Raw genomic sequence first — 113,024 nt, 5'->3', positions numbered from 1 at the left:
TATCGCCGAACCGGAACGGCAGGCGAAGCGTCACATCGCGGGCGTGCAGGGCAATGTCACGGATGTGATAGATGGGCGCGCTCATGCCGCGGCCTCCCATGCGGTGCGCAGCGTCGCTGCGCCGATGGCGGCTGTGACGCTGGCAGAGACGGTTGTGCGAAACGGCTCGACAGCGACCGGTGCGGACCAGCCGGACGCCCGGAGCGCCGCCATGATCGCTGGAAACGGGTCCTGCCCCGTGCCGGGCGCCCCGCGGTTCGTGTCATTGGCTTGAATATGGGCGACCCGCCCGTCCGGCACCCACTGGCGGATCAGATCGGCAACGGGCCAGTCCTCGCCCTGCCCGGCGGCACTCGTGTCGATCATCGTGCGGAAGGCGGGACTGCCGACCGCGTCGACCAGATCCGCGCCTTCTGCGACGGTCGTGATGACGTCCGTCTCCGCAGGCGACAGCGGCTCGATGCAATAGGTCACGCCGTCAGACGCAGCGCGTTCCGCGCGCGGGGCAAAAAATGCCGCCAGCCGGTCGCGGGTCCGCGCCGGATCTTCACCGTCCACCGCACGGCGCTGCGCGGGCGAGCCATGGACAAGCACCGTGCCGCCAAGCCGCGCGCACAGCGTGATGAGCCGGTCGAGCACCGCGCCGGTTTCCGCCTGCCGGTCGGGATCGGTGATCGACAGGTCCGGGTATGGCGCGAGCAGCCAGTGCAAACCCGTCACCTGCAGCCCGTGACCTTCAATCCGGGCGCGCAGCGCATCGGCCTCCGCGTCCGTCATCTCGTGCGGGCGGGGCACCAAAGATCCGAGCGCCAGTTCCAGCCCCATGTAGCCCAGCGCCGCCGCGACCTCGCATTGCGCGTCGACCGACAGGCCCTCATCGGCCAGAAGCTCGTTGCAGAGCGAGACCTGGAGCGCCTCAGCCATTCCCGGCGCCCCCGTCCACCCGCAGGTAGCGGATCAGCATCTCGCCCGCTTCCTGTGCCTTGCGGTCAAGCCATTCGGCGTCGATCTCCACCTTGAAAACGGCGCCGAGCGTGTGCCGGTTGGACACCGGAAAATAGCACAGCGACGCGATCGTGATGTAGAACTCCGCCGGGTCGATATCGTCGCGGAAAATACCCTCCGCCGCGCCGCGCCGCAGGATCTGGCCGAGCTTCGCAATCAGCGGCGACTGGATTTCGGCCACATCCGCAATCTGGGTGATCGTGTCCCCGCCGCGCAGGTTCTCTGTGTTCAGAAGCGCGATGAACCACGGGCGCGACACGAAATGCTGCAAGGTGAACCGCACCAGTTCGCGGATTGCATCCTCGGGCGGCATGTCATCGGTCTGCAATTCCCGTTCGCCCGCACGGATCTGGACATAGCTTTCACGCAAGGCCGCGGCATAGAGCGCGTCCTTGTCACCAAAATAGCTGTAGATCATCGGCTTGGAGACCTCGGCCTTCTCCGCGATCGTGTCGATCCGCGCTCCGGCATGGCCCTGGGCGGAAAACTCCTCCAGCGCGGCATCGAGGATGCGGCGGCGCGAGGCTTCGGCGTCGCGCTTGCGCGGGCGCGGCCGGCGCTTGGGGCTGGATGCGGCAGGGGTCATTTCCTGTCTCCGAGGCTGGGACCGGCCGGTTGCGGCATCAACCGCGCCATTGCGCGACGCAGAGGCGGCAGGCCGGCCAGAATGCTGAGCGTGATCACGACCACGAACGTGGCCGAGATCGGGCGGGTGAAGAACGGTGCAAGATCGCCGTCGCTCAGGGTCAAGCCGCGCCGCAGGCTCTTGTCAAGCAGGTCGCCAAGGATGATGCCCAGCACCAGCGGCGCCATCGGGTAGTTCATCTGCCGCAACACGAACCCGATGATCCCGAAGGCAAACATCACCCACACATCGAAGAGCCGCTGGGTCAGCGCATAGGGACCGATCACGCACAGCGCGAAGACGACCGGCATCAGGTAGGCCCGCGGGATGCGCAGGATCTGGATGAACAGCCGCGTCAGTGACAGGCCGAAAATCGCAATGGCGAGCGTTGCCAGAAGCAGCATCGCGGCCACCGAATAGATGAAGGTCGGCGCTTCGATCATGATCATCGGACCGGGCCGCACCCCGTGGATGAAGAGCGCCGCGATCAGAACCGCTGCCGGCGCGCTGCCCGGCACCGCGAGCGTCAGCGCGGGAATGAGCGCGCCCGGCACGACCGCGCTGTTGCCGGTTTCAGCCGCCGTCAGCCCCTCCTGCGATCCTTTGCCGAATTGGTCCCGTTCGGGGCTTGTCCGTTTGGCGACCGCATAGGAGGCCCAGGCGCCGATATCCTCACCCACGCCGGGGATGATCCCGATGAACGTGCCGATGATGCCCGAGCGGGTAATTGTGAACTTGTAGCGCCAGAGGTCCGACAGGCGCGGCAGGGTGCGGCTCTTGAGCTTCGCATCCGCGCTTCGCCCCACCAGTTCCGGTGCACGGCGCCACATGACCGTCAGCACCTCGGCGAAACCGAACGCACCGACCATGGCCGGGATCAGGCCGATCCCGCCGTTCAGGTCGTCCCAGCCGAGGTTGAAGCGCACATGCGCGTGGATCCCGTCCGAGCCGACCATCGCAACCATCAGTCCGAGCAGACCGGCAATGTAGCCGCGCAGCGGGCTGACCCCGCCGGTCAGCTGGCCGGAAATCACGATGCCGAAGACTGCCAGCCAGAAGAACTCGAAGGAACCGAATTCGAGCGCCACCTCCGCGAGCGGCGGCGCCAGCATCACCAGAAGCAGGATGCCGACAGCGGTGCCGAGCGCCGAGCCGGCGGTTGCCAGCGCCATCGCATAGCCCGCCTCGCCCCGCTGCGCGAGCGGGTAGCCGTCGAGCGAGGTGGCCGCACTGGCCGGCGTGCCGGGAATATTGAGCAGGATCGCGCTGCGCGACCCGCCATAGATCGCGCCCACATACATGCACAGAAGCACGAGGATCGCACTGTCCCGGTCCATCGTATAGGTCAGCGTCGTCAGAAGCGCGACGCCCATCGTCGCGGTCAGACCGGGCAAGGAGCCGACAAAGATGCCCAGCAGCGTCGCCCAGGCCACGTGGAACAGGCCCATCGGCGTCGCAAGCTCGCCCAGTGCCGCGAAGAATTGCGCCAGCCCGCTCATGGCAGCCGCACCAGAAAGGCGTAGCGGAACAGAAGCGAGATCGCGAGCGCCACAAGGCAGCCGAAGACCAGCGAGAGCACGGCGCGGACAAGTTTCGCTCGGCGCGGCGCGCTCGCAGGAAGCCGGGTGAACCAGCCCACGAAAACGGTCACGAAGATCGCGGTCGCGATGCCGAACGGCACCCGACCGACCATGCCAATCGCATAGACCGCGCAGAAGCCGAGAACGACAAGGAAATCGGACCAGGACACACTGTCAGGCTGGGCGGCACGGGCCGAGGGTTTGGAGGCCTCGAAGGCCAGAAGCACCGCGCAAAGCATCAGCGCCGCACCCAGCACCATCGGCAGAAGCCCGGGGATGCTGGCAGGGTGGATCTGGCGGATCTCCAGCCGGTCCATCTGATAGCCGCCGATCGCCATGGAGGCGCCAAGCGCGAAGAACAGAAGGGCCGTCACGCGGTCCGCAAGGGGCGTGTCAAATCGCATAAGTCCGCTCGTGTCGGGAAAGTTGCGTCAGGGCACCGGGGCGGACCGCTGGGGGCCGCCCCGGCACGGGGAGGTCACTCTGCCGGGCAGGTGATCCCGATCTCGGACGGATCGACCACGGCCTCGCCGCGCGACACGCGGGCACAGGCTTCGGCGATCACCACCGGCATGGCACGCTCACGCGCCTGATCGCCGTAGGACGGGGCAAAAACCGCACCGCGCTCTGTCGCATAGGACTTGAGCGCGTCGCTGTTCATCACCTTGTCTTTCCAGACGGCATCCACGGTGTTGTAAACCTCCTGCGGGGCACCCGCCGGAATGAACACGCCGAAATAGTCCGGTGCGGTCGGCATGTCGCTCAGCCAGTTGGTGATCGGCGGAATCTCCTCGATCCCCTCGACGACAAGCGGCTGGTCGGACAGAACCGCCAGAGCCCGCAGCTTGCCGGCCTTGATCATCTCGGTCTGTTCCACAGCAAGCTGGGTGGTGGCGACCACCTCGCCCGACGCGGCGGCCAGAACCGCCGGATTTCCGCCGTCATAGGCGACCATGCGCGCGGCCAATTCCTCGCCTGCGGCTTCCTTGATCGCGGCGAGCGCCATGCCGCCGGAGCTGTTCACACCCGCGGTGCCGACAGTGACATCGCCGCTCTTCATCGCTTCGAGCAGTTCGCCGAAATCGGCATAGGGCGCGTCGGCATTGACCGAGACGACCGGCACGTTCGCGACATGCAGGTAGATATGGTAATCGTCGATCGACGTATCCTCGATCAGGCCGGTCACCGCATAGGTCGCGTTGTTCGCGATCGCGTTTGCGGTCCATGTATAGCCGTCACGCGGGGCATCGAGCGCGGCTTTGGTGCCGATCGAGCCGGACGCGCCGGGCTGGTTCACCACGACGACAGGCGTGCCGAGCGCCTCTTCGAGGATCGGGGCCACCACACGGGTCACCTGGTCGGTCGAGCCGCCGGCGGACCAGGGCACGATGATGTTGATCGGTTTGTCCGGTTTCCATTCCGCCATGGCCGGCGCGGCCAGAAGGCTCACGGCGGCGGTGATTGCGGTCATGGTAATCTTTGTTTTGGCGAACATGTCGCTCCTCCCTTTTTATTACCAACTAGTAGGTAAGTAGCGAAATGCGATTCTGTCAACGCTCTTGATCGCGTACAGGATGCAAGACGGGACAGGTGCCGCTGACCGGTCCGCGGCCGCTTCAGATAAGGAAGGAATTTGAGAAACTTGCCGCAGTTGCGAAAAGCGCGGCGTGCCGCAGGCGGGCGGAGCGCCTCAGCCGCGGGTCAGGCGTGATCGGTCAGATCGCACCGATCCGCCCCCCGGGAATCGCAAGACCGGCCTCCCCGAAAGAAGACCGGTCCCGCACACACCCCAACGGGGAAGCGATTACGAGTTCGGCATGATCACCGCGTCGATGACATGGATGACACCGTTGGACGTCTCGATGTCGGCGGTCACGACTTTCGCGCCGTCAACCATGACGCCGTTGGTGGCGTCGACGTCGATCCGGTCACCCTGCACGGACAGGACGTTGGCTTTCTTGCCGGCAATGTCGCCGGACATGATCTTCTCGGGCACCACGTGATAGGTCAGGATGGCCACGAGCTGGTCCTTGTTCTCCGGCTTCAGGAGCGTCTCGACCGTGCCTTCCGGCAGCGCGGCAAACGCGTCATCGGTCGGCGCGAACACGGTGAACGGGCCGTCGCCTTTCAGCGTGTCAACCAGGCCGGCAGCCTGAACAGCAGCAACAAGAGTGGAGAAGCTGCCAGCTTCAACGGCTGTATCCACAATGTCTTTCTTGTCCATTGCCGAAGCAATACCGACGGAACCTGCCATCACGGACAGAGCAGCAGCAGTAGCGAAGAAGGTACGACGAAGCATGTTTTCAATCCTCATTGGATGGTTGTTGTATCAATGCTGTCGTTACGGGCCGGTTTTCGGTTCGGATGTGTCGCAGGTTCAAATATTTCCAATTCTAACGCGCCTGTGATCCACCCTCGCTTTTCCGTGAGAATATCCGGAACCAGAGCCATTCCGGCAGGATGCGCCCGATCCGGAAGACGAGCGAGAACCCCCAGGGGAAATCGGTCTTGAAGCGGGTCGAGGAGATCCCTTTCATCATCGCCTTGGACGCCTCCTCCGGCGTCATGATGAAGGGCATGTCGAAATCGTTCTTGGCGGTCAGCCGCGTCTCGATGAAGCCCGGATTGACGAGCTGCACCTCCACCGCGCTGTCGCGCAGGTCGATCCGCAGACATTCCGCCAGATGCATCAGCGCAGCCTTGGACACGCCATAGCCGATCGCGCCCGGCAGCCCACGATAGGCAGAAAGGGAGCCGACGAGCACGATATGTCCGCGGTCGCGCTCCAGAAACCGCGGCAGGATGCCCGACAGGATGCGCACCGCACCGTTCAGGTTCACGTCGAGCATCGTTTCGATGCCCGCCTGTTCCCATTCCTGCACCGTCATCGGCTGGTAGGCCCCGGCCATGTAGATGATGCCATCCACGTCCGGCAGCGCCTCGAACGCTGCATCGACGCTTGCCTGATCGCGGAGATCGAGCGGCAGGACGGCCGCATCGCACAACGGCTCCAACTCAGACTGGAGCGAACGCAACCGGTCCTCATGCCGCGCGGACAGGACCAGCCGCGCCCCCGCTTCGGCCAGATCATGGGCGAGCGCACGGCCCAGCCCCTCGCTCGCGCCGATAATCCAGTAGCATTTGCCAGAAAAGTCGCGCATGTCAGCCGACCTTCCGGAAGGTGGCGATCAGCTCGGCCACCTTGATGCCGAACTTGCGCATCTCGGAACGGTTCACGATCGTGCCATTCTGCAGCATGTACATCCAGTCCACCGTGTCGAGCACATGGCCGCCCACATCGTCGGGCAGTTGCAGCCGGTAGCGCATCTGCACGGCCGACCCTTTCTGAACGCCGGTGCCATCCCCTTTCACATCGGGTGCGCGGGCCACGATATTGCCCGACGCGTCGAGGTCCAGAAGCCAGTAGCGCGTCTGAACCTTGCCGCTGTCATAGTGGAACGTCTCGTCCAGACGCCCCGAATTGCCATCCCATGTTCCGGTGATATCGGCGGTGAAGCGCGATGCGACGCGGCCCGAATAATCGTAGATCACACCATCGGCCGTCAGCCGGCCGTTCAGCGCCTCGCGAATGTCGAGCGACGGGCCGGCCTCGGCATAATCGTCGATCCGCTGCGCACGGAACCCCATCCGCTGTGCGACGAAAAAATAGAGCCCGCCCAGCAACAGCAAGGCGAGGATCACGAGAGCCATGGACATGTCCATTACGCGGTCTCCTCCTTGGTGGTGGCGCGGAAGGTCACCAGCGCCACGAATTTCAAAAGACAGGGCAGAAGCGCATAGAGCATGGCCAGCGCCGTGACCCCGCGGTCGGTAGCCGGGCCGGACGGGTCGAACCCGAACGCGGCAAGAAGCGGCAGCGCGACACCGGCTGCCAGCGCCAGACTGAACTTGGCGCAGAAATTCCACAGGCCGAAAGCGGTGCCGCTCTGGCCGTCCCGCTCTTCCAGCCGGCTGGCAAACAGCGCGGGCAGGAGCGTCAGGTCCGCGCCAAGCGCCGCGCCCGAGGCCACGCAGATGACGGCAAAAGCCAGCGTGTCGCCGGGTCCGAGCGTATAGGCCCAGCCGAAGACAAGGATCGCCAGCACCATCGCTGCCGACAGCGTGTCGACAGTGCCGAAGCGCCGCGCGGCTTGCGACCAGAGCGGGGCGGCCACGGCAGCGGCGACAAAGAAAAGAAGCAGGAGCGGCCCGGCAAGCGCCGCCGCATCGAGGCGGAACTCGACAAAGAACAGGAACAATGTGGCCGTCAGCGCCAGCGGGCTGGCATTCAGCACGGCCACGATCAGGAGCGCGCGCAGGCGCGGCTCGCCCAGCACGTCCCGCAAAGCGCCCAGCGACACGATGCCGGCGGCCTCGGACGCCTGACCCGATCCGCCCGACCGCGCACCCCAGACCGGCGCCATCGCCATCAGCGCCAGAATGACCAGCACGGCAAAACCGACCGACCAGACCCGGTAGGCGGCTGCAACCGGCAGGACCAGTTCGAGCGCCGGCGGCAGGACGGAGGCCAGCGTGACCCCCAGAAGCGCGCCCGTCTCCCGCCAGGCGGCAAGGCGCACATGCCCCCCCTGCCCGAGCGTCGCGGCGATCCGCACCCCTTCGGCGTAGAAGAGGATCGTCAGAAACGAATAGGCTGAGAAAAGAAGCAGCAGGCTCAGCGCCAGCCACCAGAGCGGCGCAAAGGCCGGACCGGTCGCGAACAGAAGGAGCATGCCGAGCGCCAGCACCCCGCCGCCGATCAGGACCGCGACCCGCCGCCGCGCGCCAAGCCGGTCGGCCAGAAGCCCCAGCAGCGGATCCTGCACGCAATCGACGAGCCTGAGCCCGAACAGAAGCGCCCCGATGGCACCAAGCCCGACACCATATTGCGCGGCATAGAAGGGCGGCGCGAAAATGTAGATCGGCAGGCCTGCACAGGCGAGCATGGCCGCGAACATCGACACGCGTGCAAGCCCCGGCCCGTTGGCTTCTGCCGAACGGGGTCGTGGCATTGCGGTCAAGTTCGCGGCCTGTCGCATCAGCGGCTCACCTCCTGCGCGGGCGGCACCGGGCGGCTGTGGAACCGCGCCCCGCGCAGCTTCAGCACCAGCGCATGCCAGTGGATGAGCGCGAGCACCCGCACGGCCCCGACCGGCCGCCGGACGAGCGACACCAGGATGTCACGGCTCCGCGCGGGGCGGCGTTCACCGGCCAGCGTCGCCAGCAGGCCGCCATTGCCGTTGCGATAGTCGATCCGCACCGCAAAATGCCCGTCCGTCACATCGAATTTGAACCGGTAGCGTCCCGCAACCGGCTGAAAGGGGGAGACATGGAAGATTTTCTGCGCCTCGATCCGGTCCTCGGGTCCGATCGGCGACCGGTCGGACTTCACACACAGATAGCTGTGGCGGTCCCCGAATGTGTTGTTCACTTCGGCGATGACGGCGCGCAAAGCGCCAGTGTCGTCGGTGACGAGCCAGAAGCTCACCGGATTGAACACCATGCCCAGCATCCGCGACTGGCTGACAAGCCGGACGCGCATATCGGCAAATTCGGGCAGACCCTCGGCTTTCAGCACGTCGCGGACCCAAGCCGCGCCGCGCCCGTCACCGCGCGGGCCGCCATGGTCGCGCGTCTGCAGGCTGGCCAGATTGCGCCCGTCGCGGGAGATCAGCGCCGGCCAGTCGGCGGCGTCTTCCTCCGGCTCCCAGATGAAGAAATCGACGCTGTAGCGGAAACTGTTCTCCTGTCCGCCGATGCGGCGGTGGTAGGTCTGCGCTGGCAGATATTCGAGTGTCATGACCAGACTTTCTGCGCATCCATCTGACGCGCGACCTCGACGGCGCTGGCATAGCCATCCTCGTGAAATCCGTTGCGCAGATAGGCACCGCAATACCAGGTGCGGTTGAGGCCCTGCAGATTGGGCATTTCCTGCTGCGCGGCCATGGCGGCGGAGTCGAAGACCGGATGACGGAACGTGGCCTCGTCATAGATCATCGACGAGTCGATTTCCTCTGCCGGATTGAGCGAGACGAACAGCGGATCATCCTCGCGGATCGATTGCAGCTTGTTCATCCAGTAGGAAATACCGATCGGCTTGTCCGAATGGGTGGCCGGAGCCTTGTAGACCCAGGAGGCCCAGCAGGCCCGGCGCCGCGGCATCACCCGCGCATCGGCATGCAGATAGGCCTTGTTGTCCTGATAGCGCATGGCGCCCAGCAGGGTCCGCTCCTCGGGCGTCGGCGCTTCGAGCATGGCCAGCGCATCGTCCGAATGGCAGGCGAAGACCACATCGTCGAACCGCTCCCAGACGCCACCTTGGGTGCGGACCTCGACCCCGGCCTCGTCGCGGCGGACACCAGCGACCGGCGCGCCGGTGCGGATCTCGGCGCCCTGCGCCTCGATGGCGCGGGCGATCCGGCGCACATATTCGATGCTGCCGCCATCGACCGTCCACCATTCATGCTGGCCGTAAACGCCCAACAGATTGTGATTGTCGAAAAACTGCACCAGCGGCCGGGCGGGAAATTTCAGCATCTGATCGGGCGAGGTGCTCCAGATCGCGCCGGTGATCGGCAGGAAATAATAGCGGCGGAACCAGTCGCCAAGCCCAAGCGTGTCGAGCAGGTCGCCCACGGTCATGTCGGGGCGCTGCGCGGTGGCCAGCGCATGTTTGTTGAAATGCAGGATGTCGCGCAGCATCCGCCAGAAACCGGCGCGGCCAAGATTGGTCCGCTGGGCAAAGACCGCGTTCCAGGCAGTCGTGCCATACTCCACGCGGCCCCCGTCGATCGAAGCGCTGAAGGACATGTCGGACTTCTTCACCGGCACGTCCAGCTCTGCGAACATGGCCGTCAGTTCGGGATAGTTGACATAGTTGAATACGATGAAACCGGTATCGACCGGCTGGTCGCCATTGCGGCCTGCCATCACGGTCCGCGCATGTCCGCCGAGACGCGGCGCGGATTCGATCAGCGTGACGCGGTGGCTCCGCGACAGGTGATAGGCGGCACCAAGTCCGGACACACCGGCCCCGATGATTGCGATATGACGCTTCTGTCCCTGGGGTCTGTCGAAAGCCACGCTGAAGATCCTTACATTTTTTTCTAATCACTGTGGCAGGTTACGCCGCCAAACCTTTCGCGGATCAAAAAAGCTGATCCGAAATCCGACCGCATCCGAAGAAGGGATATGGAGTTCGACCCTGCCCTTGACGCGCCTGCGCCCCATCGTAACGATGGAGAGATCAGTGTCATGTCTGACACGCTGTCTTCAGGAGCGTCATTCGTGCCATCCGATAATACTGCCACGGCCCGGGACAACTGGACGGAATTGCTCGTGCGGATCGCAGAGCATCGCGACCAGTCGGCCTTTGCCGCGCTCTTCCGGCATTTCGGGCCAAGGGTTCGCAGCTACCTGATGAAGTCGGGTGCCTCGCCAACCATGGCCGAGGAAGCGATGCAGGAAGCCATGGCCGCTGTTTGGCACAAGGCGCATCTGTTCAACCCGACCAAGGCGAGCGCGACCACGTGGATCTTCACGGTGGCGCGGAACAAGCGGATCGACGCGATCCGCCAGCAGAAACGGCCCGAGCCAGAAGAATTGCCCTGGGCCATGTCGGAAACACCGGAGCAGGAAGAAGAAGTCGCACGGATGGAAGAATCGAAACTTCTGGCCGAAGCGATCGGAAAATTGCCCGAGCGGCAGCAAAAACTGATCCGTTTGGCCTACTTTGGCGAAATGAGTCACAGCGAGATCGCGGCCGATACCGGCCTGCCGATCGGGACGATCAAATCCCGCATACGGCTCGGTCTTGAACGCCTCCGCTATGAGATGAGTACCAAGACAGTATGACAATGACCGTGAAACATCATCTGACCGAGCCACTCCTGATGGCCTATGCCGCGGGCACCTTGCCCGAAGCGTTCGACCTTGTGGTGGCCAGTCACGTGTCGCTCTGCGACAGCTGCCGCGCGGCTGTAGAAGGGTTCGAGGCGCTTGGCGGCGCCGTTCTGGAAGACATGACCGAGGATCTCGACCTGTCGGATGCGTCGCTCGAGGCCACGATGGCGCTGATCGCCGCAGGCCCGGCCGAGGAACCCGCGCCGATTGCCGTGCGCGACCCGGTTCTGCCGGGACCGCTCGTCCAATATGTGGGCGGCGGGCTCGATGCGGTGAAATGGCGCTCGCTCGGGCGTGGCGTGAAACAGGCGATCCTGCCCACTGGCTCGGACGAGGCGACCGCGCGTCTGCTCTATATCCCGGCCGGCATGGCGATGCCCGAACACGGGCATGGCGGCATGGAACTGACGCTGGTGCTGCAGGGAGCCTTCGCCGACGAGGATGACCGATTCGCCCGCGGCGACGTGGAAATCGGCACCGAGGATATGGAACATACGCCGGTGGCGGAGATGGGCGCGGATTGCATCTGCCTCGCCGCAACCACCGCGCCGCTCCAGTTCAAGGGGCTGGTCCCACGCATGTTGCAGCCGATCTTCCGCATCTGAGGCCCCAAGTTTTTCAGGCGCGGGCGCTTTTGCCCGCCCGCGCCGCGTGCCAAAGGGGCTAGCCCCTTCAAATTCCCTAATGTTTCCGTTTTTCAACCGCACGTGAGCTAACGCCCATGTGAGTGGTTCGTGTGGCATGCTTCACGTTAGCCAAATCACGTCGCCACTTTCGGCGTCTTGAAAAATCAGAAACTGGAGAGGAATTCCCATGTCCAATGCCGCACTCAAGGGGATCGCCGTTGCCGGCGCCGTTGCCACCGCACTGACCGCCTATGCCGGCACCGCCGCCGCTGCCGACAACGAGAAATGCTACGGCGTGTCTCTGGCGGGTGAAAACGACTGCGCCGCCGGCCCCGGCACCACCTGCAAAGGCACCTCGACCGTCGACTATCAGGGCAATGCCTGGACGCTCGTGGCCGAGGGCACCTGCCTGTCCATGGAACTTCCCGACGGGCGTGAAGGCTCGCTGGAGCCGCTCGACCGCGACCTGCCGGCCTGATCCGGCGCAGTTCCGTCCGGGCCGCCCGATGCGCGGCCCGGATGCCCCTGCCTCCGACCGGACACCTGCCGAACGGACCGATGATGACCACGCACACACACCAGACCGGCCTGCCACCGAAACCCGGTGTCGGCTACAAGCCCCAGCATATCGAGGCGATCTTGGACGATCCCGGCCCTGTCGCCTGGCTCGAAATCCATGCCGAGAATTACATGGGCGGCGGCGGCGTGCCGCACGCCCAGATGCGCGCCCTGTCCGAGCGGTTCCCGATCTCCTGCCACGGCGTAGGCCTGTCGATCGGCGGCAACGGCCCGCTGGATCGCGACCATCTCGACCGGCTCCGCCATCTGGTGGAGTGGCTCAAGCCGGCCATGTTCTCGGAACATCTGGCCTGGAGCACGCATGAAACGGGTTTCCTCAATGACCTCCTGCCGCTGCCCTACACGAGCCGCACCGCCCAACATGTGGCAGACCATATTGACGAGGTCCAGACGGTGCTCGGCCGCCAGATGCTGCTCGAAAACCCGTCCGTCTACGTCGCCTTTGCCGAAAGCACGATGAGCGAGACCGATTTCCTGCGCGACGTGGCGCAGCGCTCGGGCTGCGGACTGCTGCTCGACGTGAACAATGTCTATGTGTCAGCCACCAACCAGCACTATGACCCCGATGCCTATCTGCGCGATTTCCCGATGCACCTGGTGGGGGAGATCCATCTCGGCGGCCACGATGCGGAGGAAGATGATCGCGGCGACCCGCTCCTGATCGACACCCATGACCGAGAGGTGATCGACCCGGTCTGGGCGCTTTACGAGACGGTCATCGCCCGCCACGGCGCGATGCCGACGCTCATCGAATGGGACAGCGACATTCCCGACTGGCCGGTGCTCGAGGGCGAGGCCCGCCGCGCCGATGCCATCCTGTCCGGTGTCTCGCTGGCCGCCGAATGACCCTGCCCGACCAGACAGCCTTCACCGCCGCGCTGCTCGATCCTGCGCAGCCCGTGCCCGACGGTATCGTCAATCCCGACGGATCGCCGGCCAGGCGCCGCTTCGATGTCTATCGCAACAATGTGGTTGCCGGTCTTGTCGAGGCACTGCAAGCCGCCTATCCCACCGTGCGCCGTATCGTGGGCGAGAAGTTTTTTGACGCCATGGCAGCGGTTTATGTCCGCGCCCATCCGCCCACCGACCCGCTGATGATCCTTTATGGGGCCGAGTTGCCGGCCTTTCTGGACGGGTTTCCCCCGGCTGCAAGCCTACCCTATCTGCCCGATGTGGCACGGCTCGAATATGCCCGCCGCCAAGCCTATCACGCCCCCGATGCGGCCACGATCCAGCCCGAACGGCTGGGTGCCGTGCCGCCGGAAGAGCTCGACCGGGCAGTGCTCGGCCTGCATCCCTCGCTCCGGATCGTCGCGTCGGACCACCCGGTCCTTTCGATCTGGCGGTTCAACAATGAAGAGGGCGCAGCAAAGCCCGAACCCGGCGCCGAAGCGGTGCTGATCTGCCGTCCCGACCTGTCGCTGTCTATGCGGGCGATCCCGCTGGATGCGCCGGCTTTCATCGCCGACCTGCAGTCCGGCGCGACCCTTGGTGCTGCCGCGGCAGCCGCCAGCACGCGTGACGCGGGCTTCGACCTCGGCCTGCATCTGGGCGGGCTTCTGTCCAGCAACTGCCTTGTCTCTGTCACGATCGAAGGAGTGGATGACCATGACCCGCCTGGCTGAATTCCATAACGGGCTTTTCCTGCGACTGGAGTCGCTTCTGGCCGGATGGGCCATTCCCACCGCCGCGCGGTTCACCTTCGCCTCCGTGCTGCTGTTCTATTACTGGAACTCCAGTTGGACGAGTTTCGGGGACGGGATCACCGGTTTCATTTTCATGGATCTCGGCGCCTATGCGAAGATCCTGCCGACCCAGATGGAAGCTGTCGGTTATGACCCGAGTCAGTTGAACTTCTTCTACCACCTGGTTGTTTTCTTTGGAAACTGGGCCGAACTGATCCTGCCGCTCCTGATCGTGATCGGGCTGTTCAGCCGGCTGGCGGCGCTCGGGATGATCGGCTTTGTCATCGTCCAGTCCGTCGTCGACGTGACCGGCCACGGGCTCGATGCGAAAACCATCGGCGCAATGTTCGACCGGCTGTCGGACGGGCTGATCATGGACCAGCGGCTGCTCTGGATCTTCCTTCTGGTCACGCTTGTCCTGCGCGGCGGCGGGCCGCTCTCCGTCGACCGTCTCATCGGCCTGAAATAGGCTTTTCCGTCAGGCATCTGGCCGCATGCGCACCGCTCTGCTAGAAGGCATGAGCGAGGCGTTCGGCACATGGTCGGAGCAGGATGTTAGATTACGAGATCGCGCTCCATATAGGGGCGCACAAGACCGCAACGACAAGCCTGCAACGCAGCTTGCGCCGCAATCCGCTGTCGCTGCAGAAATGCGGCGCCGCCTTCCTGCCGACGCTTGAATATCGCCGCCTGCTGACACCGATCGAGAACCGCTACCGCGACGGTGGCGACGCCGCCGGTGCCAAAGCCGCGTTTCGCGCCATTCTCGACGATCACGCGACCGGCCGCCAGCGGCTGATCCTGTCGGAAGAAAACCTCCTCGTGCTGGCCAAGCCTTTTGATACGCGCGGCCTCTACCCCCGAGCCGTGGACCGGATCGGGCGCACGCGCGAGCTGATCGGCAACCGGCCCGTCATGCATTTCCTGACCATCCGGTCACTCAGCGGCTGGCTGCCCTCGATCTATGGCGAATATATCCGGCATTTCGGATATGAGCCGTTCGAGACCTTCCACGCCCGCGCGGGGGACAATCCGCTCAGCTGGGCCGATCTGGCTTCCGCGATCCGCGCCGCCCTGCCCGACGGCGATACGCTGAGCGTCCTGACCTTCGACACCTACCTTGCGGCCCCCCGCAAGGCGCTGCGCCCGATGATCGGCAAGGGATGGCTGCGCGGCTTCCGCCCGGTGTCGCGCGCCCTGCGGCCCGGCCTGTCAGCGGCCGCCATGGCGCAGGTCGCCGCCGAAGGTCCCGCCACACCGCGAGCGGAGATGAAGGCACTGTTCGAAGCCGCTGCCGCTGCCGCGCCACGCGAAAACGGTGCGGCGCCCTATCGGCCGCTCGACGCGGACACCTGCGCCGCTCTCGACGCGGCATTTGCCGAAGATTGCGTTCGGATCGAGGCCCATCCCGACATCCGGTTCCTCGGATGAGCGGTCGGCACGCGGACCGGCCCGACCTTCTGGTCATCGGGGCGCAGAAAGCCGGCACCTCATGGCTGCACGAAATGTTTGCCGACCGCGCCGACTGCTGGGTGCCGCCGTTCAAGGAACTGCATTTCTTCGACCATAAATTCTGCCCCGAGAACCGCCGCTGGACACGCTGGCACGTGAAGAAAGGGCTGCGGGACGCGCGCGCGCGGCTCGACGCGCGCGGCGATCTGGACGCGGCCACCGCGGATTGGCTTGACCGGATCGGCACGCCGCCCTTTTTCAACGGCACATGGTATCGCGGGATATTCGCGGCCGCCCCGCCGGACCGGTTCAAGGTCGACGTGACGCCCGAATATTGCGCCATCGGGCCGGATGGCATCGCCTTCGTCGCGAAATTCCTGAAGTCGGCCCGGTTTCTCTATCTGATCCGCGATCCGCTCGACCGCGCCCTGTCGCAACTGCGGATGAATGTCAGCCGCAAACAGGGCAAGGGCAGCCCGCCAGACCTTGCCGCCTGGCAGGCGGCCGCCAACGATCCGGTCATTGCCAGCCGCGGCGACTATGCGGCCTATATCCCCGCCTGGGACGCGGCCTTCGGCGCGGACCGGATGCTCTACCTGCCCTATGGCCGGATCGCCCGTGACCCGGGCGGTCTGATGGCGGAGATCGAGGCATTCACCGGCCTGCCGCCGGCGCCCTACCCGCGCCTGCGCGACCGCATCCATGTCACCGACGCCCTGCCCGTCCCGAAAAATGTCAGGGACATGCTGGCCGAGCGTGTCGCGCCGCAACGCGCCTTTCTCGACGAAAGGTTCGGGGCGGGTTTCACCCGCGATATCTGACGTGGTGGCGCGCACCGCACGTCCTAAATTTTCGGATCGGGAGAAGAAGTGGCGCGGTTGACGGGGCTCGAACCCGCGACCTCCGGCGTGACAGGCCGGCACTCTAACCAACTGAGCTACAACCGCGCAGGGTGTCGTTTCAGATAGTGGCGCGGTTGACGGGGCTCGAACCCGCGACCTCCGGCGTGACAGGCCGGCACTCTAACCAACTGAGCTACAACCGCAGCTATCTGGACGACTTCGACGTTGCCGCCGAATGTGGGGCGGTTTTAGTGACGCCGTCAGGGAGCGTCAAGCGCAATACGCAGGGCCGGGGAGAGTTTTTGCATTGCCGCGCCGGGGCGGCGTGCAAGGGGCGCGGACCGGCCGGACCTGGTGGGTGATAACAGATTCGAACTGCTGACATCTTCGATGTGAACGAAGCGCTCTACCACTGAGCTAATCACCCGTACCAGAGGTCCGGGACCGTCGGCCGCGCCGCAGTGGTGGGTGATGAGAGACTCGAACTCCCGGCATCTTCGGTGTAAACGAAGCGCTCTACCAACTGAGCTAATCACCCGACTGCGAACAGACGGGCTTTTAGACCGTCCGGCGCAGGGCTTCAAGCGGGTTTTTGCCCGCGCGCGTGGCGGTCCACGCCTTTTCCCGATCCCCGCTAAGAAAAAGGGCCGGCCCCTTGCGGAACCGGCCCCCGATTTGGTGATGTGTCAGGCCTCAGTGCGGCGCGGACGGTGCCGCGTCGCTGCCCTGGCTCAATTCGCGGGCCAGCGCTTCTTCCTGCGCCTCGTCCCACTCGATGGGCTCGGGCTGCTTGGTCAGAACGACCTTCAACACATCGGCGACATTGGCCACCGGAATCAGCTCCAGACCGTCTTTCACATTGTCCGGAATGTCGGCCAAGTCCTTCACATTGTCCTTCGGGATCAGCGCCGTCTTGATGCCGCCGCGAAGCGCCGCCAGAAGCTTCTCCTTCAGCCCGCCGATCGGCAGCACATTGCCGCGCAGTGTGACCTCACCCGTCATCGCCACGTCGCGGCGCACGGGGATGCCTGTCAGCACCGACACGATGCTCGTGACCATGGCGATCCCGGCGGACGGTCCGTCCTTCGGCGTCGCGCCTTCGGGCACGTGGACATGGATGTCGACCTTGTCGAACTCCGTCGGTTTCACGCCCAGATCGGGCGCTTTGGAGCGCACATAGCTGGCCGCGGCTTCGATCGATTCCTTCATCACGTCGCCGAGCTTGCCGGTGGTCTTCATCCGGCCCTTGCCCGGCAGGCGCAGGGCTTCGATCTGCAGCAGATCGCCGCCGACCTCGGTCCAGGCCAGCCCGGTGGTGACGCCGACCTGATCCTCTTCCTCGGCCAGACCGAACTTGAACCGTTTGACGCCGAGAAAATCCTCCAGATTATCGGGTGTCACGGTCACGGTTTCAGCCGCGCCCTTGACGATCTCGGTCACCGCCTTGCGGCAGAGCTTCGCCACTTCGCGTTCAAGGTTCCGCACCCCGGCTTCGCGCGTGTAGTAGCGCACGATGTCGGTCAGCGCCGCATCCTCGATCACCAGCTCGCCGGATTTGAGCCCGTGGCCCTTCTCCTGCTTCTCGATCAGGTGCCGGCGCGCGATCTCGACCTTCTCATCCTCGGTGTAGCCTGACAGCGAGATGATCTCCATCCGGTCGAGCAGCGGCCGCGGCATGTTGTAGCTGTTGGCCGTGGTCAGGAACATCACGTTCGAGAGGTCATATTCGACCTCCAGATAGTGATCGACGAAGGTCGCGTTCTGCTCGGGGTCGAGCACCTCCAGCATGGCGCTGGCCGGATCACCGCGGAAGTCCTGCCCCATCTTGTCGATCTCGTCGAGCAGGATGAGCGGGTTGGTGGTCTTGGCCTTCTTCATCGACTGGATGATCTTGCCCGGCATGGACCCGATATAGGTCCGGCGATGGCCGCGGATCTCGCTCTCGTCGCGCACGCCGCCGAGCGAGATGCGAATGAATTCGCGCCCCGTCGCCTTGGCGACCGACTTGCCGAGCGAGGTCTTGCCGACGCCCGGAGGGCCAACCAGACACAGGATCGGGCCGCGCAGCTTCTGGCTGCGCTGCTGCACCGCCAGATATTCGACGATCCGCTCCTTGACCTTCTCCAGCCCGTAATGATCGGCGTCGAGAATATCCTGCGCCCGCCCGAGGTCCTTCTTCACACGGCTGCGCTTGCCCCACGGGATGGACAGCATCCAGTCGAGATAGTTGCGCACCACGGTCGCCTCGGCCGACATGGGGCTCATGTTTTTCAGCTTCTTGAGCTCGGCCTCGGATTTCTCCCGCGCTTCCTTGGACAGTTTGGTCGCGGCCAGTTTCTCTTCAAGCTCGGCGATCTCGCCGGCGCCTTCGTCGCCGTCGCCCAGTTCCTTCTGGATCGCCTTCATCTGCTCATTGAGATAATATTCGCGCTGGGTCCGCTCCATCTGCGTCTTGACGCGCGACTTGATCTTCTTCTCGACCTGCAGGACCGACATTTCGCCCTGCATCATCGCATAGATCTTCTCCAGCCGGTCGCCGATATCGGCGATCTCCAGCAGGCTCTGCTTGTCGTCGAGCTTGGCGTTCAGATGGCCTGCGACCGTATCGGCGAGCTTGCCCGCCTGATCGGTCTCGGCCACGATCGACAGCGCCTCGTCAGGCACGTTCTTGTTGAGCTTGGCATAGCGCTCGAACTCCTTCGAGACCGAGCGTTTCAGTGCCTCGATCGCGTCGGGATCTTCCTGGCTTTCCTCGATCGGCTGGGCGGCCGCCTCGAAATAGCTCTCATTGTCGATGAAATCGGTGATCTGCACCCGCGACTTGCCTTCGACCAGCACCTTCACGGTGCCGTCGGGCAGCTTGAGCAGCTGCAGCACGTTGGCGAGCACGCCGACGCGATAGATGCTGTCCGCCGTCGGTTCGTCCTCGGACGCGTTCATCTGGCTCGACAGCAGGATCTGCTTGTCGTCCTTCATCACTTCTTCAAGCGCGCGGACGGATTTCTCCCGCCCCACGAAGAGCGGCACGATCATGTGCGGAAACACCACGATGTCGCGCAAGGGAAGGACAGGGTAATTCTGGCTCGATTGCTCGGTCATTCGCTTTCCTTGTCTGGCAAGAAGGCACCGGTCCCGCTGTGCGGCAACGCGCGGCCTCCTCCGGTATCGGCTTCCATATCTGGGTCCGGTCCGCCTGTGTTTCAAGCGCCTGTCAACCGCCGACCTGATGCCAGCATGCCCCCGCCCGTTGGCCGGGGCAAGGGCACATTTGCCGCAATTGCGTAATCTGTTGGGCGGACGCGAAAACCACGCCGTGCGGGCTCAGAGCGGCGCGATATCGCCATCCTTGCGCCGGTCGTGGAACGCCGCCTGGAATGCGTCGAACCGGCCGTCGGCGATCGCATCGCGCATGCCCTGCATCAGTTCCTGATAGTAATGCAGATTGTGCCATGTCAGCAGCATGGAGGCGATGATCTCCTGGCTGCGATAGACATGGTGCAGATAGGCCCGGCTGTAGTTCCGGCAGGCCGGACAGGTGCAGTCCGCATCGAGCGGGCGCGGGTCGTCCTGATGGCGGGCGTTCTTGATGTTGACGACACCGAAGCGGGTGAAGGCCTGCCCGGTGCGGCCCGAACGCGACGGCAGCACGCAATCCATCATGTCGATCCCGCGCGCGACCGCGCCCACGATATCGTCGGGCTTGCCGACCCCCATCAGATAGCGCGGCTTGTCTTCGGGCAGCATGTCGGGCGCATAGTCGAGCACGCCGAACATCGCTTCCTGCCCTTCGCCCACCGCGAGCCCGCCGACCGCATAACCGTCAAAGCCGATCTCGCGCAGCGCCTCTGCGCTTTCGGCGCGCAGGTCCTGCGTCACACCGCCCTGCTGGATACCGAAGAGCGCATGGCCCGGACGGTCGCCGAATGCGTCGCGCGAGCGTGCCGCCCAGCGCATCGAGAGCCGCATCGACTTGGCCACATCCTCTTCCGAGGCCGGCAAAGCGGGGCATTCGTCGAAACACATGACAATGTCGGAGCCGAGCAGTTTCTGGATTTCCATCGAGCGTTCCGGCGTCACTTCGTGCCGCGAGCCGTCGATATGGCTTTTGAAGGTCACGCCCTTCTCGGTGAGCTTGCGCAGAGCCGCGAGGCTCATCACCTGGAACCCGCCCGAGTCTGTCAGGATCGGCCGGTCCCAGTTCATGAACCTGTGCAGGCCGCCCAGACGGTCGATCCGTTCCGCAGTCGGCCGCAGCATCAGGTGATACGTGTTGCCCAAGAGGATATCCGCCCCCGTGGCCCGCACGTTCTCGGGCAGCATCGCCTTCACCGTCGCGGCCGTTCCGACCGGCATGAAGGCGGGCGTGCGAATCTCACCGCGCGGCGTGGAGATGATGCCGGTGCGGGCCTTGCCGTCCCGCCCATTGAGGGCAAAGGAAAATTTCTGTGTCATCGGGTCCTCTGGACGATGCTGGAGGGATTTCTTATATCATTACTCAGGAATGCCCAAGAAGGACGAGACAATGAGCATGGAAGCCGGAGCAGATGCCATAATGGAAGGCACGCCGTTGATAAAGCCATCAACGACGGAACATCCGCTCTACGATCAGGTGGTGGAAGCCTGCCGGACCGTGCATGACCCGGAAATTCCGGTCAATATCTACGATCTGGGCCTGATCTACACGATTGAAATCTCGGACGAAAACGAGGTGGAGATCATCATGACGCTCACCGCGCCGGGCTGCCCCGTCGCCGGCGAGATGCCCGGGTGGGTGGCCGAGGCCGTGGAACCGCTGCCCGGCGTCAAGACCGTGAATGTCCAATTGGTGTGGGAGCCCCAATGGGGTATGGACATGATGTCGGACGAAGCCCGTCTCGAACTCGGCTTCATGTAAGCCCCCACCTACAGGAGTTGCCCCAATGGCCAACATGGTCACCAATTTCATCGCACGCGTCAGCGTCTCCGCCGTGGTCGGCGGCGCGGTCGGCGCGGCCGTCGCGATCTACATGCCCCATCCGAGCCAGACCGAACTGGCCGATGCGCAGTCCGAGCAGATGTCCGCTTTGTCGGCGCAGATCACCGAATTGCAGGCCAGCAATGCCGCCCTGCAATCTGATCTCGACACGCTGCGTAATGGCGTCGAGGGAATATCCGGCGCCGTGGAGACCGTCCGCGAAGGGATCAGCCAGTCCGCGACCTCGGCCAGCGACACGCTCGGGACGCTCTTGAAAGGGCTTGAGAGCCAGACCGACATTTTGCGTGACCTTGCCACTGGCGAAGAAGGTGGCGAAGGCCCAGATATCGAAGTGATTGCCGACGGGCTGAAAGACCTGTCGCTCCAGATGGAATCGCTCTTGCGCGCAACCGGAGAGAATAACTGATGTTTTCCGTGCCCGGACAGCAGGCCGTCACGATGACCGACGCGGCCGTCGCCCAGATCACCAAGCTGATGACCCGTGCCTCCAAGCAGGGGCTGCGGATCGGTGTGAAGAAGGGCGGCTGTGCGGGCATGGAATATACGATGGACTATGTCGACGAGATCGACCCGCATGACGAGGTCGTGGAACAGGATGGCGCGCGGGTGATGATCGCCCCGATGGCACAGATGTTCCTCTTCGGCACAGAGATCGACTACGAGACCACGCTGCTCGACAGCGGGTTCCGGTTCAACAATCCCAACGTGACCGAAGCTTGCGGTTGCGGCGAATCGATCAAGTTCGCGGAGCCCGGAAACCAGGTCTGACTGCAGCGGGCGGCCGGATCGGCTGTCCGACACCCACTCCCGACAGACGAGGACGAGCATGCCCACACGACGCAAGATGGCGGCCGGAAACTGGAAGATGAACGGTCTGGCGGAGGCTCTGTCGGAACTCGACACGCTCGACGCCACCCTGCCCCGCCCGCGCTGCGACGTGTTGCTCTGCCCGCCTGCCACCCTGCTCTCCTCCATGGCCGCGCTGGCCAAAGGCACCGCGATCAAGCTCGGTGGCCAGGATTGCCACTGGCAGGAAAAGGGCGCCCATACGGGCGACATCTCGGCCGAGATGCTCGCCGATGCAGGCGCCGTCGCGGTGATTGTCGGCCATTCCGAACGCCGCGCCGATCACGGCGAGGATGACGCGACCGTCCGCGCCAAAGCCGAAGCCGCGCACCGCGCGGGGCTGACGGCGATCATCTGCGTTGGCGAGACGGGTGACGACCGCGACGCGGGCCGGACGCTCGATGTGGTCGGCGCCCAGCTTGACGGCTCCATCCCCGACAATGCGGACGCTGCCGGCACCATCATCGCCTACGAGCCCGTCTGGGCCATCGGCACCGGCCGCACGCCGACGCTTGGCGATATCGAAGAGGTCCACCGTTTCATCCGCGCCCGCCTGACGGACCGGTTCGGTGACGCGTTCGGCGACGCCGTCCGGCTCCTTTATGGCGGATCGGTCAAGGCCGGAAATGCGGCCGAGATTTTCGAGATCGCGGATGTGGATGGCGGGCTGGTGGGCGGCGCCTCGCTCAAGGCCTCCGACTTCAAGGGCATTGTCGACGCCGCCTCCCGCCTCAGCTGAGGTTCACGCGATTTTCCGCGACCCGGTATCCAGCCCGTAGAATCCGGCCAGCCGGTCGAGCGCGATGCACAGCACAACCTTGGCCGACCGCGCCGACCAGCCGAGCCGCTTTTCGGTCACTTCCAGCCCTTCTAGATAGCAGCAACAGCGGAGCACCACGTCCGACAGGCCGGGACCGAGCAGCACCATGGCCTGGGTGAACCGGTCGCGTGCGCTTTGGCTGCCGGTCTCGGCGCGTTCGGACGGGCCACCGGTGGCGCCGGCCACCAGAAACCGGTCCCAGTTCTGCCCCATGCGCGGCCCCATATGGGCGCGCTCGAAATCGTCGCGCAGCCGTTCGCCCGCCTCGATCTGCTCGGCGCTCAGATAGGGATTGCCGTTGCGGTCGCGTTTGCGGCCCAGCCCGGCAAGCGGGCTTTCCGCCAGGTTGCAGTCGAGCGTGCGGGTGACGGGCCGGCCGCCCTCATTCTCGGCCACGGTGCGCGTGCCTGCGATCCGGTGCTGCGCCCGGAACGGGTCTGCCGCGGTTCCCGCCCCCTTGCGGGCGGCGCGATCCTCCTCGATCAGGCGTTTCAGGGCCGCGCGCCCGGCCGGCGTGATCCGGTAGCGCGCAACCCGTCCCGTTCCCGACCCCTCGATCCAGTCCCTGAGCGCGAAACTCATTGCAATGTCGCGGTCGAGCGTGCCGATCCGGACCGGCGCACCGCCATCCGTCACTTTCAGGACCGCCGCGCGGGCCAGATCCCGTGCGATCACCAGTTCGGCGCCACTTTCGCACAGACGGCGCAGGATTCGGCGTGCCTCGCGGTTGATGGCGGCATCGGAGGGCGTTTCGGGCAGACGTCGGGATACTGTCATGGATGGCGGATCCTCGCTCTGATCTCTGCCGTCACGCAGCAACCGGCCGTGCAGCCATGTCAGCGCATCATCGAAGAGCGGGTCGTCGCGCCGCTCTTCGATACGCCGGACCCGGCGCAGGATCGTGGACGGATGACACCCTTCGCGGCGGGCAATCGCCCGGTAGGACACACCGCTTCCGGTATGTTCGAGATAGATGCGGGTGGCGTCCGGGACCCAGTCCGGCGGCATGCGGGTGGCCAGTTCCATGGTGGGGGCAGAACAGGGTTAAAAAAAATAGCGAAAATTCTATCTAAAGTTGAATCTTGAAAATGATCTTAACTTTTAACGATTTTTCAGCCCGCGAACGCCGCACGCCCGCTTTCCGCAACAGGCGGCCCGCCGGGGCCAAGCTGACCTCCCGTTTGTCATCCACAGGAGGTCCCCCCGATGTTTCACGCACCCGACCCGATCCTTCCCGACCTGACCTGCCGAACCCGCCCGCGCAAGCTCCTTCAGGCCGCCCGCGCCTATCTGGCGATCGGGCGCGGGACCCGCCTGCCCGGCGCACGCGCCAGCCAGGACCGTCTCGAATGGCTGGAAGCCGAAATGGACATGCTGCGCCGGACCGGCGACCCGGCCTATGAACTGCAATATCACGTCAGCCTGCTCGCCGCGCTGATCGCCCGAATGCGCGATGCGCGCCCCGGCTGATGCTCAGGTGAACGCGTCCGGCTCGCTTGCCTTGCGGCGATCCACATAGTCCTGCAGGGCGGCTGCAATGCCCGGATCGAGCGGCGGCGGTGTGTAGGCGTCGAGCAGCGCCCGCACGCGGCTCCGCGCCAGCGCCGCCGAATCCGGTGCCCCGTCGTCCTGCCAATGCTCGAACGGGCGGTAGTCGAGCACATCGCTCCGCCAGAAGGCGGTCTGGAAATTGGCCTGCGTATGCGCGCAGCCAAGGTAGTGGCCGCCCGGCCCCACCTCGCGGATCGCGTCCAGCGCCTGACCGTTCTCCGACATGTCGACGCCCTTCGCCAGCGTGTGCAACACGCCAAGCTGGTCGGCATCGAGCACGAATTTCTCGAAGCTGGACACAAGCCCGCCTTCGAGCCAGCCGCAGGCATGGAGCATGAAATTCACCCCGCCGAGCAGCGCGGCGTTCAGCGTGTTGGCGGTCTCGTATGCCGCCTGCGCGTCCGGCAGCTTGGAGCCGCACAGGCCCCCGCCCGAACGGAACGGCAGGCCCAGACGACGCGCCAGCTGACCGGCCCCGTAGAGTATCTGGCTTGCCTCGGGCGTGCCGAAGGTCGGCGCGCCGGAGTTCATGTCGATCGAAGTGACAAACGCGCCGAAAATCGCCGGTGCGCCCGGCTTCACTAGCTGGCTGTAGGCCACGCCCGCCAGCACTTCGGCCAGAACCTGGGTCAGCGTGCCGGCCACCGAGACCGGCGCCATGGCCCCGCCGACGATGAAGGGCGAGATGATGCAGGCCTGATTCTGCCGCGCATAGACCTCCAGCGCGCCCATCATGATCCCGTCGAAAGTGAGCGGCGAGTTGATGTTGATGAGCGAGGTCATCACAGTCGTGTCGTCCAGCCGGTCGGCACCGAACAGGATCTTGCACATCTCGACGCTGTCCTGCGCCCGCGACGGGTCGGTGACAGAGCCCATGAAGGGCTTGTCGCTCAGCGTCATATGCGCAAGCAGCATGTCGAGATGGCGCTTGTTGACCGCCACGTCCGTCGGCTCGCAGAGCGTGCCGCCCGAATGATGCACCCATTTCGACATGTAGCCGAGCTTCACGAAGGTGCGGAAATCCTCGATCGTTGCATAGCGGCGCTCACCCGACAGGTCGCGCACGAAAGGCGGGCCGTAGACCGGCGCGAGCACCAGATTGCGGCCACCGATCTCCACCGACCGGTCGGGATTGCGGGCGGTCTGCGTGAACTGTGCGGGCGCGGTCGCGCAGAGCTTTCGCGCCAGCCCCTTGGGAATATGCACCCGCTCGCCCTGCACATCGGCGCCGGCCTCCCGCCAGCGGTCCAGCGCGGCCGGATTGTCGACGAAATTGACGCCGATCTCCTCCAGCAGGGTCTCGGCATTGGCCTCGATGATCTCGAGCGCCTCCGCATTCAGGATATCGAAGTCCGGTATGTTGCGGCTGATATAGCGCGCCGCCTCGAACTTCATGCCGCTGCGTTCCGCCCGGCGGGCCGCCCCGCCCCCTCCGCGCCCGCGGCGCCGCGTTCCGGCCTCTGCCATCTGCCGATCTCCTGACTGCGCCGCACGGACAGGGCGGCTTCTCCCTTTCCGAGATAGCCCAAGCGCAACCGTATGCCGCAGAACGAAACCGTCACTTTCGGCCCAAAAGCGACATGCGCTGCCATCGGGACCCGTGCGGCGCCCACGTCACCCTGTCCGGCGCCTTTGAAACCTGCCGGGACTTGCGCGCGGCAGGTCAATTCACTAATGGCAGGACATGACACAGACATCCCATGACCGCCTTCTGATCATCGACTTCGGCAGCCAGGTGACGCAGCTGATCGCCCGCCGCCTGCGCGAGTTGAATGTCTATTGCGAAATCCACCCGTTCCAGAAGGTGGACACGGCATTTCTGGAGGAATTTTCCCCCAAGGCTGTCATCCTGTCCGGCGGTCCGGCCAGCGTCATCGACGAGGGCAGCCCGCGGGCGCCGCAATCGCTGTTCGAGATGGGTATTCCGGTGCTGGGCATCTGCTACGGCCAGCAGGTGATGATGACCCAGCTGGGCGGCCTTGTGGAACGCGGCCACGGCACGGCCGAGTTCGGGCGCGCCTATGTGGTGCCCACCGCGCATAGGCTGCCGCTTCTGGACGGCTGGTTCGAGAGCGACGCCGACCGCGAGCAGGTCTGGATGAGCCACGGCGACCATGTCAGCCGCATCGCTCCGGGGTTCGAGGTCTACGGCACCTCGCCCAACGCGCCCTTTGCCATCACGGCAGACCCGGAACGGCGCTTCTATGCCGTGCAGTTCCACCCCGAAGTGCACCACACGCCGAACGGCCGTCAGCTTTATGCCAACTTCGTGCGCGAAGCGGGCTTTACCGGCGACTGGACAATGGGCGCCTATCGTGAACAGGCGATCGAGGCGATCCGCGCACAGGTGGGCGATGCCAAGGTGATCTGCGGCCTGTCCGGCGGTGTCGACAGCTCGGTGGCCGCCGTCCTGATCCATGAGGCGATCGGCGACCAGCTGACCTGCGTGTTCGTCGATCACGGCCTGCTGCGGCAAGGCGAGGCCGAAGAGGTCGTGACCATGTTCCGTGACCATTACAACATGCAGCTCATCCATGCCGACGAGCAGGACCTGTTCCTCGGCGCGCTCGAGGGCGTGTCCGACCCGGAGGTGAAGCGCAAGACCATCGGCAAGCTCTTCATCGACGTGTTTCAGAAACATGCGGCCGATGTGGGTGGCGCAAAATTCCTCGCCCAGGGCACGCTCTATCCCGATGTGATCGAAAGCGTGAGCTTTTCGGGCGGTCCGTCGGTCACGATCAAGAGCCACCACAATGTCGGCGGCCTGCCGGAAAAGATGGGCCTGAAACTGGTCGAGCCGCTGCGCGAACTGTTCAAGGACGAGGTCCGCGCCCTTGGCCGCGAACTGGGCCTGCCGGCCAGCTTCATCGGCCGCCACCCGTTCCCCGGACCGGGCCTTGCGATCCGCTGCCCCGGCGAGATCACGCGCGAGAAACTCGACATCCTGCGCCGTGCCGACGCGGTCTATATCGACCAGATCCGCCGCCACGGCCTTTATGACGAGATCTGGCAGGCCTTCGTCGCGATCCTGCCCGTCCGCACCGTGGGCGTGATGGGCGACGGCCGGACCTACGATTTCGCCTGCGCCCTGCGCGCGGTCACCAGCGTCGACGGCATGACGGCCGACTATTACCCGTTCAGCCACGAGTTTCTTGGCGAAACCGCAACCCGGATCATCAACGAAGTGCCGGGGATCAACCGCGTGACCTATGACATCACCTCCAAACCGCCGGGCACCATCGAGTGGGAGTAAGCGCGGGCCGACCGGCCAAGCCGGTCGACGCGACCTGCCCCGCACTTTAGTCTGGCGGCGAATCCACGGCCCCGAATGCAGGTGACCCATGTTCAAGAAACCTTCCCTGATGCTGCGCATCACCGTTGCCAAGATCTTCGGCCTCGTGGTCGGGATCGGCTGGGCGATCATGCTGACGGCCATGCCGCAGGCGGGCATCTTCGATCTGCTGGGCTATCTGCTCTGGTGGGTGACACTTGGCGCCATGGTCGGCGCGTTCGGTGTGATCGACTGGCTGCCGGTGCTCAACCGGCGGTTCACATGGTGGCTGCGCGGCCCGTGGATCGCGGGCTGGCTCGGCCTCGTGGCCGTGATGCTCGCCTATGGCGACATGGCCGCCCTGCTCCAGAGCTATTTCCAGGGGTTCCACCTGTTCAATTCGCCCTGGTGGTTCGTCGCGGCCTGCGCGCTCTTCGGCCTTGTCTGCGACCTGATCGCAACCATCGCCGCCGGCGATGGCAAGGAAACGGTCCAGATGCTGTGACCGACATTTGCAGGCGGCGCGACGCCGCATGACCCAGCCCGACCAGCAGCCGCTGCGCGCCGCCCTCTGGATGGTCGGCGCCATTGCCTCCTTCTCGGCCATGACCGTCGCGGGGCGCGAAATCTCTATCGAGATGAACACGTTCGAGCTGATGTTCTACCGTTCGATCATCGGCTTCGGGATCGTGATCGCCATCGGCGCGCGGAGCCGCCGTGGACTGGCGCAGGTGCGCACGGCGCGCATGCCGCTCCATATCGTGCGCAACATCTTCCACTTCACCGCGCAGAACCTCTGGTTCTGGGGGATCACCGTGATCCCGCTGAGCCAGCTTGTCGCGCTCGAATTCACCAACCCGATCTGGGTCGCGCTTCTGGCCCCGTTCCTGCTCGGGGAACGGCTGACCGCAGCACGGCTCACGGCGGCCCTGCTCGGCTTTATCGGCATCCTCATCATCGCGCGGCCCGATGCGGGCGGCCTGTCCTGGGGACAGTTGGCCGGTCTCGGCGCCGCACTCGGATTTGCGATGAACTCGATCACGACGAAGAAACTGTCGCGCACCGATAGCGTGATCTGCGTGCTGTTCTGGATGACCTTCTACCAGACGCTCTTCGGGCTGGCCCTGTCGCTGCCCGGCGGCATTCCATGGCCCTCGCTCGCGGTGGCGCCGTGGATCGTGATCGTCGCGATCAGCGGACTGTCGGCCCACTACTGCCTGACCTCGGCGCTCCATTGCGCACCGGTGACGCTGGTCGCCCCGATGGAATTTGCCCGCCTGCCGGTCATCGCCATCATCGGCGCGGTGATCTACAGCGAGCCGCTCATGGCCGCGGTCTTCATCGGCGCGGGCTTCATCTTCGCGGGAAACCTTGTCAGCCTGCGGTCCGAGCGGCGGCGGCAAAAGGTCCCGCAATAGGGCCTTTTGCGGCTCCTGCAATCATGCTAACCGCTGCGCGAACCGCCTTTGCAGGAGTGAGCGAGACATGAATATCGACAAGATCCCCGCGGGCTCGAACCCGCCCAAAGACATCAATGTCGTCATCGAAATCCCCGGCGGTGCCGGCGGCGGCGCCCCGGTCAAATACGAGATCGACAAGGAGTCGGGCGCGGTCTTCGTCGACCGTGTCGTGAACACTCCGATGTTCTACCCGTGCAACTACGGGTTCGTCCCCAACACGCTCCATGCCGACGGCGACCCGACCGACGTGCTGGTGCTGATGGATTTCGCGCTCCAGCCCGGCTCCGTCATCCGCTGCCGCCCCGTCGGCGTGCTGAAGATGGAAGATGACGGCGGCATGGACGACAAGCTGATCGCCGTGCCGGTCGAGAAGGTCGACCCGTTCCAGGCCGGCATCCAGGACCTGAACGATGTGCCGCAGAAGACCCGCGACCGCATCCAGCACTTCTTCGAGCATTACAAGGATCTCGAAGACGGCAAATGGGTGAAGGTGATCGGCTGGGGCGACAAGGCCGAGGCCGAATCGATCCTGCAGGTTTCGCTCGACGCGATGAAAAAGTGACCCTTGCGCGGGCGGGGATCGGCTGATTTCCGCCCGCACCCTGTGCCGCAGGCGCCAAGTGCAACATGCCTGCCACAATGACGTTACGTAAATTCCACATTTCCGTAGCGTCAGGATAGATTTTCGCCACTTTCACTCGGTAATCCTTCCCCCATGTCCGAACCCGGCGGTGACAGCCGGGTCGTGTTTGGAGGAAAATTATGTCCAAGATTACCTTGGCCGCGACCACTGCGATCGTCGCCGCCACTGCCACGTCCGCTTTTGCCGGCGGCCTCGACCGTTCCGGCCAGTCGATCAACGCGCTCTTCGAGGAAGGCCGTTATCTCGGCTTTGGCCTGACCTATGTCAGCCCGAATGTCAGCGGCACCGACATCGCCACGCTGAACCCGCTTGAATCCGACAGCGGCAACATCGCCAAGTCCTACTGGGCGCCGAGCCTGGCCTTCAAGGACGACATCAACGACCGCCTGTCCTACGCCCTGCTCTACGACAAGGATTACGGCGCCGAGGTCGATTACGCGACCGACGGTTCGATCCTGCTCGGCGGCCAGCAGGCCGACGCGTTCTCGCAGAACCTGACCGGTATCCTGCAGTACAATTTCGACGGCGGCTTCTCGGGCTATGCCGGTCTGCGCGCCCAGAGCGTCGAGGCCGACGTGACCCTGAACGGCGCGGTCTACCCGTTCCCGAACGGCTACAACGCCAAGTTCGACAAGGACTGGGCCTTCGGCTACCTGATCGGTGCCGCATGGGAACGCCCGGACATCGCAGCCCGCGTCTCGCTGACCTACTTCTCGAAGATCAAGCATGACACGAGCACGACCGAAACCGGTCTGGCCCCGATCGCGCTTGAAGGCGACGCCACCATCGAGACCCCGCAGTCGGTGAACCTCGACTTCCAGACCGGTGTTGCTGCCAACACGCTGCTCTTCGGCTCGATCCGCTGGGTCAACTGGTCCGATTTCGACGTGACGCCGCCGAACCTCGGCTCGGCCCTCGTCTCCTATGACGACGACACGTTCACCTACAATCTCGGCCTCGGCTACAAGTTCACCGAAGAATTCTCTGGCGCCGTCCAGGCCAGCTACGAGAAGGGCAACGGCGGCACCGTGTCGACGCTTGGCGGCACCGACGGGCGCACCTCGCTCGGCATCGGCGGCACCTACACGATGGCCAACAACACCCGCATCTCGGCCGGCCTGAACTATTCCTGGCTCGGCGATGCAACCGGCGCCGTGTCCGGCACCGAGGTGATGAACTACAAGGACAACTACGCCATCGGCGCAGGGATCCGGGTCTCCTTCGACCTCAACTGAGGCCGCAACACCCGACCAGAGTTCAGGAGCAGCCCCGCCACAGGCGGGGCTGTTTCGCGTTTAAGGGCCCGATTTCCGTTTGAACGCGCCCCGCCGCACCGCTAGGCAAGGGGCATATTCGCAGGACAGGGCCGCCCAAGATGATCTATTCCTCCGCCGCCGACTGGCAGCGCGCCGACCAGAAACGCGTGTCGCTCTTCGGCATGTCGGGTCTTGGCAAGACCCACCTGTCGAACATGCTGCGCGCCGGCGGCGACTGGTTCCACTATTCCGTCGATTACCGGATCGGCACCCGCTACATGGGCGAGCATATCGTCGACAATTTCAAGCGGGAGGCGATGCGCACGCCCTTCCTGCGCGAGCTTCTCCTGTCCGACTCGATCTACATCGCCTCCAATATCAGCTTCCAGAACCTCGCCCCGCTTTCCACCTATCTCGGCAAGCCGGGCGACCCCGACAAGGGCGGCATCCCGTTCGAGGAATATCTGCGCCGCCAGCGCCAGCACCGTCTGGCCGAACAGGCGGCGCTGATGGACACATCGCATTTCATCACCAAGGCGCGGGACATTTACGGCTACGCGCATTTCGTGTCCGACACGTCGGGCTCGATCTGCGAGGTGGTGGACCCCGAGAATGCGGACGATCCGGTGCTGACGGTACTGTCGCGCGAAACGCTGCCGGTCTGGATCCGCGGGACGGAGGCCCAGCGGTCGGAACTGGTGGCGCGGTTCAAGCGGGCGCCGAAGCCCATGTACTATCCCGAACCCTTCCTGCGCGACTGCTGGGACGACTATCTGGCAACGCATGACTGCGCGGAAGCCGACGTGGACCCGGACGATTTCGCGGCCTGGGGGTTCGAGAAGCTGATCGCGCACCGCCTGCCGCGCTACGCGGCCATTGCCGAACGCTGGGGCGTGACGGTGGAGGCCGAGGAGGTCGCGGCGCTCCGCGATGCGGCGGATTTCGACGCGCTCGTCGGACAGGCCATCGACCGGCGCTGACCCGCCCCTTGCCCTGACCGGTTGCGCGGCCTACATCTTCGGACCTCACCCATAGCGAACGGGAAACCCATGCCGATCAAGATCCCCTCCGACCTGCCTGCCCACGACGTGCTCACCCGAGAGGGCGTCATGGTCATGTCGGACCGGACGGCCGAGCGGCAGGATATCCGTCCCTTGCGGATCGGGCTGTTGAACCTGATGCCGAAAAAGGTCCAGACGGAGACCCAGTTCGCCCGCCTGATCGGTGCCACGCCGCTGCAGATCGAACTGACGCTTATCCGGATGACCGAGCACCAGACGCGCAACACCTCGTCTGAACATATGGAAGCCTTCTACAAACCCTTCCAGGAGGCCAAGCAGGAGAAGTTCGACGGGCTGATCGTCACAGGTGCACCGATCGAGCATCTGCCCTTCGAAGAGGTGTCCTACTGGGACGAGATGCGCGAAGTGATGGACTGGACCCAGACCAATGTCCATTCGACCTTCGGCGTCTGCTGGGGCGGCATGGCGCTCATCAACCATTTCCACGGCGTGCCGAAGCACATGCTGAAGGAAAAGGCCTTCGGCTGCTACCGGCACAAGAATCTCGACCCGGCCTCGCCCTATCTGCGCGGCTTCTCCGACGATTTCGTGGTGCCCGTCAGCCGCTGGACCGAGATCCGCGCCGAAGATGTGCGTGCCCACGCAGACCTGAAAATCCTGATGGACAGTTCCGAGGTCGGCCCCTGTCTGGTGGAAGACCCCGCACACCGCGCGCTCTATATCTTCAACCATCTGGAATATGACAGCCAGACGCTGAAGGAAGAATATGACCGGGACGTGTCGACCGGCGCCCCGATCGAGGTGCCGCGCAACTACTACCCGTCTGACGACCCTTCACGAAATCCGGAGAACCGCTGGCGCAGCCACGCGCACCTTTTATATGGCAACTGGATCAATGAGATATACCAGACAACGCCATATGAGCTCGACCGGATCGGGTCCACGGATTGACGCGCGTCGCGTCTCGCGCCGCCGCCTGTTGCAGGGCGCGGGCGGCCTGTCGCTCGCGGCCCTCGCCGGGTGCGCGCCGGAGGACGGTGTGAAGGATCAGATCGTTAACTATCCGCCCACCGGCGATTTCATCACCCGCGACGGGACGCGGCTGCATTACGAAATGGCCGGCCAGGGCCGTGCGGTGATCCTGATCCACGGCGCGAGCGGCAATCTTCGCGACTGGACCTATCGCCCCTATGCCGAGATCGCCCGGACCCGCCGCGTGCTGGCCTTCGACCGACCCGGGCTCGGCTTCAGTTCGCGCCCCGCGACCCGCGGTGACGACCCGTCCGAACAGGCCCGGCTGATGCGCGAGGCCGCGCGCGGGCTCGGCATCGAGAAGGCCATCATCGTCGGGCACAGCTATGGCGGCGCAGTGGCGCTTGCCTGGGCGCTCGATGCGCCCGAAAGCGTCGACGGGCTGGTGCTCCTTGGCGCGGCCAGCCACCCGTGGGAGGGCGGCGTCGGGTTTCTTTATGGGCTGGCGGGCTCGCCCGTAACCGGTCCGGCGGTCGCCCGCGCGCTCGGCAGCTTCGCAACCGAGTCCTTCGTGGAGCGGACGGTTGCACGGATTTTCGCGCCGCAGCCGGTGCCCGTGGGCTATATCGACCATGTCGGCCCGCCGATCGCGCTCCAGCCTGACACGATCCGCGCCAACGCCGCCGATGTGGGCAATCTGAAGGGCTATTTGCGGACCATGGCGCCGCGCTACGCCACGCTCCGGATGCCGGTGGAAATCCTGCACGGAACCGCCGACACGACCGTGCCGCTCAAGGTCCATTCCGAACCGCTGGCCAAGGCCGTCGACGGATCCAACCTCGTGCGCCTCGACGGGGTCGGCCACATGCCCCATCATGTGGCAACACCCGCGCTCCTTGCCGCCATCGACCGGGTCGCGCAGGGAACCGCCTGACCGCCTGCCCGGTTGCACCCCGGACAGGCGCTCTTCATACTGACGGGCGGAGCAGGAGCGAAGATATGAGCCAGGACCTCCCCTTCGACGGGGCCATCAGCCGCTACTATGAAAAAGAGGCGCCGAAAGCGGTGCGCGAAGCGATCGATGCGTCGGGCGGCGATCCGATCCTCGGGCCTGACTATCCCTATGCGGAAGAGTTGCCCAAGAGCGACTATAACGACCAGTATGACGCGCTGCAGGTCGAACTGGCCAAGATGCAGAACTGGCTGCGCGACAGCGGCCAGCGAGTTGTGGTCCTTTTCGAGGGGCGCGACGCGGCCGGCAAGGGTGGCGCGATCAAACGCGTGCGGGAGAATATGAACCCGCGCTGGACCCGGGTTGTGGCCCTGCCAAAGCCGACCGAGCGCCAGCAGACGCAATGGTATTTCCAGCGCTACGTCGAACACTTGCCGGCGGCCGGCGAACTCTCGCTCTTCGACCGCTCCTGGTACAATCGCGCCGTCGTCGAACGGGTCTTCGGATTTTCCACCGATGCACAGCGGGCGCTCTTCTTCGACCAGGTGCCGGATTTCGAACGGGCGCTTGTCGATGACGGGATCATCTTCCTGAAAATCTGGCTGACAGTCGGGCGCGCGGAACAGTTGCGTCGCTTTCTCGCCCGCGAATCCGACCCGCTCAAACAGTGGAAACTCTCCTCCATCGACGTGAAGGGTCTGTCGCTCTGGGACGACTATACGGTCGCGATCCGCGAGATGCTGGAACGCACCCACAGGCCCGGCATGCCGTGGACCGTGATCCGCGCGGATGACAAGAAGCGCGCCCGGCTGGAGGTGATGCGCACGCTTCTCAGCCATGTTCCGTATGAAAAGGCCGATCCGGATGCATCGATCGGACCGGACCCAACGCTGACCGGCGGACCGGCGCTCATGGATGCGGACCTGAACGCATGAGGCAACCTGCCACCTCCCGCCGCAACCGCTCCGCAGTGCCATGAGCAGCGAAACCCGCGCGCGGCGCGGCTATCACCACGGCAACCTGCGCGAAGCGCTGATCGAGGCGACGCTGGCGCTCATCGTGGAGAAAGGGCCGCAGGGCTTCACGCTGGCCGAGGCCGCGCGGCAGGCCGGTGTCAGCCCGGCGGCGCCCTATCGCCACTTCAAGGGGCGCGAGGACCTGCTCGAGGAGGTCGCGCGGCAGGGCTACGAGATGTTCGCGGAAGTGCTGGAGACCGCCTATGCGGACGGGCTGCCATCCTCGCTGCAGGCGTTTGAAAGTGTCGGACGGGCCTATCTCAGTTTCGCGCGGTCCAATCCCGGCCACTATATCGCGATGTTCGAAAGCGGTATTTCGGTGCACGCCACGCCGGCGCTCAACATGGCCGCGAACCGCGCCAAATCCGTGCTGATCCGCGCGGCCGAGACGATGGCCCGCCACATTCCCGAGGACCGCCGCCCGCCAGCCTCCATGGTGGCCGACCATATCTGGGCCCTGTCCCATGGTGTCGTGGAACTGTTCGCGCGCGGCGGCGACGGTAATCGCGGTCCCTTTTCGGCCGAGCAACTTCTGGAGAGCGGCACCGGTATCTATCTGAGAGGTCTGGGGCTTTTGCCGTCGGACTAGGGCCGCATCCCGCCACGACCTGCCCGCACGATTGTGCGGAACCGCACGTTTTTCCACTGTCAGCCGGTTTTTTGACGCGACGTCGCTTGCAAACGGCCGCGCATCTCCCATCTATGTTAATGTGAAACACATTTACATGAGAAAGGACCCGACCATGCATTCCGCTCAAAACTGGTTGCGCGATGCTGAAAACTGGCTCGATGCGCGCGGCAAGGCAGCCTGGATCGCTGCAACCGTGCTCGGCTTCATCGTCTTCTGGCCCATCGGCCTTGCCCTTCTTGCCTATATGATCATGAGGAAACCCATGTGCGGACGCACCAAAAAACACCGTTTCAAATCTCGCTTCTCGAGCACCGGAAACCACGCGTTTGACAGCTACCGCGAGGAAACGCTGAAGCGGCTCGAGGATGAGCAGACAGCGTTCACGAGCTTCCTCGACCGGCTGCGCCAGGCCAAGGACCAGGCCGAGTTCGACCAGTTCATGAACGAACGCCGCACCGGCACGGATGCACCGCGGCAGGACACGCCCTACGGCGGCACACCGAACCCGGCCTGAGGACCGAGACTTGCCTCCCCTGCCCGTCCGTGGCAGGGGTTGCCCACACCCAACCCAAGGATTGGACCATGAACGCCGATACCGGATATGCCAGCCACACCTCCGGCCTGCCGCATCCTGAACTGGATGCGCAATTCTATGACAAGGTTCCCGCGCGCCGACTGGTCGCCTGGGTGTTCGACCTGTTCATCATCCTCGCCATCTCGATGGTGGTTGTCGTGCTCACGCTGGGGCTTGGCATTTTCGTGCTCGGCGCGATCTGGATGGTGACGAGCTTCATCTACCGCGTCATCACCATCGGATCGAAAAGCTCGACCATCGGCATGCGGCTCGTCGGCATCGAGTTGCGCGACCGTGACGGCCACCGATTCACCTTCGGCCAGGCCGTGGTGCACACGACGCTCTTCTTCATCTGCTTCGCCTTCTTCGTGCTGCAGCTGATCTCCATCGTGCTGATGGTCAACAGCCGCTACCGCCAGGGCCTGCCCGACATGATCATGGGATCGACCGCGATCAATTCGCCGGCATGAGGGCCAGATAGGCAATTGCAAGCCGCCCCCGGGCTTTGCTAGCGTTGTCGGCCTGATACCTGTGTTGGGGGACACGCATGCGTCACTTGCCGCCGACGGCGCCGCAATTCTATGTCACGGCCCCGCAGCCGTGCCCGTATCTGGAGGGGCGGATCGAGCGCAAGCTCTTTACCGCCCTTCACGGATCGGATGCCAACAAGCTCAATGACGTGCTCTCGCGGCAGGGTTTCCGCCGGTCGCAGAACGTGCTCTACCGCCCGTCCTGCGCCGACTGTTCCGCCTGCCTGTCGGCGCGCATCCCGGTCGATGCATTCCGCCCCAACCGCAGCCTGCGGCGGGTGATGAACCGCAACGCGGACCTTCTGCGCGAACCGCGCGACACCTGGGCGACCGAGGAACAGTTCGCCCTCTTCCGTTCCTATCTCGACGCGCGCCACGCCGATGGCGGCATGGCGGATATGGATATCTACGAATTTGCCGCCATGGTCGAGGAAACGCCGGTGCGCAGCCGCATCCTTGAATATGTGCAGCCGCAGGCGGACGGGACGACCCGGCTGATGGCCACCTGCCTCACCGACGTGCTCGCGGACGGACTGTCGCTCGTCTACTCTTTCTTTGATGTGAGCGAGACCCGCCGCAGCCTCGGCACCTACATGATCCTCGACCATATCCGCATCGCCCGCGAGGCCGGGCTCAAATATGTCTATCTGGGCTACTGGGTGCAGGGATCGCCCAAGATGGATTACAAGGCCCGCTTCTCGCCACTCGAGGTCTATCGCGACGGCGGCTGGCGCATGCTCGCGCCCGAGGACCGGACCGCGCCGGCGCGCAGCACCGACCTGCATGCACAGATCGCGCAGGAAGTGGCCGCGATCGAACTCCCGGACATTACCGAAATCTGACCGCCAGATCGGCACCAAACATGAAAAGGGCCGCAGCGGTTGCTGCGGCCCTTTCCCTTTGTCCTTTCAGCCCCTGCTCAGAGCAGATCCGGCAGGATGGTCACGATCGAGGGGAAGAACCACAGGATCGCCAGACCGATCACCTGGATCAGCACGAAGGGAATGACGCCGCGGTAGATATGGCCCGTCGTCACACTCGCCGGTGCCACCCCGCGCAAATAGAAGAGCGCGAAGCCGAAGGGCGGCGTCAGGAAGCTTGTCTGCAGGTTCACGGCGATCATGATCGTCACCCATTTCGGGTCCATCGTGCCGCCATAGATGACCGGCCCGACGATCGGGATGACGATGTAGATGATCTCCAGGAAGTCGAGCACGAAGCCCAGGATGAAGAGCACCAGCATCACGATCAGGAACACGACCCATTCCTGATCGAAGCTGCGCAGGAACTCCTGAATATAATGCTCGCCGCCAAAGGAGATGACGACAAGGTTCAGAAGCTGCGACCCGATCAGGATGGCAAAGACCATCGAGGTCACCTTGGCGGTTTCCCGAACAACCGGCGTCAGCACGCGGGTCTTCAGAAGCACCCAGCAGGCATAGAGCAGGCCGCCGATGGCAACATGGTAGCAGACGAGTGCCACGATGATCGCCACCCAGTTCTCGAAACTGACATTCGAGACATTGGCCCGCAGGTCGAAATTCACGCCGATCAGCAGCATGATCACCATGGCGAAGCTCGCCAGAAGGATGATCTTGCCGGACGCGCCTTCCTGTTCCTGCAGCTTGCGATAGGCCGCCAGCATGATCGCCCCGCCCGCGCCGAGTGCGGCGGCCGGCGTCGGGTTGGTGATCCCGCCGAGGATCGAGCCCAGAACGGCCACGATCAGCACCAGCGGCGGGAAGACGACGCGCAGCAGGTCATTCTGCCCCAGCCGTGCCACCGCCGGACGCAGCCCGCGATAGATCAGGTAGAAGGGAATGGCCTGCAACAGGAACATGGCCCCCGAACTGGTCGTCGGGGAGATCAGGACGATGTCCAAAAGGAGCGCCAGAAGCACGCCTGCCCCGCCGACCATCAGCGGCCGCCGCGCTTCCTGCGGTGCAACACCGTAGGCGGTGGTCAGCACCAGTGCGAGGAAGGTCACGATGGTCAGGAGACCGGTGGAGATCGGGGCTGCGGCCTCGATCGCTGCCGCGCGGGCCTCGGCCAACTGGTCTTCCGACAGGACACGGTCTTCCTGGCTGAGCGAACCGCCCGCCGCGTCGATCTCGGCCTGCGTGGCCACGGCGCGGTCCCATTTCTCCTGCCCGTGCTTCTCGATCATCGCGATCTTGCACTGCTCGCCGACATTGGTGCGCAGTTCGGCCTGCAGCCCCTGTTCGGCGATCGAGGAAACGGCAATCGACTGGCTGCCGGCAATGTTGACGCTGGTCATGCCGACGGCAATGACGATGAGCGCCACCGGAACGCCGAGGAACCATGTCAGCTTGTGCGCCCGCGTGGTGCCTTCGCGCCCGTCCTCATCGAAATGGATCGGCGGCGCGTTCTGCGGGCGGAAGAGCGCATAGCCGAACGCATAGAGCCCGTAGAGGAAGGCGAGGAAGACGCCCGGAATGATCGCCGCCTGGAAGAGCGTGCCGACGGACAGAACCGCCGCCTCGCCCAGATAGGTGAGCGCGTCCGAACAGCCCAGAAGCGAAGCGCGCTCTTCCTGCGCGGTCGCATAGAGGTCGCCCGCCAGCGTGCCGAGCAGAACGATGACGATCGAGGGCGGAATGATCTGCCCCAGCGTGCCCGACGCCGCGATGACGCCCGTCGCCAGTTCCGGCGAATAATTGTTGCGCAGCATGGTCGGCAGGGACAGGAGCCCCATCGTCACCACCGTTGCGCCGACGATACCGGTCGAGGCCGCGAGGAACGCACCGACGACGACCACCGACACGGCAAGGCCGCCGGGCAGCGGCCCGAAGATCCGCGCCATGGTGGTCAGCAGGTCGTTGGCGATCCGCGACCGCTCCAGCGTGATGCCCATCAGCACGAACATTGCGACGGCGAGCAGCGTCTCGATCGACGGTCCGGCCAGAACCCGCTCGTTCATCCGGTTCACGATAAAAGACAGGTTGCGGTCCATCGCGGTTTCCCAACCGCCCGGCAGCAGGGCCTCGGTGACCATCGGAAGGTCGGGGTATCTGAAATGGGAAATCTGGTAGCGCGGCACGCCTTCCGCGATCACGGCGGCATATTCGGCCGAGCCGGTGTCGATCACTTCCTTCACGAGGATGCCGGAACTGTCGAGCGCCGCAATGATCCCGAAGGAGACAATCGCCGCGCCACCGATGGCAAAGGCCACCGGATAGCCGGACATGATCGCCCCGAACAGGCAGGCGAACACGATGATCAGGCTGATTTCAACGCCATCTAATCCAAAAAGCATAGTCCTGCCCGATCCTTAGTGAATGGATTCGACGAGTTCGGAAATCTCGTCATCCAGTTTGTCTTTATCCAGATATTTGCCGGCGCTCTCCTCACCCTCGATCCGCTCCAGAAGCGAGCGGTAGAAGAAGGCGAGCCCCTGGATGAACATCATCCCGGCAAAGGCGACGAGCAGCACCTTGAAGAGGAAATAGGCGTCGAACCCGTTCGGCGAAAACCCGATCGTCTCGACATTCCATTTCATCAGCTTGGTCTTGCGCATCACCACTTCGATCTTGTCGGTGGCGGAGATTTTCGGCGTCACCAGATGGCGCCACATGAAATACCAGCCGTAGAGCCAGACGAGGGTCATCATCGGCAGCACGAAGAAAAGCGAGCCCAGCATGTCCACCAGCCGCTTGGTGCGGAAGCGCATGCCGGCATAGAAGAGGTCGACCCGCACATGCCCGCCCTGCACGAATGTGTAGGCGCAGCAGAGCGCGACGATCATCGCGTTGTAGAGCTTGAGTTCCTCTGAATACCAGCTCAGGTCGCGGGTGAAGACATATCCGAAAGGCCCAACCGTGATGTCGGCCACGCGGAAGATCCGCTGCAGGAACACGATGATGATCTGCTGCAGGACCATGAACAGACCGGCCCACGCGAAGAAGCGGCCGATGCTGTTGGAGAAGCCCTCCATCACCCGCACCATGCCCCACATGAACGGGCGGTACAGAAGTCCGGCGATGGTGAGGACAATCACCAGATCGACCACGACGAAGAAGAACTCGACCGAGCCGCCATAGTAGATGAAGCGCCCCAGCGCTTCCTTGTCGGACCAGTCAAGCCAGGCCATCGGGTTGAGTATGGCTTTGAAGAAATTCACAAAGCCCATGAGAAGATTGGTGAAAAACCAGATGACGCCATCAAGCATTGCCCGGGCTCCCTCGCACTGTCGTATCGTCTTTGAGGGTCTGCGAAACCGGCGCCCGCGGATGCGGACGCCGGTGGATCGTCAGACAGGTTCGGGCGATCAGCCCAGAACGCGGTCGCGCTGCGCCGTGTAGACGCCGGACGATTTCTGGATCCAGGCCGAGGACTTCTTCATCGAGTCCTGATAGGAGGCGTGGATTTTCGCGTAGAGCTCGTCACCCATGTACTGCTCGTTCACGGTGGCTGCTGCGGTGCCGAATGCATCCCACACGGTGTCGGGGAATTCGAGCACGTTCACGCCGCCGGACTGCAGACGCTCGAGCGCCGCACCATTGTTGGCCAGGAACAGCGCCAGGTTGTCGGAGTGGGCCGCCTTGGCGACTTCCTCGATGATGCCCTGATGCGCAGGCGACAGGCTGTCGAACACTTCGCGGTTGGTCGCGAGCGACAGACCGGCACCCGGCTCGTGCATGCCGGCGGTGTAGTAGGTCTTGGTGATTTCCTGGAAACCGGCTTTCTCGTCGGCCCACGGACCGATCCACTCGGTGCCGTCGATCGCGCCAGACGCCAGCGCCTGGTACACTTCCGCGCCCGGCAGGTTCTGGACCGATGCGCCCAGCTCGCCCAGCACCTGGCCGCCAAGGCCCGGCATGCGGAATTTCAGGCCGTTGAAATCTTCCGGACCCTTGATTTCCTGACGGAACCAGCCGCCGGCCTGAGCGCCGGTGTTGCCCGCGATGAAGGATTTGAGGTTGAACACCTCGCCCAGCTCATCATGCAGTTCCTGACCGCCGGCATAGTAGTACCAGTTCATCAGTTCCTGCGCGGTCATGCCGAACGGCACGGAGGTGAAGAACGCATAGCCCGGATGCTGGTTGATGAAGTAATAGTCGGCCGCGTGATACATGTCGGCCTGACCGGAGGACACGGCGTCGAACACTTCGAACGCGCCGACGAGTTCACCAGCTGCCTTGATTTCGATTTCCAGCGTCCCGTCGGACAGTGCGTTGATCTTGTCGGCGCAATACTGGGCTGCGTCGAACACGCCGGCGAGGCCACGGCCCCAGGACGTGACCATCGTCAGCTTGCGGTTGCCCTGTGCGTAGGCCGGTGCGGCCAGCGTCGATGCGGCAGCGGCGGTCCCGCCGAGCGCGGATGTTCTCAGAAAAGAACGGCGATCCATAGTAGTCCTCCCATAAGTGCCCGCCGGATTCGACAGGCGGATCGATAATGTCGGAACCCTAGCGTCACGAATTTGCCATGAATATCCGTAGAAACCCGTAGATTGTCCTCGAATTTGCCCGGATCGGCCGACAAACACCCCGCAGGGGACCGCGAATGCCCCTTTGGGTTGAACCGGCCATGCCCGGTTCGGCCAGCCCTGCTTGACCCGCCGGGGGCTTGCGCGCACACTCGGGCGCTTCTAAAGACGGGCCGCAATGAACCAGCATAGCCAGACACCCGTACCCGGCACGGCAAGCCCTGTCGCCCGACGTGACCGGATCGGCATTACCTACGGCCAGAAAGTGTTCCTCTATGCCGCCGTGCCGCTGGTGCTGGCGGTGCTCGCGATTTCCGCGCTTGTTGCCTATCAGGCCAAGGCGCTGTCCGATCAGGAAATCGAGGTTCTTCAGCGCGAACTGATCGAGGCGAAACAGTCCGAGCTCAACAATTACATGCAGCTGGCGCGGAACTCGATCAACCATATCTACGGTCGCGCCGCGCCGGATGACGAAGAGGCCAAGACCCGGGTCACCCAGATCCTGTCGGCCATGCTCTACGGCGATGACGGGTTCTTCTTCGTCTATGACTATGACGGCAACAATCTTGTCTCGCCGCGCCAGACCTACCTGATCGGCAAGAACTGGATCGATGTGACGGACCGCAATGGCGACGCCGTGGTCAAGACGCTGATCGACCGGGCCCGCAAGGGCGGCGGCTATCACCGCTATGTCTGGCCCAAACCCTCCACCGGAGAGGTGGCGGACATGTACAGCTACGTGATCGGCCTGCAAGACTGGCGGTGGGCGATCGGCACCGGCATCTTCATCGACGATGTGCTGGCCGAAGTGGCACAGGCCCGCGCCGGCACCGAGGCACGCATCCGCATCACATTTGTCTGGATCGCGGTCATCACCATTTCGGCGCTGCTGCTCGTTTTCCTGTCGGGTCTGGCGCTCAATTTCCGTGAACGCCGTCTGGCCGATGCCAAGCTGAAGCAGCTCACCCAGCGGATTTTCGACACGCAGGAGGAGGAACGCAGCCGCGTTGCCCGCGAATTGCATGACGGGATCAGCCAGATCCTCGTGGGCGTGCGCTATGCGCTGGAACTGACCCGCCGCAAGCTGGAAACCGGCAAGCCGGGTGCAGAGGATGACCTGTCCAAAGGCCGTGACGGATTGCAGGTCGCCATTGCCGAGGTGCGCCGCATCTCCCGCGACCTGCGCCCCGCCCTTCTTGACGATCTCGGGCTCGGTCCGGCGCTGGAGAACCTGATCACCGAATTCGGCAGCCGCACCGGGATCACGACCCATTTCGATACGGTGGTGTTCCGCAACCGTCTGGAGCCCGATGCCAAGACCGCGCTCTTCCGCGTGGCGCAGGAGGCACTGACCAATGTGGAGCGCCATGCCGATGCGACGGAAGTGACCGTGTCGATCCACGGGCACCGGCGCGGCGTGACGCTCCGGATTGCGGATAATGGCCACGGATTGCCGCCCGCGGCACGCCAGCGTGCGGGCAGCGGGCTCGGACTGCGCAACATGCAGGAACGGGTGGAACATCTCGACGGCACGTTGCGCGTGACCTCCGGCCCGTCCGGCACCGTGGTCGAGGCCCGCCTGCCCCTCAAGCACCTGCTCGCCGCGAGCGACACCGACCGTTCCCAGAAGGAACCCGCCTGATGACGACCGACCCGCAATCCGACCCGATCACCGTCCTTCTGGCCGACGACCATCCGCTGGTGGCCGAAGGCGTCCGCGCCTTCCTCGACACATATGACCATATCCGTGTGGTGGCGACAGCCGCCACGGGTCAGGAGGCGCTCGACAAGTTCGACGCCCACCAGCCCGCCATCGTGCTCATGGACATCAACATGCCCGGCATGAACGGTCTGGCCGCGACCGAGATCATGATCGAGCACAACCCGCAGGCCCGAGTGCTGATCCTGTCGATGCATGACAGTCCGGTCTATATCGCCACGGCCAAACGCCACGGGGCGCGCGGCTATCTTCTGAAGGACGTGCCGACCGAGGAGATCGTCACCGCGATAGAGGCCGTACACCGGGGCGAACTCTATTTCGGCCTCGCGCCCGAACCCGATCTTGCCGGCAAGGCCGAACCGCTCACATCGCGCGAGCAGACGGTGCTGCTGGAACTGGCCACGGGCAAGTCGAACAAGGAAGTGGCCCGCGTGCTCGACATTTCCGTCCGCACGGTCGAGACCCACCGCAAGAACATCAAGCAGAAGCTCGGCATCGCATCCACCGCGGGCCTGACGCGCTATGCGCTGGAGCATGGCGTCCTGCAAAGCTGACCCCTTCCCGCGAAAGGAAAAACCACAATCGGGCCGATTTTCGCAACTTTCTGCAATTTGACCGGTTGACCTTCCGGCACGGCCTGCCTAAGAAAAGCGGACGCAAGAGGAAATGCCATGACCGCGACTGTAGTAATTCTTGGACTGCGCTTGTTCTGACCGGAGCACCGGATCGGACCAAGCGCTGCACCCCCGGTCGGGGGTTTTTTTATGGCTGAACGACGCTGCAACCGGCCCCCGCGGCCGCAGCCCAGAGGAGAGAGAAGATGACCCGTCAGATGACCGGCGCCAAAATGGTTATCCAGGCCCTGAAGGATCAGGGTGTCGACACCGTATTCGGCTATCCGGGCGGCGCCGTGCTCCCGATCTATGACGAGATCTTCAAGCAGAACGACATCCGCCACATCCTCGTGCGGCACGAACAGGGCGCGACCCATGCCGCCGAAGGCTATGCCCGCTCGACCGGCAAGCCCGGGGTTGTCCTCGTCACCTCCGGCCCCGGCGCGACCAATGCCGTCACCGGCATGACCGACGCGTTGATGGACAGTATTCCGATGATCGTCCTGACCGGGCAGGTCCCGACCTTCATGATCGGCAATGACGCGTTCCAGGAAGCCGACACTGTCGGCATCACCCGCCCCTGCACCAAGCATAACTGGCTGGTGAAGGACACGGACATGCTGGCCGACACGATCCATCAGGCCTTCCATGTCGCGACCAACGGGCGCCCCGGCCCGGTCCTGATCGACATTCCCAAGGACGTCCAGTTCGCCACCGGCACCTATGTTCCGCCGAAAGAGGCGCGCGTGAGCCACTATGCCCCGCAGACCGAAGGCGACGCGGACATGATCCTGGCGGCCGTCGAGGCGATCGAAGAAGCCGAGCGCCCGATCTTCTACACCGGCGGCGGGGTCATCAACTCGGGTCCCGAAGCGAGCGCGGTCCTGCGCCGTTTCGTGGGCGAGTCCGGTTTCCCGATCACTTCCACGCTGATGGGGCTCGGCGCCTATCCGGCATCGGGCGAGGCCTGGCTCGGGATGCTGGGGATGCACGGCACCTACGAGGCCAACTGGGCCATGCATGACTGCGACCTGATGCTCTGCATCGGAGCGCGGTTCGACGACCGGATCACCGGGCGCACCGACGCGTTCAGCCCAGGCTCGGTCAAGGTCCATGTCGATATCGACCCCAGCTCGATCAACAAGAACATCCATGTGAACATCCCGATCATCGGCGATGTCGGCGCGGTGCTGCAGGCCATGTATGACTTGTGGGTCAAGCGCGGCCGCAAGACGGCGTCGGAGGGCGTCAAGGCCTGGTGGACCCAGATCGAAAGCTGGAAGGCGGTCAAGTCGCTCAACTACACGAACTCGACCGAAACCATCAAACCGCAATATGCGCTGGAACGGCTCGAAGCCCTGACCAAGGGTCGCGACCGCTATGTCACGACCGAGGTCGGCCAGCACCAGATGTGGGCCGCGCAGTTCCTGGGCTTCGAGGATCCGCACCGCTGGATGACATCGGGCGGGCTCGGCACGATGGGCTACGGGCTGCCGGCCTCGATCGGCGTGCAGATCGCCCACCCGGACGCGCTGGTCATCAACGTGGCGGGCGAGGCCTCCTGGCTGATGAACATGCAGGAAATGGGCACCGCCGCGCAGTATCGCCTGCCGGTCAAACAATTCATCCTGAACAATGAACGCCTCGGCATGGTCCGCCAGTGGCAAGAACTCCTGCATGGCGAGCGCTATTCGCAAAGCTGGTCCGAAGCCCTGCCCGATTTCGTGAAACTGGCCGAGGCCTTTGGCGCGAAGGGCATCCTCTGTTCCGATCCGGCCGATCTCGACGATGCCATCATGGAGATGCTGAACCATGACGGGCCGGTGCTCTTCGACTGCCTCGTTGAAAAGCACGAGAACTGTTTCCCGATGATTCCGTCGGGCAAGGCGCATAACGAAATGCTGCTTGGCGACGCCTCCACCGCGGATGCGATCGACAGCGGCGGCGCCGTTCTCGTCTGATCGGGGTTCGGGGCCGCTTCGGGATGCAACCGCTGGTCTATATCAGCTATGGCATGACCAAATGCGGCTCGACCTTTGCCTTCGAGCTGGTGCGCACCGGACTGGAGCGCGCCGGCATCGACCAGTCGCCGCTGCCTGCGGGCTGCGGCGCCCAAGGGTCGAAGATCAACTTCATCAGCCATGTCTCGGACGACGAGGTCGCGGCACTGGCCGCCGAGGCTGCGCGGCGTGGCGGGCCGGTTGCGGTGAAAACCCACACCCGCCCCGACCCGCCGCTGGCGGCGCTCCTGCGGCAGGGCCGCGCGGTCGGGCATGCGGCGATCCGCGACCCGCGCGACATGGCGCTCTCGATGATGGATCACGGGGCGCGCGCGCAGCGCGACGGCCGGCCGGCCTTTTCCGAGATCACGGACCTTGACGCCGCGCGCAACGGCATCCGCAACCAGTGCGACAGCCTGACGGGCTGGCTGGCTCTGCCGGGCATGGTGCCCCTGCCCTTCGGTCGGCTCGTCGGGCACAGCACAGCAGTGCTGCAGGGCGCGTTCGCGCAGCTTGGCCTGCCCATGACCGACGCCGAGGCCGACGCCACCGTCGCGCAGGTGCTCGACACGCGGTTCATCCAGTTCAACCGCGGCCGACAGGACCGCTGGCGCACTGACATGGCACCATTGGAGGCCCAGGCCTTCGGGGCGGAGTTCGCACCGCTTTTCGACCTTCTGGACCGCAGCGCCGGTCTGGACTATCCAATCGCGACGCCGGTCCTCGGCGCGGGCGAAAGCCTGCGTCTGCCGGAGCGCCAGGAACCGGACCGGCCCGAACGGGCTCCGGCCCAACAGGAGACAGACAGATGAATGCCCTCTCGCTGAAAAAAGGGGCCTCGCGCAAGAGCGCCTATGACCTGAAGAACCCGCTCGACGACCGGCAGGAAACGCACACGCTCGCCATATTGGTCGACAATGAAAGCGGCGTTCTGGCCCGTGTGATCGGGCTTTTCTCGGGGCGCGGCTACAATATCGACAGCCTGACCGTCGCCGAGACCGACCATAGCGGCCACCGCTCGCGGATCACCGTGGTCACCACCGGCACGCCCGCCGTCATCGAACAGATCAAGGCCCAGCTTGGCCGGATGGTGCCGGTGCATGACGTGCACGACCTGACGGTCGAGGGCGCCTCCGTCGAGCGCGAACTGGCGCTGGTCAAGGTGCAGGGCACGGGCGACAAGCGGGTCGAGGCGCTGCGCATCTCCGACGTGTTCCGCGCCTCTGTCGTGGACAGCACGCTGGAAAGCTTCGTCTTCCAGCTGACCGGCGCGCCGGAGAAGATCGACGCGTTCATCGATCTGATGCGTCCGCTGGGGCTGATCGACGTGGCCCGCACCGGTGTCGCCGCAATCAGCCGCGGCACCTGACGGCGGCCACCGTTCAGACAAAAAAAGAGGGGATGGTCACCCATCCCCAGTTTCGCATTTCAGGCTCGGTATTGCTGCTCGGTTTATTGCCTGCGGCCTGAACGCTGTGGGACGCCGGCCAAGGCAGCCGGCATCCCGATCCCTAAATCAGCTACATCCCGACGTGCCGCCGCAGGTGTTGCACTTCATGCAGGTGCCGTTGCGCACCAGCGTGAAGTTGCCGCACTCGTCGCACGGGTCGCCCTCGTAGCCCTGCATCTTCGCCTTGGTCCGCTCGTCCATCACCGCGCTGCCGACCGCGGCGACGGTCTCCGCGATGGTGGTGCTGGCCCCGACGGTTTCCACGACATGGCCCGCGGTCACAGCCGCAGCGCTCGCCAGCGGGCTGTTGCCGCCGCTCAGCACCACAAGCTCCTGCGGCAGGCGCTTGCGCAAGTATCCGGTGGAGGAGACCTGCTTGATCATCTCGATCGAGGTCTGCGCCACGTCACTATCCACGTCCGCCACGTTGCTCTGGCCTTCGTCCACGCCCTTGCCGATCGCGTCGAAGGAGTCGCCCGTGGGCTTCACATGCGCCAGGTCGGTCCGGTCGAGATAGCTCACCGCCAGTTCGCGGAAGATATAGTCGAGGATCGAGGTCGCATTCTTGATGCTGTCATTGCCCTGCACCATGCCGGCCGGTTCGAACCGGGTGAAGGTGAAGGCCTCGACAAACTCCTCGAGCGGCACGCCATATTGCAGGCCCACGGACACCGCGATGGCGAAATTGTTCATCATCGCGCGGAAGGCAGCGCCTTCCTTGTGCATGTCGATGAAGATCTCGCCGAGCTTGCCGTCCTCATACTCGCCGGTCCGAAGATAGACCTTGTGGCCGCCGACGATCGCCTTCTGCGTATAGCCCTTGCGGCGCTCCGGCAGCTTGTCGCGCTTGCGGTTGACGATCTCCTTGATGACGATCTTCTCGACGATCTTCTCGGCCAGGATCTGCGCCTTGGCGCCGGCAGCGGCGTCGGCCAGTGCCTCTTCGAGATCCTCGTCCTCCTCCTCGATCAGCGCCGCGGAAAGCGGCTGCGAGAGCTTGGACCCGTCTCGGTAGAGCGCGTTGGCTTTCACGCCGAGCGACCAGGAGAGGTCATAGGCCTCCATGCAGTCGGTGATGTCCGCATCGTTGGGCATGTTGATCGTCTTGGAGATCGCGCCCGAGATGAAGCTCTGCGCCGCCGCCATCATGTGGATGTGGCTCTCCACGCTCAGGAAGCGCTTGCCGATCTTGCCGCAAGGATTGGCGCAGTCGAAGACGGGCAGATGCTCGTCCTTCAGATGCGGTGCCCCTTCGAGCGTCATCGTTCCGCAGACATGGGCGTTGGCCCCTTCGATCTGCGCGCGGGTAAAGCCCAGATGCCGCAGCAGGTCGAAATTCGGATCGTTCAGCTTCTCGGCCGGGATGCCGAGCGCGCCGGTGCAGAACGCCTCACCCAGCGTCCACTGGTTGAAGACGAACTTGATGTCGAAGGCCGTCGGCAGGGCCGCCTCGATCTTCTCGATCTCCTCGGGTCCGAACCCGTGACCGGCGAGCGAGGTGTGGTTGATCCCCGGCGCGTTGCCGAGCGTCCCGTGGCCGACCGCATAGGAGATGATCTCTTCCACCTGAGAGGAGGAATAACCCAGCTTTTCCAGCGCCTTCGGCACGGACCGATTGATGATCTTGAAATAGCCGCCACCGGCGAGCTTCTTGAATTTCACCAGTGCGAAGTCCGGTTCGATCCCGGTCGTGTCGCAATCCATGACCAGACCGATCGTGCCGGTGGGGGCGATAACGGTGGACTGGGCGTTGCGGTAGCCGTGCTTCTGGCCAAGCTCGACCGCGCGGTCCCAGACCTCATGCGCCAGATTGATCAGGCGGCCATCGGGGCAATTGTCATGGTCGAGCGCGACCGGTTTGACGGCCAGCCCCTCATAGCCCTTGGTGTCGCCATAGGCCGCGCGCCGGTGGTTGCGCATGACACGCAGCATATGCTCGGCATTTTTCGCATAACCGGGAAATGGACCCTGCTCTTCGGCCATTTCGGCGGATGTCGCGTAGGAGACACCCGTCATGATCGCGGTCAGCGCGCCACACAGCGCGCGGCCTTCAGCGGAGTCGTAGCTATAGCCCATGTTCATCAGCAAACCGCCGATATTGGCATAGCCCAGACCCAGCGTCCGGAATTTGTAGGAAAGTTCGGCAATCTCGGGCGACGGGAACTGCGCCATCAGAACCGAGATTTCCAGCGTGACGGTCCAGAGCCGGGTGGCATGGACATAGCCTTCCGCATCGAACTGCCCGTCATGCAGGAAGGTCAGCAGGTTCATCGACGCAAGGTTGCAGGCCGTGTCGTCGAGGAACATATATTCGGAGCACGGGTTCGAGCCGCGGATCTGCCCGTCCTCGGGGCAGGTGTGCCACGCATTGATCGTGTCGTGGAACTGGATGCCCGGATCGGCACAGGCCCAGGCCGCATGGCCGACCTGCTCCCACAATTCACGGGCTTTCACCGTCTTGGCGACCTTGCCGTCGGTGCGGCGGATCAGCTCCCAGTCGGCATCGTCGCGCACCGCCTGCAGGAAGGCATCGGTCACGCGCACCGAATTGTTGGAATTCTGCCCGGAGACAGTCAGATAGGCATCCGAGTCCCAGTCGGTGTCGTAGGTCGGGAACTCGATCGAGTCGAAGCCCTGCTCCGCATATTGCAGGATGCGCTTGATGTATGTCTCTGGGATGGAGACCTTCTTGGCGGACCGGATCGCCGCCTTCAGGCCCGGGTTGATCTTCGGATCGAACGCGTCCTTCTCGCGGCCGTCCCAGCCACGGATCGCGCTGAAGATGCCGTTCAGCTTCTCTTCATGCATCTTGGAACCGGCGACGAGTGAGGCAACCTTCTGCTCCTCGACCACCTTCCAGTTGATGAATTCCTCGATGTCGGGGTGATCCATGTCGCAGATCACCATTTTCGCGGCGCGGCGGGTGGTGCCACCCGACTTGATGGCGCCGGCGGCCCGGTCCCCGATTTTCAGGAATGACATGAGACCGGAGGATTTGCCGCCGCCGCCCAGGCCCTCGTTCGCGGCCCGAACAGAGGAGAAGTTCGTGCCGGTCCCGGAGCCATACTTGAAGAGCCGCGCTTCGCGGGTCCACAGATCCATGATCCCGCCCTCGTTCACGAGGTCGTCCTTCACCGACTGGATGAAGCAAGCATGGGGCTGCGGATGTTCGTAGGCAGATGTGGATTTGGTCAGTTTGCCGGTTTCGAAATCGACATAGAAATGGCCCTGCCCCGGACCGTCGATCCCGTAGGCCCAGTGCAGGCCGGTGTTGAACCATTGCGGCGAATTGGGCGCAGCCATCTGGGTGGCCAGCATGAAGCGCATTTCGTCGAAATAGGCCCGCGCATCCTTCTCGGTGCTGAAATAGCCGCCCTTCCAGCCCCAATAGGCCCAGGCGCCCGCCAGACGGTCGAAGACCTGCTTGGCCGAGGTTTCGCCGGTGGTGCGCTTTTCCTCGGGCAGTTTCTTCAGCTTGGCCTCGTCCGGCTCGGACCGCCACAGGAATTCCGGCACGCCGGTTTCCTTGACCTTCTTGAGTGCCACCGGCACGCCGGCCTTGCGGAAATATTTCTGGGCCAGCACGTCGGCTGCCACTTGCGACCAGGTCGCCGGTACTTCCAGCTCGTCGAGTTTGAACACGACCGACCCGTCAGGATTGCGGATCTCGGACGTGGTCGTTCGGAACTCGATCTCGCCGTAAGCTGCTGTTTTTGCTTTTGTAAACCGGCGGTCAATTTTCATGGCAGCTGCCCCGTAGCTTGTATTTTCAAACGTCGATCCCCGCCGCGCAGCCGCTTGGGCTGCACGCTGTCCCCCGTGCGGGGGACATGATCGTGTGGCGGAAATTGTTACCCACTGTGCCGGGCCGCCGCCTCTTGTGGACTGTGCGGCCTGTCCTCTAAAACTTGCGCAAGCCGGCCGATCGGTCAACGAATTTTTTCGGTCAAACGGTCATATTTTGTGGTTGACGCACCCACGCTGTCTAAATGTGGGGTTCCGAGCACAGGCCCTGCACAACGCAATTGCGGCGCGAAATATTCACACTTTGGCTCAACCAACAGGCGCAAACGCCTGAACTAAATCCGCAAATACCGATTCGGTCGCCTCAGTCGCGCCGCCCACTCAACCGGCGGGCGCAATGTCGATCGACAGGTCCTGTCTATATCCTGTGTCCGGCGTAGCGAGAATCGACGGCCAGTGCGGCTTGTTCAGACTGTCGGGAAAGTGCTGCGGCTCAAGGCAGATGCCGGAATAGTTTCCATAGGCCACTCCGCCATGACCGAGCAGCGGAAGGTCCCCCATCTTGAAGGCGGTATAAAGCTGCAGGCCCGGCTGGTCGGTCACCATGCGCAGTTCCAGCCCGCTTCGCGCGCCGCGCAGGATCGCGGCCGGGGCGCTCGGGTCCCGGTCGGTGTCGAGCACGAGGTTTATATCGGCCCCCTCTCGATTCGGGTCACTCGCTTCCACCGTCCGGCCATCGCCGCGGAAGTCGTAGCGTGTTCCCTCGACGGACGCCTCTTCTCCGGTGGGAATCAGCAGATCGTCGACCGGCGTGTAGCGCGACGCGGCGAGCGTCAGGTGATGTCCGCGCACATCCCCGCCCCCGTCGAGATTGTAGTAATTGTGCTGGGCCAGATTGATCGGCGTCGCACGATCCACCTCTGCGCGCATCGCGATATCGAGACGTGAGCCCTTCAATGTGAAGGTCACGCTGAATTGCGCGCGGCCGGGATAGCCCTCTTCCCCGTCGGGACTGTCATAGGTGAGCCGCAGCGCATTTGCGCTCCGATCTTCTTCCATGGTCCAGACGCGCTGCCCGAGCCCGCGATTGCCGCCGTGAATATGGTGCGTGCCGTTGTTGGCCGGCAGGTAGACGGTCTTGCCATCCAAATCGAACCGCCCGAAGGCGGTGCGGTTCGCGACCCGCCCGGCAATGATGTTGAAGGAGCGGAACTGGCTCAGATAGGGCGCGAAACTGTCATAGCCGAGCACGGTCGGCACCACCGACCCGTCGGCCGCCTGCACCCGCCAGTCCCGGATCGCCGCCCCGTAGGACAGAACAGACAGGGACGCGCCCGTGCCCTCCAGCGTGCCTTCCACGACCTGCTGACCGTAAAGCTCTCCGAATGCCCGTATCGCCATTGTCCCTGCCCTATTTCGCGCTGCGTCCCGCGCCCTTTCCTGCGCAGTTGCGGCAAAAAAGGCAAGAATTTCATGCTGTCGCCACAATTTGCCACGTCTGCGGCACATTTCGGCCAAGGCTGCGCGATAGCAATGATTCCAGACGGATGCGGGGGCGCCGTTGACCAGAGTGCCGGCAGAGCGCCGGCGTTACAGGATCACAGCTCCGCTTGTCGGAGGCCGAAAACCGAAGGTTGGCCGATATGAACCGCTTTCTGACCCGCTTTGCCCGTGACGAACAGGGCGCCGTCACCGTCGATTACATCACCATTCTGGCTGCACTCGTCTTCAGCGGCGCGGCGATGAGCGCGCTCATCATGCCGATCTTCGCGGATGGCAACCGGGACGTGGCGACCGAGATCGGATCGAGCGAGGCGACGGACGCGATCGACTGGGATTCGGTCGAACCGGTGGTGGCCACCGACACGACCGTCTCCGAGCCGCTTGTCGACATTGCCGCTGCCGAAGCCGCGGCTGCCGATGCCGCTGCTGCCGCGGCCGCCGCGGCTGACGAAGCCGAAGCTGCCGCTCAGCTGGCAGACGCCTATGCCGACGCGGCCGAAGCCGAAACCCGCCGGCGCCGCGCCAAGAAGAACTACAACAAGGCCGTCACGGCCACGGAAGCTGCGCAGGCCGCCGCGCTGCAGGCCAAGGCCGCCGCCGAAACCGCCCGCGCCGAGGCGAATATCGCAGGCACCGATGTGGCCGAAGCCTCCGCCGCCGCCGCCGAAGCCTCCTATGCATCCGCGAACGCATCCTACGAGGCCGCGAAGGCCGATGCGCTCCGCGCCTACGAGGCCTACCGCTCGCTCTGAGCAGCAGCGCATACGGCAAAACCGAAGGGTCCCGCAACGGGGCCCTTTTTCATGTCCGCGCTTCGGCGCTATTGCGGACCAGACATTCATGTTCGTGGGAAATGGTCGGGGCGGCAGGATTCGAACCTACGACCTACGGTACCCAAAACCGTCGCGCTACCAGGCTGCGCCACGCCCCGACTGAGGGCAGCATCTACCGTCTGCCAGCGGGAAATGAAAGCGGAAATCCGCGACCCGCGCGACGTTACTGCGCGTCCGCACCCGCTTCCGGACAAGGCCAGGCAGCTTGCGCCTGATCCATCTGCGGGTGCCGCAGCACAGCGCCCTCGCCGATGCCGAGCCGTTCGGCCAGCCCGCCGTTGATCTCCAGCACATATTGGACATTGTCGCCGCCACGCCGGTGTTCCAGCGACAGCGGCTCCGCATTGGCGATCACCCGCGTCACGGTGCCGGTCGGGTCGGCAAAGATCATATCGAGCGGGATGAGCGTGTTCTTCATCCAGAAGACCGCCTCGATCGGGCGTTCGTAGATGAAGAGCATGCTGGCGAACCGGCCCAGCTCCTGCCGGTTCATCAGGCCGAGCGCGCGCTCGGGTTCCTCATCGGCGATCTCGACGGAAAAGCGGACGGTCGACCGGTCCGAACGGACATCGACCGACCCCGGCTCGCATGTATCGGCCGCCTGTGCGCCGGGCGCCCAGAGGAAACCGGCCAGAAGCGCGGTCGCAACAGCGTGACGCATCAGTTCGCGGCGGTCTTGCCGGGCGCGGCGTCGGCGAGTTGCGCATGATCCCAGGAATGGACTTCGGCCGCCATCTTGCCGCGCGGGCCCTGCAGGATGCGGACCGAGACGGCCTCTCCGGGCTGGAGGTCCGAAAGACCGTAGAGCCGCAACACTTCCATATGCACGAAGACATCGTCGCCATCGCCGAAAACGTTCACGAACCCGAAGCCCTTGGTTTTGTCGAACCATTTGACCCGTGCCGGCAGAAGCGGCTGGTCGGACGCATCGCCCACCACCAACTCGGTCGGTCGCGGTGCGGCCGGTTCTTCCTGTGCCGTTTCCGGCGTGTCGATCTCGAGGATGGTAACAGCCTGACGCCCGCGGTCCGTGCCTTGCGCCTCGATGGTGATCAGCGCCCCTTCGGCCACCGAGCTACGGCCGAAATTCCGCAGCACGTTGGCATGGAGCAACACGTCCCCCTGGCCATCGTCGGGAACGACGAACCCGTATCCTTTTGTGGTGTCGAACCACTTTACTTGGCCCTTGATCATCAATTGTGCAGCCCGATTAGTCTGAAAGTCTCGTTAAACGCGCCCGAGCACACTTTATGCCGGATTTTGCCTCAAAAAACGCTGTGACACGCCCCCCTCGTCCACAGTTATTAAGTGAAACGTCACCGGGTTCAAGGCAAATGCCCCTGCCCCTTGGGGTTTCGGCAACATCCCGCACAAACGGTTGATCGGGGTTGCCCCGGTCTAACCTGTCGGAAAGACGAAGAAAACCATGGCGAAATTGTGGCGACGCGACGTCAGGGGTTCAGCCGGACCACTGTCCAATCATCTTTGAGTGTTGCACGTGTCCAACGGAAACGGTCATGCAGCCGGAAAGCCCCATCGGCCCAGAACTCCATTTCGAGCGGCGAAATCCGGTATCCGCCCCAATGCGGTGGCCGCGGCGGGTTGAGCCCGAGCTTCGGCGTCAGGCGGGCCACTTCGGCCATCAGATGCTCGCGGGACGACAGCAGGCGGGACTGTTCCGAGGCCCAGGCGCCCAGCCGGCTCTGCAAGGAACGCGATGCGAAATAGGCATCCGCCTCCGGCCCGTCGGCCCGCTCCACCGTGCCGCGCAGCCGCACCTGCCGGCGCAGGCTCTTCCAGTGCAGCACCAGCGCGACCTTGCCCGACGCATCCAGTTCCTGCCCCTTGGCGCTGCCGTAATTGGTGTAGAAGGTCACGCTGTCGGCGCCGATATCCTTCAGAAGCACCATCCGCACATTCGGCATCCCGTCAGGGTCGACGGTGGCCAGCGCCATCGCATTTGGGTCGTTCGGCTCGGTTTCCGTCGCCTCTGCGAGCCAGCGCGTCAGGATCGGCAATGGCGCCTCGCCCGCGAAAATCCCCTTGCGTCCCGTCGCATTGTCCATCCGTCCTGCTCCTTCGTGGCGCGGCCTGCAGGGCGCAAGCCGTCTTGATGCATTTCCTGCTTTGCCGTAAATCTCGACACATCCACATATAAAGACGCCAATCAAGGGATCGAGGGGCCATGACAGCAGGTTTACTCAAGGGAAAGCGGGGCCTGATCATGGGCGTCGCGAACGACAAGTCCATTGCCTGGGGCATCGCGCAGGCCTGCCATGAACAGGGCGCGGAACTGGCCTTCACCTATCAGGGCGAGGCGCTCGGCAAACGGGTGATGCCGCTGGCCGCGCAGGTCGGTTCCGATCTGGTCATCGAATGCGACGTGACCGATGGCGCCTCCATCGATGCGACCTTCGAGACGCTCGGCAAGAGCTGGGCTACGTTCGATTTCATCGTCCACGCGATCGGCTTTTCCGACAAGAACGAGCTGCGCGGCCGCTATCTCGACACGTCGGCGGAGAATTTCGAGCTGACGATGAACGTGTCGGTCTTTTCCTTCACCGCCGTCCTGCAGCGGGCGGAGAAATTCATGCCCGACGGCGGCGCCGCGCTCACCATGACCTATTACGGCGCCGAGAAGGTCATGCCGCATTATAACGTCATGGGCATCGCCAAGTCGGCGCTTGAGACATCGGTGAAATATCTGGCGATGGACCTCGGGCCGAAAAACATCCGCGTCAACGCGCTCTCGGCCGGGCCGATCAAGACGCTTGCCGCATCGGGCATCGGCGATTTCCGCTACATCATGAAGTGGAACGAGCTCAATTCGCCGCTGCGCCGCAACGTCACCCAGATTGAAGTCGGCAAATCGGCCATGTATCTGATCTCGGATCTCTCCTCGGGCGTGACCGGCGAATGCCATCACGTGGACGCCGGCTATCACGTCGTCGGCATGAAGGCCGAGGATGCGCCGGATATCGACGTGGTGACAGGACGCAAGTGATGGGCACGACCAAGGACAGCCGCCTTCCGCACGAAAAAGGGTTCCACATCTCCTGGGACCAGATCCACCGCGACAGCCGCGCGCTTGCATGGCGGCTTGACGGGCAAGGGCCGGACAATGGCGACTGGAAGGCCGTCGTCGCGATCACCCGCGGGGGCATGGCGCCCGCGATGATCGTCGCGCGCGAGCTCGACATCCGCACGGTCGACACGATCTCGGTCAAATCCTACGACCATCAGAACCAGTCGGATGCGGTGGTGCTGAAATCGCCGGACCGGGAGATTTGCGGTGACGGCACCGGCGTGCTGATCGTCGATGATCTCGTGGATAGCGGCAAGACACTGGAACTGGTGCGCGAGTTGTTCCCCAAGGCCCATTTCGCCACCGTCTACGCCAAGCCCAAGGGCCGCCCGATGGTGGACACGTTCATCACCGAAGTGAGCCAGGATACGTGGATCTTCTTCCCGTGGGACATGGCGCTGCAATATGTCGAGCCCTATCGCGGCACCGACTGACCCGACCAGAAACGCGAACATAAAAAAGCCCGCCAACCGGCGGGCTTTTCTTTTGACCTGTCGCGCTGCGGCCTATTTCACGATCACTTCCGGCCCCATGAAATAGGTCGGCAGGAAGGTGGAGAGCCACGGAATGTAGGTCACCATGATCAGGAAGATGAAGAGGATGCCGAGCCACGGCAGCGCGGCGCGGACAACCCGCATCATCGGCATCCCGGCCACACCGGAGGTGACGAAGAGGTTCAGGCCGACCGGCGGCGTGATCATCCCGATCTCCATGTTGACCACCATGATGATCCCGAGGTGGATCGGATCGATGCCCAGCTCGATCGCGATCGGGAAGACAAGCGGCGCCACGATCACGATCAGCCCCGACGGTTCCATGAACTGGCCGCCGATGAGCAGGATCACGTTGACGATGATCAGGAAGACCACCGGTCCGAAACCGGCCTCCAGCATAGAGCCAGCGATCTGCTGCGGGATCTGCTCGTCGGTCAGCACATGTTTCAGGATCAGCGCGTTGGCGATAATGAAGAGGAGCGTGATGGTCAGCTTGCCCGCTTCGAAAAGCGTGTCCCGCGTGTCGCGGTGCCAGAAAGCGGTCACGATCGCATAGGGCTTCTTGTAGAGCGGCTCGGGAGCGGCCCCTTCGGAGCGGGCCGCCAGCGGGCCCATGTCGCGATAGACGAAGGTCGCGATGAAGAAGGCATAGATCGCGGCCACGGCCGCAGCCTCGGTCGGGGTGAAGATCCCGCCATAGATGCCGCCGAGGATGATGACGATCAGGAACAGGCCCCAACCCGCATCGCGGGCGGAGGCGAAGATCTCGCCCCAGCCGAGCCAGTCGCCCTTGGGCAGGTTGCGCACGACGGCCGTCGCATAGATGGCCAACATCAGCATCACGCCGGCCAGAAGGCCCGGAATGACACCGGCGAGGAACATCCGTCCGACCGACACGTCCGTGGCCGCCGCATAGACGACCATCACGATGGACGGCGGGATCAGGATGCCGAGCGTGCCGGCATTACAGATCACGCCGGCGGCAAAATCCTTCGAATAGCCCACCTGCCGCATCCCGGCGATGACGATGGACCCGATCGCCACAACGGTCGCGGGTGACGAACCGGACAGGGCGGCGAAGAGCATGCAGGCAAAGACGCCCGCAATCGCCAGACCGCCCGGGAAATGACCGACACAGGCGATCGAGAAGCGGATGATGCGCTTGGCCACACCGCCCGTCGACATGAAGCTCGACGCCAGGATGAAGAAGGGAATGGCAAGCAGCGTGTAATGGCCCGCCATTGCCTGGAACAGCGTCTGCGCGATGGAGGCGAGCGACGTGTCCGACAGGACCAGCAGGAACATGATGGAGGACAGGCCCAGCGCCACGGCAATGGGCACACCGATCAGCAGGAGGCCGATAACGGAAGCGAAAAGGACGACAATTTCCATGGATCAGGCCTCGGATTCGAGTTTCGCGGCCGCATCGCGGACGTCATCTTCGGCTTCGTGGCTGACGATCAGGCTGTCCGCCTTGCCCTGCCAGATGCGCACGAAGGCCTGCACGAAGCGGAACAGCAGAAGCGCCATGCCGACCGGCAGGATGGTGTAGGGAATGAAGCGGGGCAGCTTCTCGTAGGCGTCGCCCTCGTTGAGCCACCCTTCGAAGAACCGCAGGATCGACGGCATCGGGATGTCGTTCGTCTCGTACCAGGCTTTGCCGAGGAATTTCTCCTGGAAGCCTGTGGGGAACCAGCGGCCGGTGGTCTGCGGCAGGTTCACGAAATTCGCCCAATAGTCCCAGCTGCCTTTCAGCAGGAGCGCCGCATAGGCGATGCACAGGATCGCCGCGACCAGCGCCACGATCTTGCGCGGCCCGGCGGGCAGAAGGTTGGTGACCGCGTCAACGCCCAGATGCGCGGTGATCTTGACGCAGTAGCTCACCCCGAAGAGCACCAGCCAGGCGAACAGGAAGGCCGTGGCTTCCAGCCCCCAGATCAGCCCGGTGTTGAACCCGTAGCGCAAGACGACATTGATGAAGGTGATGATGGTCATCAGGCCGAGCAGCACCGCGATCGCGGTTTCCTCGAACTCGTTGACGAACCGTCCCAGGGGCGTTTCCGCCTCATAGTGATGAGCCGACATCGGTCCGCTCCTCCCGCTTTGTTGGTCTTGTGAAACGGCCCCGACGAAGCGGGGCCGTTTCGGTGGTCTATGTCACCCGTGAGGGGATCAGGAACCGGAGTTGAACTGCTGGGCGGCAGCGATGTTTTCCGCGCCCACGTCACCCTCGAACTGGTCCCAGACGGGCTTCATCGCCTCGACCCATGCCGCGCGCTGCTCGTCGTCGAGCGTGCGCACCACACCACCGGCGTCGATGATCGCCTGCTTGGCTTCCTCGTTCACCTTGGTGGATTCGGAGTTCCGCGCTTCGGTCACCTCGTCGATGATCGTCAGAAGCTGGGTGCGGACATCTTCCGGCAGGCCGTCGATCCACTCGCTCGAGGTCACGAGCAGATAGTCGATGATGCCGTGGTTGGTTTCGGTGATACCGTCCTGAACCTCGAAGAACTTCTGGCCGTAAATGTTGGACCAGGTGTTTTCCTGTCCGTCGACAACGCCGGTCTGCAGGGCGCCATAGACCTCGGAGAAGGCCATCGGCTGCGGCGAACCGCCAATGGCGGCCATCTGTGCCTTCAGCACGTCGGACGCCTGAACACGGAACTTCAGACCGTCAGCATCGGTCGGCAGGATGAGCGGCTTGTTGGCCGACATCTGCTTCATGCCATTGTGCCAGAAGGCGAGGCCGAGCAGGCCGCGCTTGACCATGCTTTCCTTCATCGCCTGGCCGGTGTCGGAGTTTTGGAACGCGTCGACCGCGTTGATATCCTTGAACATGAACGGCAGGTCGAAGATGCGGAACTGCTTGGTGAACTTCTCGAACTTGGACAGGGACGGTGCAGCCAGCTGCACATCGCCCTGAAGCATCGCTTCGAGCACCTGGTCATCATTGTAGAGCGTGGAGTTCGGGAAGACCTCCATGCAGGCCTTGCCGTTCATCTCTTCGTTGACGCGGCTTTCCAGAAGCGAGGCAGCGATGCCTTTCGGATGCTTGTCGGTGTTGGTGACGTGCGCGAACTTGATGACAATCTCGCCATCATCGCATGCCGCGGCTGCAATACCCGGTGCAGACACAGCCAGAACAGCCGCAACTGCGGCGCTGGTGAAATAACGCATGATACCCTCCCAATTGGTTGCAGAATTGCCGGGTGGGGGCCCGGCCCGCACTTACAGAAGCACCAAGCCGCCGCCCGATCAACAGAGTCGGTCGCGATTCCGTGAAATTTTCAAAAATTTCTTACTTTCAGTGCCTTGCCGTACTGGTTTGACATGGTGCCTGAAAGAATTCTGCTGAATTCGTGGGCATTCCGCACAGGCGCGGGCGGTCTTTGTGCGGCTACCCGCACAGTCACCGCGCAATCTATGATGACCTAGGGTCAACCGCCCCGCTGGCGGAACCTGTCCAGCTGGATGCCGAGCCGCTTGACCTTGTCATAGAAGGTCTTGCGCGGCAGTTGCAGCTCGGCGCAGGCCGCGCTGACCTGCCCCCCGTGCCGTGCCAGCGCCTCCTCGATCAAGGCGCGTTCCACCAGATCGAGCCGGTCGGACAGGCCGCGCGTGCCTTCCTGCGCCCCGCTCGGATCAAGCCCGACGACGAACCGGTCGGCGCGGTTGCGCAGCTCGCGCACGTTGCCCGGCCAGTCATGCGACAGGAGCGGCGCCACATGGTCGGCGCTGAGCGGCGGCGCGTCGAAAGCGGTGCGGCGGGCCGCTTCCTCCACGAAGGCGCGGAAGAGCGGCGCGATATCCTCCGGCCGGTCGGCGAGCCGTGGCAGTTCCACCCGCACCACGTCGAGCCGGTAGAGCAGATCGGCACGGAAACGGCCGTCGGCCACCAGCGCCTGCAAATCCTCATGCGTGGCGGAGATCACCCGCAGGTCGAGCCGCTGGGGCCGCCCGTCGCGATCCGTGACCTGCCGTTCCTCGAGCACGTGCAGCAGCGCCACCTGCTGGTCGAGCGGCATGGCGCCCACCTCGTCGAGAAACAATGTCCCGCCATCGGCCCGCAGGAAAGCCCCCGGGCCTGCATCCGAGCCAAAGAGCGTGCGGCGCACCATGTCCGCGGTCAGAAGACCGCAATTGACGGCGACAAAGGGCTGGTTCGGCCGGGCCAGCTGGTGGATCACCCGCGCGGCCAGATCCTTGCCGGTGCCGGTCGCCCCGGTGATGAGCACATCCGCCCCGCTTGCCGCCACCCGGCGGCAGGCGTCGCGCAATGCAGCCATCTGCGGCGAGGCACCAAGGATCAGGCGCTCGGCCGCATCACCAGCCGCAAGCCGGGCCTTCAGGGCGCGGTTCTCCAGCGTCAGCCGCCGCGCCGTGTTGGCACGGGTGACGACATCGACGAGCCGCCGTGGCGGACAGGGTTTTTCGAGGAAATCATAAGCCCCGTCTGCCATCGCGCGCACCGCCATTGGAATGTCGCCCTCTCCCGTCAGCAGGATGACCGGCAGGTCAGGGTCGGTGGAGGTGGCGCGTGCCAGCAACTCGAATCCGTCCTTGCCGGGCATCCGGACATCGGTCACCACGCAACCCGCGAAATCGCGCGACAGATGATCGACCGCTTCGATGAAGCTGCCTGCCCGGGTGACGTCGAATCCGGCCAGATCGAGCGTCTGCCCCAGTGCATCGCGCACCGGCTTCTCATCATCGACCAGCAGCACCGCCCCGCTCATGCTGCGACACTCCGGTCCACGGGCGTCAGGATCACCCGGAAGAGCGCGCCGCCGCCTTCCACATTCTCGCCGCGAATGTCGCCGCCGAAGCTCTGGACAATGCCGTAGGAGATCGACAGGCCAAGGCCCATCCCCTCCCCGCCCGGTGCGGATTTCGTTGTGTAGAACGGCTCGAAGATCCGGTCCGCATCCTGCAAGCCGGGCCCGCTGTCGCGCACCTGCAACTCTGTCCTGTCGGCAAATGTCTCGATGCGGATGTGGATCGTGCGCTTCGCCTGCCCGCGCATCGCATCGGCGGCGTTGGTGAGCAGATTGAGCACCACCTGCTGCAAGCGGACCCCGCCGCCATGCACAAGCACGTCACCCGCAGGCGGCATCCAGTCGACGGCAACGCCCTCTTTGTCGAACCGCGGCCGGACGAGCGCCAGCGCATCATCGACGACCCCGTTCAACACCACCACTGTCGCGGGCTCGCCTTCCTTGCGGGAAAAGGCCCGCAGGTTGCGGATGATCCGCGCCATCCGGTCGGACAGTTGCACGATGAGCGAGAGATTCTCACGCACCTCGGCGGTGCGGTCGCGCGCCATCAGAATCTCGGCATTTTCCGCATAGGAATGGATCGCCGCGAGCGGCTGGTTCAATTCGTGGCTGATGCCCGCTGACAGTTGCCCGAGCGCCGCAAGCTTGCCCGCCTGCACCAGATCGGCCTGCGCGCGGCGCAGCGCATCCTCGGCGGCCTTCCGGTCGGCCACCTCCTGCCGCAGCACGTCGTTGGTGCGCACAAGCTCCGACGTCCGGTCCGCCACCCGGCGCTCCAGTTCCGCATTGGCGCGTTCCTCGGTCTCCAGCCGGACGGAGAGCGCGCGGCGGCGCTCCCATAGCGCGAGCATCGCCAGCGCCAGCATGCCCATGAGTGCCGCGGCCAGCCCGCCCCAGAGCCACGCCTGCACGGTGGCCGGCCGCGTGTCGATCAGGATGCGCCCCCGCATCGCGATAAGCGGCAAAGGCTGTTCCAGATGGAGCGCCTGCTGCGGCAGGTCGGCCGCCGCCGGCGCGTCGATCCGCCAGAGTTCGTGCCCGAACCGCACCGATGTGCTGATCTCGAACCAGGGTTTCAGCGCCGTCACCGGATATTGCTGGAGCCGCGCGACGGGTGCGCGCACCGCGCTCAGATCACCATCGACACGCAAGAGGAGCGGATCACGGTTGGCGAGGAACACCACCCCGTTGACGTCGGTAAAGAAAAGGATGCCCGGATCGCCGCGCCACTCCGATTCCAGGGCCTCGAGGTCGACCTTGACCATCACCGCACCGGCCGGCGTGCCGCGCGCATCGCGCACGGGCGCGGAGAAAAAGAAGCCGCGTTCCGCATCCGCGCCGGGCTGGGCATGGTAATAGCCCAGCGCCCCCGTCATCGCACGGCGGAAATCGGGCTGGTTGGCGAGGTTGCGCGGGCGTGTCCCCGATGCGGTTGCAAGGCTGGACCCGGCGCGCACCTGCCCCGCGGCATCCACCAGCCAGATTTCGAGCGCGCCGGTCAGGTCGGCGACGCTTTCCAGCACGCGGCTGGCTTCCGCCGCGCGGTCGGTGCCGGGCGCGCCCCGCGCCTCGGCCAGCAGGAGCGGATGGTCCGCCAGCAGCACTGGAAGCTCGCGGAACCGTTCGAGCTGCCGCACCAGCCGATCGGAGGCCAGCGTCAGGCTCGCCCGCCCGCTCTGCGCCAGATCGTCCAGACCGAGCTTCCACGCCCAGAGCCCGGCACCGCTCGCCACGGCGCCGGTCACACTGACGAAAAGCAGGATCAGGATCAGGCGGCGGATCATCGGGGCGGCTCGGACGGTCTGTTTGGTGCAATCGGAGGCGCCAAGTGTCGGCAGAGCATCGCGCGCGGTCAAGCGCTATCAATATTCGCACCGGCGGCACCGCCTTGCACCATCGCAACCGCCCTTGCACCGCCGCGCGCGCCGGTCCACTCTCCGCCCCGAACGCAACCGGCCAAGCGCCGCGTGCCGCTGACCCGAACCCGCAATCCGGACCCACGCATGACCGATCATCGCCCGAACCGCCGCCCTTCCGCCGAAACCCGCGCCGCGCAGGCGCTCCGGATGATCGACCCGCAGACGGGCGCCGTCGTTCCGGGCATCGAACCGGCGACCACCTTTGCCCGCGACGCGGATTACGAACCCCGGCAATCCTATATCTACGCCCGCGATGGCGGCCCGACGGTGGAACGCGCACAAGCCCTGATCGCGAGCCTCGAAGAGGCCGAGGAGACGCTTCTTTTTGCGTCCGGCATGGCCGCGCTCGTCGCCCTGATCGAAACGGTGCCGGCAGGGGCGCATGTGGTCGCGCCGCGGATCATGTATCACGGCGGGCTCAATTGGCTTGTCCGCCAGCAGGAGAAGGGCCGCCTGCGGGTGAGTTTCTTCGATCAGGCAGACCCGGACGATCTGGCCCGCCAGATCGAACCGGGCGCGACCGACCTTGTCTGGATCGAGACCCCGACCAACCCGAACTGGGACGTGACCGACATTCGCGCGGCGGCCGAGGCGGCCCATGCGGCCGGCGCCCGTCTCGCCGCTGATTGCACGGCGGCCCCGCCCTGCACCACGCGAGCGCTCGACCTTGGCGCGGATTATGCCTTCCATTCGGCGACCAAATATCTGGGCGGCCATTCGGACCTGACGGCGGGCGTCATCTCCTGCCGCGCCGTTGATGCACGATGGGAGGAACTGGTGACGGTCCGCAACCTCTCGGGCAGCGTGATCGCGGCCTTCGAGGCCTGGCTCCTCATCCGCGGCATCCGCACGCTCTATGTGCGGTTCCGGCAGGCATCGGAAAACGCGCTGGCCTTCGCCCGCCATTTCGAAGCGCATCCGGAAGTGGAAGCCGTCCTCTATCCCGGCCTCGAAAGCCATCCCGGCCATGCCATTGCACGCGCGCAGATGACCGGCGGCTTCGGCGGCATGCTGTCGCTGATGGTGCACGGCTCTGCCGACCGCGCAAAAGACGTGGCGCGCTTCTGCACCTGCTTCTTCCCCGCAACCTCACTTGGCGGCGTCGAAAGCCTGATCGAACATCGCAAGGCGGTCGAGGGGCCGAACTCGGTCGTGCCCGACAGGCTCTTGCGGCTCTCCATCGGAATCGAGGACGTGGCCGACCTGATTGCCGACATGGAACAGGCGCTGGACCGCAGCGCATGAGCCTGCCGGACTTTTCCCAACCCACGCGCGATCCGGCTTTCGTGCAGGACCCCTATCCGGCCTATGACCGGCTCCGCGCGCTGGGGCCGCTGGCCCGCTGGGTGGAACTCGACCTGCCCTGTGCGGCCGGCTTCGACACGGTCAATGCGCTCTTGCGCGACCGGCGTTTCGGCCGCGAGATGCCCGCCGATCTGGCGGAGCCGGTGCCCGAACGGCTCGCGCCCTTCTATGCGGTCGATGCGCTCTCGATGCTGGAGCGCGAACCGCCCGAACATACCCGCCTGCGCAGGCTGGTGACGCGGGCCTTCACGCCGCGCCGGATCGAAGCGCTCGCGCCCTTCATCGCGGCGCGCGCCCACGAGCTTGTCGATGCCTTTCCCGACGGTCCGTTCGACCTCCTGCCCGCCTTCGCGACGCAGATCCCGATCGATGTCATCACAACCCTGCTCGGCGTCCCGGGCGACCGGTCGGCCGACCTGCTCGCATGGTCGCATGCGATGGTGAAGATGTACCAGCCCGACCGCAGCCGCGCGGAGGAGGATGCGGCCGTGACCGCCACGCTGGATTTCGTGGCCTATCTGGAAGCACTGATCGCGGACCGCCGCGCGGCGCCGGGCGATGACCTTCTGTCGGAACTGATCGCGGCGGAGGCCGAAGGCGACCGGCTGAGTGCGGAGGAACTGACGTCCACCTGCATCCTGCTTTTGAATGCCGGGCATGAGGCCACGGTCCATGCGATCGGCAATGCGGTTGCGGGGATCCTGTCGCGGGGCGATGCGCCGGGCCGGCTCTTCGCCACGCCCGAGGCGACCGCCGCGACGGTTGAGGAAACGCTGCGGCATGACCCGCCGCTGCATCTCTTCACCCGCATCGCGCTGGGCGATATCGAGGTCGAGGGACACAGGTTCGCGCGGGGCGACAGGGTTGGACTGTTGCTTGGCGCCGCCAATCGCGACCCGGCCCGCTGGACAGATCCGGCGCAGTTCGAGCCCTCGCGCCATGCGACGGGACAGCTTGCCTTCGGGGCCGGGCTGCATTTCTGCATCGGGGCGCCACTGGCGCGGCTCGAACTGGCCACGGCGCTGCCGATCCTTTTCGCGCGCTGCCCCGACCTCCGCCTCGCCGCGCCGCCAACCTATGCCGACAGTTGGCATTTCCATGGGCTGACTGCCCTGACAGTCACCCGCTGAACGCCGGCCATGTCACGGGCGCGGCGGCTGGGCCATCTCGACCAGACGGGCAAAATAGGACGCGCCCGTCGGGATGATCTCGTCGTTGAAATCATAGTTCGGGTGATGCAGGCCCGCGCTGTCCCCCTGACCGAGGAATACATAGGCGCCGGGGCGCTCCTGCAGCATGTAGGAAAAATCCTCCGCGCCCATTTCCGGCATCCGTTCGGTATCCACCGCCGCAGCACCAGCCACATCGCGCGCCACATCGGCCGCGAACCCGGCGGCACGGATCTCGTTCGCCGTCACCGGATAACCGCGGTCGAATGTCACGTCGGCGGTGACGCCGAGCGCCGACGCGATGCCCGTTGCAATCTCCTTGATGCGGGTTTCCGCAAGACTGCGCACCGTCTCATCGAGCGAGCGCACCGTGCCGCCGAGCCAGGCCGAATGCGGGATCACATTGTCTGTGGTGCCGGCGTGGATCTGGGTGACGGAAACAACAAGCGCCTGCATCGGATCGGCATTGCGCGACACGATGGTCTGGAGCGCCTGCGCAATCTGCGCCGCCGCGATGATCGGATCCGCGGTTTCATGCGGAAAAGCCGCGTGGCCCCCGCGCCCTTCAAGCGAAATCTCGAAAATATCCGCCGCCGCCATGATCGGGCCGGGGCGTAGGGCGAAACTGCCCTCAACCTGACCGGGCATGTTGTGGATCGCATAGACCTGTTCGATGCCGAACCGGTCCATCAGCCCGTCATCGACCATGGCCTTCGCGCCCGCGCCGCCTTCTTCCGCCGGCTGGAAAATGAGCGCAACCCGACCCGAGAACCGCCGCGTCTCGGCCAGATAGCGGGCGGCACCCAGCAGCATTGTTGTGTGCCCGTCATGGCCGCAGGCATGCATCAGGCCCGGCTTGGTGGATTTGTAAGGCAGGTCGCGGGCTTCCTCGATCGGCAGCGCATCCATGTCGGCCCGCAACCCGATGGTCGGCCCCTCGCCGCCTTCACCTTCGATCACGGCCACGACGCCGGTGCGCCCGATCCCCTCGACCAGTTCATCGACGCCCATTGCGCGCAGCTTGTCGGCCACGAATGCGGCGGTCTCCACCGTGTCATATTGCAACTCGGGATGGGCATGGAGGTGGCGCCGCCATTCGGTCAGCTCGGACTGGAAATCGGCGATGCGGTTGATGACGGGCATAGGCTCACTCCTTGAAATCTCGGGCCACTAGATGCCTGCGGGCCGGGAAGGTCAATGGCACATCGGCAGACCTGATTGCAGGGTCTTCCGGCCGCGCGGCCTTCCGCCTAGACTGCGCCGCATGAGCGACAAAGACACGCGCCACGCCCCGCCGCCCGACGATGCCCTGCCCCCGATGGAGCGGCTGATCGAGATCATGGGCCGCCTGCGCGACCCCGACACGGGCTGCCCGTGGGATATCGAACAGGATTTCGCCTCCATCGCGCCCTACACGATCGAGGAAGCCTATGAGGTGGCGGACGCGATCGGGCGCGGCGCGATGGATGATCTGCGCGACGAGTTGGGCGATCTTTTGTTGCAGGTCGTCTACCACACGCAGATGAGCGCCGAGGCCGGACTGTTCACCTTCGACGATGTGGCGCGCGGCATCGGGGCCAAGATGGTCCGCCGCCACCCCCATGTGTTCGGCGACGAGAGCCGCGACAAGACGGCGGACGACCAGACCCGCGACTGGGAACGGATCAAGGCGGCGGAACGGGCCGCCCGTGGTCCATCGGATGCCCCGACGCGTGTGCTGGGCGATGTGGCCGTGACGCTGCCTGCGCTCACCCGTGCGGTGAAGCTCCAGAAGCGCGCGGCCCGCGTCGGCTTCGACTGGCCCGATATCGGACAGGTGGTCGACAAGATCGCCGAGGAAGCCGCCGAACTGGCCGATGAACAGGGCAGCGGCGACCGTGACCGGATCGAGGAGGAATATGGCGACCTTCTGTTTGTCGTCGCCAATCTCGCACGGCATCTCGACCTTGACCCGGAAGCCGCCCTGCGCCGCGCCAATGCGAAATTCGAGTCGCGATTCGCCTATATCGAGGACCGGCTCGCCGAACAGGGCCGCCGCCCCGACCAGTCGGATCTGGCGGAAATGGACGCGCTCTGGGACGCGGCAAAGGCTGCGGCCAAAGCCGCCAAAAGCTAGGGAAACACGGGTTTGGCAAGCTCTGCCTAAAATCTGACCAAAAAGCTCAAAATTTTTCCCTATCTTTTTGATCGACTATTGACCCGACAAAATTGCTTGGGTATCTCCGGCGTCAATGAACACGCAACGGAGACATCCATGTCCTTTCTCAAGATGACCCCTTTCCTCGCCGCCGCCGTGAGCCTCGGCCTGCCCGCCATGGCCGACGAGGTGAACATCTATTCCTATCGCCAGCCCGAACTGATCCAGCCGCTGCTCGACAAGTTCACCGAGGAGACGGGGATCGAGACCAACGTCGTGTTCCTCGACAAGGGGCTCGTGGAACGGCTTCAGGCCGAGGGCAAGCGCTCCCCCGCCGACCTGATCCTGACGGTCGACATCTCGCGCCTGAACGGCGCGGTCGAGGCCGGCGTGACCCAGCCCGTCCAGTCCGATGTGCTGGAGGCCAACATCCCCGCCGAGTTCCGCGACCCGGACGGCCAGTGGTTCGGCCTGACGAGCCGCGCGCGCGTCATCTATGCCTCCAAGGACCGGGTGGCCGATGGTGAGGTGACCACCTACGAGGATCTGGCCGACCCGAAATGGAAAGGCCGCATCTGCACCCGCTCCGGCACCCATGCCTATAACGTGGCGCTCGTCTCCGCGATGATCGCCCATCACGGGCTGGAAGAGACCGAGACCTGGCTGGAGGGCGTGAAATCCAACCTCGCCCGCAAACCGCAGGGCAATGACCGGGCGCAGGTGAAAGCGATCTGGGCGGCCGAATGCGACATCTCGATCGGCAACACCTATTACATGGGCAAAATGCTGGAAGACGAAGAGCAGAAAGCCTGGGCCGACAGTGTGCGGATCGTCTTCCCGACCTTCGAAAATGGCGGCGCGCATGTGAACCTCTCGGGTGTCGCGATGACCCAGTCCGCGCCGAACCGCGAGAATGCGCTGAAGCTGATGGAATGGCTCTCTTCGGCCGAAGGCCAGCAGCTCTATGCCGAACTGAACTATGAATATCCGGTCCTGCCGGGTGTCGAAGCCTCCGAGATCGTTGCCGGCTGGGGCAGCTTCACGCCCGACGATGTCGCGCTGATCGACCTGGCCAAGCTGCGCCCCGACGCGCTGAAAGCCGTCGAGCGGGTCAATTTCGACGAGTGACCACCGCTTATCCCGCCCGCCGCCGTTCCCCGGCGCGGAACGGACAGGAAGGGGCAGCCTGCGGGCTGCCCCTTTTGCGTGCGCCGTCACGCACCTTGTCTCCCCCGATCCGCCCCCGCCCGCCCCCGCGGGCTGCCGCCACGTCACCGCGCCGTTTCCTTCCGCCGCAACCCGCGTTATGACAGGGGCGAATCCGACCCGCGGTCCCGCGACAGGGCCGCAGCCAGACGCAACAGATCCTCAAAGGAGACGCGCAGATGAGCGCCATTCTCGACATCACGGCCCGTGAAATTCTCGACAGCCGCGGCAATCCCACGGTCGAAGTAGATGTGACCCTCGAAGATGGGTCGCTGGGCCGTGCGGCCGTTCCGTCTGGTGCCTCCACCGGCGCGCACGAGGCCGTGGAACTGCGCGACGGCGACAAGAGCCGCTATGGCGGCAAGGGCGTGCTCGACGCTGTTGCCGCCGTGAATGGCGAGATTTTCCAGGAACTTGCCGGCGCCGACGCCACCGACCAGATCGGCATCGATGGCACCATGATCGAACTGGACGGGACACCCAACAAGGGCCGCCTCGGCGCCAATGCGATCCTCGGCGTGTCGCTCGCCTGCGCCAAGGCCGCGGCCGATCATCTGGGCCTGCCGCTCTACCGCTACGTGGGTGGTACTTCCGCGCGCACCCTGCCCGTCCCGATGATGAACATCATCAATGGCGGCGAACATGCGGACAACCCGATCGACATCCAGGAATTCATGATCATGCCGGTCGCCGCAGAGACGATGCGCGACGCGGTGCGGATGGGCTCCGAAGTGTTCCACACGCTGAAAAAGGAACTGTCGGCCGCCGGGCACAATACCGGCATCGGCGACGAGGGCGGCTTCGCACCCGGCCTGTCCTCCACCCGCGATGCGCTCGATTTCATCCTGAAATCCATCGAGAAGGCCGGCTACAAACCGGGTGAGGAAATCTACCTCGCCCTCGACTGCGCGGCGACGGAATATTACCGCGACGGCGCCTACGACATGAAGGGCGAAGGCAAGAAACTCTCCGCCGAAGAGAATGCCGACTATCTGGCCGCCCTCGTCGACGCCTATCCGATCATCTCGATCGAGGATGGCATGGCCGAGGATGACTGGGACGGCTGGAAGCTCCTGACCGACAAGATCGGGGACCGCTGCCAGCTGGTCGGCGACGACCTGTTCGTCACCAACACCGAGCGGCTCGCACGCGGGATCGACGCGGGCACCGGCAACTCGCTTCTGGTCAAGGTGAACCAGATCGGGTCGCTGACCGAGACGCTGGCTGCGGTCGACATGGCGCATCGCGCGGGCTTCACCGCCGTCATGTCCCACCGCTCCGGAGAGACCGAGGACGCGACCATCGCCGACCTCGCCGTCGCCACCAATTGCGGGCAGATCAAGACCGGCTCACTGGCGCGGTCCGACCGGCTGGCGAAATACAACCAGCTGATCCGGATCGAGGAAGAACTGGGTGTCACCGGCCTCTATGCCGGCCGCTCGATCCTGCGCTGATCCGCCACGAATACCGGTCCGGCTGCCCCCTGCGGCCGGACCGCACCGGTGCCCGCCGCGCGGTCAAACCGGTTGCACAGGCCCGCCGCCCGGCGATAGAAGGCGGGAAACCGAAAGGATGCCCGCATGGCCGACCAGGACCGCGCCCAGATCTATCTCGCCACGCCCCGCCACCCCGAACTGTCGACCCTGCCCGGCCAGCTTGCCGGCCTGCTCGACCGGTTCGAGATCGCCTGTATCCGCGTCATCCCCGATTCCGCGGACGAGGACCGGATCTGCCGCCTGACCGACGCGGTGCGCGAGGTGGCCCATGCACGCGACGTGGCGGTGGTGCTGGATGAACATTTCCGTCTGGTCGACCGGCTGGGGATCGACGGGGTGCATCTGGTGGATGCGGCGCGGCAGGTGCGCGACGTGCGAAAACTGCTCGGGCCGGACGCCGTTGTCGGCAGCTATTGCGGCGCGTCGCGCCACGCCGGCATGACCGCGGCGGAGATCGGCGCGGACTATGTCGCGCTCGGCCCCGTCACGGCATCGGCCGCACTCGGCGACGGCAAGACCGCCGACCCCGACCTGTTCCAATGGTGGTCTGAAATGATCGAAACGCCGGTTGTGGCCGAAGGCGGGCTGGGCCTCGATGCGGTGCGCAGCGTGGCACCCTTTGCCGATTTCCTCTGCCTTCAGGATGAAGTCTGGAGCGCGGACAACCCCGCGGATGCGCTCGCCGCCATCATCGACGCACTCGGCTGACCCTGCTCAGCCGCTGCCCGACGGCAGCGCATTGCCGTCGATCACCTCGCCCGCATCCATCTGCCCGTCCTTCAGCGCGTCCAGTCCGTCGCGCACCACCGTTTCGCAATAGCGGGCCAGCAGCTTGCGGTCGGCATAATCGGCCGAGCGCACCGGCGGATGGAACTGCACCGTGACCCGCCCGCCGCGCGAACGGCCCAGCATGGTCAGCATATGGGCGCCAAAGGACATGTCGCCCCACCAGCCATAGAAGCGCGGGTCGCGCCCTGCGGCGGGGCGGTAGCGGATCGTCACCGGCTGGACCCAGACCTCGGCACTCAGCGCCGGGTCGCGGAAGGTGGCAAAGAGCGTCGATTTGAACGGGATCACCTGCTGCCCGTCGGTGCTCGTGCCTTCGGGGAAGAAACACAGGTCATGGCCCGCGCGGATATGGTCGCGCAGGATCTCGGTCTGGGCGCGGCTCTGGCTCGCGCGGCGCTCGATGAAGATCGTGCCCGCGATCCGGCCGATCAGCCCGATGAGCGGCCATTTGCGAACCTCGGCTTTCGACACGAAGGTCACACGGCCGGCCGCATGCATCGCAAAAATATCGATCCAGGACGTATGGTTGGCCACGATGGCGCCGCCATGCGGCATCTGCCGGCCCTGCCGGTCGAGCCGCAGCCCGCACATCCAGAGCCCCACCCGCCCCCAGCCCTGCCGCGCAGGCCCGGTCAGCGCGTCCGACAGGCGCGGAGCGACGCGAACCAGAAGCCGCCCGATCAGGAACGGCCAGATCAGGATTGCGGTGCCGATGAGAAACCCGAGCGCGCGCACGGTCACGCGCAGCCACTGCGCCGCTCCTTGCGCGCCGGGAAGGTCGATGGGATTGTCGCTGTGCCAGACCATCGCTCAGTCCCGGCTGTAGAAGTCGCGATATTTCGCGACCATCCGTTCGGTGTCCATCAGCAGGCAGACATCGATCGTGTTGAACCCGTGGTCGACATAGGCCCCCTCGCCGACGAAGCCGCCGAGCCGCAGATAGGCCTTGATGAGCGCCGGCGTCGCGCGCATCGCGCGGCCCGCATTGACCTGCGCCGCGGGCATCAGGTTCATGTCGATCCCGTGGTCGGGCTGGGCGCGCACCCTGATGTCGGGCGGCGCCAGATGGGCATGGTGCAGGTGCGACAGGGCCTCGGCCAGCGGAGCAGGATCGGTGCCGGGAAAACTCGCCGTGCCGAACATGACCTCGATCCCGTGATCGCGCACATAGCGCGACACGCCGTTCCACAGGAGCAGCATGGCGGATCCGGCCCGGAATTCCTGCGCCACGCAGGACCGGCCCAGTTCCACCGTTTCGCGGTCCAGTTCCAGAAGCGGCGTCAGGTCAAACTCCCCGGCGCCGTAGAAACCCGGACCGGCCTTGGCCACCGCGCCGCGCAAGAGCCTATAGACGCCGATCACACGGGCCGGGTCGTCTTCCGCCGCCGCGCGGTCGATCAGCAGCAGATGGTCGAAATAGGGGTCGAACCGGTCGCGCTCGATCTTCAGCGCCGCATCTTCGGGCGGGACGGTTGCGCCCATCTCCTCGACAAAGACGCGATAGCGCAGATGCTGAGCCGCGCGGACCTCCTCGTCCGTCGTGGCAAGCCGCACGTCGAAACGGCTCAGATCCATCTTCATTGCGTCACCAGCCCTTATGTTCATGGCGCATATGCCGGTCCCTCCGGCAGGCGGCGCACCCTAGTGCGAAAGCCCCGCGGAGGCAACATGGGCGCCGGGTCGCGCTGCCGGCACCCGCAATCGTCCGAAAATAAAGGGATTGTCAACGATCCGGACCCTATTCAAGACTGGCCGGGAGTGTCGCGCTGCGCGAAGTGAAGCTGGAGGTCGACCTGCGTTCCGTCCAACACGACTTTTCCCGCATGTTCGAAATTGACCGTGATCCGGTTGTCGATGACGGATTGCACCTGCCCGATCCCCCAGTCAGGCGCGTCGGGGTGGCGCACCAGCATGCCCGGTTCAAGAATGCTGTTCATGGCCTGCCTCCTTGCCCGGTGGCAGCCACCCGGAGGGCCCGCCAATGGACGATATCGATCTGATCACCCGCGTCGCGTCGCGGATCTGCCATGACCTGATAAGCCCGATCGGCGCGATCGGCAACGGGCTGGAACTGATGGCGGTCAATCCACGCACCGCCACGCCGGAGGCCGAACTGGTGTCCGACGCGGCCGAGGCCGCCCGCGCGTCGCTCGTCTTCTTCCGTCTTGCCTTCGGACGGCCGGCCAAGACGGGCCAGATGAAGCCCGAACAGCTGGAGACCATGTTCCGGCAGAAATTCCCCAACCTGACCCTGCAGGTGATCCTCAACACCGGGGTGGAGGGGCTGTCGCGCCGCAACGCACAGATGCTGGCCCTGATGCTGCTCTGCTGTGAGGGCGCGTTGCGCGGCGGCGGTCAGGTGACGCTGTCAGGCGGCGCGGGACATCTGCGCGCCCATGCGAGCGCGCCAGCGGTGAAGCTCCAGGATGTGGGCTGGGCGCTGCTGGACGGAAAACCGCTGCCCGACACGGCGGAGACGCCGCCCGGGGTCCAGTTCGAGCTTCTGTCCATGCTGGCCGCCCGGTCGGGTTGCACCCTCAGTCTGGAACAGAGCGACAGTGCGGTGGACCTGCGGATCGCCCCGCGGGACGGGAGTTATTCCGGACTCTGAGGGGTGCGGGCGGCAAATTCCGCGTCGAGCGCCTTCACGAAGCCGACAAGACCCGGCCGCCGCACCCGGCGCAGGCGCTCGGCCTGCAGGATGGCTGTCAGGTCAGCCTCGCACCGGTCCAGATCGTCATTGATCAGCACATAGTCATATTCCGACCAGCGGCTGATTTCGTCCATCGACTGGCGCATCCGGCCTTCGATCACCTCGGCACTGTCTTGCCCGCGCGCCACGAGCCGCCGCTCCAGTTCTCCGATGGAGGGCGGCAGGATGAAGATCGACACGACATTGTCGCGCAGGTCGGAATTGCGGATCTGCTGCCCGCCCTGCCAGTCCACGTCGAAGAGCACATCGCGCCCCTGCCCGATCGCCGCCTCGACCGGTGCGCGGGGGGAGCCGTAATAGTTGCCGAACACTTCGGCATATTCGAGCATTCCGCCACCAGCGATCAGGCTCTCGAACTCGCCGCGTGTCTTGAAATAGTAATGCGTCCCGTCTTCTTCCCCCGCCCGCGGTGCGCGCGTGGTGGCGGAGACGGAGAATTTCATCTGCGGGTTGCGGTCCAGCAGGCGGCGCGACAGGCTCGACTTTCCCGCGCCCGAGGGCGAGGACAGGATGACCATCAATCCGGTCGAGCGGATGGCGTCGGATGTCATGTTTCACTCCACATTCTGGACCTGTTCGCGCATCTGATCGACCACGACCTTCAGGTCAAGGCCGATCGCCGTCAGGGTCGAATCCTGCGCCTTGGCGCAGAGCGTGTTGGCCTCCCGGTTGAACTCCTGCATCAGGAAATCGAGTTTCCGACCGACAGGTCCGTCGGCGGACAGCAGATCGCGGGCCGCGCGCACATGGGCATTCAGGCGGTCGATCTCCTCGGTGACATCGGCCTTGATCGCCACGGTCGCCAGTTCCTGCGCGAACCGGTCCTCGTCGATCCGGTCGGTGCTCTCGATCAGGGCCGCGAGCCGCGCGCGCATCACCTGCCCCGTGCGGGCATTGCGCGCCTCGGCACTTTCAGCGGCGGCCGTAACCAGTCGCTCGACCTCTGACAGGGCACGGTCGAGCACGGCGGCGATCTCGACACCTTCGGCGGCGCGGGCGCGGGCCAGATCATCGAGCGCCGCGTCGAAATCGGCCAGCGCGGCGGATTGCCAGTCGCTGCCGGGCGGCACATCGCGGGTCACCATCCCTTCAAGTGCGAGCAAGCCCGCACTGGTGCTTGGCGCCAGCGGCAGCCCCATGGCCCCGGCACGATCCTCCAGATCCGATGCCGCAGCAAGGAGCGCTTCGGCCAGATCCGTGTCCAGCCGCACGCCGCCCGCACCCGCTTCCAACCGTGTGCGCAGCGCGATCTGCACCGCACCGCGCTTCAGCTGCGCGCCGACACGTTTGCGCAGCTCGGGCTCCAGCCCCTCCGCCCCGTCGGGCAGCCGCAGACGCAAATCCAGCCCCTTGGAATTGACGCTGCGCAGGTCCCAGGTCCAGCCGACCTGATCCGCCGCCCCGCGGCGCGTTGCAAATCCCGTCATCGAGCTGACTGTCATCCCGGCCTCTTGTTTCGAACTACAGAAAATTTGTGTCAATTTCTTCGGCTTGCGGTAGCATTGCATCCGAACCCTAAAGGCTGCGCACAAGAACCGAAACCCAAACCATGTCCACGTCGCCGCGTTTCAAACAGTTGCTGGACCATTGGAACGGTCTGCGTGCGCCCGGACGCCTGCCGCGGCGCTCGGAGATCGATCCGAACGATTTTGCGCGCGACCTGCCGGACATTCTCATCATCGAGCGGGTGCGGGCCGACGACTTGCGGATCCGCGTTGCGGGCACCCGCCTGACGCTGCTCGCGGGACTGGAATTGCGCGCCATGCCGGCCGAGGTCCTCTTTGCACCTCGTGACCGGACCCGGTTCCGCGAATTGTGCAACACCGCCGTCGGCCATCCGGCGCTGGTCGATCTGACCCTGCGGATGATCGATCGCGACGACCGGCTGTCGACCCTGCCGGGGCTGGTGCTGCCGCTGGAGGATGATGACGGGCATCGGCGGCAATTGCTCTTCTGCCTCGGGCTCGACGATGTGGCGGTGCAGCCGCCGGTCAGTTTCGCGCTGGCCGACAGCAGCCTGGACCTATTGCGCGGGTTCGAGCGCCTGCCGCTGCCGGGCTTCGACCGGGCGCGGCCCGGCGGCCTGTCGGAACCGTCCGGCCAGTTCACCCCCGCGCCGCGGCTCGTGTCCCAGTCCGATGTGGCACCCGCCCCGCGCGACGGCGATGCCGCGCGCCGGCGCGGACATCTGCGGCTCGTTGGCGGGCCGGACAGCGAACCCGAGAGCGACTGAACGCCCGTCAGCCTGCGACCCAGTCCGCCTGCACGATCCCCTGCAACATCAAAAGAGCGGTCAGGTCCGAGCGGTCGAGACGCACATCCGCGGCGTCCGCCAGCGCGGGCTTGGCACGGTATGCGACCCCGAGACCCGCCGCCTCGACCATTGAGAGGTCATTGGCCCCATCGCCGACCGCGATCACGGCGTCCGGCGTGAAACCGCCATTCCCGCAAATCTCGCGAAGCGTATCGAGTTTGGCCTGACGCCCGAGCACCGGCAGCCCGACCTTGCCGGTGAGCCGGTCCCCCTCGACCTCCAGCCGGTTGGCGCGGTTGAGCGCAAAACCCGCCGCAGCCGCGACACGTTCGGTGAAGAAGGTGAACCCGCCCGAGACCAGCGCCGTCCGGGCACCGCGGGCCGCCATCGTCTTCACCAACACCGCCGCGCCGGGATTGAGCGTGACGCGCTCGTCATAGCAGGTCTGGAGCGCTGCGACCGGCAACCCTTCGAGGAGTGCCACGCGGGCATGGATCGCCCCCTCGAAATCCAGTTCGCCCTGCATCGCCCGCTCGGTGATCTCCGCCACTTGCGGTTTCACGCCGGCATAATCGGCCAGTTCGTCGATACATTCGACCGGGATCATGGTGCTGTCCATATCCGCGATCAGGAGCTTTTTCGCGCGCCCCGCCGCAGGCACGCAATTCAGGTCGACACCAAGCTCCGCTCCAAGGCCGGCAAGCCGGCCTGCATCGAGCGGCGCATCAAGCGGCAGGTCAGCGCCCATCGGCGCGAGCCGCCGCCATTCAGCCCCCGCCAGACCGAGCGCGTCGGCCGCTGTGGCGAGCGTTGCATCTGCCACCGGCTTGTCAGCGGTCAGCACCAGAAATTGGGTCGGCATGGTCTCGGATCCTGTTGGTTTCTTCCGTCACAACGAAAAACGCCCGGCCACTGGGACCGGGCGTCTGTTCAAGGCGTCCGCTCAGACGGCGGCGCGTTGCTGCTCCACCCGCTGGTGCAGTTCCTCGGCCACGAGGAAGGCCAGTTCCAGCGACTGGGCGGCGTTCAGCCGCGGATCGCAGGCCGTGTGATAGCGGTCGGACAGGTCCTCGTCGGTCACGGCGCGCAGGCCGCCGGTGCATTCGGTCACGTCCTTGCCGGTCATCTCGAAATGCACGCCGCCCGGGATCGTGCCCTCGGCCGTGTGCACATCGAAGAATTCCCGCACCTCGCGCAGCACGCTGTCGAAGGGCCGGGTCTTGTATCCGGTGGAGGATTTGATCGTGTTGCCATGCATCGGATCGCAGGACCAGACGACCTTGCGGCCCTCGGCCTGAACCTTGCGGATGAGTTTCGGCAGGTGGTCGCCCACAGACCCCGCGCCGAAACGCGCGATCAGCGTCAGCCGGCCCGCAATATTGTCGGGGTTCAGCTTGTCGATCAGCGTGATCAGCTCGTCCGCATCGAGACTCGGGCCGCATTTCAGGCCGATCGGGTTCTGGACGCCACGGGCGAATTCGACATGGGCGCCGTCGGGCTGGCGGGTGCGGTCGCCGATCCAGATCATGTGGCCGGAGCCGGCAACCGGCAGGCCGGAGGTGCTGTCGATCCGGCAGAGCGCTTCTTCATATTCGAGAAGCAGCGCCTCGTGGCTGGTGTAGAAATCGACCCGGTGTAGCGCATCCACGCTTTCGCCGGTCACGCCGGCGGCGCGCATGAATTCCAGCGATTCCGAAATCCGATTGGCCAGCGCGTCATATTTCTCGTAGCCGTCCGCATCCTGCGTGAAGCCGAGGGTCCAGCTGTGCACGCGTTCGATATCGGCAAAGCCGCCCTGACTGAAAGCGCGCAGCAGGTTGAGCGAGGCCGCAGCCTGCGTGTAGGCCTGCAGCATCCGGTCCGGATCAGGGATGCGGCTCTCGGCGGTGAAGTCGAGATCGTTGATGATGTCGCCGCGGTAGCTCGGCAGTTCCACGCCGTTCACCGTTTCGGTCGGGGCCGAGCGCGGTTTGGCGAACTGGCCGGCCATCCGGCCGATCTTCACCACCGGGCATTTTGCGCCGAAGGTCAGCACGACGGCCATCTGCAACATCACTTTCAGCGTGTCGCGGATGCTGTCGGCATTGAATTCGGAGAAGCTCTCGGCGCAGTCGCCGCCCTGCAGCAGGAAGGCGCGGCCCTCGGCCACCTCACCAAGTTGGCGGGTAAGCTTGCGGGCCTCGCCCGCAAAGACCAGCGGCGGATAGGAGGCAAGCCGGGCCTCCACGGCCTTCAGCGCGTCTGTATCCGGATACTCGGGCATCTGAATACGCGGCTTGTTGCGCCAATCAGATTTTGTCCAAGTTGCTGCCATTGGTCGACACTCCCGTCGTTCTGCCATTGAAACCGCGCCTGTATAGGCGATGCAGGCAGGCGTGACCAGTCCCTGCGGGACGCGCCGCCGATCTGCCGCAGGACTGCGGCCCGGCTGCGCCATTTGGCCTTGACCCGGCCACGGGCGGCACCCAACATGACCGGGCAGACCCAAGCGGAAAGATGGTCGCCCATGACCAGCACGGATACCCCCGAAACTCAGACCTTCATCTTCCTGCTTCTGCAGGATTTTTCGCTGATCGCATTTGCCAGCGCGATCGAGCCGTTGCGGCTCGCAAACCTCATGTCGGGCCAGCCGCTCTATGACTGGAAACTGGCGGCCGAAGGCGGGGAACAGGTCTCCTGCTCCAATGGCACTTCGGTGTCGGTCTCGATGGGGCTGGAGGAACTGACCCGCCATCCCACGATCCTTGTCTGCGGCGGTCAGGGCATCAAGACGGCAACCACCAAACCGGTCATCGCCTGGCTGCGGCGGGAGGCCCGTCGCGGGCTTGCCGTTGGCGGGCTTTGCACCGCTGCCTACACGCTGGCGCGGGCCGGTCTCCTCGACGGGCGGACCTGCACCATCCATTGGGAGAACCGCGACAGTTTTCTGGAGGAGTTCCCCGATTGCGATCTGGCGCATTCGGTCTTCACCATCGACCGCAACCGCTACACCTGTGCGGGCGGCGCGGCCTCGACCGACCTGATGCTGACGCTGATTGCCCGCGATCACGGGCAGGATCTGGCCAACCAGGTCGCCGACCAGATGATCTATTCCACCATCCGCACCGACCGCGACGAGCAGCGCCTGTCGATCCCCACCCGGATCGGCGTGCGCAATCCGAAGCTCGCGAGCGTGGTGCAAATGATGGAAAACAGCATCGAGGAACCGGTCTCTCCGGCCGTGTTCGCTGCCGAGGTCGGCCTGTCCACACGGCAGTTGGAGCGGCTGTTCCGCCGTTACCTGAACCGCTCGCCGAAACGCTACTACATGGAATTGCGGCTCCAGAAGGCGCGCAACCTGCTGATGCAGACCGACATGTCGGTGATCAACGTGGCGCTGGCCTGCGGTTTCGCCTCGCCCTCGCATTTCTCCAAATGCTACCGGGCGCATTTCGACACGACGCCCTATCGCGAGCGGGGCATCCACCTGCCGCAAAAGGCCTGACGGGCCTTCGGCAGGGCTGGACCTGACGCGGCAGCGCGGGCATAACTGACCGAACGTTCAGTTCCTTGACCGGGAGGGGATCATGGCAAGTGACATTCGCATCGCGGGCGCAGCGCGCACACCGATGGGCGGGTTCCAGGGCGCGCTCGGCGACATGCCGGCGGCGGACTTAGGTGGCGCGGCCATCCGTGCCGCAATGGATCAGGGCGGCGTCGCACCCAGCGCCATTGACGAAGTGCTGATGGGCTGCGTCCTGCCTGCCGGACAGGGGCAGGCGCCCGCGCGGCAGGCGGGGTTCAAGGCCGGACTGGGGGAGGAGGTGCCGGCCACCACCCTCAACAAGATGTGCGGTTCGGGGATGAAGGCGGCGATGATGGCGCATGACCAGCTTGCGCTCGGCAACGGCCGGACGGTCATTGCCGGCGGAATGGAGAGCATGAGCCGCGCGCCCTACCTTCTGCCCGCGATGCGCGGCGGCGCGCGCCTCGGCCACGGGGCGGCGGTCGATCACATGTTCCTCGACGGGCTGGAAGATGCCTATGACAAGGGCCGGTTGATGGGCACATTTGCCGAGGATTGCGCCGAGCATTACCAGTTCACCCGGGAAGCGCAGGACGATTATGCGCTCCGTTCGCTCAGCCGTGCGCAAGCGGCGCAGGCCGAGGGGCGGTTCACCGCCGAGATCACACCTGTCGAGGTGACGACCCGGCGCGGCAGCCAGCAGGTCACCGAGGATGAACAGCCCGGCGCCGCCCGGCCCGACAAGATCCCGCATCTGAAACCGGCCTTCCGCAAGGACGGGACGGTGACGGCGGCCAACAGTTCCTCGATTTCCGACGGGGCAGCGGCGCTGGTCCTGACGACCGACGACAGCCTGCCGGCACGCGCCCGGATCGTCGGCCATGCGAGCCACGCGCAAGCGCCCGGCTGGTTCACCACCGCGCCGGTCCCGGCAGCACAGAAACTCCTGGACCGGATCGGCTGGGCCAAATCGGATGTCGATCTGTGGGAGGTCAACGAAGCCTTTGCCGTCGTGCCCATGGCCTTCATGCATGAAATGGGCCTGTCGCCCGACGTGGTGAATGTGAATGGCGGGGCTTGCGCGCTCGGCCATCCGATCGGCGCGAGCGGGGCGCGGATCATCGTGACGCTCCTGCATGCGCTCGAAGCCCATGACCTGAAACGCGGCGTGGCCGCGATCTGCATCGGCGGCGGCGAGGGCACGGCCATCGCCATCGAGCGGATCTGACGAAAGGACCGGACCATGAACCTCTCGGATATCGGCAGCGCGATCGTCACCGGCGGCGCGTCAGGCCTGGGCCGCGCGACAGCGACCGCGCTGGCAGACGCCGGGGTCAGGATCGCGCTCCTCGACCGCGATGCGGACCGCGGGACTGCCGCGGCGCGGGACCTGGGCGCGCTGTTCGTGGAAACGGATGTGACGGACCCGGCCTCTGTCGCTTCAGGGCTCGCGGCCGCATCCGCCGCCAACGGACCGGCACGGCTTTGCGTCAATTGCGCCGGCATCGCGCCGGGCGCCAAGACCATCGACCGCGACGGGGCGGCGCATGATCCCGCGCTTTTTGCCCGTGCCGTTTCCGTCAACCTGACCGGCACGTTCAATATGGCCACGCAGGCCGCAGCCGCCATGGCCATGCTGGACCCGGTCGGCGCGGACGGGGAACGCGGGCTGATCGTCAACACGGCCTCCATTGCGGCCTACGAGGGGCAGATCGGGCAGATCGCCTATGCGGCGTCCAAGGGCGGTGTCGCGGCAATGACCTTGCCGATGGCCCGCGATCTGGCACGCTCGGGCATCCGCGTGATGGCCGTGGCGCCGGGCCTCTTCCTGACCCCGATGCTGGAAGGGCTGCCCGAAGAGGTGCAGACCTCGCTCGGGGCGCAAGTCCCCTATCCGCCGCGGCTCGGCAAACCGTCCGAATTTGCAGCACTCGTGCTGCATATGGTCGAAAACCCGATGATGAACGGAGAGGTGATCCGGCTCGACGGCGCGATCCGACTTGCCCCCAAGTGATCAGACGGGCGTGATCCGGTAGGTCGCCCCGTCACCGACCGACAGGAACCAGATCGATCCGTCAGGTGCTTCGCGCACGTCGCGGATGCGGCTGTAGACCCCGCTGAACATGCGCTCGGCCTCGGTGAAACCGCTGCCTGACGGGGCGAGGCGGGAGATCATGTCAAATTTGAGAGAGCCCACGAAGAACTGACCGCGCCATGCGGGCCAGAGCCGTCCGGAATAGATCATCAGACCAGAGGGCGCGATCGACGGATCCCAGTAAAAGGCCGGCTGTTCGAGGCCCGGGGCCGATGTCCCCTCCCCGATCTTCGAGCCGTTATAATTGCGCCCGTAGCTGATCCGCGGCCAGCCATAGTTGCGGCCCGGGCGCGGCTGGTTGATCTCGTCCCCGCCTTGCGCGCCATGGGCCACGGTCCAGTAGCGCCCCTGCGCGTCAAGCGCCGCCCCTTGCGCGTTGCGATGGCCGAGCGAGTAGATCTCCGGCAGGGCCCCGCCGCCGACAAACGGATTGTCAGACGGAACGCCGCCGCGGCGCGTGATCCGCACCACCTTGCCATTATGGACCTGCGGATCCTGTGCGCGCTCCGCCGCCCCACGATCGCCCAGCGTGACCAGAAGCGTGCCGTCGCGGGCCTCCACTATGCGGCTGCCGAAATGGCGCCCGCCGCGGCTGGCCGTCGACATGCGGAAAATCGGTGTCACACCGGTCAGCCGCGGGCCGGTCGGGTCGAACCTTGCGCGCGCCACGGCCGTGGCACCAGCGCCGCCGCGGCGCTCCGCGTAGGAGAGGAATATCTCGCCCGAACTGGCGAAATCCCGGGCCACGACGACGTCGAGCAGCCCGCCCTGCCCTTCGGCATAGACGTTCGGCACCCCGTCCACGCGTTTCGAGGATTCCGACCCGTCAAAATAGAGAAGCCGACCGTCGCGTTCGGTGATCAGGTAGCGGCGGTTGTCGAGAAATGCGATGGCCCAAGGCTCGTCGAGGCCGCGCACCATCGCGGTGACGGTCACCGGACCGGCGCCGGTCTGGCGGCTCTCGGCCCGGGCGCGCGGCACGACCAGCGGGCCAAGGGCCAGCCCGGTGCCCAACGCGCCCGCAGCGCCGGCAAGGATCAGGCGGCGGTTCGGATCAACGTTATGGTCACGCATGGTGGGCCTCCCTGTGGATGAGGTCCCACCAGAATGGCGTCCGGGGCGGCGACCGGCAAGGCCGCGCCGCCCCGGAACGGGTCACAAGCGCTTGGGTGCGCCGTTACTCGGCCGCCTCCTGATAGGCGTCGAGCGGCGGGCAGGAACAGACGAGGTTCCGATCGCCATAGGCATTGTCCACGCGGTTCACGGGCGCCCAGTATTTGTCCACGCGGAAGGCGCCCGGCGGATAGCAGGCCTGTTCGCGGCTGTAGGGCCGGTCCCAGTCGCCCACAAGGTCTTCCACCGTGTGCGGCGCGTTCTTCAACGGGTTGTTGTCCGGGTCCGAACGGCCTTCGGCAATATCGTCCGCCTCGGCCCGGATCGCGAGCATCGCATCGCAGAACCGGTCCAGTTCGGCCTTTGGCTCGCTTTCCGTCGGCTCGACCATCAGCGTGCCCGCCACCGGCCAGCTCATCGTCGGGGCATGGAACCCGCAATCGATGAGCCGTTTGGCCACATCGTCCACGGTGACGCCGGCCAGATCCTTCAAGGGGCGCGTGTCGATGATGCACTCATGCGCCACATGGCCCTTCGGCCCCTTGTAGAGCACGTCATAGGCACCCTCGAGCCGCTTGGCGATGTAGTTGGCGTTCAGGATCGCGACGCGGGTCGCCTGGGTCAGACCGTCGCCGCCCATCATCAGGCAATAGGCCCAGCTGATCGGCAGGAGCGACGGCGAGCCGAAGGCCGCGGCCGAAACCGGACCCACGGCCGCGTCCGAGCCGCGCGGCTCGCCCGGCAGGAAGGGGGCCAGATGCGCTTTCACGCCGATCGGCCCCATGCCCGGACCGCCCCCGCCATGCGGGATGCAGAAGGTCTTGTGCAGGTTCAGGTGGCTCACATCGCCGCCGATATCGCCCGGCCGTGACAGGCCGACCATCGCGTTCATATTGGCGCCGTCGATATAGACCTGACCGCCAAATTCATGGGTGATGGAACACACCTCCGTCACCGTTTCCTCGAACACACCATGGGTGGAGGGATAGGTGATCATGCAGGCGGCCAGCCGGTCGGCATGCGCCTCGGCCTTTTCGCGGAAATCCGCCAGATCGATATCGCCGTTCTCCGCCGATTTGACGACCACGACCTTCATCCCCGCCATCTGCGCCGACGCCGGGTTGGTGCCATGTGCCGACACAGGGATCAGGCAAACATCGCGCGCCGCATCGCCGCGCGACATGTGATATCCGCGGATGGCCAGCAGGCCCGCATATTCGCCCTGCGCACCTGAATTGGGCTGCATCGACACGGCATCATAGCCGGTGATCTGGCAGAGCTTGTCGGACAGGTCGGAGATGACCTCTCGGTAGCCGGCGACCTGATCCTCGGGCACGAACGGATGGATGAGCGAGAAGGCGTCCCACGTCACCGGGATCATCTCGGCGGTTGCGTTCAGTTTCATCGTGCAGGAGCCGAGCGGGATCATCGCCCGGTCGAGCGCGAGGTCCCGGTCGGCGAGGCGCCGCATGTAGCGCGTCATCTCGGCCTCGGCCCGGTTCATGTGGAAAATCGGATGGGTGAGGTAATCATCCTCCCGCAGCATCGCCTCGGGCAGGCGCAGACCGGGTGCAAGGTCGCCTGCCGCCACGCTGCTGCCAAAGGCGCGCAGCACCGCTTCGATGGTCACGTCCATCGTGCGCTCGTCGAGCGAAATGCCGATCCGGTCGCTGCCGATCTTGCGCAGGTTCACGCCCTCGGCGACGGCGGCGCGCAGGATCACACCCTGTAGCGCGCCGACCTCCACCGTGATCGTGTCGAAGAACGCCTCGGGCGCGATGGTGAAGCCCAGCGCCTCCAGCCCCGTGGCAAGGCGCACCGTGTCGCCGTGGATGCGCTGCGCGATGGCCTTCAGCCCGTCCGGCCCATGGAACACCGCATACATGGAGGCCATGACCGCCAGCAGCGCCTGCGCGGTGCAGACATTTGATGTCGCCTTTTCGCGGCGGATATGCTGTTCGCGGGTCTGCAGGGACAGCCGGTAAGCGCGGTTGCCGCGCGCGTCGATCGACACGCCGACGATCCGGCCCGGCATGGCGCGCTTGTAGGCGTCACGGGTCGACATATAGGCCGCATGCGGCCCGCCGAAACCGACCGGCACGCCGAACCGCTGGGTCGTGCCCACGGCAATATCCGCGCCCATGGCACCCGGCGATTTCAGAAGCGTGAGCGCAAGGATATCGGCCGCCACAACCGCAATGGCCTTGGCCCCGTGCAAGGCTTCGATCTGGGCGGAGAAATCATGCACCGCACCATGCGTGCCGGGATACTGGAAGATCGCGCCGAAGAGCGTATCGGGCGCTAGATTAGCGAACGGGTCGCCCACCTGCACGTCGATGCCGAGCGGTTCGGCGCGCGTGCGGATCACCTCGATCGTCTGCGGGTGGCAGTTTTCGTCGACGAAGAAGCCGGTCGCCTTGGTCTTGGCCACCCGCTGCGCCATGGTCATCGCCTCGGCCGCGGCGGTCGCCTCATCAAGCAGCGACGCATTGGCAATCTCCAGCCCCGTCAGGTCCGCGACCATGGTCTGGAAGTTCAGAAGCGCTTCGAGCCGGCCTTGCGAAATCTCCGGCTGGTACGGCGTGTAGGCCGTGTACCAGGCCGGGTTTTCAAGGATGTTGCGCTGGATCACCGGCGGCGTAACGGTGCCGTAATAGCCCTGACCGATCAGCGAGACGAGCACGCGGTTCTTGTCCGCCGTGGCCCGCATCTTGTGCAGCATGTCGCGTTCCGACAGGGCGGCCCCGAAATCGAGCGGCGCCTTCTGCCGGATGGCGGCGGGCACGGTCGCGTCGATCAGCGCGTCGAGGCTGTCGACACCGATGGTGGCGAGCATCTCGTCCATCTCGGTGGGCGACGGGCCGATATGGCGGCGGTTGGCGAAATCGTAAGGCTGGTAGTCGGTCAGGTTGAAACCCATGATGGTCCCCAGAAATTGTCATGCCCGGGCCGGCATCCGCCGGCGGTCGCGGTCGCCGGTGCCGGTCACATCGCGGACCGGCACCGGTGTCTTCACGTCACTCGATGAGCTTGCGGTACGCTTCTTCGTCGAGCAGCCCGTCCATCTCGGACGGGTCGGACAGCGTCATCCGGAAGAACCAGCCGCCCTCCATCGGGTCCTCGTTGACGAGGGTCGGATTGTCGACGACCGCCTCGTTCACCTCTGTGATGGTCCCGTCCAGCGGGGCCAGGATATCGGACGCCGCCTTGACGCTCTCGATCACGACAACCTCGTCATCCTTGCTGACGTCGGTGTCGGGTTCGGGCAGTTCCACGAAGACGAGATCGCCCAGCTGTTCCGCCGCATGCGCGGTGATGCCGACGGTGACCGTGTCCCCGTCCTTGCGCAGCCATTCATGTTCCTCGGTGAATTTGAGCATCTGTCCGGTCCTTATTTCCGTTTGTAGGTGGGTGTGATGAAAGGCAGGTCGGCGACGCGCATTGGCACGCGCTTGCCGCGCAACTCGGCAAAAATTTCGGTGCCCGTTGCCGCCAGATCAGCCGGGACATAGCCCATGGCGACGGGGCCCTCGACACTCGGGCCGAACCCGCCGGAGGTCACGCTGCCGATTTGCGGCGCGTCCGCGTCCGTGCTGGCAAAGAGCGCGGTGCCTTCGCGCACAGGCGCGCGGCCTTCGGGTTTCAGGCCGACGCGCAGGCGTGACGGACCGTCCGCCATCTGGGCGAAAAGCGTGTCCGCCCCCGGAAAGCCGCCGGCGCGGTTGCCGCCCGGGCGGCGCGATTTCTGGATCGACCAGAGGAGCGCCCCTTCGGCCGCACTCGTGCCTGTGTCGATATCGTGACCATAGAGGCAGAGCCCGGCCTCCAGCCGCAGGCTGTCGCGGGCGCCAAGCCCGATCGGGGCAACCCCGTCCTGCGCCAGCAGATTCCGCGCGATGCGCTCGGCCTGATCGGCCGGCACGGACAGTTCGAACCCGTCCTCGCCGGTATAGCCCGCGCGGGCGACCGTCCAGCCGGTGCCTTTGACCTCCAACTGGCGCACATCCATGAAAACCATGTCCGATATATCGGCGCCGACCGCGGCGAGCGCGGCTTCCGCACCCGGCCCCTGCAGCGCGATCAGCGCCCGGTCGTCGCGCACGCGGATGTCGCAGGTGTCCGACAGATGGGCGCGCAAGTGGGCGATGTCCTGAACCTTGCAGGCGGCATTGACCACGAGGAACAGGTGGTCGCCCATATTGGCGACCATCAGGTCATCGAGAATGCCGCCATCCGCGGCCGTGAAGAGCGCATAGCGCTGACGGCCGGGTTTGAGCGCGAGAATATCGGCAGGCACCAGCGTTTCCAGCGCAAGGGCCGCATCGGCGACATCCCCCGATTTGGGGTGCAGTTCCACCTGCCCCATATGGGACACGTCGAACAGGCCCGCGGCGGCGCGCGTGTGCAGATGCTCCTTCATGACGCCCATCGGATATTGCACGGGCATGTCATAGCCCGCAAACGGCACCATGCGCGCGCCAAGCTCGACATGCAGCCCGTGCAGCGGCGTCACTTTCAATTCGCTTTCAGAAGCCACCTCGCATGACCCTCCCGTTCCATGGCCGGTCATGCCGGCGTCGTTTCAGCCCCGCAGGTTGCGGGTCGACGCCTCCTCTGTCCTTTCGCCTGAGATCGCTATCCCTTCGGCGGGCGCACATCGCACCACTCTCCAGAGTTTTTTCGCATCCGATGGTCCTTTGGCCTGAGAGTTTCCGAGGCGGTTGCTCCTTCGGCACCGGCGCGGGGCCGGATTCTCCCATCGAATGGGCGGCAATCTATCGGCTGGCCGTCGCCCGGGCAAGAAAAATGCCCGCCTTGCGATTGCAAAACGGGCATCTTCGGTCTGTGGGGTCGACCCGCGGGCCGGAGATCAGTCGACCTCGTCCCCGCCATTGTTGCGGCCTTCGGAATTGCCGGGGTCACCCTCTTCGTCGCCATTCCCGCGACCGGAGTTCGATTCGCTCTGAGAATTGGCGCCACGGCCATTTTCAGAGCCTTTGCCGCGGTCTCCGCCGGAGCCACCCTCGTCGCCAGAGCCACCCTCGTCGCCAGAGCCGCCCTCGTCGCCGGAGCCGCCCTCGTCACCGGAGCCGCCCTCGTCGCCGGAGCCACCCTCGTCACCGGAGCCGCCCTCGTCGCCGGAGCCGCCCTCGTCACCGGAGCCGCCCTCGTCACCGGAGCCGCCCTCGTCGCCGGAGCCACCCTCGTCACCGGAGCCGCCCTCATCGCCGGAGCCGCCCTCGTCACCAGAGCCACCCTCGTCGCCGGAGCCGCCCTCGTCACCGGAGCCACCCTCGTCGCCGGAGCCACCTTCGTCATCCTGAGGCGGATCATCAGCCGGCGGATCGTCGGCGGGCGGATCATCGGCAGGAGGATCGTCCGCCGGCGGGTCATCAGCGGGCGGATCATCGGCAGGCGGGTCGTTCGGCGGAGGATCACTCCGCGGACCACGGGGCTGGACCTGCCCGTTCTCATCCTCTTTTTCATCCGGCTCGTTCACGAAGGAACTTCCCGGCGTCTGGCCACGGCTGGCCACACCGAAGAGATTTGCAAAGGCAAAGATCGGGTTGTCCACAATCCCGTCGACCGACGTGGTCGCACGGCGGTTGGTCAGAACGATGCCGTTGGGCCCCGCGACCGGATTTTCCGGTGTCCGCGACCCTTGCGCCCGCAGGCGGTTCGGGTTGATGCCTTCGTTGATGAAGAAATTGATGACCGCGCGGGCCCGCAACAGGCCCAGATCCTCGGTCGTTTCCGTCTGGCTTCCGGCTTCCATATGGCCGGTGACCATGAAGACGACTTCCGGATAGCGCTTGATCCAAGCGGCCTGACGGCGAAGATCGGCCTTGGCCGCATCGCTCAGGATCGCGCTGTTATAGTCGAAGGCCACGTAATAGGGCACTTCGTCCTGGAACTGTTTGGTCAGATCCTGAACCGCAGGATCGGGCAACCGCGCAACGCCCGGCGCATCCCGTGTGGAATAGGTTCCCGGCGCCTGCGAACAGGCCGCAATTGCAAACATGAGTGAAAAGCCGGCCACCGGCCGGAGAATAGTCTTACGCATAATGCACCCCACATGCACTTACTCTGAACTGGATGCCCGAGTGTCGGACATAGGTCACATTATAGTCTTAATAAAAAAAGAATCAAATTGGAGCACGTCCGGGAGCCCCAAACACACTTGGCGGCGACTGCGGCTAATCCGGCGCCACAGGGACGCTTCGCAAGCCCCTGAGCAGAAACAGAAACGCGATGGAGGGCGGCGGGCAATCGCTGTCCCCGGTCCGCGATTGACGCCAAATCAACTGTGCGAAATCCAACGCTTTCCCGCAGAAAGATCCGACGCACAGCTCAGAAAAGGGATGTTCTGCTCCCCCTCGCGACTCAGCCCCGCCCTTCCCGTTCAGGCGTCGACCTCGACTGCACGATGTTCCTCAAGGCTCGCGCGGATCGCATCGAGGAGGGCCAGGTTCGTCCACCCGTCCGCCGCCGTGACCTTCGGCGCGGTCTTGCCCTCGATCACATCGCAGAAATGTTCGAACTGGCGGTCGAGCGGGTCTCCGTCCGGCACATCCAGTTCCTGCATTTCCATCGGCGCCCACCAGCTCCGCGCGCCCACATGGGACCAGAAGCGCCCCGACGGCAGTTCCAGCGCGCCGAGGGTTCCGCCAATCCGGTAGCTGCCCTCGCCGGTTTGCGGATAGGCGGGATTTTCACCGGCTGTCAGCTCGTAGCTCCAAGGTGCGGCAATGGCATCCGACACGGTGAACGTGGCGAGCAAACCCGAGCGGAAAGCCAGTTGCACGGTGGCCGTGTCCTCCACCCCGAGCCCGCGCACAGCTGCGCCGGCCATGGCCGACACGCGCGCGGGCGGCCCGAACCATGAACAGAAAAGGTCCAGATCATGCACCAGATTGATCGCGATGGGACCGCCGCCCGGCCCCACACGCCAGGCTGTGTCGAAATAATCGTCGGGCTTGCAGAGCCAGCAGGAGGCTTCAGCCGCCACGGGCTGCCCCAGTGTGCCGGAACGCAGAAGCTCCGTCGCCAGCGCAGCCGCCCCGCCATGCCTCCGATGGAAGCCCAGCAAGATCCTCGCGCCCCTCGCCTCGGCGTCCAGCAAGTCCTGCGCCGCTGCTCTGCTATCGGCCAGCGGCTTCTCGATCAGAACCGGCTTTCCGGCCGCGATGAAGGGCGCGGCATGGGCGGCATGGAGCGGCGTCGGGCTTGCGATGATTGCAGCATCGGCCCGCGCCGGATCAACGGCATCGAGCGTCCCGGCCCATGCCGCACCAGCCTCCGTCGCCAGCGCCTCCGCGTCGCCGGACGGATCGACGAGTACCGACAGGCGGGCACGCGGCGACCGCGCGATGGCGCCGAGATGCTGGCGCCCCATCAACCCTGCGCCGACCAGTGCGATATTCAGCATGAAACGGTGCCCCCGACCCTGCGCCAGACCAAAAGTTGCGACACACGTGCAGGAAATCCACCGCAGCGCGCCCGGAATGCTATGATGGGCGCACCGGAAAAATCAAATGCAGGGAGATGAGGAGATGCAGAAAGCCATTGCGCTCGCGCCGCTTCTGGCGGTTTTGGGATGTTCGCCCGCGCCGCAGGTGGCCATCGACGAGCCCGATCCAGAGCTGAACCTGCTCGGCGGCTACCGGTCCGGCGACGACGAATGCCGACGCGCGGGTGAAAGCGCCTTCACAATCGACTTCCTCGATGATGCGGCCGATCTGGTCGCCTGCCCGACAGGCAGCGCCGACGCAGCCTCGCTCGCCGCGACCCTCCCCGCGCAAATGGTCACCCAGACCCAGAGCTACACGCTTTATTCCGTGGCACGCCGATAATCGACGCGCGAGCCTGCCTGCCAGCGCCTCTGGCAAAATCGGCAAAGGGACCGGCGACGGTTGGAGACGCTGCGTGAAAATGGTGTCATCAAGGGAAGAAACGGTGAAACGTTAAATTTCGCATCCTCCATTTCACCGTGAATCCGGGACGCCTGCGCATGCCAGTTCCAATCAAAGAGACGCCCTACCTGTATTTTCCGGTGCCCAAAGTGGCCAGCACGTCCATCAAGACGGCGATTTTGGATCACTATGGTGGCGCGCCAAGTGTTCCATTCAGGAACAGGAAACGGGGTTCACATGTCAGCGTGCACAAGATCTACCGGTCGCCGCGATTTCGGCTGTGGCGGACCAAGCTGATCTGGCCGCAACGGGAGTGGATCTGTGTCGTGAGAGACCCGATCAGCCGATTCCCGTCGGGCTACCGCAACCGCATTCTGCACTACGCGGAACTGGAGGTAACGGCAAAGCGGGCGGTGGAAGCCCGCAACCTGACGACCATGCCAAGTGTGAACGCGTTCGCAATCAACATTGAAACCTACGCGCGGGCAAGCAAGGCCGTCCGGCATCATTTCGCGCCGCAATGCACCTATCTCGGTGTTCGGCCGGAAAGATTTTCCCACGTTTTCGATCTGTCTGAACTGGACCGGTTGCAACAATTGCTGCGCGACACCGGAGCAGATTTCCATATTCCCCATGAGCAGACCGGCGGGTCGGACCTGGTCATCGAAGAGCTGAGCGCTGAAGCTCTTGCCAGCTTGAAGCAGTTCTACGCAGAAGATTATCGCGTATGGGGCCGGTATTTCAGCCCCCCCCTCCCGGGAATGAAGCTGGCCGGTAGGCTGTGCCGACGGAAACAAGCCGACTCGGTTGATTCACTCGCTGAGCTGCCTGCCCGCAGCCCGAGACGGTTGGATCGATCAAATCCGGTTTGCACGCACCGAACCCGAAACGCCGTCACACGCGGAAAGGGCAATTTCGTTTGCGAACATCCGATCGCCTCTGATCCTGCACGACCATCAATGCACCTGCACGTGCGCCACGCGGCAATGCGTTCGGGGCACTCGCGGAACAGTCGGGAAACTTAGCTGCTGGAAGACTTTAAGTGGTGGAGGGGATAGGATTCGAACCTATGTAGGGTTTCCCCGACGGAGTTACAGTCCGTTGCATTTGACCGCTCTGCCACCCCTCCACTTCAGCAATTTCTTGCTGCATCATCAGGTGACGCGGGCTGTCAATACGGCGACGGGCAGCGCAGGTCAACACGAAAACGCGACTCTTTTCCTGCGCGTCCGGTGACGTGGCGCAAGGCCGGCCAGCACGCGGCCCGTCCCTTGCGCGACCTGCCCCTTGCCCTTAGATTGCGCGGCTTCACCGACGGAGGATGATCGGGTGGCAAAGCCGGGCAAAAAGCCGACCTGGGTGGTCGAAAAGGAACGCGAAGCGCGGGGTCAGGGGCCGCAGCGTGTCTGGCTCTTCGGCCTGCATGCGGTGCGCGACGCGCTGCGCAATCCGGCCCGGGTGCGGCACAAGCTCTTGATCACCCCGAACGCGCTCAACAAGCTGGAAGCCGACATTGCCGCCGCGGGGATCGCGCCCGACGTCGTCGATCCGCGCAAGTTCAAGGCGCCCATCGACCCGCAATCGGTGCATCAGGGCGTGGCGCTCGAGGTGGACCCGCTCGACTGGGGATCGGTTTCCGAACGCTGTGCACCGCGCGGCGAGAAACCGCTCGTGCTCTTGCTCGACCGTGTGTCCGACCCGCATAATGTGGGCGCGATCCTGCGCTCGGCGGAGGTGTTCGGCGCCCGTGCCGTGATCGCGCCGTTGCGACATGCGGCGCCCGAGACGGGCGCGCTCGCCAAGACGGCCTCGGGCGCGCTGGAGCGCCAACCCTATCTGCGGGTCCGCAACCTTGCCAACGCGATGGGCGCCTTGACGGAAATGGGCTATGCGACGATCGGGCTCGACGGAACGGCAGAGCAGGACCTTGAGCCGGCGCTCGATCTGGTGCGCGACATGCCGCTGGCGCTCGCGCTCGGAGCCGAAGGTCCGGGCCTGCGCGACCTGACCAAGAAGAATTGCGACGGTTTGGCCCGCATTCCCTTCGCGGGGCCCTTTGCGTCCCTGAACGTGTCGAACGCGGCCGCCGTCGCGCTCTATGCCGCCGGGCGCCTGCGCGGGTAACAAGCGCGCGAGGCCCCTTGCCTCGACCATCCCGCCGCGTCTTCATCTGCGGAACAGACCGCACGGAGACCATGCCCCATGACCCTGACCCGACGCGCCGCCCTTGCGAGCCTGACCGCACTGGCCCTCAGCACGGCCCTGCCCGCCCATGCCGACCGGTTCTTCCTTGGCGAGGACGGCTTTGTCATCCGCGGCTACGATCCGGTCGCCTATTTCACAGACGGCGCGCCGATCAAGGGCGATCCGCAGTTCACGGCCGACTGGGACGGCGGGACATTCCTGTTTGCCAGCGCGGCGAACCGCGACATGTTCCGTGCCGATCCGGCCCGCTACGTCCCGCAATATGGCGGCTATTGCGCCTATGCGGCCTCCAAGGGGGCCCTTGCCAAGACAGAACCGGATGCCTGGACCATCCATGACGGCAAGCTCTACCTGAATTTCGACACGCAGGTGCGTGCCATCTGGGCAGAGGATATCCCGGGCAATATCGAACGGGCTGATGCCAACTGGCCGCAATTGCGTGAAAACTGACTGCGGAACGATCACGAATTGATTACCGGCCCTTGGGATCGTTCCGTGCCATCCTATCTCTGTGAAGGAAGCAGAGCACGGAACGCCTGCTTCATCTCACTGTCCCTCGTTCCATACCTGCGCCCGGTCCGACCGGGCGCTTTTTTTGGTGGCGGCCTGCATTGGCGCCCCCCCCGGAGGAGCCCCTGCCATGCCGCTCACCCTAGATGCCGATATCCGCGATCTTCTGGAGCGCACGCGCACCATCGCCATTGTCGGTGCCTCGCCCAATCCGGCGCGGCCCGCGCATAGGGTCATGGCCTATCTTCAGGCGGCCGGCTATCACGTGATCCCGGTCAACCCCGGACAGGCCGGATCCGAGATCCTCGGGGCGCCGGCCTATGCGAGCCTGTCCGACATTCCTGAAGGCACCACCGTCGACATGGTCGACATTTTCCGTCGCTCCGAAGCCGTCGCCGGCATTGTCGAGGAGGCTCTGGACACTGCGGGATCGCTCGGCATTTCCAGTATCTGGATGCAGCTCGGGATCGGTGACGCTGCGGCTGCCGCACGTGCCGAAGCCGCGGGCCTGCACACCGTGTCCGACCGCTGCACCAAGATCGAACATGCCCGCCTGATCGGCCGCATGGCCTGACAGTTTCATTTTTCATGGCAATTTGCCGTGCCTGCCCTAGTCTGAAGCCTTTCGAGTGCAACCAGATGAGGGATCCGACGATGAGTGACGAGATCAGCCAGGGCTTCGACACGCTGCAAGTCCATGCCGGGGCGCAGCCCGATCCGGCCACCGGCGCGCGGCAGACGCCGATCTACCAGACCACCGCCTATGTGTTCCGCGACGCCGATCACGCGGCTGCGCTCTTCAACCTGCAGGAGGTCGGCTACATCTACTCGCGGCTGACCAACCCGACCGTGTCGGCACTGGCAGAACGGATCTGCGCGCTCGAAGGCGGGGCTGGCGCGGTCTGCTGCTCCTCGGGCCACGCCGCACAGATCATGGCGCTGTTCCCGCTGATGGGTCCGGGCTGCAACATCGTTGTCTCCACGCGGCTCTATGGTGGCACGGTCACCCAGTTCAGCCAGACGATCAAACGGTTCGGCTGGTCCGCGACATTTGTCGATTTCGATGATCTCGATGCCGTCCGCGCGGCGGTGGATGACGATACGCGGGCGATTTTCTGCGAAAGTATCGCCAATCCGGGCGGCTATATCACCGATCTGGATGCGATCGGCAGCCTGTCAGCGGAACTTGGACTGCCGCTCATCGTCGACAATACCTCGGCCACGCCGTACCTGTGCAACCCGATCAAGCACGGGGCGACGCTCGTCGTCCACTCGACGACGAAATATCTGACCGGCAACGGCACGGTCACCGGCGGGTGCATCGTGGATTCAGGCAAATTCGACTGGTCGGCGAGCGGCAAGTTCCCGTCCCTGTCCGAGCCCGAACCCGCCTATCACGGGCTGACCTTCCACGAGGCGCTCGGCCCCATGGCCTATACGTTCCATTCCATCGCGGTGGGCCTGCGCGACCTTGGCATGACGATGAACCCGCAGGCCGCGCATTACACGCTGATGGGGATCGAGACCCTGTCGCTGCGGATGGAGAAACATGTGGCAAATGCGGTGAAGATCGCCAACTGGCTCGAAGGCGACAGCCGGATCGAGCGGGTCACCTATGCGGGCCTGTCCTCGTCGCCCTATCACGACCGGGTAGAACGGATCTGCCCCCGTGGCGCCGGCGCGCTCTTCACGATCGCGGTGAAGGGCGGCTACGAGGCGTGCGTGAAACTCGTGGACAGTCTGAAGCTCTTCAGCCACGTGGCCAATCTGGGCGATGCAAGGTCGCTCATCATCCACAGCGCCTCCACCACCCACAGGCAACTGTCGCCCGAACAGCAGAAGGCCGCAGGGGCCGATCCGGATGTGGTGCGCCTGTCGATCGGGATCGAGGATCCCGAAGACCTGATGCGCGACCTCGATCAGGCGCTCGACGCGGCGACCGCCTGACCCTTATTGCGGGGCTGCGGGCACGATGGCGAATTCCATCGTGATCGTGGCCCCGATTTCCACCATGCCGGGCGCGACAGGAACGCCGCTTTCATCCGCCATGCGGCTGGCCATCATCAGCGGCATGGGACCCGACGACTGCACCGGCTCCAGGATTTTCAGCACCGGGCCGAGTGTCACGCCCGCCGCTTCCGCGTAGAGCGCCGCACGGCGCATTGCATCGCTCACCGCATCGCGGCGCGCGGCGTTCTGCGCCGCACCCGGATCGGAGATGTCGAACCCGATGGACTGGATGCGGTTGGCGCCGCCGGTGCTGACCGCATCGAGCACGCCGCCCACCTCGTCGAGATCGCGCAGCGTCACCCGCACCGCATTGGAGGCCGCAAACCCGATCACGGGCGGCAGGCCGCGGCTGTCGGGTTCTCGCGGCCCGTAGATTTGCGACAGGTTGATCCGCTCGGTCTGGATATCGTCCTTGGCCACGCCCGCGTCAGTCAGCGTCAGCATCACCTGCGCCATGCTCTCATTGTTGCCGGCCATCGCCGCAGCGGCTGTCTCGGCCTGCGTGTCCACCCCGAGCGTGATCCGCGCGAGGTCGGGAGCCACGCGGGTCACACCGACCCCTTCGACCCGGATGATCTCGTCGGCCCATGCCGGCGGACACCAGAGCGTGACGAGAGCCGTGAGGGCAAGGGACAGTCGAAGCATCGGTGATCCTCCTGAAACATGGTGAAAATTCGCCGGTCGGCGCAGCCGCTTCTGGCACGACCGGCCTGTCCGCGCTATAGTAACCACGAAGAAGCGAAGATCGACCAAAAAAACCGCTTCTCCAGGGTGGCAATGGGCAGACGACAGGCAAGTTTCGCGCTTGACCTTTCCCCGTCGGGGATCGGTCTGATGGAACGGCTCCAGCCGGTGGGTTGGCAGGAGCTGGGCCGGGTCGCGCTTGACAGTCCGGCCCTGACGCCGAGCCTCACCCGTTTCGCGGATCACATCAAGGCAGAGACCGGAGGCGACCCGCTCGTCGATCTGCTGCTGCCGCCGGACCAGCTCTACGACCGGCAGGTCGAACTGGGCGACACGTCCGGCACGGACCGGACGGAGGCCGCGTTCGAGGCGCTGTCGGTCATTTCCGGCCTGCCACCGCGTCAGCTTCATCTGGCCGTCGGCCCGCAGGACGGTGACGGGTTTTCATCCGTTCTCGCCTGCTCCGACCAGACCCGCGCCGAGGCCGAGCAGTTCGCCGAGGCCTATGGCCTGATCCCGGCCGCACTCTCGACCCTCGAAGGTCAGGACCGGTTCGGCCACCCGCCGCTCTTCACCGCTTATGTGGACCGCGCGTCAGCCGCGCGTCGGCGCAAGGGCGCGCTGGCGGCTGCCGCCGCGATTGTTCTGCTGGCGGGCAGTTATGTTCTGGTCGACCCGTTCGATCACTGGCCGGACCCGCCGCAAGTGGCTGAAATCCTGCACGCGGCCGCCAACGGCCCGGACGGAGAGGAAAGCGCGGCCCTGTCGCAGTTGCCCGCGCCCGGCGCGCCCGTCCGCCCCGGCACGGCTGCGCTGACCGCGCCGCCCGCCCCTGCCGATGCCGCCCGGCCCGACCGGCCGGACGCGACCGCCTTTACCCCGTTCCGCACCCGTGCGCGTCTGCCGCAGACACCGGCCAAAGATGCCGGACCGCCGCGGGTCAGTACCGCTGTCGCGCGGGCGCTGACCGACGATGCGTCGCGCAGCGTCCCGATGATCTCGGTCCTGCGGGACCAGGTGCCGAGCTTGGGCGGGCCACGCGCGCAGCTGAAACTCGCCGCCGCGCTCCGCAGCAGCCTCGACATGTCCGCCCCGACCGCGCCCGGCATATTGGCCAGCCGGCTGAGCCAGCCGCTGCCGCAACTGCTGCCCGAGAACCTGCAACAGCGCAACGACCCGCCGCCGGATGGTGCGATCACCGGCAACCGCAACGATCTGGCCTATACATTTGCCTTGCGCACCGGATCGGATGCCGAGGACGCCGCCGCAGGCCTGTCCGGACCGGTGCGGCTGGCCATGCTGACGGCCGCGACGGACGGGGAACGGACGGATCTGCCGCCAACGCTCGCCGCCCTGCCGCAATTGGCCGCCCTGCCCGCGCTCGGTGCCGATCCGGCAATACCGGCCGAAGGGTTCCAACGGCCCGCCCGCTATGATGCCAACCTGCCGGGCCGGCCGCTCGGCCGTCCCGATGATCTGCCCGGCCTGCCGGACCCGCTGACCGATCCGGTGCTGCTCGCGGCAATCGATCCGGGCCTCTTGCGGGCCCGCGACCTGCGCGACGCGCAAACGGCAGAGGCCGTCCTTGCCGCGCTGACCGAAGCGGACAGCAGCGAAGAGATTGCGGACGAGCCTGTCGCGGACGATACCGGTGCAGCCGATGTCGCCGCGGCGGAGGAGACCGAAGCGGCGGAGGCCGACACGCGCGTTGCCGTGGAAACGGCGGGCCGCGTGACGCTGGACGCAGAGACGGGCGACGTGGTGGTGGCAGACCGGCCGATCGAGCGGCCGGACGGCACCAATCCCGACAATGAAATCGCCATGACGCTGGAGGAAGACGGTTCCATCGCGCAGGGCCTGCCGGAAACGCTGGCCGAAGCGCCGGAAGAAGCCGAAGCGCCGGAGGAAGAGCCCGCGCCGACCGATGCGGAACTGCGCCTTCTGGCCATGACCGAAGACCGCCCGCGCGAACGGCCCGGCACCATCACGTTCCCCGATCCCAACGAAGTCGGCATTCCGGTGGCCGCGGCCGAAGCCGAGCGCCTGCGGCGCCCGCGCCAGCGCCCCGCTTCCGTTGTCGCCGCCCTGACGCCGAAACCCGCCCCGGAGCCCGCGCCGGCACCGGCCGCAGAGCCCGAAAAACCGAAACCGGCAGAGAACCTCTCCGTCACCTCGCTCAACGAGGTGGACGAGACCAAGATCAACTCGCTGCCCACCCGCGCCAATGTGGCCCGCGCGGCAACGCAGAAAAACGGGATCAATCTGGGCGAAATGGCGCTGATCGGCATTTATGGCAGCAAGACCAAACGCCGTGCGCTCATCCGGCTGCCCGGCGGGCGCATGGTCCGCGTGGAGCCGGGGCAGAAATTCAGCGGCTGGAGCGTGGCGGCCATTGGCGAGGATGCCGTGCGGGTGCAGAAGAACGGGCGCGCCGAAGTGTTGCGGATGCCGAACTGACGGCGGCCTAGCCCTCGCCCCGCGCTTTACGCCACGCGGCCCATTGCGCGGGCGTATCCAGATCGGTGATCGCTGCCACACCGTCGAGCGGAACATCCACCAGATGCTCGCCGGCTTCGGCCACGATGGACCGCGCACCCTGATCGCCGCCAAGCTGCGCCAGACTTTCGAAGTAGCGCCGCCCGAACAGCACCGGGTGCCCGGCCTGCCCGTCGGCACTGGTGCTGCGGATGATCTCGCGCCCGTCATCGGGCGAGAAAGCCGCGATCAACCGGTCGATATGGGGCGTGTCGATCTCCGGCATATCGGCCAGCATCACTAGGGCCGCGTCCACATCATCATCGAGCGCAAGGACGCCGCGGCGGAGCGACGCGCCCATCCCCTCGGCCGCGTCGCGGGCGATGACGGTCCGGACATCCAGCCCCTCAAGCGCCGCGGCCCGTTCCGGCCTGTCGGGCGGAAGCACCACGACCGTTCGCGCAGCGCCGCTGGCGAGCGCCCGTTCAGCCTGCCGGCGCAAAAGCGGCTCTGCGTCGACCGGTTCCAGAAGCTTGTCACGCCCTTCCATCCGCCGCGCGGCGCCGGCGGCCAGCAGAAGCACCGCCACCTTGGGTGCGCGCGCCGTCACCGGCCCGCGGCTGCGCGGCTGCGGCCGGATCGGCGCTTCCTTCAAAAGCCCCCCGACCCCCATGGCGGCAATCTCGTCCGGTGTCGGGTCCTGCCCGCAGACGACCCGTTGCAAAACCCAGTCGGCGCCATTCAGCGCAGGCGCGCGGGCGCAACCGGGCAGGCCGATGACCGGCCGACCGTTCAACTGGCCGGTGAAGAGCAGGTTGCCCGGATCGACCGGCATTCCGAACCGTTCCAGATGGCCGCCCGCAGCCTCGACCGCCGCGGGGCCGACATCCGCCGCATCCGAAGTGGCCGACCCGCCGAGAATGAGCGTCAAGGCGGCCCCGCCCTCCCCCAGCGCGTCCGCCAGCGCGTCCGTGTCGTGCGGCACAGTCCGGACGGATGCGAGCGTGACGCCCAGCGTTGCCAACCGCGCTTCGACCGCCGCCTGCCCCTTGGAAAGGAGCGACGGCTTCATGCCCGGCACTTCCGTCAGGATCAGATCGGCCGTATCGCGGACGACCGGCGCGACATAGAGGCTTTCCGGTTGCGCGGCAGCGATCGCGCGGTTCAGCACGTCGGCCGGCACCGCATAGGGAATGACCTTCACCGTCGCGACAAGGGTCCGCGGCGCAACGAACCGCGCATCGGGCAGCGTCGCGATGGTGACGGACGGGTCGACGCGGTTGATCGCATGGAGTGCATCGGCATCGAGCCGCAGGATGCCGGCTTGTGTCGCATGCAGGTTGACCCGCCCCGTAAACGGCGCCGCGATTTTTAGCCCGAGGGCCGCCGGATCGGGCGCCAGCGCGTCGGCCAGCGCGGCGGCCGCGCTGTCTTCGTCCACATCCGATTCATCGAGGGCCGCAACCGTGACCTCGGCAATGCCGGCGGCGTCCAGAGCGGCAATATCCCCTGCCGTCAGCGTTCGCCCCTTGCGCAGGCGCTGCCCCTCCAACCCGATGGAATGGGCCAGCACCGCTCCTTTGGCGCGGGACAGGGGAACGGGGCCGAATTTCATCGCCCCGGACCGCGCTCCGGCCGGCGCAGGCGTTCGGTGATCTGCGCCATGATGGAGATTGCGATCTCCGCAGGGCTGCGGGCGCCGATATCGGCGCCCACGGGCGCGTGGATGCGGGCAATATCGGCATCCGTGAACCCGGCCTCGGTCAGCCGCGCGACCCGTTTGGCATGGGTTTTCTTCGATCCCAGCGAGCCGAGGTAGAACACGCCTGACCCGAGCGCCGAAATGATCGCCGGATCGTCGATCTTCGGATCATGGGTCAGGGTCACAACCGCCGTGCGCCGGTCCAGACCGAAATCGGCCAAAGCCCTATCCGGCCAGTCATGGGTCAGCCGCTGGTCGGGAAAGCGCGCCGGTGTGGCAAAGGCCTCGCGCGGGTCGATCAGGATCGTGTCATAGCCCGCAAGCGCCGCCATCCGCATCAGCGGTTGGGCGATATGCACGGCGCCGACGACCGCCATGCGCAAGGGCGCGGCATGGATGCCCAGAAACCAGCTTTCATCTTCCGCGAGCGGGCCGGAGCGGTCGGCAGTGACCGCATCGGCCTGCGCCTGCCCGAATTTCAGATCATCGGCGGCCAGCACGTGGCGCTCCCAACTGTCGAGATTGACCGCGTAGACGCAGCTTTCGCGCTTCGCGCGCCGCGCCGCCAGATCGGCCACCAGATCGCGCGACGGCCCCTGCCCGCGCCCGATCGGTTCCACAAGGATGCGGATTTCCCCGCCGCAGGCGAGGCCGACGGCAAAAGCCTCATCGTCGGAGACACCATAGGTCAGGATACGGCACTGCCCGTCTTCAAGCGCTTCGAGCGCTTCGGCCACGACCGCGGATTCCACGCATCCGCCCGACACGGACCCGGCCAGCTCTGCCTCGGAACTGATCGCGAGTTGCGAGCCCACGGGCCGCGGCGCGGAGCCCCATGTGCGGATCACGGTGGCCAGTGCCGCCCCTTTTCCCGCGTCGATCCAGCCGAGCGCGGTTTCGGGCATCTTGTCGAAATCAGGATCAGACATGGTTCACTCCAGCGCCGCCATCAGGCGGCGTTTCTCCCCCAGATCATCTGCCCGGCTGAGAGCCGTTGCAAGCTCTTCGAGCGAGGCGAGCGAATGGCAACTGCGGAAACTGTCGACCCGCGGCAGCATTTCGCGCACGCCCTGCGCCTTGGGTGCGAACCCGTCCCAGCGCAGCAAAGGGTTGAGCCAGATGAGTTTCCGGGCCGACAGGCGCAGCCGGTCCATCTCGGCCGCAAGCTGCTCCGGATCGCCGCGGTCGAGCCCGTCCGTCACCAGAAGAACCACCGCCCCCTGCCCCAGAACCCGCCGTGACCAGTCGCGGTTGAACTGGTGCAGGCATTCCCCGATCCGCGTGCCGCCTTCCCAATCCTGCGCCTCCGCGCCCGCGGCCGCCAGCGCCGCATCCACATCGCGCTGGCGCAGATGCCGGGTGATGTTGGTCAGCCGCGTGCCGAAGGTGAACCCGTGCACCTGCGCCCAGCCCGCGCCCTTGGCGTTGGCCGCGCTGTGCAGGAAATGCAGGATCACTCGGCTGTAGGCAGACATGGAACCGGATATGTCGCAAATGACGACAAGGTTCGGCCAGCGCATCCGCCGTTCGCGCCATGCCAATCGCCGCATCGTGCCGCCATTGCGGGCAGCCGAGCGCATCGTGCGCCGCCAGTCCGCGATCCGGCCCCGCGTGCTCGCCCGGGTGCGGCGCGACGCAATGGGCTTCACCGGCAATTCGATCCGCGCGATGGCGCGGCGTGCCTCAGCCATTTCCGCAGTGGACATCTGTTCGAAATCAAGCGTCTTCAGCCGCTCCTCGGTGGAGAAGGTGAGGCTCGCATCCACCTCGATCCGGGTGCCCTCTTCCTCCTCTTCCGCTTCCTCGCGCGCCGGCGGCTCGGCCCCGTCGAGCAGCGCCTCCGCCGCCCGTTTCTCCGCAGCGGCGGCCTTGGTCTCCTCCTGTACCCCGCGGATCGCGGGCAGCATCATCGACATCATATGTTCAAGGAACTGCGGATCGCGCCAGTAGAGCCGGAACACCTGCCCGAAAACCTGCCGGTGCTCGGGGCGCGACACGAAACAGGCATGCAGCGTCCAGAAGAAATCCTCCCGCTCGGTGAAACCGGCGGCTTCCACCGCGCGGATCGCATCGACCACGCGGCCCGGTCCGACCGGCAGCCCCGCCTTGCGCAACGCGCGTGCGAAATGGGTGATATTCTCCGCCAGCTTGCCGTCCTCGGGCACCGGCAGGTCGGCATAGCGGGCCATCAGACCGCCTCGAGCGTGCTCTTGGCTTCGGTCAGGATGCGCTGTGCTTCGGAGCCTTGAAGCTTGGCGATATCGTCCTGGTACTTCAGGATCGCCCCGAGCGTGTCGGAGATCACCTGCGGCGACAGTTCCACCGCATCGAGCGCCACAAGGCATTTGGCCCAGTCGATGGTCTCCGCGACACCGGGTTTCTTGAACAGATCCTCGGTCCGCAGCTTCTGCACGAAGGCCACCACCTCGCGGCTGAGCGTTTCTGTCGCCTCGGGCGCGCGGGCCGTCAAAATCTCCATCTCGCGGGTGAAGTCGGGATAGTCGACCCAATGGTAGAGGCAGCGGCGCTTCAGCGCGTCATGCACCTCGCGCGTGCGATTGGAGGTCAGCACGACAAGCGGCGGCTCCGGCGCGCGCACCGTGCCCATCTCCGGGATCGTCACCTGAAAATCGCTGAGGGCCTCCAGAAGAAAGGCCTCGAACGGCTCGTCCGTGCGGTCCAACTCGTCGATGAGCAGCACCGGCGCGCCGCCCGGTTGCGGCGACATGGCCTCCAGCAACGGACGCCGGATCAGGAATTCGTCGGTAAACAGCTCCTCGGTCAGCGCCTCACGGTCGCCGCCGCCCACGGCCTCGGCGGTGCGGATCGCGACCATCTGGGCGGGGAAGTTCCATTCATAAACCGCGCTCGCAGCGTCGAGCCCCTCGTAGCATTGCAACCGGATGAGCCGCCGGCCCAGTCCCGCCGCCATGGCCTTGGCGATCTCGGTCTTGCCAACACCGGCCTCCCCTTCGAGGAAGAGCGGCCGGCCGAGTTTCATCGACAGGAAGACCACGGTCGCCAGCGCCCGCCCGCAGACGTAATTCTGGTCGGCCAGCATGGCCTGCGTCGCATCGATCGAGGTTGGAAGGTCAGTCACGGGGCGGTTCCTTTTGCTTGGCAAGGGACAGAGGAAGCGCTCGGGCGCCGGAAATCAACCCGTTCGGGGCGAATTCACCGCAAGTCCGGGTCACAAAAGCACGATACCGGCGAGGCCAAGGAAGGAGAAGAAGCCGACCACGTCGGTCACCGTGGTCACGAATGTGCCCGAGGCCAGCGCCGGATCGGCCCCGGCCTTCTCGATCACGAGCGGCACAAGAATGCCGAACATGCCGGCCACCAGCATGTTCACGATCATCGCGACCCCCAGCACGACCGACAGGAGCGGATTGCCGAACCAGACAAAGGACACGACCCCCGCGATGATCGCGAAGCCCGCCCCGTTGATCAGCCCGACCGCGGTTTCGCGCATGAAAATGCGGCTCGCATTGGCCGAAGTCAGGTCGCGGGTCGCCAGCGCGCGGACGGCCACCGTCAGCGTCTGGGTGCCCGCATTGCCACCCATGGACGCCACGATGGGCATGAGCACGGCCAGCGCCACGATGGCCTGGATATTGTCCTCGAACTGGCTGATGACGAGCGCCGCGATGATGGCATTGACCATGTTCACGGCCAGCCACGGGAACCGCGCCTTGGCGATCGACAGGACGCGGTCGCTGAGCGTCTCGTCGCCGATGCCGGCGAGCAGTTTCATATCCTCCTCGGCCTCGTCCTCCAGCACCTCCATCGCATCGTCGATGGTGATGACGCCGACAAGCCGCCCTTCCCCGTCCACCACCGGTGCGGAGACAAGATTGTACTGGTTGAACGCATAGGCCACATCTTCCTGCTCGTCGGTGACGCGCAGGGTGCGGAAATCCTCGTTCATGATCTCGGAAAGCGGCGTCGCACGCGGATGCGACATGATCCGGCCGAGCGCCACCGTTCCGATCGGGTGGACGGCCGGGTCGATAATGATGACCTCGTAGAAATCATCCGGCAGGTCGGTGGAGGCGCGCATGAAGTCGATCACCTCGCCCACCGTCCAGTGCAGGGGCGCCGTCACGACGCTGCGCTGCATCAGGCGGCCGGCGGTCTCTTCCTCATAGTCGAGCGATTGTTCGAGCGCGATCCGGTCGGCCGCGTCGAGCTGGCTCAGCACCGCATCCCGTTCCGGCGGGTCGAGATCCTCGACCAAATAGACCTGATCGTCCGTGTCGAGTTCCTTCACCGCATCGACAAGCACGTCATTGGCCAGAAGGCCTGTCACCTCGTCGCGGACGCGCTCGTCCAGTTCCACGAGAACCTCACCGTCGAAATCGTCACCCCAGAGGGCAACGAACCGGCGGCGGTCCTCGGGTCCGGCCTGTTCCAGAATATCGGCAATGTCGGCAGCATGCAGGTCGTCGAGCGCCGCGTTCAGGGCCGCGCGGTCGTCCGCGTCGAGTGCCGCGCGGATCGCGGCCAGCACCTCGGCACGCGGGGCGAAGGCATCTTCCTCGGCTTCAGGCTCCTGCGGTGTGATTTCGTCGCTCATCCTGCCTGTCCCCTGCTTTGCGCTCCGGCCGGCCTTGACGGCGGCTTTCACCCTTAACGCCCGGCGCCAACCTAGTGTTCCGCCTGCCACAAGGGAAGGCGATTCGACGGGACCGCGCCGGATGGCATACCGTGATCGGGGCTTGCCAGACTGGTGCGGTTCGTGACACTGCGGGGCGCCCCCACACTCGCCCGGACCGAAAGACCAGCGCCATGACCCAGACCATCCTGACCGGCCAGACCCTCAGCTTCACCGGCTCGCCTTTCCGCGAGGGACCGGACGCTGCCGTGCTGCATCACCGGCGCGGCGCTGTGCTGGTGGAAGGCGGCCGCATTGCCGATGTGGGCGACGCGGAGCGCATCCGTGGCATCGCGCCCACGGCGCGGGTGATCGACCATGGTGAGAGGCTTCTGATGGCCGGTTTCGTGGACGCCCATGTCCACTACCCGCAGACCGGCATCATCGCGAGCTGGGGCAAGCGGCTGATCGACTGGCTGAACAGCTACACATTCCCCGAGGAAATGCGCTTCGGCGATCCGGACTATGCGGCGGAAATGGCAGGCGTCTATCTCGACCTGTCGCTCGTCAACGGGATCACCACGGCCTGCTCCTTCTGCACGATCCATCCCGAAAGCGTGGATGCCTATTTCACCGCCGCACAGGCGCGCGGGATGCGGATGGCGGGCGGCAAGGTGATGATGGACCGCAACGCGCCCGACGGGCTGCGCGACACGGCGCAATCGGGCTATGACCAGTCGAAGGCGCTTCTGGACCGCTGGCATGGGGTCGACCGGCTGACCTATGCGGTCACGCCGCGCTTCGCGCCGACATCGACGCCCGAACAGCTGGAGGCGGCGGGCGCGCTCTGGGCCGCGCATCCCGATTGCCTGATGCAAACCCACCTGTCCGAACAGACAGAGGAGATCGCCTGGGTCGGCGACCTCTACCCCGACGCACCGGATTATCTGGGCGTCTATGAACGCTACGGACTGACCGGCCGCGGCGCGCTCATGGGCCATTCCATCCACCTGACGGACCGCGAATGGGCCGCCCTGTCGGACAGCGGAACAAGCGTGGTCCACTGCCCGACATCCAACACGTTCATCGGATCGGGGCTTTTCAACGCGCGCGAAGCCGCCCGGCGCGGCATCCCGACGGGGCTCGCCACCGATGTGGGCGGCGGGTCGAGCTTTTCGATGCTGCGCACGATGGCGGCGGCCTATGAAGTGGGACAATTGGGCGGATCGGCCCTGCATCCGGCCGAACTGCTCTGGCTCGCCACCTGTGGCTCGGCCCACGCGATGCGCATGGGCGACCGGATCGGCAATCTGGCAGCAGGAATGGAGGCGGACATCATCGCGCTCGACCTCGCCTCGACGCCGGTGATCGCCCAGCGCGCGGCGCGTGCGGGCACGCTTTGGGAAGCGATCTTTCCCACCATCATGATGGGTGACGACCGTGCTGTCACGGTCGCCATGATCGGCGGCAAGCCGGTCTGACCGGCTTATTTCGTGCCGAACATCCGGTCGCCGGCATCGCCGAGGCCCGGCACGATATAGCCCTTTTCGTTCAACCGCTTGTCGAGCGCGGCTGTCACGATCGGCACATCGGGATGGGCCTCTTTCATCCGCGCAACACCTTCAGGAGCGGCCAGCAGACACAGGAAGCGGATATCAGTCGCACCGGCTTCTTTCAGAAGATCAATGGCCGCGGCCGAACTGTTGCCGGTCGCCAGCATCGGGTCGACCGCGATGACGCGCCGGTCCTCCAGCTCTTTCGGCACCTTGAAGTAATATTGCACCGGTTTCAGCGTTTCCTCGTCCCGGTAGAGCCCGACAAACCCGACCCGCGCCGAGGGGATCAGGTCGAGCACGCCGTCGAGCAGACCGTTGCCCGCCCGCAGGATCGAGATGAGCGCCAGTTTCTTGCCCTTCAGCACCGGTGCGTCCATTTCCGTCAGCGGCGTGTCGATGGACACATCCGTCAGCGGCAGGTCGCGCGTCACCTCATAGGCGATCAGGTGGCTGATCTCGCGCAGAAGCTGGCGGAAGCCCGCGGTCGAGGTTTCCTTCTTGCGCATCAGCGTCAGCTTGTGCTGGACGAGCGGATGATCGACGACGGTCAGATGCTGGGTCATGGTGCGGCGCTCCCTCAGTTGAACCTCGACAGACAGGCCTGTCGGGTCGGTTCATCGCAGAATGCGGCCTCCATCGCAACGCGGTTGATTGCGTTGAAGTCGGCAAGACCCCAGCCGAAATGCTCGGCGAGCTTCTCATATTCCAGCACCATGTCGGTGTGGAAATAGGGCGGATCGTCGGTCGAGACCGTCACCTTCACGCCCGCGTCGCGCAGTTTCGCGATCGGATGGCTGTCCCAGTCATCGACGACCGAGAGCGCGACATTGGAGCCGGGATTGACCTCCAGCACGGTGCCCTTGTCCACCAGCCGGGCCACCATGTCGGGATCCTCGATCGCGCGCACGCCATGCCCGATCCTGCTGACGCCCAGATGGTCGAGCGTGTCGCCCACGCTTTCCGGCCCGCAAATCTCGCCCGCGTGGCTCGTCAGGCCAAGCCCGGCTTCCCCGGCAATGGCGAAGGCACGGGCGAAATCGGCGGCCGTCAGATGCCGTTCCTCGCCGCCCATGCCGAAGCCGGTCAACATCGGATGCGGCACATCCACGGTTACCTGCGCATCCCGCGCAGCGGCCTCGGGCCCCATATGGCGCACAGCGGTGGAAATGAACCGCGTCTCGATCCCGGTGGACGCGCGGGCATTTTCCGCCCCTTCCACCATCGCCGCCAGATATTCGGCCCAGGCGCCCTTGTCGCCACCGCCGCAGAAGGACGGGGCAAGGAAAATCTCGGTATAGATCACGCCATGCGCGCTCGACGTGGCGAGCACGGCCTCCACCAGGCGCTTGAAGTCCCGCGGCCCCTGAAGGACAGAGCAGGCGGCCTCGTAGGTGCGCAGGAAGGCCGCGAAATCGGCCCAGTCATAAGCGCCGTTCTCGTCGAAAATGGACGAAAGATCGACGCCCTTCTCACCCGCCAGCGTGCGAATGAAATCGGGCGGGGCCGCCCCTTCGAGATGCAGGTGCAACTCGGTCTTGGGCAGGGTGCGCCAGTCGGTCATAGAAGGCTCCTTCCGTGAGGCCCCGGCGCCAGCCCCAGATGGGCGGCGACCGTTTCCCCGACATCGGTGAAATTGAACAGGCCCAGCGACCGCGGACCGCCGGGCGCACGGCCGACGACCGGAACCCGTTCGCGGGTATGGTCGCTGCCATGCCATGTCGGGTCATTGCCATGGTCGGCGGTGAAGATCACGAGGTCATCGGGCCGCAGGCGGGACATCACCTCCGGCACCCGCGCATCGAAGGCCTCGAGCGCCCGCGCATAGCCCGACACGTCGCGCGGATGCCCGTAGAGCGAGTCGAATTCGACGAAATTGGCAAAGACAAGATCGCCATCCTCGGCCGCATCGACCTGCGCGACCAGATGATCGAAGAGGGCCATATCGTCGGCGCCCTTGTGCAACTCGCTGATCCCTTTGTGGGCGAAAATATCCCCGATCTTGCCGATGGCACGGGTCCGACCGCCTGCGGCCACAACCCGGTCGCAGATCGTCGGCTCGGGCGGTGCGATGGCAAAATCGCGGCGGTTGGCGGTGCGTTTGAATGTCTCCGGCGTCTCGCCCAGAAACGGCCGGGCGATCACCCGCCCGACCATCATCGGATGCACCAGGTCCGCGGCGATCCGGCACAGGTCGAGCAGGCGGTCGAGGCCGAAATGATCCTCATGCGCGGCGATCTGGAACACACTGTCGACAGAGGTGTAGCAGATCGGTTTGCCCGAGCGGATATGTTCCTCGCCCAGTTCGCGCAGGATCGGCATGCCCGACGCGTGGCAGTTGCCGAGGATGCCCGGAAGGTTCCCTCGCGCCACAAGCGCATCGGTAACCTCCGCCGGAAAGGCCGGCACGGTCTGCGGGAAATAGTGCCAGTCCCACGGCACCGGGACACCGGCCAGTTCCCAGTGGCCGGTCGGTGTGTCCTTGCCCGGCGACTGCTCGGTGGCCGCGCCCCAGATGCCCGCTGGTGCGATCCGGTCGCCCGGCATCGGCGCGCCGGAGGCGATCTTCACCGCCTGCGCAAGCCCGAGCCCCGTCAGGTTCGGCATCGCCAGCGGGCCGCTGCGCCCCTCCTCGGCCTGTCCGGCGGCACAGGCCGCCGCAATATGGCCGAGCGTGTTCGCGCCCTCGTCGCCGAAATCGGCGGCGTCGGGCGCGCCGCCCGCGCCGACACTGTCCATCACGCACAGAAATGCCCGCGCCATCAGCTGATCCTCTCGTAGATGAGGGGCAATTCCGCAGGTGGCGTATCCGAAATGGTGATCGCCGCACGCACCCGCGCTTCGGCTGCATCCGCCCGTGCGTCGTCATTGGCATGGAGGAGCAGGAGCGGCGTGTCGGGCTCCACCCGCAGGCCAAGCCCGGCAATATCCTTCAGCCCCACCGCATAGTCGATCGGATCGGCCGCGCGCCGGCGCCCGCCGCCCAGTTCCACAACCGCCTGCCCGAGCCCGGCCGCATCGATGGCGGAGATGAACCCGGCTTGTCCGGCCGTGACTTCGCGGACCTGCGACGCGCGGGCCAGATGGTCCCACGGCCGGTCGATGAACCCCGCCGGTCCGCCGAGCGCTTCGACCATCCGCTGGAACCGCTCGGCGGCGGCCCCGGACTGGAACGCGTCCACCATTGCGTCGCGCCCGGCATCGATATCGGCCGCCCGGCCAGCCTGCACCAGAAGCTCGGCCCCGAGCGCCACGGTCACATCCCAGAGCCGGCTGTCGATTTCATCGCCGGTCAGGAAGGCGACGGCGTTGGCCATCTCAAGCGCGTTGCCCGCCGCGGCGGCGAGCGGCTCGTTCATGTCGGTCAGCAGAGCGGAACAGGGGCACCCGAGACTCGTCGACACGTCGACCAAAGACCGCGCAAGCGCCTCGGCCCGGGCCTTGTCGCGCATGAATGCGCCGCTGCCGAGCTTGACGTCGAGCACCAGCGCCTCCAGCCCGGCGGCCAGTTTCTTCGACAGGATGGAGGCGGTGATCAGGTCAATGCTTTCCACCGTCGCGGTCACGTCGCGGATCGCGTAAAGCCGCCGGTCCGCAGGTGCGATGTCGCCGGTCTGGCCGATGATCGCGCAGCCCACATCCGCGACGACACGGTGCAGGGTCTCGGTGTCGGGCTGGGTCTGGTACCCCGGAATCGCGTCGAACTTGTCGAGCGTGCCGCCCGTATGGCCAAGCCCCCGGCCCGAGATCATCGGCACGTAGACACCGCAGGCGGCGAGCGCGGGCGCCAGCATCAGGCTGACATTGTCGCCCACCCCGCCGGTCGAATGTTTGTCGACCACCGGTCCGGGCAGGTCCCAGCGCTGGACCGTGCCGCTGTCGCGCATCTGCCGCGTCAGTTCCGCGCGCTCGGTCACATCGAACCCGTTGAGCAGGATCGCCATGGCAAGCGCCGCCACCTGACCCTCGGACCAGCTTTCATCCGTGAGCCCGCCGACGAAATTCGCGATCTGCGCCGGTTCGAGCACCTGCCCGTCGCGCTTGGCGGCAATCACCTCCTGCGCGAGCATCAGTAGCCCTCACCGGCCTCCGGCGCGTCCGCCCCGTCGAGCGTGGCCAGAAGCGCGTCGAGCACGCCGGATGCGCCGAAACGGAAGGTCTCGGGCGTCGCCCAGCCCGTACCCATGATCCGGTCGGCCAGCCCCAGATAGATGCCGGCATCCGCGGTGGATTTCACCCCGCCGGCGGGCTTGAAGCCGGCATTGGCACCTGTGTCACGGATGGCTTCGAGCATGATCTCGGCCGCTTCCGGCGTGGCATTGACTGGCACCTTGCCGGTCGAGGTCTTGATGAAGTCGGCGCCTGCGGCGAGGGCCAGTTCCGCGGCACGCCGGATCAGGGCCGGATCCTGCAATTCGCCGGTCTCCAGGATCGCCTTGACGCGTGCGGGGCGCGCAGCGGAGATCACCGCTTTCACGCCGTCGGTGACAGGGGCTTCCGCGCCGCCTTTCAGGGCGCGGTAATCGATCACCATATCGATCTCGTCGGCTCCGTCATCGACGGCTTTGCGCACCATCTCGGCCACGATCGCAGCATCTTCCGAGCCACCCGGAAAATTCACCACAGTGGCGATGCGGATCCCGGTGCCCGACAGTTTGGCCCGCGCCTGCGCAACGAAGGCAGGCCAGATGCAGATGGCCGCCGTCGGCCCGTGCGGCGTCTGCGCCTTGGCGCAGAGCGCATCGATATCCGCTTCCGTGCACGTGTCATTCAGGTTGGTCAGGTCGAGACAGGCCAGCGCCCGTGCCGCAACGGTTTCCAGATCGCTCATGTCTCCTCCAGATGTTCGGTGGCAAAGGCGCCGGGCAGCAGCGCGCCCAGCGTGGTGCGGCCCGTCTCCTCGACCGTATTGGCAAGGATCACGACCATGTCCGGGTCGCCGAACTCGGCCAGTTTCTGGCGGCAGCCGCCGCAGGGTGTGATCGGGACCGGGCTGTCGGCGACAACGGCCACTTCGGTGATCCGCGTCTCGCCCTGAGCGACCATGGCCGCGATGGCCCCGGCTTCGGCACAGGTGCCTTCCGGATAGGCCACATTCTCGACGTTGCAGCCCACGATCACCGCACCGCTTTCGGTGCGCAGAGCCGCGCCGACCTTGAAGCGGGAATAGGGCACATAGGCTTTTTCGCGCACGG

General features: G+C 65.3%; 108 protein-coding genes, 6 tRNA genes and 1 riboswitch (2 of these 115 only partly in view). Of the genes, 53 read left to right on the top strand and 61 right to left on the bottom strand.

Annotated features, from left to right (window positions below):
* The 12 genes from GSH16_RS12270 to GSH16_RS12215 form a co-directional block, all read right to left on the bottom strand.
* On the bottom strand, nt 1-85 hold the beginning of the coding sequence (locus GSH16_RS12270) for an enolase C-terminal domain-like protein (protein ID WP_160855514.1). It extends 1,307 nt beyond the left edge of the window; the window shows 85 of its 1,392 coding nt (coding positions 1-85); its start codon is at nt 83-85; its stop codon lies off the left edge, out of view.
* A complete protein-coding gene (locus GSH16_RS12265; RefSeq protein ID WP_160855512.1) occupies nt 82-924 on the bottom strand; it encodes a sugar phosphate isomerase/epimerase family protein in 843 nt (280 codons plus the stop codon). Before GSH16_RS12265 ends, GSH16_RS12270 begins: the two co-directional genes overlap by 4 nt.
* Nucleotides 917-1,591, bottom strand: a complete 675-nt coding sequence (locus tag GSH16_RS12260; RefSeq protein WP_160855510.1) for a TetR family transcriptional regulator — start codon at nt 1,589-1,591, stop codon at nt 917-919. Before GSH16_RS12260 ends, GSH16_RS12265 begins: the two co-directional genes overlap by 8 nt.
* Nucleotides 1,588-3,129 carry a tripartite tricarboxylate transporter permease gene (locus tag GSH16_RS12255; RefSeq protein WP_160855508.1) on the bottom strand — a complete coding sequence of 514 codons (1,542 nt, stop codon included), beginning with the start codon at nt 3,127-3,129 and terminating at the stop codon, nt 1,588-1,590. The genes GSH16_RS12260 and GSH16_RS12255 overlap by 4 nt, the downstream gene beginning before the upstream one ends.
* Entirely contained in the window at nt 3,126-3,614 is a 489-nt protein-coding gene (locus GSH16_RS12250) for a tripartite tricarboxylate transporter TctB family protein (protein WP_160855506.1), read from the bottom strand. Before GSH16_RS12250 ends, GSH16_RS12255 begins: the two co-directional genes overlap by 4 nt.
* A gap of 74 nt (nt 3,615-3,688) precedes the next feature.
* A complete protein-coding gene (locus GSH16_RS12245) occupies nt 3,689-4,705 on the bottom strand; it encodes a Bug family tripartite tricarboxylate transporter substrate binding protein (protein ID WP_235913183.1) in 1,017 nt (338 codons plus the stop codon).
* A 309-nt stretch (nt 4,706-5,014) separates the two neighbouring features.
* Nucleotides 5,015-5,509, bottom strand: a complete 495-nt coding sequence (locus GSH16_RS12240) for a fasciclin domain-containing protein (protein WP_160855504.1) — start codon at nt 5,507-5,509, stop codon at nt 5,015-5,017.
* 94 nt (nt 5,510-5,603) lie between these two features.
* The gene (locus GSH16_RS12235; protein ID WP_160855502.1) at nt 5,604-6,371 is read right to left on the bottom strand and encodes an SDR family NAD(P)-dependent oxidoreductase; all 768 of its coding nucleotides are present in this window, start codon (nt 6,369-6,371) and stop codon (nt 5,604-5,606) included.
* A 1-nt stretch (nt 6,372) separates the two neighbouring features.
* On the bottom strand, nt 6,373-6,927 hold the full coding sequence (locus GSH16_RS12230; protein ID WP_407941070.1) for a DUF3833 family protein: 555 nt from the start codon (nt 6,925-6,927) through the stop codon (nt 6,373-6,375).
* Nucleotides 6,928-6,932: 5 nt separating this feature from the next.
* Nucleotides 6,933-8,222 (bottom strand): MFS transporter, encoded by a 1,290-nt coding sequence (locus tag GSH16_RS12225; RefSeq protein WP_160855498.1) that lies wholly within the window; start codon nt 8,220-8,222, stop codon nt 6,933-6,935.
* A 26-nt stretch (nt 8,223-8,248) separates the two neighbouring features.
* Nucleotides 8,249-9,010: a DUF1365 domain-containing protein gene (locus GSH16_RS12220; RefSeq protein WP_160855496.1), complete on the bottom strand. Its 762-nt coding sequence runs from the start codon at nt 9,008-9,010 to the stop codon at nt 8,249-8,251.
* Nucleotides 9,007-10,293: an NAD(P)/FAD-dependent oxidoreductase gene (locus GSH16_RS12215; protein ID WP_160855494.1), complete on the bottom strand. Its 1,287-nt coding sequence runs from the start codon at nt 10,291-10,293 to the stop codon at nt 9,007-9,009. The genes GSH16_RS12220 and GSH16_RS12215 overlap by 4 nt, the downstream gene beginning before the upstream one ends.
* A gap of 204 nt (nt 10,294-10,497) precedes the next feature.
* Between GSH16_RS12215 and GSH16_RS12210 the strand changes: the two genes are divergently transcribed.
* The 8 genes from GSH16_RS12210 to GSH16_RS12175 all read left to right on the top strand — a co-directional run bounded on the left by GSH16_RS12210 (nt 10,498) and on the right by GSH16_RS12175 (nt 16,275).
* Nucleotides 10,498-11,064: a sigma-70 family RNA polymerase sigma factor gene (locus GSH16_RS12210; RefSeq protein WP_328803224.1), complete on the top strand. Its 567-nt coding sequence runs from the start codon at nt 10,498-10,500 to the stop codon at nt 11,062-11,064.
* A 2-nt stretch (nt 11,065-11,066) separates the two neighbouring features.
* Nucleotides 11,067-11,717: a ChrR family anti-sigma-E factor gene (locus GSH16_RS12205; RefSeq protein WP_160855492.1), complete on the top strand. Its 651-nt coding sequence runs from the start codon at nt 11,067-11,069 to the stop codon at nt 11,715-11,717.
* A 208-nt stretch (nt 11,718-11,925) separates the two neighbouring features.
* Nucleotides 11,926-12,216: a BufA1 family periplasmic bufferin-type metallophore gene (locus tag GSH16_RS12200; protein WP_160855490.1), complete on the top strand. Its 291-nt coding sequence runs from the start codon at nt 11,926-11,928 to the stop codon at nt 12,214-12,216.
* Nucleotides 12,217-12,299: 83 nt separating this feature from the next.
* Nucleotides 12,300-13,163: an MNIO family bufferin maturase gene (gene bufB, locus GSH16_RS12195; RefSeq protein WP_160855489.1), complete on the top strand. Its 864-nt coding sequence runs from the start codon at nt 12,300-12,302 to the stop codon at nt 13,161-13,163.
* Complete coding sequence (locus GSH16_RS12190; protein WP_160855488.1) at nt 13,160-13,942, top strand: HvfC/BufC N-terminal domain-containing protein; 783 nt, start codon at nt 13,160-13,162, stop codon at nt 13,940-13,942. Before bufB ends, GSH16_RS12190 begins: the two co-directional genes overlap by 4 nt.
* Nucleotides 13,926-14,471 carry a DoxX family protein gene (locus GSH16_RS12185; RefSeq protein ID WP_160855487.1) on the top strand — a complete coding sequence of 182 codons (546 nt, stop codon included), beginning with the start codon at nt 13,926-13,928 and terminating at the stop codon, nt 14,469-14,471. The genes GSH16_RS12190 and GSH16_RS12185 overlap by 17 nt, the downstream gene beginning before the upstream one ends.
* A gap of 83 nt (nt 14,472-14,554) precedes the next feature.
* Nucleotides 14,555-15,433 carry a hypothetical protein gene (locus tag GSH16_RS12180; protein ID WP_160855486.1) on the top strand — a complete coding sequence of 293 codons (879 nt, stop codon included), beginning with the start codon at nt 14,555-14,557 and terminating at the stop codon, nt 15,431-15,433.
* Nucleotides 15,430-16,275: a sulfotransferase gene (locus tag GSH16_RS12175; RefSeq protein ID WP_160855485.1), complete on the top strand. Its 846-nt coding sequence runs from the start codon at nt 15,430-15,432 to the stop codon at nt 16,273-16,275. The genes GSH16_RS12180 and GSH16_RS12175 overlap by 4 nt, the downstream gene beginning before the upstream one ends.
* A 49-nt stretch (nt 16,276-16,324) precedes the next feature.
* On the opposite strand, the gene GSH16_RS12170 is transcribed toward GSH16_RS12175, so the two are convergent.
* From GSH16_RS12170 to tgt, 6 genes are all read right to left on the bottom strand, one after another.
* Nucleotides 16,325-16,401, bottom strand: a tRNA-Asp gene (locus GSH16_RS12170).
* A 21-nt stretch (nt 16,402-16,422) separates the two neighbouring features.
* A tRNA-Asp gene (locus GSH16_RS12165) sits at nt 16,423-16,499 on the bottom strand.
* 149 nt (nt 16,500-16,648) lie between these two features.
* Nucleotides 16,649-16,723 (bottom strand) — tRNA-Val (locus tag GSH16_RS12160).
* A 35-nt stretch (nt 16,724-16,758) separates the two neighbouring features.
* Nucleotides 16,759-16,834, bottom strand: a tRNA-Val gene (locus GSH16_RS12155).
* 155 nt (nt 16,835-16,989) lie between these two features.
* Nucleotides 16,990-19,395 carry an endopeptidase La gene (gene lon, locus GSH16_RS12150; RefSeq protein ID WP_160855484.1) on the bottom strand — a complete coding sequence of 802 codons (2,406 nt, stop codon included), beginning with the start codon at nt 19,393-19,395 and terminating at the stop codon, nt 16,990-16,992.
* A gap of 222 nt (nt 19,396-19,617) precedes the next feature.
* Entirely contained in the window at nt 19,618-20,748 is a 1,131-nt protein-coding gene (tgt, locus tag GSH16_RS12145) for a tRNA guanosine(34) transglycosylase Tgt (RefSeq protein ID WP_160855483.1), read from the bottom strand.
* A 70-nt stretch (nt 20,749-20,818) separates the two neighbouring features.
* Between tgt and GSH16_RS12140 the strand changes: the two genes are divergently transcribed.
* The 4 genes from GSH16_RS12140 to tpiA are packed head-to-tail and all read left to right on the top strand — an operon-like array spanning nt 20,819 to nt 22,856.
* Nucleotides 20,819-21,190, top strand: coding sequence for an SUF system Fe-S cluster assembly protein (locus GSH16_RS12140; RefSeq protein ID WP_205524101.1), 372 nt, complete (start codon nt 20,819-20,821; stop codon nt 21,188-21,190).
* A 25-nt stretch (nt 21,191-21,215) separates the two neighbouring features.
* Nucleotides 21,216-21,677 (top strand): hypothetical protein, encoded by a 462-nt coding sequence (locus GSH16_RS12135; RefSeq protein WP_160855481.1) that lies wholly within the window; start codon nt 21,216-21,218, stop codon nt 21,675-21,677.
* Nucleotides 21,677-22,039: a HesB/IscA family protein gene (locus tag GSH16_RS12130; protein ID WP_160855479.1), complete on the top strand. Its 363-nt coding sequence runs from the start codon at nt 21,677-21,679 to the stop codon at nt 22,037-22,039. Before GSH16_RS12135 ends, GSH16_RS12130 begins: the two co-directional genes overlap by 1 nt.
* Nucleotides 22,040-22,097: 58 nt before the next feature.
* Nucleotides 22,098-22,856, top strand: a complete 759-nt coding sequence (gene tpiA / locus GSH16_RS12125; RefSeq protein WP_160855477.1) for a triose-phosphate isomerase — start codon at nt 22,098-22,100, stop codon at nt 22,854-22,856.
* A gap of 3 nt (nt 22,857-22,859) precedes the next feature.
* On the opposite strand, the gene GSH16_RS12120 is transcribed toward tpiA, so the two are convergent.
* Complete coding sequence (locus GSH16_RS12120; protein WP_160855475.1) at nt 22,860-23,963, bottom strand: DUF6456 domain-containing protein; 1,104 nt, start codon at nt 23,961-23,963, stop codon at nt 22,860-22,862.
* 180 nt (nt 23,964-24,143) lie between these two features.
* Here GSH16_RS12120 and GSH16_RS12115 point away from each other — a divergent pair, with 180 nt between their 5' ends.
* Entirely contained in the window at nt 24,144-24,407 is a 264-nt protein-coding gene (locus GSH16_RS12115) for a DUF6477 family protein (protein ID WP_160855473.1), read from the top strand.
* 3 nt (nt 24,408-24,410) lie between these two features.
* On the opposite strand, the gene GSH16_RS12110 is transcribed toward GSH16_RS12115, so the two are convergent.
* Nucleotides 24,411-25,955 carry a trimethylamine methyltransferase family protein gene (locus tag GSH16_RS12110; RefSeq protein WP_160855471.1) on the bottom strand — a complete coding sequence of 515 codons (1,545 nt, stop codon included), beginning with the start codon at nt 25,953-25,955 and terminating at the stop codon, nt 24,411-24,413.
* A gap of 217 nt (nt 25,956-26,172) precedes the next feature.
* Here GSH16_RS12110 and guaA point away from each other — a divergent pair, with 217 nt between their 5' ends.
* The 13 genes from guaA (at nt 26,173) to GSH16_RS12045 (ending at nt 37,657) form a co-directional block, all read left to right on the top strand.
* Entirely contained in the window at nt 26,173-27,741 is a 1,569-nt protein-coding gene (guaA, locus tag GSH16_RS12105) for a glutamine-hydrolyzing GMP synthase (RefSeq protein ID WP_160855469.1), read from the top strand.
* Between the two features lie 88 nt (nt 27,742-27,829).
* Nucleotides 27,830-28,264, top strand: coding sequence for a DUF4175 domain-containing protein (locus GSH16_RS12100; RefSeq protein ID WP_160855467.1), 435 nt, complete (start codon nt 27,830-27,832; stop codon nt 28,262-28,264).
* Between the two features lie 28 nt (nt 28,265-28,292).
* The gene (locus GSH16_RS12095; RefSeq protein WP_160855465.1) at nt 28,293-29,177 is read left to right on the top strand and encodes a DMT family transporter; all 885 of its coding nucleotides are present in this window, start codon (nt 28,293-28,295) and stop codon (nt 29,175-29,177) included.
* 67 nt (nt 29,178-29,244) lie between these two features.
* On the top strand, nt 29,245-29,781 hold the full coding sequence (gene ppa / locus GSH16_RS12090; protein WP_160855463.1) for an inorganic diphosphatase: 537 nt from the start codon (nt 29,245-29,247) through the stop codon (nt 29,779-29,781).
* A gap of 200 nt (nt 29,782-29,981) precedes the next feature.
* On the top strand, nt 29,982-31,097 hold the full coding sequence (locus tag GSH16_RS12085) for an OmpP1/FadL family transporter (protein ID WP_160855461.1): 1,116 nt from the start codon (nt 29,982-29,984) through the stop codon (nt 31,095-31,097).
* Nucleotides 31,098-31,237: 140 nt separating this feature from the next.
* Complete coding sequence (locus GSH16_RS12080; protein WP_160855459.1) at nt 31,238-32,098, top strand: ATPase; 861 nt, start codon at nt 31,238-31,240, stop codon at nt 32,096-32,098.
* A gap of 69 nt (nt 32,099-32,167) precedes the next feature.
* A complete protein-coding gene (gene metA, locus GSH16_RS12075; RefSeq protein WP_160855457.1) occupies nt 32,168-33,091 on the top strand; it encodes a homoserine O-acetyltransferase MetA in 924 nt (307 codons plus the stop codon).
* Entirely contained in the window at nt 33,060-34,046 is a 987-nt protein-coding gene (locus tag GSH16_RS12070; protein WP_160855455.1) for an alpha/beta fold hydrolase, read from the top strand. The genes metA and GSH16_RS12070 overlap by 32 nt, the downstream gene beginning before the upstream one ends.
* Before the next feature lie 65 nt (nt 34,047-34,111).
* Nucleotides 34,112-34,999 carry a polyphosphate kinase 2 gene (gene ppk2, locus GSH16_RS12065; RefSeq protein WP_160855453.1) on the top strand — a complete coding sequence of 296 codons (888 nt, stop codon included), beginning with the start codon at nt 34,112-34,114 and terminating at the stop codon, nt 34,997-34,999.
* A 40-nt stretch (nt 35,000-35,039) separates the two neighbouring features.
* Nucleotides 35,040-35,669, top strand: a complete 630-nt coding sequence (locus GSH16_RS12060; protein ID WP_160855451.1) for a TetR/AcrR family transcriptional regulator — start codon at nt 35,040-35,042, stop codon at nt 35,667-35,669.
* Between the two features lie 154 nt (nt 35,670-35,823).
* Nucleotides 35,824-36,225, top strand: a complete 402-nt coding sequence (locus GSH16_RS12055; protein ID WP_235913179.1) for a DUF2852 domain-containing protein — start codon at nt 35,824-35,826, stop codon at nt 36,223-36,225.
* A gap of 68 nt (nt 36,226-36,293) precedes the next feature.
* Nucleotides 36,294-36,755: an RDD family protein gene (locus tag GSH16_RS12050; RefSeq protein WP_160855447.1), complete on the top strand. Its 462-nt coding sequence runs from the start codon at nt 36,294-36,296 to the stop codon at nt 36,753-36,755.
* A 77-nt stretch (nt 36,756-36,832) separates the two neighbouring features.
* The gene (locus GSH16_RS12045; protein WP_160855445.1) at nt 36,833-37,657 is read left to right on the top strand and encodes an arginyltransferase; all 825 of its coding nucleotides are present in this window, start codon (nt 36,833-36,835) and stop codon (nt 37,655-37,657) included.
* Nucleotides 37,658-37,734: 77 nt separating this feature from the next.
* Here the strand turns inward: GSH16_RS12045 and GSH16_RS12040 are convergent, their stop codons facing one another.
* From GSH16_RS12040 to GSH16_RS12030, 3 genes are all read right to left on the bottom strand, one after another.
* The gene (locus GSH16_RS12040; RefSeq protein WP_160855443.1) at nt 37,735-40,092 is read right to left on the bottom strand and encodes a TRAP transporter large permease; all 2,358 of its coding nucleotides are present in this window, start codon (nt 40,090-40,092) and stop codon (nt 37,735-37,737) included.
* 15 nt (nt 40,093-40,107) lie between these two features.
* Nucleotides 40,108-41,004 (bottom strand): TRAP transporter small permease subunit, encoded by an 897-nt coding sequence (locus tag GSH16_RS12035; protein ID WP_160855441.1) that lies wholly within the window; start codon nt 41,002-41,004, stop codon nt 40,108-40,110.
* A gap of 99 nt (nt 41,005-41,103) precedes the next feature.
* Entirely contained in the window at nt 41,104-42,186 is a 1,083-nt protein-coding gene (locus tag GSH16_RS12030) for a TRAP transporter substrate-binding protein (RefSeq protein WP_160855439.1), read from the bottom strand.
* 256 nt (nt 42,187-42,442) lie between these two features.
* Between GSH16_RS12030 and GSH16_RS12025 the strand changes: the two genes are divergently transcribed.
* The 5 genes from GSH16_RS12025 to ilvN all read left to right on the top strand — a co-directional run bounded on the left by GSH16_RS12025 (nt 42,443) and on the right by ilvN (nt 47,967).
* Nucleotides 42,443-43,906 (top strand): cache domain-containing protein, encoded by a 1,464-nt coding sequence (locus GSH16_RS12025; protein WP_160855437.1) that lies wholly within the window; start codon nt 42,443-42,445, stop codon nt 43,904-43,906.
* Nucleotides 43,906-44,538 carry a response regulator transcription factor gene (locus GSH16_RS12020; RefSeq protein WP_160855435.1) on the top strand — a complete coding sequence of 211 codons (633 nt, stop codon included), beginning with the start codon at nt 43,906-43,908 and terminating at the stop codon, nt 44,536-44,538. The genes GSH16_RS12025 and GSH16_RS12020 overlap by 1 nt, the downstream gene beginning before the upstream one ends.
* Nucleotides 44,539-44,804: 266 nt before the next feature.
* Nucleotides 44,805-46,559: an acetolactate synthase 3 large subunit gene (locus tag GSH16_RS12015; RefSeq protein ID WP_160855433.1), complete on the top strand. Its 1,755-nt coding sequence runs from the start codon at nt 44,805-44,807 to the stop codon at nt 46,557-46,559.
* A gap of 23 nt (nt 46,560-46,582) precedes the next feature.
* On the top strand, nt 46,583-47,410 hold the full coding sequence (locus GSH16_RS12010; RefSeq protein ID WP_160855431.1) for a hypothetical protein: 828 nt from the start codon (nt 46,583-46,585) through the stop codon (nt 47,408-47,410).
* Nucleotides 47,407-47,967 (top strand): acetolactate synthase small subunit, encoded by a 561-nt coding sequence (gene ilvN / locus GSH16_RS12005; RefSeq protein ID WP_160855429.1) that lies wholly within the window; start codon nt 47,407-47,409, stop codon nt 47,965-47,967. The genes GSH16_RS12010 and ilvN overlap by 4 nt, the downstream gene beginning before the upstream one ends.
* A 147-nt stretch (nt 47,968-48,114) precedes the next feature.
* Here ilvN and GSH16_RS12000 read toward each other — a convergent pair whose 3' ends face one another.
* Nucleotides 48,115-51,792 carry a vitamin B12-dependent ribonucleotide reductase gene (locus GSH16_RS12000; RefSeq protein WP_160855427.1) on the bottom strand — a complete coding sequence of 1,226 codons (3,678 nt, stop codon included), beginning with the start codon at nt 51,790-51,792 and terminating at the stop codon, nt 48,115-48,117.
* Between the two features lie 381 nt (nt 51,793-52,173).
* On the bottom strand, nt 52,174-53,193 hold the full coding sequence (locus GSH16_RS11995; protein WP_160855425.1) for an aldose epimerase family protein: 1,020 nt from the start codon (nt 53,191-53,193) through the stop codon (nt 52,174-52,176).
* 242 nt (nt 53,194-53,435) lie between these two features.
* On the opposite strand from GSH16_RS11995, the gene GSH16_RS11990 reads away from it, so the two are divergent.
* Nucleotides 53,436-54,047, top strand: a complete 612-nt coding sequence (locus tag GSH16_RS11990) for a hypothetical protein (protein ID WP_160855423.1) — start codon at nt 53,436-53,438, stop codon at nt 54,045-54,047.
* Between the two features lie 102 nt (nt 54,048-54,149).
* On the opposite strand, the gene GSH16_RS11985 is transcribed toward GSH16_RS11990, so the two are convergent.
* From GSH16_RS11985 to pdxH, 4 genes are all read right to left on the bottom strand, one after another.
* A tRNA-Pro gene (locus tag GSH16_RS11985) sits at nt 54,150-54,226 on the bottom strand.
* A 65-nt stretch (nt 54,227-54,291) separates the two neighbouring features.
* Nucleotides 54,292-54,789 (bottom strand): DUF192 domain-containing protein, encoded by a 498-nt coding sequence (locus GSH16_RS11980; RefSeq protein ID WP_160855421.1) that lies wholly within the window; start codon nt 54,787-54,789, stop codon nt 54,292-54,294.
* Nucleotides 54,789-55,322, bottom strand: coding sequence for a cold-shock protein (locus tag GSH16_RS11975; RefSeq protein ID WP_160855419.1), 534 nt, complete (start codon nt 55,320-55,322; stop codon nt 54,789-54,791). The genes GSH16_RS11980 and GSH16_RS11975 overlap by 1 nt, the downstream gene beginning before the upstream one ends.
* A 257-nt stretch (nt 55,323-55,579) precedes the next feature.
* A complete protein-coding gene (pdxH, locus tag GSH16_RS11970; protein WP_160855417.1) occupies nt 55,580-56,194 on the bottom strand; it encodes a pyridoxamine 5'-phosphate oxidase in 615 nt (204 codons plus the stop codon).
* Nucleotides 56,195-56,313: 119 nt separating this feature from the next.
* On the opposite strand from pdxH, the gene fabI reads away from it, so the two are divergent.
* Together fabI and gpt are read left to right on the top strand one after the other, a co-directional pair.
* Nucleotides 56,314-57,132 carry an enoyl-ACP reductase FabI gene (gene fabI / locus GSH16_RS11965; RefSeq protein WP_160855415.1) on the top strand — a complete coding sequence of 273 codons (819 nt, stop codon included), beginning with the start codon at nt 56,314-56,316 and terminating at the stop codon, nt 57,130-57,132.
* Nucleotides 57,132-57,647: a xanthine phosphoribosyltransferase gene (gpt, locus tag GSH16_RS11960; RefSeq protein ID WP_160855413.1), complete on the top strand. Its 516-nt coding sequence runs from the start codon at nt 57,132-57,134 to the stop codon at nt 57,645-57,647. The genes fabI and gpt overlap by 1 nt, the downstream gene beginning before the upstream one ends.
* Before the next feature lie 72 nt (nt 57,648-57,719).
* Here the strand turns inward: gpt and GSH16_RS11955 are convergent, their stop codons facing one another.
* The 5 genes from GSH16_RS11955 to GSH16_RS11935 all read right to left on the bottom strand — a co-directional run bounded on the left by GSH16_RS11955 (nt 57,720) and on the right by GSH16_RS11935 (nt 64,338).
* Nucleotides 57,720-59,099 carry a TRAP transporter large permease gene (locus GSH16_RS11955; protein WP_160855411.1) on the bottom strand — a complete coding sequence of 460 codons (1,380 nt, stop codon included), beginning with the start codon at nt 59,097-59,099 and terminating at the stop codon, nt 57,720-57,722.
* Nucleotides 59,100-59,102: 3 nt separating this feature from the next.
* Nucleotides 59,103-59,792, bottom strand: a complete 690-nt coding sequence (locus GSH16_RS11950; RefSeq protein WP_160855409.1) for a TRAP transporter small permease — start codon at nt 59,790-59,792, stop codon at nt 59,103-59,105.
* 87 nt (nt 59,793-59,879) lie between these two features.
* Nucleotides 59,880-60,884, bottom strand: a complete 1,005-nt coding sequence (locus tag GSH16_RS11945) for a DctP family TRAP transporter solute-binding subunit (RefSeq protein ID WP_160855407.1) — start codon at nt 60,882-60,884, stop codon at nt 59,880-59,882.
* 260 nt (nt 60,885-61,144) lie between these two features.
* Complete coding sequence (locus GSH16_RS11940) at nt 61,145-62,443, bottom strand: sigma-54-dependent transcriptional regulator (protein WP_160855405.1); 1,299 nt, start codon at nt 62,441-62,443, stop codon at nt 61,145-61,147.
* A complete protein-coding gene (locus GSH16_RS11935) occupies nt 62,440-64,338 on the bottom strand; it encodes an ATP-binding protein (protein ID WP_235913178.1) in 1,899 nt (632 codons plus the stop codon). Before GSH16_RS11935 ends, GSH16_RS11940 begins: the two co-directional genes overlap by 4 nt.
* A 147-nt stretch (nt 64,339-64,485) precedes the next feature.
* Between GSH16_RS11935 and GSH16_RS11930 the strand changes: the two genes are divergently transcribed.
* Together GSH16_RS11930 and GSH16_RS11925 are read left to right on the top strand one after the other, a co-directional pair.
* Nucleotides 64,486-65,646 (top strand): trans-sulfuration enzyme family protein, encoded by a 1,161-nt coding sequence (locus GSH16_RS11930; protein WP_160855403.1) that lies wholly within the window; start codon nt 64,486-64,488, stop codon nt 65,644-65,646.
* On the top strand, nt 65,643-66,836 hold the full coding sequence (locus GSH16_RS11925) for a cytochrome P450 (RefSeq protein ID WP_160855401.1): 1,194 nt from the start codon (nt 65,643-65,645) through the stop codon (nt 66,834-66,836). Before GSH16_RS11930 ends, GSH16_RS11925 begins: the two co-directional genes overlap by 4 nt.
* A 12-nt stretch (nt 66,837-66,848) precedes the next feature.
* On the opposite strand, the gene GSH16_RS11920 is transcribed toward GSH16_RS11925, so the two are convergent.
* Entirely contained in the window at nt 66,849-68,018 is a 1,170-nt protein-coding gene (locus tag GSH16_RS11920; protein WP_160855399.1) for a M20 aminoacylase family protein, read from the bottom strand.
* Between the two features lie 121 nt (nt 68,019-68,139).
* On the opposite strand from GSH16_RS11920, the gene mazG reads away from it, so the two are divergent.
* The 4 genes from mazG (at nt 68,140) to GSH16_RS11900 (ending at nt 72,422) form a co-directional block, all read left to right on the top strand.
* A complete protein-coding gene (gene mazG, locus GSH16_RS11915) occupies nt 68,140-68,991 on the top strand; it encodes a nucleoside triphosphate pyrophosphohydrolase (protein ID WP_160855397.1) in 852 nt (283 codons plus the stop codon).
* A 138-nt stretch (nt 68,992-69,129) separates the two neighbouring features.
* Complete coding sequence (locus tag GSH16_RS11910; RefSeq protein ID WP_160855395.1) at nt 69,130-70,140, top strand: Fe(3+) ABC transporter substrate-binding protein; 1,011 nt, start codon at nt 69,130-69,132, stop codon at nt 70,138-70,140.
* A gap of 257 nt (nt 70,141-70,397) precedes the next feature.
* The gene (eno, locus tag GSH16_RS11905) at nt 70,398-71,672 is read left to right on the top strand and encodes a phosphopyruvate hydratase (RefSeq protein WP_160855393.1); all 1,275 of its coding nucleotides are present in this window, start codon (nt 70,398-70,400) and stop codon (nt 71,670-71,672) included.
* Nucleotides 71,673-71,798: 126 nt separating this feature from the next.
* The gene (locus GSH16_RS11900) at nt 71,799-72,422 is read left to right on the top strand and encodes a thiamine phosphate synthase (protein ID WP_160855391.1); all 624 of its coding nucleotides are present in this window, start codon (nt 71,799-71,801) and stop codon (nt 72,420-72,422) included.
* 6 nt (nt 72,423-72,428) lie between these two features.
* Here the strand turns inward: GSH16_RS11900 and GSH16_RS11895 are convergent, their stop codons facing one another.
* The 3 genes from GSH16_RS11895 to GSH16_RS11885 all read right to left on the bottom strand — a co-directional run bounded on the left by GSH16_RS11895 (nt 72,429) and on the right by GSH16_RS11885 (nt 74,440).
* The gene (locus GSH16_RS11895) at nt 72,429-73,310 is read right to left on the bottom strand and encodes a lysophospholipid acyltransferase family protein (protein WP_160855389.1); all 882 of its coding nucleotides are present in this window, start codon (nt 73,308-73,310) and stop codon (nt 72,429-72,431) included.
* Nucleotides 73,311-73,313: 3 nt separating this feature from the next.
* Nucleotides 73,314-74,084 (bottom strand): GNAT family N-acetyltransferase, encoded by a 771-nt coding sequence (locus GSH16_RS11890; protein WP_160855387.1) that lies wholly within the window; start codon nt 74,082-74,084, stop codon nt 73,314-73,316.
* Nucleotides 74,085-74,245: 161 nt separating this feature from the next.
* Complete coding sequence (locus tag GSH16_RS11885) at nt 74,246-74,440, bottom strand: DUF3553 domain-containing protein (protein WP_160855385.1); 195 nt, start codon at nt 74,438-74,440, stop codon at nt 74,246-74,248.
* A gap of 44 nt (nt 74,441-74,484) precedes the next feature.
* On the opposite strand from GSH16_RS11885, the gene GSH16_RS11880 reads away from it, so the two are divergent.
* Nucleotides 74,485-75,114: a histidine phosphotransferase family protein gene (locus tag GSH16_RS11880; RefSeq protein WP_160855383.1), complete on the top strand. Its 630-nt coding sequence runs from the start codon at nt 74,485-74,487 to the stop codon at nt 75,112-75,114.
* On the opposite strand, the gene gmk is transcribed toward GSH16_RS11880, so the two are convergent.
* Nucleotides 75,099-75,752 (bottom strand): guanylate kinase, encoded by a 654-nt coding sequence (gene gmk / locus GSH16_RS11875; protein WP_160855768.1) that lies wholly within the window; start codon nt 75,750-75,752, stop codon nt 75,099-75,101. The genes GSH16_RS11880 and gmk overlap by 16 nt on opposite strands.
* A gap of 18 nt (nt 75,753-75,770) precedes the next feature.
* Nucleotides 75,771-76,658 (bottom strand): YicC/YloC family endoribonuclease, encoded by an 888-nt coding sequence (locus GSH16_RS11870; protein WP_235913177.1) that lies wholly within the window; start codon nt 76,656-76,658, stop codon nt 75,771-75,773.
* Nucleotides 76,659-76,765: 107 nt separating this feature from the next.
* On the opposite strand from GSH16_RS11870, the gene GSH16_RS11865 reads away from it, so the two are divergent.
* Nucleotides 76,766-77,449 carry a PAS domain-containing protein gene (locus GSH16_RS11865; protein ID WP_160855381.1) on the top strand — a complete coding sequence of 228 codons (684 nt, stop codon included), beginning with the start codon at nt 76,766-76,768 and terminating at the stop codon, nt 77,447-77,449.
* Nucleotides 77,450-77,456: 7 nt separating this feature from the next.
* Here the strand turns inward: GSH16_RS11865 and serB are convergent, their stop codons facing one another.
* Entirely contained in the window at nt 77,457-78,332 is an 876-nt protein-coding gene (gene serB, locus GSH16_RS11860; protein WP_160855379.1) for a phosphoserine phosphatase SerB, read from the bottom strand.
* 81 nt (nt 78,333-78,413) lie between these two features.
* Nucleotides 78,414-79,784 carry a class II 3-deoxy-7-phosphoheptulonate synthase gene (locus tag GSH16_RS11855; protein WP_160855377.1) on the bottom strand — a complete coding sequence of 457 codons (1,371 nt, stop codon included), beginning with the start codon at nt 79,782-79,784 and terminating at the stop codon, nt 78,414-78,416.
* Between the two features lie 192 nt (nt 79,785-79,976).
* Here GSH16_RS11855 and GSH16_RS11850 point away from each other — a divergent pair, with 192 nt between their 5' ends.
* From GSH16_RS11850 to GSH16_RS11840, 3 genes are all read left to right on the top strand, one after another.
* Entirely contained in the window at nt 79,977-80,954 is a 978-nt protein-coding gene (locus GSH16_RS11850) for a GlxA family transcriptional regulator (RefSeq protein ID WP_235913176.1), read from the top strand.
* An 82-nt stretch (nt 80,955-81,036) separates the two neighbouring features.
* Nucleotides 81,037-82,203, top strand: a complete 1,167-nt coding sequence (locus tag GSH16_RS11845; protein ID WP_160855373.1) for a thiolase family protein — start codon at nt 81,037-81,039, stop codon at nt 82,201-82,203.
* Nucleotides 82,204-82,218: 15 nt separating this feature from the next.
* A complete protein-coding gene (locus GSH16_RS11840; protein WP_160855371.1) occupies nt 82,219-82,989 on the top strand; it encodes an SDR family NAD(P)-dependent oxidoreductase in 771 nt (256 codons plus the stop codon).
* Here GSH16_RS11840 and GSH16_RS11835 read toward each other — a convergent pair whose 3' ends face one another.
* From GSH16_RS11835 to GSH16_RS11810, 6 genes are all read right to left on the bottom strand, one after another.
* Nucleotides 82,990-84,144, bottom strand: coding sequence for a PQQ-dependent sugar dehydrogenase (locus GSH16_RS11835; RefSeq protein WP_160855369.1), 1,155 nt, complete (start codon nt 84,142-84,144; stop codon nt 82,990-82,992). It lies immediately after the preceding gene.
* A gap of 103 nt (nt 84,145-84,247) precedes the next feature.
* Nucleotides 84,248-87,103 (bottom strand): aminomethyl-transferring glycine dehydrogenase, encoded by a 2,856-nt coding sequence (gene gcvP, locus GSH16_RS11830; RefSeq protein ID WP_160855367.1) that lies wholly within the window; start codon nt 87,101-87,103, stop codon nt 84,248-84,250.
* 97 nt (nt 87,104-87,200) lie between these two features.
* Entirely contained in the window at nt 87,201-87,563 is a 363-nt protein-coding gene (gene gcvH / locus GSH16_RS11825; protein WP_160855365.1) for a glycine cleavage system protein GcvH, read from the bottom strand.
* A gap of 11 nt (nt 87,564-87,574) precedes the next feature.
* Nucleotides 87,575-88,720 (bottom strand): glycine cleavage system aminomethyltransferase GcvT, encoded by a 1,146-nt coding sequence (gene gcvT / locus GSH16_RS11820; protein WP_160855363.1) that lies wholly within the window; start codon nt 88,718-88,720, stop codon nt 87,575-87,577.
* A gap of 143 nt (nt 88,721-88,863) precedes the next feature.
* Nucleotides 88,864-88,952: riboswitch (glycine riboswitch) on the bottom strand.
* Between the two features lie 101 nt (nt 88,953-89,053).
* Nucleotides 89,054-90,247 (bottom strand): OmpA family protein, encoded by a 1,194-nt coding sequence (locus GSH16_RS11815; RefSeq protein ID WP_160855361.1) that lies wholly within the window; start codon nt 90,245-90,247, stop codon nt 89,054-89,056.
* 339 nt (nt 90,248-90,586) lie between these two features.
* Entirely contained in the window at nt 90,587-91,612 is a 1,026-nt protein-coding gene (locus tag GSH16_RS11810; RefSeq protein ID WP_160855359.1) for a Gfo/Idh/MocA family protein, read from the bottom strand.
* Nucleotides 91,613-91,736: 124 nt separating this feature from the next.
* On the opposite strand from GSH16_RS11810, the gene GSH16_RS11805 reads away from it, so the two are divergent.
* Nucleotides 91,737-92,036: a hypothetical protein gene (locus tag GSH16_RS11805; RefSeq protein WP_160855357.1), complete on the top strand. Its 300-nt coding sequence runs from the start codon at nt 91,737-91,739 to the stop codon at nt 92,034-92,036.
* A gap of 158 nt (nt 92,037-92,194) precedes the next feature.
* Nucleotides 92,195-93,121, top strand: a complete 927-nt coding sequence (locus GSH16_RS11800; protein WP_160855355.1) for a sulfotransferase family 2 domain-containing protein — start codon at nt 92,195-92,197, stop codon at nt 93,119-93,121.
* 18 nt (nt 93,122-93,139) lie between these two features.
* Here GSH16_RS11800 and GSH16_RS11795 read toward each other — a convergent pair.
* A tRNA-Tyr gene (locus GSH16_RS11795) sits at nt 93,140-93,225 on the bottom strand.
* Nucleotides 93,226-93,425: 200 nt separating this feature from the next.
* Here GSH16_RS11795 and rlmB point away from each other — a divergent pair.
* The 4 genes from rlmB (at nt 93,426) to GSH16_RS11775 (ending at nt 96,758) form a co-directional block, all read left to right on the top strand.
* Nucleotides 93,426-94,220, top strand: a complete 795-nt coding sequence (gene rlmB, locus GSH16_RS11790; protein WP_160855353.1) for a 23S rRNA (guanosine(2251)-2'-O)-methyltransferase RlmB — start codon at nt 93,426-93,428, stop codon at nt 94,218-94,220.
* Between the two features lie 78 nt (nt 94,221-94,298).
* Nucleotides 94,299-94,751 (top strand): YHS domain-containing (seleno)protein, encoded by a 453-nt coding sequence (locus tag GSH16_RS11785; RefSeq protein ID WP_160855351.1) that lies wholly within the window; start codon nt 94,299-94,301, stop codon nt 94,749-94,751.
* Nucleotides 94,752-94,941: 190 nt separating this feature from the next.
* Nucleotides 94,942-95,385 (top strand): CoA-binding protein, encoded by a 444-nt coding sequence (locus GSH16_RS11780; protein WP_160855349.1) that lies wholly within the window; start codon nt 94,942-94,944, stop codon nt 95,383-95,385.
* An 80-nt stretch (nt 95,386-95,465) separates the two neighbouring features.
* Nucleotides 95,466-96,758 carry an O-acetylhomoserine aminocarboxypropyltransferase/cysteine synthase family protein gene (locus GSH16_RS11775; RefSeq protein WP_160855347.1) on the top strand — a complete coding sequence of 431 codons (1,293 nt, stop codon included), beginning with the start codon at nt 95,466-95,468 and terminating at the stop codon, nt 96,756-96,758.
* A gap of 3 nt (nt 96,759-96,761) precedes the next feature.
* On the opposite strand, the gene GSH16_RS11770 is transcribed toward GSH16_RS11775, so the two are convergent.
* Nucleotides 96,762-97,466 carry an SIMPL domain-containing protein gene (locus GSH16_RS11770; protein ID WP_160855345.1) on the bottom strand — a complete coding sequence of 235 codons (705 nt, stop codon included), beginning with the start codon at nt 97,464-97,466 and terminating at the stop codon, nt 96,762-96,764.
* A 132-nt stretch (nt 97,467-97,598) separates the two neighbouring features.
* Here GSH16_RS11770 and GSH16_RS11765 point away from each other — a divergent pair, with 132 nt between their 5' ends.
* Entirely contained in the window at nt 97,599-99,962 is a 2,364-nt protein-coding gene (locus GSH16_RS11765) for a hypothetical protein (RefSeq protein WP_160855343.1), read from the top strand.
* 7 nt (nt 99,963-99,969) lie between these two features.
* Here GSH16_RS11765 and GSH16_RS16090 read toward each other — a convergent pair whose 3' ends face one another.
* From GSH16_RS16090 to mgtE, 5 genes are all read right to left on the bottom strand, one after another.
* Nucleotides 99,970-101,595, bottom strand: a complete 1,626-nt coding sequence (locus GSH16_RS16090) for an NTP transferase domain-containing protein (RefSeq protein WP_160855341.1) — start codon at nt 101,593-101,595, stop codon at nt 99,970-99,972.
* Complete coding sequence (locus tag GSH16_RS11755; protein ID WP_160855339.1) at nt 101,592-102,611, bottom strand: XdhC family protein; 1,020 nt, start codon at nt 102,609-102,611, stop codon at nt 101,592-101,594. The genes GSH16_RS16090 and GSH16_RS11755 overlap by 4 nt, the downstream gene beginning before the upstream one ends.
* A gap of 3 nt (nt 102,612-102,614) precedes the next feature.
* On the bottom strand, nt 102,615-103,871 hold the full coding sequence (locus tag GSH16_RS11750; protein WP_160855337.1) for a vWA domain-containing protein: 1,257 nt from the start codon (nt 103,869-103,871) through the stop codon (nt 102,615-102,617).
* A complete protein-coding gene (locus GSH16_RS11745) occupies nt 103,871-104,743 on the bottom strand; it encodes an AAA family ATPase (protein ID WP_160855764.1) in 873 nt (290 codons plus the stop codon). The genes GSH16_RS11750 and GSH16_RS11745 overlap by 1 nt, the downstream gene beginning before the upstream one ends.
* Before the next feature lie 129 nt (nt 104,744-104,872).
* A complete protein-coding gene (gene mgtE / locus GSH16_RS11740) occupies nt 104,873-106,258 on the bottom strand; it encodes a magnesium transporter (RefSeq protein WP_160855335.1) in 1,386 nt (461 codons plus the stop codon).
* A 212-nt stretch (nt 106,259-106,470) separates the two neighbouring features.
* On the opposite strand from mgtE, the gene guaD reads away from it, so the two are divergent.
* Nucleotides 106,471-107,757 (top strand): guanine deaminase, encoded by a 1,287-nt coding sequence (guaD, locus tag GSH16_RS11735; protein WP_160855333.1) that lies wholly within the window; start codon nt 106,471-106,473, stop codon nt 107,755-107,757.
* 5 nt (nt 107,758-107,762) lie between these two features.
* Here guaD and upp read toward each other — a convergent pair whose 3' ends face one another.
* The 6 genes in view from upp to GSH16_RS11705 are tightly spaced (at most 14 nt apart) and all read right to left on the bottom strand, a layout consistent with a single transcriptional unit that may run on beyond the window.
* On the bottom strand, nt 107,763-108,395 hold the full coding sequence (gene upp / locus GSH16_RS11730; protein ID WP_160855331.1) for a uracil phosphoribosyltransferase: 633 nt from the start codon (nt 108,393-108,395) through the stop codon (nt 107,763-107,765).
* A 14-nt stretch (nt 108,396-108,409) separates the two neighbouring features.
* Entirely contained in the window at nt 108,410-109,393 is a 984-nt protein-coding gene (locus tag GSH16_RS11725) for an adenosine deaminase (RefSeq protein ID WP_160855329.1), read from the bottom strand.
* Nucleotides 109,390-110,592, bottom strand: a complete 1,203-nt coding sequence (locus GSH16_RS11720; protein ID WP_160855327.1) for a phosphopentomutase — start codon at nt 110,590-110,592, stop codon at nt 109,390-109,392. The genes GSH16_RS11725 and GSH16_RS11720 overlap by 4 nt, the downstream gene beginning before the upstream one ends.
* Nucleotides 110,592-111,899, bottom strand: coding sequence for a thymidine phosphorylase (gene deoA / locus GSH16_RS11715; RefSeq protein WP_160855325.1), 1,308 nt, complete (start codon nt 111,897-111,899; stop codon nt 110,592-110,594). The genes GSH16_RS11720 and deoA overlap by 1 nt, the downstream gene beginning before the upstream one ends.
* Nucleotides 111,899-112,660 (bottom strand): deoxyribose-phosphate aldolase, encoded by a 762-nt coding sequence (deoC, locus tag GSH16_RS11710; RefSeq protein WP_160855323.1) that lies wholly within the window; start codon nt 112,658-112,660, stop codon nt 111,899-111,901. Before deoC ends, deoA begins: the two co-directional genes overlap by 1 nt.
* Nucleotides 112,657-113,024, bottom strand: the 3' portion of a protein-coding gene (locus GSH16_RS11705) for a cytidine deaminase (RefSeq protein WP_160855321.1). The gene runs 25 nt beyond the window's last position; the window shows 368 of its 393 coding nt (coding positions 26-393); its start codon lies beyond the right edge, outside the window; it ends in the stop codon at nt 112,657-112,659. The genes deoC and GSH16_RS11705 overlap by 4 nt, the downstream gene beginning before the upstream one ends.

Source organism: Oceanomicrobium pacificus (assembly GCF_009833495.1).
Lineage (GTDB): Bacteria > Pseudomonadota > Alphaproteobacteria > Rhodobacterales > Rhodobacteraceae > Oceanomicrobium > Oceanomicrobium pacificus.
This window is presented reverse-complemented; position numbering and strand designations above follow the sequence as displayed.

Coding starts and splice junctions, on each gene's coding strand:
- GSH16_RS12265 (WP_160855512.1), bottom strand. CDS start 924: ATGGCTGAGGCGCTCCAGGTCTCGCTCTGCAACGAGCTTCTGGCCGAT.
- GSH16_RS12260 (WP_160855510.1), bottom strand. CDS start 1,591: ATGACCCCTGCCGCATCCAGCCCCAAGCGCCGGCCGCGCCCGCGCAAG.
- GSH16_RS12255 (WP_160855508.1), bottom strand. CDS start 3,129: ATGAGCGGGCTGGCGCAATTCTTCGCGGCACTGGGCGAGCTTGCGACG.
- GSH16_RS12250 (WP_160855506.1), bottom strand. CDS start 3,614: ATGCGATTTGACACGCCCCTTGCGGACCGCGTGACGGCCCTTCTGTTC.
- GSH16_RS12245 (WP_235913183.1), bottom strand. CDS start 4,705: ATGTTCGCCAAAACAAAGATTACCATGACCGCAATCACCGCCGCCGTG.
- GSH16_RS12240 (WP_160855504.1), bottom strand. CDS start 5,509: ATGCTTCGTCGTACCTTCTTCGCTACTGCTGCTGCTCTGTCCGTGATG.
- GSH16_RS12235 (WP_160855502.1), bottom strand. CDS start 6,371: ATGCGCGACTTTTCTGGCAAATGCTACTGGATTATCGGCGCGAGCGAG.
- GSH16_RS12230 (WP_407941070.1), bottom strand. CDS start 6,927: ATGTCCATGGCTCTCGTGATCCTCGCCTTGCTGTTGCTGGGCGGGCTC.
- GSH16_RS12225 (WP_160855498.1), bottom strand. CDS start 8,222: ATGCCACGACCCCGTTCGGCAGAAGCCAACGGGCCGGGGCTTGCACGC.
- GSH16_RS12220 (WP_160855496.1), bottom strand. CDS start 9,010: ATGACACTCGAATATCTGCCAGCGCAGACCTACCACCGCCGCATCGGC.
- GSH16_RS12205 (WP_160855492.1), top strand. CDS start 11,067: ATGACCGTGAAACATCATCTGACCGAGCCACTCCTGATGGCCTATGCC.
- GSH16_RS12200 (WP_160855490.1), top strand. CDS start 11,926: ATGTCCAATGCCGCACTCAAGGGGATCGCCGTTGCCGGCGCCGTTGCC.
- bufB (WP_160855489.1), top strand. CDS start 12,300: ATGACCACGCACACACACCAGACCGGCCTGCCACCGAAACCCGGTGTC.
- GSH16_RS12190 (WP_160855488.1), top strand. CDS start 13,160: ATGACCCTGCCCGACCAGACAGCCTTCACCGCCGCGCTGCTCGATCCT.
- GSH16_RS12185 (WP_160855487.1), top strand. CDS start 13,926: ATGACCCGCCTGGCTGAATTCCATAACGGGCTTTTCCTGCGACTGGAG.
- GSH16_RS12180 (WP_160855486.1), top strand. CDS start 14,555: ATGTTAGATTACGAGATCGCGCTCCATATAGGGGCGCACAAGACCGCA.
- GSH16_RS12175 (WP_160855485.1), top strand. CDS start 15,430: ATGAGCGGTCGGCACGCGGACCGGCCCGACCTTCTGGTCATCGGGGCG.
- lon (WP_160855484.1), bottom strand. CDS start 19,395: ATGACCGAGCAATCGAGCCAGAATTACCCTGTCCTTCCCTTGCGCGAC.
- tgt (WP_160855483.1), bottom strand. CDS start 20,748: ATGACACAGAAATTTTCCTTTGCCCTCAATGGGCGGGACGGCAAGGCC.
- GSH16_RS12140 (WP_205524101.1), top strand. CDS start 20,819: ATGAGCATGGAAGCCGGAGCAGATGCCATAATGGAAGGCACGCCGTTG.
- GSH16_RS12135 (WP_160855481.1), top strand. CDS start 21,216: ATGGCCAACATGGTCACCAATTTCATCGCACGCGTCAGCGTCTCCGCC.
- GSH16_RS12130 (WP_160855479.1), top strand. CDS start 21,677: ATGTTTTCCGTGCCCGGACAGCAGGCCGTCACGATGACCGACGCGGCC.
- tpiA (WP_160855477.1), top strand. CDS start 22,098: ATGCCCACACGACGCAAGATGGCGGCCGGAAACTGGAAGATGAACGGT.
- GSH16_RS12120 (WP_160855475.1), bottom strand. CDS start 23,963: ATGGAACTGGCCACCCGCATGCCGCCGGACTGGGTCCCGGACGCCACC.
- GSH16_RS12115 (WP_160855473.1), top strand. CDS start 24,144: ATGTTTCACGCACCCGACCCGATCCTTCCCGACCTGACCTGCCGAACC.
- GSH16_RS12110 (WP_160855471.1), bottom strand. CDS start 25,955: ATGGCAGAGGCCGGAACGCGGCGCCGCGGGCGCGGAGGGGGCGGGGCG.
- guaA (WP_160855469.1), top strand. CDS start 26,173: ATGACACAGACATCCCATGACCGCCTTCTGATCATCGACTTCGGCAGC.
- GSH16_RS12100 (WP_160855467.1), top strand. CDS start 27,830: ATGTTCAAGAAACCTTCCCTGATGCTGCGCATCACCGTTGCCAAGATC.
- GSH16_RS12095 (WP_160855465.1), top strand. CDS start 28,293: ATGACCCAGCCCGACCAGCAGCCGCTGCGCGCCGCCCTCTGGATGGTC.
- ppa (WP_160855463.1), top strand. CDS start 29,245: ATGAATATCGACAAGATCCCCGCGGGCTCGAACCCGCCCAAAGACATC.
- GSH16_RS12085 (WP_160855461.1), top strand. CDS start 29,982: ATGTCCAAGATTACCTTGGCCGCGACCACTGCGATCGTCGCCGCCACT.
- GSH16_RS12080 (WP_160855459.1), top strand. CDS start 31,238: ATGATCTATTCCTCCGCCGCCGACTGGCAGCGCGCCGACCAGAAACGC.
- metA (WP_160855457.1), top strand. CDS start 32,168: ATGCCGATCAAGATCCCCTCCGACCTGCCTGCCCACGACGTGCTCACC.
- GSH16_RS12070 (WP_160855455.1), top strand. CDS start 33,060: ATGAGCTCGACCGGATCGGGTCCACGGATTGACGCGCGTCGCGTCTCG.
- ppk2 (WP_160855453.1), top strand. CDS start 34,112: ATGAGCCAGGACCTCCCCTTCGACGGGGCCATCAGCCGCTACTATGAA.
- GSH16_RS12060 (WP_160855451.1), top strand. CDS start 35,040: ATGAGCAGCGAAACCCGCGCGCGGCGCGGCTATCACCACGGCAACCTG.
- GSH16_RS12055 (WP_235913179.1), top strand. CDS start 35,824: ATGCATTCCGCTCAAAACTGGTTGCGCGATGCTGAAAACTGGCTCGAT.
- GSH16_RS12050 (WP_160855447.1), top strand. CDS start 36,294: ATGAACGCCGATACCGGATATGCCAGCCACACCTCCGGCCTGCCGCAT.
- GSH16_RS12045 (WP_160855445.1), top strand. CDS start 36,833: ATGCGTCACTTGCCGCCGACGGCGCCGCAATTCTATGTCACGGCCCCG.
- GSH16_RS12040 (WP_160855443.1), bottom strand. CDS start 40,092: ATGCTTTTTGGATTAGATGGCGTTGAAATCAGCCTGATCATCGTGTTC.
- GSH16_RS12035 (WP_160855441.1), bottom strand. CDS start 41,004: ATGCTTGATGGCGTCATCTGGTTTTTCACCAATCTTCTCATGGGCTTT.
- GSH16_RS12030 (WP_160855439.1), bottom strand. CDS start 42,186: ATGGATCGCCGTTCTTTTCTGAGAACATCCGCGCTCGGCGGGACCGCC.
- GSH16_RS12025 (WP_160855437.1), top strand. CDS start 42,443: ATGAACCAGCATAGCCAGACACCCGTACCCGGCACGGCAAGCCCTGTC.
- GSH16_RS12020 (WP_160855435.1), top strand. CDS start 43,906: ATGACGACCGACCCGCAATCCGACCCGATCACCGTCCTTCTGGCCGAC.
- GSH16_RS12015 (WP_160855433.1), top strand. CDS start 44,805: ATGACCCGTCAGATGACCGGCGCCAAAATGGTTATCCAGGCCCTGAAG.
- GSH16_RS12010 (WP_160855431.1), top strand. CDS start 46,583: ATGCAACCGCTGGTCTATATCAGCTATGGCATGACCAAATGCGGCTCG.
- ilvN (WP_160855429.1), top strand. CDS start 47,407: ATGAATGCCCTCTCGCTGAAAAAAGGGGCCTCGCGCAAGAGCGCCTAT.
- GSH16_RS12000 (WP_160855427.1), bottom strand. CDS start 51,792: ATGAAAATTGACCGCCGGTTTACAAAAGCAAAAACAGCAGCTTACGGC.
- GSH16_RS11995 (WP_160855425.1), bottom strand. CDS start 53,193: ATGGCGATACGGGCATTCGGAGAGCTTTACGGTCAGCAGGTCGTGGAA.
- GSH16_RS11990 (WP_160855423.1), top strand. CDS start 53,436: ATGAACCGCTTTCTGACCCGCTTTGCCCGTGACGAACAGGGCGCCGTC.
- GSH16_RS11980 (WP_160855421.1), bottom strand. CDS start 54,789: ATGCGTCACGCTGTTGCGACCGCGCTTCTGGCCGGTTTCCTCTGGGCG.
- GSH16_RS11975 (WP_160855419.1), bottom strand. CDS start 55,322: ATGATCAAGGGCCAAGTAAAGTGGTTCGACACCACAAAAGGATACGGG.
- pdxH (WP_160855417.1), bottom strand. CDS start 56,194: ATGGACAATGCGACGGGACGCAAGGGGATTTTCGCGGGCGAGGCGCCA.
- fabI (WP_160855415.1), top strand. CDS start 56,314: ATGACAGCAGGTTTACTCAAGGGAAAGCGGGGCCTGATCATGGGCGTC.
- gpt (WP_160855413.1), top strand. CDS start 57,132: ATGGGCACGACCAAGGACAGCCGCCTTCCGCACGAAAAAGGGTTCCAC.
- GSH16_RS11955 (WP_160855411.1), bottom strand. CDS start 59,099: ATGGAAATTGTCGTCCTTTTCGCTTCCGTTATCGGCCTCCTGCTGATC.
- GSH16_RS11950 (WP_160855409.1), bottom strand. CDS start 59,792: ATGTCGGCTCATCACTATGAGGCGGAAACGCCCCTGGGACGGTTCGTC.
- GSH16_RS11945 (WP_160855407.1), bottom strand. CDS start 60,884: ATGCGTTATTTCACCAGCGCCGCAGTTGCGGCTGTTCTGGCTGTGTCT.
- GSH16_RS11940 (WP_160855405.1), bottom strand. CDS start 62,443: ATGAGCGGGGCGGTGCTGCTGGTCGATGATGAGAAGCCGGTGCGCGAT.
- GSH16_RS11930 (WP_160855403.1), top strand. CDS start 64,486: ATGACCGATCATCGCCCGAACCGCCGCCCTTCCGCCGAAACCCGCGCC.
- GSH16_RS11925 (WP_160855401.1), top strand. CDS start 65,643: ATGAGCCTGCCGGACTTTTCCCAACCCACGCGCGATCCGGCTTTCGTG.
- GSH16_RS11920 (WP_160855399.1), bottom strand. CDS start 68,018: ATGCCCGTCATCAACCGCATCGCCGATTTCCAGTCCGAGCTGACCGAA.
- mazG (WP_160855397.1), top strand. CDS start 68,140: ATGAGCGACAAAGACACGCGCCACGCCCCGCCGCCCGACGATGCCCTG.
- GSH16_RS11910 (WP_160855395.1), top strand. CDS start 69,130: ATGTCCTTTCTCAAGATGACCCCTTTCCTCGCCGCCGCCGTGAGCCTC.
- eno (WP_160855393.1), top strand. CDS start 70,398: ATGAGCGCCATTCTCGACATCACGGCCCGTGAAATTCTCGACAGCCGC.
- GSH16_RS11900 (WP_160855391.1), top strand. CDS start 71,799: ATGGCCGACCAGGACCGCGCCCAGATCTATCTCGCCACGCCCCGCCAC.
- GSH16_RS11895 (WP_160855389.1), bottom strand. CDS start 73,310: ATGGTCTGGCACAGCGACAATCCCATCGACCTTCCCGGCGCGCAAGGA.
- GSH16_RS11890 (WP_160855387.1), bottom strand. CDS start 74,084: ATGAAGATGGATCTGAGCCGTTTCGACGTGCGGCTTGCCACGACGGAC.
- GSH16_RS11885 (WP_160855385.1), bottom strand. CDS start 74,440: ATGAACAGCATTCTTGAACCGGGCATGCTGGTGCGCCACCCCGACGCG.
- GSH16_RS11880 (WP_160855383.1), top strand. CDS start 74,485: ATGGACGATATCGATCTGATCACCCGCGTCGCGTCGCGGATCTGCCAT.
- GSH16_RS11870 (WP_235913177.1), bottom strand. CDS start 76,658: ATGACAGTCAGCTCGATGACGGGATTTGCAACGCGCCGCGGGGCGGCG.
- GSH16_RS11865 (WP_160855381.1), top strand. CDS start 76,766: ATGTCCACGTCGCCGCGTTTCAAACAGTTGCTGGACCATTGGAACGGT.
- serB (WP_160855379.1), bottom strand. CDS start 78,332: ATGCCGACCCAATTTCTGGTGCTGACCGCTGACAAGCCGGTGGCAGAT.
- GSH16_RS11855 (WP_160855377.1), bottom strand. CDS start 79,784: ATGGCAGCAACTTGGACAAAATCTGATTGGCGCAACAAGCCGCGTATT.
- GSH16_RS11850 (WP_235913176.1), top strand. CDS start 79,977: ATGACCAGCACGGATACCCCCGAAACTCAGACCTTCATCTTCCTGCTT.
- GSH16_RS11845 (WP_160855373.1), top strand. CDS start 81,037: ATGGCAAGTGACATTCGCATCGCGGGCGCAGCGCGCACACCGATGGGC.
- GSH16_RS11840 (WP_160855371.1), top strand. CDS start 82,219: ATGAACCTCTCGGATATCGGCAGCGCGATCGTCACCGGCGGCGCGTCA.
- GSH16_RS11835 (WP_160855369.1), bottom strand. CDS start 84,144: ATGCGTGACCATAACGTTGATCCGAACCGCCGCCTGATCCTTGCCGGC.
- gcvP (WP_160855367.1), bottom strand. CDS start 87,103: ATGGGTTTCAACCTGACCGACTACCAGCCTTACGATTTCGCCAACCGC.
- gcvH (WP_160855365.1), bottom strand. CDS start 87,563: ATGCTCAAATTCACCGAGGAACATGAATGGCTGCGCAAGGACGGGGAC.
- GSH16_RS11815 (WP_160855361.1), bottom strand. CDS start 90,247: ATGCGTAAGACTATTCTCCGGCCGGTGGCCGGCTTTTCACTCATGTTT.
- GSH16_RS11810 (WP_160855359.1), bottom strand. CDS start 91,612: ATGCTGAATATCGCACTGGTCGGCGCAGGGTTGATGGGGCGCCAGCAT.
- GSH16_RS11805 (WP_160855357.1), top strand. CDS start 91,737: ATGCAGAAAGCCATTGCGCTCGCGCCGCTTCTGGCGGTTTTGGGATGT.
- GSH16_RS11800 (WP_160855355.1), top strand. CDS start 92,195: ATGCCAGTTCCAATCAAAGAGACGCCCTACCTGTATTTTCCGGTGCCC.
- GSH16_RS11785 (WP_160855351.1), top strand. CDS start 94,299: ATGACCCTGACCCGACGCGCCGCCCTTGCGAGCCTGACCGCACTGGCC.
- GSH16_RS11780 (WP_160855349.1), top strand. CDS start 94,942: ATGCCGCTCACCCTAGATGCCGATATCCGCGATCTTCTGGAGCGCACG.
- GSH16_RS11775 (WP_160855347.1), top strand. CDS start 95,466: ATGAGTGACGAGATCAGCCAGGGCTTCGACACGCTGCAAGTCCATGCC.
- GSH16_RS11770 (WP_160855345.1), bottom strand. CDS start 97,466: ATGCTTCGACTGTCCCTTGCCCTCACGGCTCTCGTCACGCTCTGGTGT.
- GSH16_RS11765 (WP_160855343.1), top strand. CDS start 97,599: ATGGGCAGACGACAGGCAAGTTTCGCGCTTGACCTTTCCCCGTCGGGG.
- GSH16_RS16090 (WP_160855341.1), bottom strand. CDS start 101,595: ATGAAATTCGGCCCCGTTCCCCTGTCCCGCGCCAAAGGAGCGGTGCTG.
- GSH16_RS11755 (WP_160855339.1), bottom strand. CDS start 102,611: ATGTCTGATCCTGATTTCGACAAGATGCCCGAAACCGCGCTCGGCTGG.
- GSH16_RS11750 (WP_160855337.1), bottom strand. CDS start 103,871: ATGGCCCGCTATGCCGACCTGCCGGTGCCCGAGGACGGCAAGCTGGCG.
- GSH16_RS11745 (WP_160855764.1), bottom strand. CDS start 104,743: ATGCTGGCCGACCAGAATTACGTCTGCGGGCGGGCGCTGGCGACCGTG.
- mgtE (WP_160855335.1), bottom strand. CDS start 106,258: ATGAGCGACGAAATCACACCGCAGGAGCCTGAAGCCGAGGAAGATGCC.
- guaD (WP_160855333.1), top strand. CDS start 106,471: ATGACCCAGACCATCCTGACCGGCCAGACCCTCAGCTTCACCGGCTCG.
- upp (WP_160855331.1), bottom strand. CDS start 108,395: ATGACCCAGCATCTGACCGTCGTCGATCATCCGCTCGTCCAGCACAAG.
- GSH16_RS11725 (WP_160855329.1), bottom strand. CDS start 109,393: ATGACCGACTGGCGCACCCTGCCCAAGACCGAGTTGCACCTGCATCTC.
- GSH16_RS11720 (WP_160855327.1), bottom strand. CDS start 110,592: ATGGCGCGGGCATTTCTGTGCGTGATGGACAGTGTCGGCGCGGGCGGC.
- deoA (WP_160855325.1), bottom strand. CDS start 111,899: ATGCTCGCGCAGGAGGTGATTGCCGCCAAGCGCGACGGGCAGGTGCTC.
- deoC (WP_160855323.1), bottom strand. CDS start 112,660: ATGAGCGATCTGGAAACCGTTGCGGCACGGGCGCTGGCCTGTCTCGAC.